The following is a 115,343-nucleotide window of genomic DNA, read 5'->3' on the forward strand; positions in this document are numbered from 1 at the left end:
CAGCCACACTCCTGTACGGGGGGGGCGCGACATGGCCCCCCCCCCCCCCCCCTCCCCTCCCCCCCCCCCCCCCCCCCCCCCCCCCCCCCCACGGGGGGTCACACCGTCAGGCCCTGCGGTGCCGGGGCGTATCCGGCGGGCCGGGTCGTGAAGGTGCCACGGCCCTGGGTGCGGCCGCGGAGGCGGGACGCGTAGCCGAAGAGCTCGGCCAGGGGCACCGTCGCCTGCACGATCGCCGTGCCGGAGCGGGTCGTCTGGTCGGTGACCCGGCCGCGGCGGGCCGCGAGGTCGCCGAGGACGGAGCCGACGGACTCCGCGGGGACGGTGACCGTGACGTCGGCCACCGGCTCCAGGAGCGTCATCGCGCTCGCGCGGAGCGCCTCGCGCAGGGCGAAGCGGCCCGCGGTGCGGAAGGCCGTCTCCGAGGAGTCCTTCGGATGGGTGGCGCCGTCCGTGAGCGTGACCCGGACACCCGTCACCGGATGGCCGCCGAGGGGGCCCTCGACGAGGGCGTCCCGGCAGCCCGCCTCGACCGCGCGGACGTACTCCTGCGGCACGCGGCCGCCGGTGACCGTCGAGCGGAACTCGAACTCGGCGTCGGAGCCGGTGGGTTCGACGTCCACGACGACATGGGCGTACTGGCCGGAGCCGCCGTCCTGCTTGACGTGGCGGTACAGCAGCCCGCTGACGCCCGCGGTCACCGTCTCCCGGTGGGCGACCTGCGGACGGCCGACGGTCACCTCGACGCCGCGGTCGCGCCGGAGCTTCTCCACCGCGACCTCCAGGTGCAGTTCGCCGAGTCCGGACAGGACGGTCTGGCCGGTCTCCGGGTCGGACCGCACGACGAGCGAGGGGTCCTCCTCGGAGAGCCGGGCGAGCGCGGTCGCGAGGCGGCCGGTGTCCGTGGAGCGGCGGGCCTCCACGGCGACGGAGACCACCGGGTCGGCGGTCGTCGGCGGTTCGAGGAGGACCGGTGCGTCCGGGGCGCACAGCGTCGCCCCGGCACGGGCGGACTTCGGCCCGACGACGGCGACGATGTCGCCGGCGCGCGCCTCGGCGACCTCCGTCGTCCGGTCGGCCTGGACGCGCAGGATGCGGGCGATCCGCTCCGTCCGTCCGGCTCCGGTGTCCAGCACGGTGTCCCCCTTCGCGAGTGTGCCCGCGTAGACGCGGACGTAGGTCATGCGGCCGGTGGGCGTCGCGCTCACCTTGAACGCGAGCGCGGTGAACGGCGCCGACGGGTCCGCCGGCACCTCGCCGCGCACCGGAGGCATGTCCGACGGGGCCGGGAGGTACGCGACGACGGCGTCGAGCAGCGGCTCGATCCCGCGGTTGCGGTACGCCGAGCCGCACAGGACGACCACGGCGCCGCCGGACAGGGTGAGATCCCGCAGGGCGCCCGCCAGGGCGGCGTCCGACAGCGCGTCGTGCGCGCAGAACTCCTCCAGGGCGCCCGGATGCAGCTCCGCCACCGTCTCCTCCAGACGTCGCCTGCGGTGGCGGGCCTCGTCCCGGAGGTCGTCCGGGACGGGCTCGTCCGCGTAGGCGTCGGCCCCGTCGGTCCAGACGTACGCCCGCATCCGGACCAGGTCGACGACGCCGGTGAAGCCGTCCTCGCGGCCGATGGGGAGCTGGACGGGGAGCGGGACGGTGCCGAGCCGGTCGCGGAGGGAGGCCACGGCCGTGTCCAGCTCCGCGCCCGCCCGGTCCAGCTTGTTGACGAAGGCGAGGCGCGGGACGCCGTGCCGGTCGGCCTGCCGCCACACGGTCTCGCTCTGCGGCTCGACGCCCGCGACGGCGTCGAAGACGGCGACGGCGCCGTCGAGGACCCGCAGCGAGCGTTCGACCTCGTCGGAGAAGTCGACGTGGCCGGGCGTGTCGATGAGGTTGATCCGGTGGCCCGCCCAGTCGCAGCTGACCGCCGCCGCGAAGATCGTGATGCCGCGGTCCCGCTCCTGCGGGTCGAAGTCGGTGACGGTCGTGCCGTCGTGGACCTCGCCGCGCCGGTGGATCGCACCCGTCAGGTACAGGACCCGCTCGGTGACGGTGGTCTTGCCCGCGTCGACGTGGGCGAGGATGCCGAGGTTACGGACGGTGCGGGTGTTCAGGTCGGTACGCACGGTGTCGTGCCTTTCGCTGCTGCTGGAGTACAGGGCAGCGCGATTCCCGGACGGATCCCGAAGCGAAGGGGATCAGGACGTCACGGGTCGGCGATGGCGGGCGCGCAGCCGCCATCGGCCGCGGCGAGAGGCGAGGATCACGTCGAAGCGGTCACGGAGCGCCGGCACGGCGGCGGCGAAGTGGCTGCGCACGGTCGGCTCCCCTCGGTCCACGCGACGGCACGGCCCACCGGTCGGTGCGCCGTGCCGCGAGTGTAGGGAGAGCGGGCCCGCCGACGACACCGGTTTTCCGTGCGGCCGGCGGACCGGCCGACGCCGGTGCTAGGCCGTCTCGGCGGCGGGCTGGAGGAGGTCCCAGCGGTTGCCGTAGAGGTCCTCGAAGACGGCGACCGAACCGTACGGCTCGTGGCGCGGCTCCTCCAGGAACTTCACCCCGGCGGCCGTCATCCGGTCGTGGTCGCGGGCGAAGTCCTCGGTGTGGAGGAAGAAGCCGACCCGGCCCCCCGTCTGGTTGCCGACCGAGGCCGACTCGGCGTCGTTCTTGGCCCGGGCCAGCAGCAGGGCCACGTTGCCGAGACCGCCGACTCCGCCGGCGTTGCGCGGGCGGACCACGACCCAGCGGCTCCCGTCGCCCCGGTCGGTGTCCTCGACCAGGTCGAAGCCGAGGGCGTCGGTGTAGAAGGCGATGGCCTCGTCGTATTCACGGACGACGAGGGTCACGAGTGCGATGGACGGCATGACCCCAACGTAATACGCGGAACCGGACGGATCTATCCGCGTCGACCCGCGTCGCCGCCCCCGCGACCCTCGCCGGATCGAGGGTCGCACCGAGGGTAGGGGGAGGGGCGCGGACGAGGGTCGGACCCGCGCCCCCGGGCGGCCCCGGTGCGACAATGCCCCGCATGGACGCACAGGGGTTCGACCGGCTCGTCGCCCGCGCGCGGGGCCTCGCCGCACCCGGCCGACGCCGCCTCCTCGGGCTCGCCGGAGCCCCCGGCGCCGGGAAGTCCACGCTCGCCGCACGGCTCGTCGAGCGCCTCGACGGCCTCGCCGTCCTCGTCCCGATGGACGGCTTCCACCTCGCCGGCGCCGAACTGGAACGGCTCGGCAGGGCGGACCGCAAGGGCGCCCCGGACACCTTCGACGCCGCCGGCTACGCCGCGCTCCTCGCCCGCCTGCGGACCCCCGAACCCGCCACCACCGTCTACGCCCCCGCCTTCGACCGCACCCTGGAGGAGCCTGTCGCCGGGTCGGTCGCCGTCCCGCCCGACGTGCCCCTCGTCGTCACCGAGGGCAACTACCTCCTCCACGACGAGCCCCCGTGGTCCGCCGTCCTCCCCCTCCTCGACGAGGCCTGGTACCTCGACCTGGACCCCGCCCTCCGGGTCCCCCGGCTCGTCGCGCGGCACGTCCGCTTCGGCAAGGACCCCGACCACGCCGCCCGCTGGGTCCGCGACTCCGACGAGGCCAACGCCCGCCTCGTCGCCCGCGGCCGCCACCGCGCCCACCTCGTCGTGCCGATGGACTAACGCGCCGCGTGCTCCGCCGCCGCCACCGCCAGGGCACGGACGAGGGGGTGGGGCCGGGTGCCGTCGCCGGCGAGTTCGGGCTGGAAGAGGGTGGCGAGGAAGAAGGGATGGGAGGGCAGCTCGGCGACGCGGACGCCGCCCTCCTCGTCGGTGCCCGTGAAGCGCAGGCCGTGGGCGCGCAGGGTGTCGAGGTGGCGGGTCCCGGGGCCGTACGCGCAGTGGTAGCGCTCGGTCGTCCGCTCCGCGCCGAGGGCCCGCTCCGCGCGGGAGCCGGGGGTGACGCGGACGACGCCCTCGTGGCCCACGAGGGAGCAGGCGAGGGGCCCGACGAGCAGGTCGGCGGGGTCGGCGGCCGGGTCGTTCTCGGCGTGAGCGGCGCGCTCCAGGCCGCAGACGTTCCGCGCGTACTCCAGGAGGGCGTGCTGGAAACCGCCGCAGGTGCCGAGGAAGGGCACGCCGTCCTCGCGGGCGGTGCGGATCGCCGCGAGGGCGCCCGCCTCGCTCGCGTACGGGCTGCCCGGCAGGACCCAGACCGCGTCGAAGCCCTTCACCGCGCCGGGCGCCTCCGCGTCGGGGGTCGGGATCCAGTAGGCGTCCAGGGCGAGGCCGTCGCGCTCGGCGAGGGCGTCGAGCAGGACGGGGATCCGGACGTGCGAGCGGACGTGCGGGGAGCGGTCGCCGACCAGGGCGATCCGGGGTGTGCGGACGGGGCGGGGGAGCGGAGTGGTGTGCATGGCCACCATGCTGGGCGGCCGCCCTCGTTCACGTCCAACGATGATTCCTGCACCGCGCATCACGAACGCTGATGGACGGCTGGATAGGGTGGCCGCATGACGAACGATCAGGACTGGGAGCGCCGCGTCACCGCGCTCTGGGAGCACCTCGACGCGCACGAGCCCGCCGACTTCCGCGCCCGCGTCGCCGCACTCGCCGCCGAGCGCCCCGCCGACGACCCCGCCGCCCTCTTCGAGCAGGGCGCCGCCCACGACTCCACCGGCCGGCCGGAGGAGGCCGTCGCGCTCTACCGGCGCGCCCTGGACGGCGGGCTCACCGGACTGCGCCGCCGCCGGGCCGTCATCCAGCTCGCCAGCAGCCTGCGCAACCTCGGCCGGCCCGACCGCAGCGTCGAACTCCTCACCGCCGAGAGGGACATCCCCGCCGACCGCCTCGACGCCGACGAGACGGCGCTCGCCGGAGCCGTCGACGCCTTCCTCGCCCTCGCCCTCGCCGACACCGGCCGCGACCGCGAGGCCGCCTCCCTCGCCCTCGGTGCCCTCGCCCCGCTGCTGCCCCGCTACAACCGCTCCCTCGCCCACTACGCCCGCGCCCTGCTCACCGCCCCCGACGGGTCCTGAACCGCCGCCCGATGGATCCGCACCTGCTCCGCACCTACGTCGCCGTCACCCGGCTCGCCTCCTTCTCCGCGGCGGCCCGCTCGCTCGGCTACACGCAGTCCGCCGTCTCGCAGCACATCGCCGCCCTGGAGGCCGACCTCGGGCTGCCGCTGCTCACCCGGCGGCCCGTCGCGCCGACCCCGGCCGGCGAACGGCTCCTGGAGCACGCCGGGGCCCTGCTGCTCCGCCTCGACGCGGCCCGGGCCGACCTCGGACGGTTCGCGGCCGCGCCCCGCACCACCCTCGACGTCGCCGCCTCTCCGCTCGCCCTGCACCCCCGGGTCCTCGCCGCGCTGCCCGCCACCGGCGTCACCCTGCGGAGCCTGCCCAGGGACCGGGTGCCCGCCGCCCTCGCCACCGGCGAGGCCGACGCCGGACTCGTCGACGGCATCGCCGCCCCCAGCGACCCGCTGCGGCTGCCCGACGTCGCCCCGCTCGCCGCCACCGGCGTCGCCGAGGAGCCGCTCGCCGTGGTCCTGCCCGCGGGCCATCCGCTCGCCGGGCGCACCGGGCTCCGCCTCGACGACCTCGTCGACGCCCGCTGGCTCGACGCCCCCGCCGCCGGAGTCCCCCTCGACCTGCTCCGGGCCGTGCACGCCGGCCCCGCCGGCCGGGGCTTCCGCACCGCCCTGCGCTACGAGGGCACCGACCCCCGCACCCTCACCGCGCTCGCCGCCGCCGGCCACGGACTGGTCCTGCTGCCCCTTCCCGCGGCCGGCGGGGTCCCGGGCGCGACCGCCGTGCCCCTCGTCGCGCCCCGGCTCGTCCACCGCACCGAACTCCTGGTGGCGGCGGGCGCGCACGGTGAAGCGGCCGGGCCGGTGGCCGAGTTCACCCGACGGCTCAAGAGCTGACACCCGCAGTCGCTACCCTGTGCGCAACGGCGACGGAAGGCGGGCAGGCGTGGGGTGGCTGCGACGAGGACCCAGGCGGGACGGCGACGACGCACCGAGGGACCCCGAGTTCGCGTACTTCTCCGAGCGCGAGGCCGCGCTCTTCCGCGGCCGGGTCCGGCAGACCTTCGCCGAACTCGGCCTGGAGGTCACGGTCTACGCCGGCCACGTCATCGACGACAAGGGCCGCCGCTTCGGCCTGGGGAACCTCGCCGCCGTCTGCCACCAGGACCGGCGCGGCCCGCGCGTCTGGCCCGGCACGATCGAGCGGCACATCGGCCTCGTCGTCCGCGCCATGGACGGCCCCTCCGCTCTCGACACCCTGCCGCCCGAGCAGATCCGCGCCCAGCTCTACCCCCGGGTCGTCAGCGCCGACGGCATCGACGCCGCCGCCTTCGGCTACGCCAGGACCGTCGCCCCCGGGCTGTACGAGATCCTCGCCCTCGACCTCCCGGAGAGCGTCATGATGCTCACCGACGAGGCGCTCGAACGGCTCGGCGACCACGCCCAGCTCCGCGACCGGGCGCTGCGGAACCTGCGCGGACTCCCGGTGGAGGAGCACGAGACCGTCCGGGACGCCGACGGCATGTGCTTCGAGATCATCCTCGGCGACTCCTTCTACACCGCCAGCCGCGTCCTCGACCTCGACGAGGTCGTCCGGCGCGTCACCGGTCTGCCGATCGGCGAGCACGGCGCCCTCGTCGCCCTGCCCTTCCGGCACCAGCTGGCCTTCCACCCCATCCGCGACACCTCGATCATCCCGGCGCTCGGCGCCATGGCCTCCTTCGCCGCCTCCGGGTACGAGGACGTGCCCGGCGCCATCAGCCCGTACGTCTTCTGGTGGCGCGGCGGCACGCTCACCCAGCTCAGCGAGCACGACGAGGAGCGGGGCGACCTGCGGATCGTCGTCGGCGACGACTTCCAGGACCTCCTGGAACGGCTCATCGCGCAGGGGCCCGACCGCCGCTGACCCGGGTCGCGGCCGACGGCGCCGCCCGGCAGGATGCTGGGGGGACGAGTACGTCGCCGGACGCAGCGGAAGCCGAGGAGAAGCCCCATGCCGAGCACCGAAGCCGCCGAAGAGGTCGTGCCCTTCACCGCGGACGACTACCGGGCCCGGATGGCCCGCGCCGCCGACTCCGCCGCCGAAGCCGGGCTCGCCGGGGTGCTCGTCGCCCCCGGCCCCGACCTGGTCTACCTCACCGGCTACCAGCCCACCGCGATCACCGAGCGGCTCACCGTGCTCGTCCTGGCCGCCGGACAGGACCCGGTCCTCGTCGTCCCCACCCTGGAGGCGCCCGACGCCGAGAGGGCCACCGGCGCCGCCGCGCTCACCCTGCGCGACTGGACCGACGGCAAGGACCCGTACGCCGTCACCGCGCCCCTCCTCGACGTCGACGGCCGCTTCGGCGTCAGCGACAACGCCTGGGCCATGCACCTCCTCGGCCTGCAGAACGCGCTGCCCGGCACCTCCTACGTCTCCCTCACCGAGGCCCTGCCGATGCTCCGCGGCGTCAAGGACGCCCACGAGCTGGCCCGGATCGCCGCCGCGGGCGCCGCCGCCGACCGGGCGTACGGCGAGATCCTCAAGGTGCGCTTCGCCGGCCGCAAGGAGACCGACGTCGCCGCCGACCTCGCCCGTCTCCTCATGGAGTTCGGGCACTCGCAGGTCGACTTCACCGTCGTCGGCTCCGGGCCCAACGGCGCCAATCCCCACCACGAGGCGGGCGACCGGGTCATCGAGCGCGGCGACATGGTCGTCCTCGACTTCGGCGGCCTCAAGCACGGCTACGGCTCCGACACCACCCGCACCGTCCACGTCGGCGAGCCGACCGACGAGGAGCGGCGCGTCCACGACCTCGTGCGGGAGGCCCAGCAGGCCGGCTTCGAGGCGGTCCGTCCCGGCGTCGCCTGCCAGGACGTCGACCGGGCGGCCCGCAAGGTCATCGCCGACGCCGGCTTCGGCGAGTACTTCATCCACCGCACCGGCCACGGCATCGGCGTCACCACCCACGAGCCGCCGTACATGATCGAGGGCGAGGAACTGCCGATCGTCCCCGGCATGTGCTTCTCCATCGAACCCGGCGTCTACCTGCCCGGCCGCTTCGGCGTCCGCATCGAGGACATCGTCACGGCCACCGAGGACGGCGCGGGCCGCCGCTTCAACAACACGCCCCACGAGATGGCGATCGTCGCCTAGGCCCCTCGGATCAGGCCGGGGGCGAGACGAGCGCGGCGACCCGCTCCGGGAACTCCTCCACGACCAGGTGCCCCGCGCCCGGCAGGACACCGAGCTCCACACCGTCCAGGCGGCGGCGGACGGCGGGCCGCAGCCGCCCCGGCGGCAGGAAGACGTCGTGCTCCCCGGTCGCCACCGTCACCGCCGTCTTCCGGGCGCGGGGTCTCACGAGCCCGGGTGCCCCGCTGGAGCGGGCGTGCCGGGCGACGAGCGTCATCCACTCCGTCAGCTCCGCCCGCGGCTCCCGGCCGGGCGCGTGCAGTGCGCGCAGCAGCCGGGCGGAGCGCGCCGGTGTGGGGCGCAGGTACCAGGCGGCGGAGGCGGCGAGCAGTGCGGGCGGCAGGCGCAGCGAGCACAGGCCGCCGGGGGAGACGAGCACCAGCCGCTCGATCCGCGCCGAGGAGGCGGACAGCGCGACGGCGGCGCCGAAGGAGTGGCCGAGGACCGTGACCGGCCGGCCGCCGCCGAACTCGTCCACGACGTCGTCGAGCCAGGCGCCGTACCACCCGTGTCCGCCCCGGGCGAGGCCGCGTTCGTCCGAGCTCAGACCCGGCCTGCCCGGCACGTCCGGCAGCACGACCCGGTGGCCGGCCGCCAGCAGGGCCTCGGCCAGGGGCAGCGAGACGGCGGCGTTGAAGTCGGTTCCGGGAACGAGGACGACCGTCGTCCCCTCCGGGCCGGGGGTGCCCGCCGTCAGCACGTGCGTCCCGGCGCCTCCCGCGAGGAGGACGTCCTGCTCGTGCGGCACCGGCCACGCGTCGAGCCTGCCGAGGCACCAGTCCCGTATCCGTTCCCTGCCGGCTTCGGTGCGGTAGATGGAGGTCATCCGCAGAGTATCCACCGGGGCGGGCGCCGCCCGGTCAGCCGTCCGTGAGGACGATCGCCGACTCCCCCGGCAGGCGCAGCAGTCCGTCCGCGCCGGGGGGCCCGACCGGGTCCCAGGCGGCCAGGACGCGGTCGCGGCCGTTGGAGCCGAGGGGGATGACCGCGGTCTCCCCACCGAGGTTGACCGCCACGCGCAGGTCGCCGCGGCGGAAGACCAGCCAGCGGGCCTCCTCGTCGAAGGCGGCCTTCACCCCCGCCAGGTCGGGGTCGGTGAGGTCCGGGAGGGTGCGGCGCAGGGCGATGAGCTGGCGGTACCAGGCGAGCAGGCGCTTGTGCGGGTCGCGTTCGCGTTCGGAGCGGTCCAGGACCGAACGGTCGCGGGTGGCGGGGTCCTGGGGGTCGGGCACCTCGTTCTCCGACCAGCCGTGCTCCGCGAACTCCCTTCTCCTGCCCCGCCGTACGGCTTCGGCGAGCTCCGGGTCGGTGTGGTCGGTGAAGTACTGCCACGGTGTCGTGGCGCCCCACTCCTCGCCCATGAAGAGCATCGGCACGGAGGGCCCGGTGAGCACCAGGGTGGCCGCGCAGGCCAGCAGGCCGGGGGAGAGGGAGGCCGAAAGCCGGTCGCCCAAGGCCCGGTTGCCGATCTGGTCGTGGGTCTGGGAGTAGCCGAGGAAGCGGTGTGCCGGGGTGCGCTCCCGGTCCACCGGCCGGCCGTGGTGCCGGTCGCGGAAGGTCGAGAAGGTGCCGTCGTGGAAGAAGACGTGGGTGAGCGTCTTGGCGATCGCCGCCATCGGCGCGCGGGCGAAGTCCCCGTAGTAGCCCTGGGACTCGCCGGTCAACGCGGTGTGCAGGGCGTGGTGGAAGTCGTCGTTCCACTGCGCGTGGACGCCCAGCCCGCCGAGCGTGCGGGGCGTCGTCGTCCGCGGGTCCCCGAGGTCGGACTCGGCGACCAGGAAGTGGTGGCGGCCCTGCTCCGCCGCCAACTCGTCGACCGAGGACGAGAGTTCCTCGAGGAAGGTCAGCGCCCGGGTGTCGGCCAGCGCGTGCACCGCGTCCAGCCGCAGCCCGTCGATCCGGTAGTCCCGCAGCCAGGCGAGCGCGCTGCCCGTGAAGTAGGCCCGCACCTCGTCCGAGCCCGGCGCGTCCAGGTTCACCGCGGCGCCCCACGGCGTGTGGTGCGTCTCGGTGAAGTACGGCCCGAAGAAGGGCAGATGGTTGCCGGACGGCCCCAGGTGGTTGTGGACCACGTCCAGGACGACGCCCATGCCCAGGCCGTGCGCCGTGTCCACGAAGCGCTTCAGCGCCGCGGGCCCGCCGTACGGCTCGTGCACGGCCCACGGCGCCACCCCGTCGTACCCCCAGCCCCGCACCCCGGGGAACGGGCACAGCGGCATCAGCTCCACATGGGTGATGCCGAGGCCCGCCAGTTCCCCGAGGCGCGCGGCCGCCGCGTCCAGGGTGCCCTCCGGGGTGAAGGTGCCGACGTGCAGCTCGTACAGGACGGCGCCCCGCAGCCGCAGCCGCGGGGACGCGTGGCGCCAGGCGTACGCGGAGTGGTCGACGACCGCGCTCAGGCCGTCGGGCCCGTCGGGCTGGCGGCGGGTGCGGGGATCGGGCAGGACCGGGTGGTGGTCCAGGGCGAAGCCGTACCGGTCGCCGTCCTCGGCGGGGACGACGCCGGTCCACCAGCCCTCCCGTTCGGCGTCCCTTTCCAGGGGGTGGTCGACGCCGTTCAGCGCCAGCACCACCCGTTCACGGGCGCTCGGCGCCCACACCTCGAAGAGCACGGGAATCCCCTCGTCGACGGCCCAGTCACTCCACACCGGCTACCGCGACCATCCTGGCAGTCAGGAACCCGGGGCGCCCGGCGCGTCCCACACGTAGTTGATCGCCCGCTCGAAGTTCACGTAACCCGCCCGGGCGAACGCCGCCGCCATCGGCACGTTGCCCAGGTCGGTCGCCGCCCGGACGCGCGGCACGTCGACGGCGGCCAGGACGCGGGTGCCCTCCGCCAGGATCTCGTCGATGTGTCCCTGGCCGCGGTGCGCCGGCAGGACGCCGATGTACGCGATGATCGGGTGGTAGTTGTTGCGCGCCGGGATGACGAAGCCCACCGGCTCCCCGCTCTCCGGCAGCACGGCGACCCGCCACCACGCCTGCGGCGAGGAGTACTGCGCGAGCTCCTCGTCGTAGTGCAGCTCCGCCGCCTCCCGCACCGACAGGCCGGACGCCAGGTCCGCCTGGCCGTGCGCGTCGAGCGTCCCCTCCATCACCGGGGTCATCAGAGCCACCAGGTCCTCGCGGTCCCGGACGGGCCGGAACTCCAGACGCCCGGCCGGCTCCGGAACCGGGGTCCCGGGACGCCACTCCAGACGGAGCCGCTCGACCAGCGGACGGGCCCCCGTGCGCTCCAGGACGTCGAAGACGGAGCGGAGCGAGTCCCGGACCTCCGGCACGTCGCGCCAGTCCGCCGGCATGAACCGTCCGAACTCCGGGCGCCGCGCGTCCGCCGGGATCACCGCGGCCGTGGCGGTCTCCAGGAGACGGACGCCGACCTCGACGCGCTCCTCGGGGGAGAGGTCGGGGGAGAGGTCGAGGAAGTCGAGGGCCTGCGGCGCGGCGCCGGCGGCGTTCGTCCACCAGGAGAGCCGGCCGAGGAGCCGGTCGCCGTCGAGCGCGACCCACATCCACTCCGGCAGCCGGCGGCCGGTGGCCAGGTCGTCGGCGAGTTCGTGGTCGAGGGAGTAGGAGAGGCCGAGGAACAGGTCGAGTTCCCCGGGTCCGGTGAGCGGCCGGAGGACGAGGTCCTCAGGGGCCGGGGAGGAGGACGAGGAAGCGGTCGGAGAAGAAGCGGACGAAGACGTGGTCACGTCGGGATTTCCCCCTGGGGATCCGGGTGGCGAGGACGGCAGACCGTAACAGGCGCGCCTCGGCGGCCGACAGCGATTTCCCAGGCCAGGGACGCTTCTGGACACTGCGGGCCCGCCGGGCCGACAATCGACGGTGTGACGACCCCTTTCGAGCTTCCGGCGAACTCCCCTCGGCTGACCGACGCCGAGCGGGACCGTGCGCTGGTGCTGCTCCGTGAGGGCGCCGCTCAGGGCCGCCTCTCGCACGACACCTTCCTCTTCCGCATGGAGCGCGCGCTCCAGGCCCGGCGGCCGGACGAACTCGACCTGCTCACCGCGGACCTGAGGACCGAGGGGACCTGGACCCGGCGGGTGGTGGGCGCGGTCGAGCGCATGTCCGCGTTCACGGCCCGGCTCGGCCGCGCCTGGCACGCGGAGCGGCTGCCGAAGCTGCTGATGCCCCGCCCGGGGCCGCATCCGCTGCGGATCGGGCGCGATCCGGTCAACGGGCTGCGGCTCAGCCACGAGACGGCCTCCCGGCTGCACGCCGAACTCTCCCTCCAGGGCGGCACGTGGGTGCTGCGCGACCTCGGCTCGACCAACGGCACCACCGTCAACGGGCGGCGGGTCACCGGCGCCGTGGTGGTGCGGCCGGGGGACGTCGTCGGCTTCGGCCAGATGGCCTTCCGTCTCTCCCACGACTGACCGCGCGCCCCGGCGCCCCGCGCGTTCACCCGTTCGGCGGTATGCGGCGGGCGGCGGGGCCCGGCCGATGATGGGCTGGGGGGACGCGCGCCGCCTTCTCCGGCCGCGGCACCCACCGCCGATCGACAGGGGGCGCGATGAGCCACGAGCCGAACCGCGGCGCAGGGGACGACCGGCCCCGGGCGGACGGGGACCCCTGGAGCCGGATCCCGTCCATGGCCCCGGCCGTCCCGTCGGACGCGGGCGCCGCCCCGGACCGGACCGGCGCCCCGCCCCGTACCCCCGCCGCCGTGCCGGGCCGGGTGCGGACCGCCGTCGGCCCCGTCGCCGGTCCGGGCGGGCCGATCGCCCGGACCGTCGCGCCGAGCCCCCTCGACCCCGGTGCCTCACGTGATCCGCACCGCGTCCACCGGGTCCTGCGCGAGGAGTTCCCGCTCACCTACGACCCGCTGCTGCGGGCCTGGGTCCTCAGCCGGTACGCGGACGTCGCCGCCGCCCTGACCGACGCCCGCTTCACCCACGGCCACCGGCCGGGCGACCCGCCGTGCGACGACGCGCACGTCGACATCGGGGAGGCCGCGCTGGGCGCGGTCGCCGAACGCACCGCCCACGTCCTGGCCCGCCGCATCGCCGAGCGCCCCCAGGCGGATCTGGTCGCCGACTTCTGCCACTGGCTGCCCGCCGGGACCGTGGCCGCCGCCGTCGGCGTGCCCTACCGCGACATGATGCGGCTGGTGCGCGGGCGGGCGGCCGGAGCGCTCGCCGGGGAGTGCGGCGGGCAGATCGCCGTACGGGAGAAGGCGCTCGCCTCCTTCCTCGCCAACGTCCTCACCGACCCCGACCTGGTCGCCGCCCTCCGTGACGCGCCCGCCGGTCCGGTGGCCCGGGCCTGGACCGAGTCGCTGCGGCGTGACCCGCCGGTGCAGATCGCCGTGCGCCGCACCCGGGCGGAGGTCCCGGTGAGCGGCGGCACCGTTCCGGCGGGCGCGTCGGTGGCGCTGCTCATCGGGTCGGCCGGCCGGGACCCGGAGCGGTTCCGCGAGCCCGACCGCTTCGACCCGTTCCGCGACGACGGTGACCAGCTCACCTACGGCAGCGGCCGCTGCCCGGCCGTGATCCTCGCCGGCCTGGAGGCCGAGTACGCCCTGCGGGCGCTCTTCTCGGCCATGCCCCGGCTCCGTCTGGCCGACGGTTTCCGTCCGACGTACACCGGTCTGATCACCCGGTCCCCGCGGAGCCTGATTGTCCGGCCGGGCGGCTGAGCCCGGACGGAGGGCCCCACGACCGCTGTTAGGGTGACGTGCGCTCGTCAACGAGCCCATGTCTTACCACTTTCAACGGGGATTCAAACATGAAGATGCGTCATGTCCGCGCCATCGCTGTCTTCGGCATCGCGGTCGTCGCCCTCACGGGGGCCCGCGGCTCCCACGGCGGTAGCTGCGGCGGCAGCAGCTCCGGCGGCAGCAGCTCCAGCAGCGGCGGCAGCAACCACGGCGACAACGACGGCACCTCGGGCAGCAGCTCCGGCGGCTCCGTCTCCGGCGGCTCCGGCAGCTCGAACAAGGCCGTCCGTGACGTGACCATCGACGAGTGCAGCTACGACGCCAAGACCAAGAACCTCGTCGCGCGCGTCACCGTCAAGAACGACGGCATGCTCGACTACGACTACACCGTCACGATGAGGTTCACGGGCGACGCGGGCGGCACCGCCGTCCCCGCGACCGCGACCAAGACCGCCATCGCGGTCAAGGCGGGGGCCTCCGAGCGCGCCGAGCTCGCCACCTCCTACCCGGGCTCCGGCGACGGCTCGGAGTACACCAAGTGCGAGGTCTCGCGCGTCTCCCGCTCCTGACCCGTGACGGGCGGCTCACCCCGCCCGCACCAGGAGCGCCACCGGCCGGTCGGCGAACAGCTCGGCGAGCTTGAGCTCGGTCGCCGGCCCGCCGGTGAACTCCCGCACCCCCTCCAGGACATCGGCCCAGCGGCCCTCCGGCAGGACCAGTTCCGTGTCCTGCCAGCCACCGGCCTCGGCCAGCCGGAACGACAGCCGGGTCACCGCCGTCACCACCGCGCCCGAGCGGGCGAACGCCAGACAGTGGCCGGCCGCCGGGCCCTCCGCCGTCAGCGGGACGTACGTGCCGCCGGGGCCGAAGACCTCCGGGCGGTCCCGGCGCAGCGCCAGCGCCGCCCGGACCAGGGCCGTGCGGTCGTCCTCCGGACCGACCGTGAACGGGGCCCGGTTGTCCGGGTCCACCAGGGCCCGGTACTCCCGCTCCGTGTTCTGGTAGAGCTCCGGCACCCCCGGCATCGTCAGCTGCGCGAGGGCCGCGCCCAGCGCGTGCGCCCGGATGTGCGGCTCCAGGGCGAACGCCGCCTCCGAGGCGGACCGCAGCGGCAGCCGCCCCGGCCCGGCCGCGGCGAACTCGGCGACGGCCCGCTCGTACCCGGCGTCCGGCTCCGTCCAGCTCGTCCTCAGCCCCGCCTCGCGCACCGACTTGAGGATCGCGGGCACGAGCCGCTCCGCGTCGGGCGCCCCGAAGCCGAAGGCCGTCTGCCAGGCGGTCCACGCCACGTGCGGATCGGGTGCGGGCACCCCCGCCACCTCCCCGAGGAGCTCCTCCCACACCCCGGGGCACTGCGCGAGCACCGCGATGGCCGCACGCACGTCCGCGCTGCGCTTGGTGTCGTGCGTGGACAGCACCGTCCCGGCGGAAGGCCAGTCCCGGGCGATCCGGCCGCAGTACGCGTGGAACTCCTCCACCGACACCGCCGGGCGCCCCGCGTCTCCGCCCACCTCGTTCGCCGACAGCAGCGGCGTGTACCGGTAGAAGGCCGTGTCCTCCACCGACTTGGCCCGCAGCGCCGACGAGGTCTGCGCGAACCGGGCCCGGAAAGCCCGGTGTTCGGGACCGTCGCCGCGCAGACCGAGCGCCAGGTCCCGTACGGCGTCGACCGCCGCCGCCTCCTCCGGCACCGCGAACGCCGCCTTCGCGCCGCGTGCCGCCTCCGGGGTCAGCACCTCCTCGCCGCCGCTCCGGTAGGGCCGGTAGACCGGCACGCGGACGAGCAGTTCGCGGATCGCGGTGGCGAGCGCCCAGGGCGCGTGGTCGCGCAGCGCGGGGTCGGCGGCGCAGATCCGGCCCGCGATCCGGGTCAGCGCCGACGTCTCGGAGGCCAGGTCGTGGGTCACCACCTCGTACGCGGCCCGCCGCGCCGTCGCCTCCCACTGCCCACCGCGGTCCGCGGCTTTGCCGACGAACGCGCGGTACACCTCGGTGAGTTCCCCGGCCCCGTCCGGGTCGGTGAACACGCCGTCGAGCTGCCGCAGCGCGTCGTAGCCGGTGGTCCCCGCGACCGGCCAGGCGCCGGGCAGCGTCTCCGCCCCCGTGAGGATCTTCTCCACCACCGTCCAGCACCGTCCGCCGGTCGCCGCCGCCAGGTCCTCCAGATAGCCCTGCGGGTCGGCGAGCCCGTCCGGGTGGTCGATGCGCAGGCCCTCCACCACCCCGTCCGCGACCAGCTCCACGATCTTCGCGTGCGTCGCGGCGAAGACCTCCGGATCCTCCACCCGCACCCCGATCAGCTCGGAGACGGTGAAGAAGCGCCGGTAGTCGAGCTCGGTGCGGGCCAGCCGCCACCATCCGAGCCGGTACCACTGGGCGTCGAGCAGCTCGTCCAGCGGCAGGTCCTCCGTCCCCGGGCGGAGCGGGAACTCCTGGCCGTCCAGGTGCAGCGCGCCGCCGGAGACCCGCATCCGGTCCCGGACCTCCGGCAGCCGGGCCGGCAGCACCGGGAGCAGCATCCGGCCGTCCCCCGCCCGCCAGTCGACGTCGAACCAGCGGGCGAACGGCGAGTCGGGGCCCTCGCGGAGCACCGCGCGCAGCGCGTGGTTGTGCCGGGGATCGGCCGCCATGTGGTTGGGCACCAGGTCCACGACGAGGCCGAGCCCGTGCGCCCGGGCGGTCGCGGCCAGCGCCCGCAGCCCGTCCTCGCCGCCCAGCTCCGCCCGCACGGACCGGTGGTCGGTCACGTCGTAGCCGTGGGTCGAGCCGGGCACCGCCTCCAGGACCGGCGAGAGGTGGAGGTGCGAGACCCCCAGCCCGGCGAGGTACGGCACGGCCCGCTCGGCGGCGGCGAAGGGGAACTCCGGCTGGAGCTGGAGGCGGTAGGTGGCGGTGGGCACGGGAGCGGCGGCGGGCGGGACCGGGAGAGAGGTCATGCGAACGTACGTACCCCGCCGGAGGGCTTCTGTGTCATCGCCCCATGCACCCGTTCGTGTGCATCGCGTTACGTTCGCGTGATGCTCCGGATGTATCGCGACACGCTGTCCCTGCTCGGACCGGTCCTGCCGGTGGTCTCCTTCCTCGGGCGGCTGCCGACCGCCATGTGCCAGCTCGGCAGCCTGCTCCTGGTCGCCGAGACGAGCGGCTCCCTCGCCGTGGCGGGACTCGCGGGCGGCGCGCTCGCCGCCGGACAGACCGTCGCCGGACCGCTCGTCGGCCGCCTCGCCGACCGCCACGGCCAGCGCGGAGTGGTCCTCGCCGCCTCGCTCGCCAACGCCGTCGCCGTCACCGCGCTCGTCCTCGCCGCCCTCGACCGCGCCCCCACCGCCTGGCTGATGGCGCTCGGCGCGCTCGCCGGTGCGACCGTCCCCCAGGTCGGGCCGCTCGCCCGGACCCGCTCGGTGGCCCTCGCCCGCCGCTCCGGGGCGGACGACCGGCTCGTCGGCACCGTGCTCTCCTTCGAGGGCACCCTCGACGAGGTGTCCTTCGTCCTCGGCCCGGCCCTCGTCGGTCTCGCCGCGGCCCTCGCCCACCCCGCCGCCGCCCTGCTCGCCGCCGCGCTCCTTCTCCTCGTCTGCGGCTCCGCCTTCGCCCTCCACCCCACCGCCCCGGCGCCGGCCGCTTCCACCCGGAAGAGTGCCGCCGAACGGACGCGGCTGCCCGCGTCGGCGTACGCCCTGCGGGGCACGATGGTCCTCCAGGGCGCCATGTTCGGCGCCTCCCAGGCCGGCATCACCGCGCTCACCGAGCGGCTCGGGGAGCCCGCCCAGGCCGGGCTCGTCTACGCGGCGATGGGCGTGATGAGCGCCGCCGTCGGCCTCTCGATGGCGGCCGTGCCCGCCCGCGTCGGGCTGACCACCCGCTGGCGCGCCGCCACCACCGGGCTCGTCGTGCTGTCCGTGCCGCTCCTCGCCGTCGGCTCCCTCGGCGCGCTGTACGCGGTCGTGATCGTCCTCGGCGCCGCCTACGCCCCCCACCTGATCACCGTCTTCGGGCTCACCGAGCGGACCGTGCCCGCATCCCGGCTCGCCGAGTCGATGGCCTTCCTCACCAGCGGGATCGTCGGCGGCCAGGCCCTCGCCCTCGCGCTCGCCGGCCGGCTCGCCGAGGGCCACGGCGCCCCCGCCGCCTTCGCGGTGGCGGTGGGGGCGGCCGTGGCCTGCGCGGTGCTCTCCTGGACGGTACGGGTCAGGGTTCCGGAGCCGCGTCCGCCGCGGGACGCCGCCCTCAGGCCGGCCGGCGCAGAACGGTCAGGCTGAGCGGCGCGAGCGTCACCCGCTCGCCCGCCGCCAGCTCCGGGCCCTCCTGTGGCGGCATGCCCTCCGGGTCGGAGGTGTCGACGACCGTCCGCCAGCAGCGCCCGTGACTGTCGGGCACGGCGAACTCCAGCTCCTCGGACGAGGCGTTGAACATCAGCAGGAAGGAGTCGTCGGCGATCCGCTCGCCCTGGGTGCCCGGTTCCGAGATCGCGTTCCCGTTGAGGAAGACGGTGAGCGCCTGGGCGTGTGCCGCCTGCCAGTCGCGCGCGGTCATCTCCTCGCCCTCGGGGGTGAACCACGCGATGTCGGTCAGCTCGTCGTGGGTGCCCTCCACCGGGCGCCCGTGGAAGAACCGGCGGCGCCGGAAGACCGGATGGTCACGCCGCAGCCGGACCATCGCCCGGGTGAAGCGCAGCAGCGTGCCCTCGGCCTCGCTGTTCTCCTTCGGCCACCGGACCCAGGACACCTCGTTGTCCTGGCAGTAGGCGTTGTTGTTGCCCTCCTGGGTCCGCCCGAACTCGTCGCCGTGGCTGAGCATCGGCACGCCCTGCGACAGCATCAGGGTGGCGAGGAAGTTGCGCGTCTGGCGGGCGCGCAGCTCCGCGATCCCGACGTCCTCGGTCTCGCCCTCCACCCCGCAGTTCCAGGAGCGGTTGTGGCTCTCGCCGTCCCGGTTTCCCTCGCCGTTCGCCTCGTTGTGCTTGTCGTTGTACGAGACGAGGTCGCGCAGGGTGAAACCGTCGTGGCAGGTGACGAAGTTGACCGAGGCGAGCGGGCGCCTGCCGTCGTCCTGGTAGAGGTCGGAGGAGCCGGTGAGCCGGGAGGCGAACTCGGCCAGGGTGCGCGGCTCTCCCCGCCACAGGTCCCGCACGCAGTCGCGGTACTTGCCGTTCCACTCGGTCCACAGCGGCGGGAAGTTGCCCACCTGGTAGCCGCCCTCGCCGACGTCCCAGGGCTCGGCGATCAGCTTCACCTGGCTCACCACCGGGTCCTGCTGCACCAGGTCGAAGAACGAGGACAGCCGGTCCACCTCGTGGAACTGGCGCGCCAGGGTGGCCGCCAGGTCGAAGCGGAATCCGTCCACGTGCATCTCGGTCACCCAGTACCGCAGGCTGTCCATGATCAGCTGGAGCACGTGCGGGGAGCGCATGAGCAGCGAGTTCCCCGTGCCGGTGGTGTCCATGTAGTAGCGGGGGTCGTCCGCGAGCCGGTAGTACGAGGGGTTGTCCAGGCCCCGCATGGAGAGCGTGGGGCCCAGGTGGTTGCCCTCGGCCGTGTGGTTGTAGACCACGTCGAGGATGACCTCGATGCCCGCCTGGTGCAGCGCCCGGACGGCCGACTTGAACTCCAGGACCTGCTGGCCCCGGTCGCCCCAGGAGGCGTACGCGTTGTGCGGGGCGAAGAAGCCGATCGTGTTGTAGCCCCAGTAGTTCGACAGCCCCGCGTCCACCAGGCGGTGGTCGTTCACGAACTGGTGGACGGGCATCAGTTCGAGCGCGGTGACCCCGAGTTCCTTGAGGTGGCCGATGACCGACGGGTGCGCGAGCCCCGCGTAGGTGCCCCGCAGCTCCTCCGGCAGATCCGGGTGGAGCATCGTCAGGCCCTTCACGTGGGCCTCGTAGATGACCGTGTGGTGGTACTCGGTGCGCGGGCGCCGGTCGTCGCCCCAGTCGAAGTACGGATTGACCACGACCGAGGTCATCGTGTGCGGGCCGGAGTCGAGGTCGTTGCGCGCGTCCGGCCGCCCGAACGGGTAGCCGTAGACCGCCTCGCCCCACTGCACCCGGCCCGACACCGCGCGCGCGTACGGGTCGAGGAGCAGCTTCGCGGCGTTGCAGCGCAGTCCCTGCTCCGGGGCGTACGGGCCGTGCACCCGGAAGCCGTACCGCTGACCCGGCATCACGCCCGGCAGATAGGCGTGCCGGACGAAGGCGTCCGACTCGCGCAGCTCCACCGACGTCTCCGAGCCGTCGTCATGGAGCAGACACAGCTCGATCCGATGGGCGGCCTCCGAGAAGACCGCGAAGTTGGTGCCCGCTCCGTCGTAGGTGGCGCCCAGGGGGTACGCCTGTCCCGGCCAGACTTGCATGGATTCGATTCTTCCTTCTCTGTCCGGGTTCCGGAGGTGTTCTTCGGCCAGATCCTGCCCGAAACCAGGGCAACCTCCTAGGACTTAGGCCCGTCCTACCGGGTGACCGCAGACCAAGAGGGGGATAGAGGGGGAAGTGTGTACGAAATAGCACGCCGCCACCTGGGGAAGGTGGTGGCCGGAGCGGCCATGGCGGTGACGGGAACGGCCGTCGCCGTCGCGATCGCCCTGCCGGGGTCCGTGTCGGCGGTGGACGGGACGCCCGGGCGGGCGAACGGCACCGCGGCGGGGACCGCGACCGGGGGGAACGGGACGGGCGGCGGGAACGCCGAGGCGGACGGCGCCGCCGCGCGCGCCGCGGGCACCGCGCCCGCTCCCGCGACCCTGGCGCCGCCGGCCCCCGAGGGGGCGAAGGGGGTGGGCAGCGACCCGCTCACCGACGACGAGCTCGCCCGGGCCGAGGCGCTGGCGCTGACCCCGCCCGCGGCCGCCGCCCTGGAGAACGTCGAGGGCGGCCGGGGCCCGCAGCACCTGGGCACCGAACTCTCCGACCCGCTGCCGGGCGACGACACCCGCCGCGCCGACGTGCGGTTCTACGACTACGGGCGGGACGAGCTCATCACCCGGACCGTCAACCTGGTCACCGGGAAGGTCGAGAGGTCGGCGGCCCAGCGCGGCGTCCAGCCCTCCGCCCACCCCGAGGAACTGCGCGAGGCCCTGGAGCTGATCCTCGCGAGCCCGCTCGGCAAGGGCGTCAAGGAGGACTACGCGGACGCCACCGGCACGCCGCTCACCTCGCCCGCCCAGCTCTGGTTCAACGGCGACGTCTACCGCCCCTACCGCGAGGCGAACGTGCCCGCACAGCTGGCCCGTTGCGGCGAGCACCGGTGCGTGCGGCTGGTCACCAAGGTCCTCAACGGGGCCTGGATCGACACCCGCGACCTGATCGTCGACCTCTCCGCGAGGACCGTCACCCGCGTCGGCTGACCACCGCCGCCCCGGTCCCACCTGCCGTTCGTACGAGGGAGTACGTCCCCATGACCACCCAGCGAAACCGGCGCGGCCGCCGGCGGGGCGCCGCCCTGACCGCCGCCGCCCTGCTCGGCACCGCGACCGCCGCCGCGGGCCCCGTGAGCGGAGCCACCGCGGCGCCCGCCCCACCCGCCCCGACGCGCACCGCGAGCGCCGCCCAGCCCGGCTGCTCCGCCGCGTACCACATCACGCAGAAGCTCGACGGCGGCGCCGTCTGGCGGATGTGCTGGCGCTACAGCACCGACGCGGGCCTCACCCTGGACCGCGTCACCTACCAGCCGCCCGGCGCCGCCGCCCCCATCCGGGTCCTCACCAGCGCCCGGCTCGCCCAGATCCACGTGCCGTACGACGACGGCGGGGCCGAGTACGACGACCTCACCGGCGCCGGCTTCGGCTGGGGCCTGCAGAACCTCAAGCCGGCCGAGTGCCCCGGCGGCACCCTGACCACGGTCAAGGTGCCCGAGGTCGGCCAGATCAAGGGCCTGTGCACCACCACCCGGGCCCGCGGCCACGCGTACCGCATGGCCAGCGACGGCGGCGACAAGGTCTACCAGGCCCAGGCCAAGGACCTGCTCGTCTACACGGTCAACAAGGTCGGCTGGTACGAGTACATCTCCGAGTGGCGCTTCTCCGCCGACGGCACCATCGGCGCCAACGTCGGTGCCACCGGCAGCCTTTCGCCGGTCGACTACAACGCCACCGACGGCCGCGGCTGGCCTCTCGGCAAGGGCGCCAAGGGCTACGCCACCAGCCACGCCCACAACGTCTTCTGGAAGCTCGACTTCGGCCTGGACGGCACCACGAACGACCGGATCGAGCAGTACGACTCCACCGTCACCCCGCCCGCGGCCGGCGGCGGCGGACCGACCGTGAAGACCCAGCGGACCCTCGTCACCAAGGAACTCGCCGGGGACGCCAAGAACATGCGCTGGTGGCGCGTGGTCAGCGGCACCGGCAAGAACGCCGACGGCCACGCCCGTTCGTACGAGATCGTGCCCGGCCACACCGACACCCACGCCGGGCGCGGCTTCAGCAAGCACGACGTGTACTTCACCCAGGCCCGCGCCTGCGAGCAGTACGCCAGCAACAACATCGGCAACTGCCCGGCCGGTGCCGGCGACAGCGTGGACAAATGGGTCAACGGGGAGACTCTGACCAAACCGTCCGTGTGGGTCAACATCGGGTTCCACCATGTCGCCCGCGACGAGGACCAGCAGCCGATGCCCGTCCACTGGCAGGGCTTCCAGCTCGCGCCCCGGGACGTAACCGCTATGAATCCGCTCACTCCGCCCGATCTCGCCTCCGAGAACGGGCAGCCCGATCTGGGGAGTTGAGCAAGGAGCCTGACGATCCTGCTGCACCGCCTCCCGCTCGCGGAGTACCCTTCCTTGATCGTTGTCGGAGTGGTCGAAACGGGCTTCCAGGAGCAGAAGGCGGTGCACGGGTGAGCTCGGGAGGTCTGGAGCTGCCCCCAGGTGACGCGGGTCACGAAGGGGGGCCGGCCGACCCCGCCGAAGCGCCGGCCGGAGCCGTCGCACCGCCCGGCGCGGTCGTCCCGCCCGGCGCGGTCACCGTCGCCCGGCCGGTGGAGATCGGCGCCGAGCTCGACTGGGGCGCCGAGGCGTGGAGCGAGGTCCGCACCCGCGCCCAGCGCGCCGGACGCGCCTACATCTGGCTGAACCTCGTCGAGCAGCGGCTCCGCGCCGTGGTCGCCGCCGTCCTGCGGCCCGTGTACGAACCCGTCCACGGCGAGGAGTGGGTGGTGGCCGCGGCCGGACCCGCGGGCCAGGAGTGGGTCCAGCGCGCCGTCGCCGTCCGCGAGGTCTCCCGGCGCAAGGGCTACCTCCTCGACCCGGCCGACGACAACGTGCTCAGCTTCCTGACGCTGCCCCAGCTCCGCGAGCTGATGGTCCAGCACTGGCCGTGCTTCGAGCCGTACTTCGACGACCGGCGCGAGGTCGAGCTCGCCCTCGACGAGCTGGAGGTCACGCGCAACGTGGTCTCCCGCAACCGGGCCCTCTCGCTCACCGTCCTCGCCCAGTCCGAGCGGGCCTCCGCGCGCATCCTGGAGATCCTCGGCAGCGGCGCCGGAGTGCCCTCCGCCGACCGGCTGCCCGTCGACGCCGTCGAGGACCTCGTCGGCGACCGGTACGCGGACGTGGTCTCCGTCCACCCCGACCGGGTCCGGCTCCAGCGCCAGCTGCCCGCCGAGGACCTCTTCGGGGGAGCCCGCCGCCTCGACGCCACCGGCATAGGTCTCAATCTGCTCGTGCAGAACTTCTCCGGCCGCCGCATGGTCCGCCTCGCCGAGTCCGGCTGCCGGACCCGGCTGCTCTTCCTCAACCCCGCGAGCAGCGCCGTCAAGCGGCGCGAGCGCGAGCTCGGCCTGAAGAAGGGCGAGCTGAGCCGCTCCGTCGAGATGAACATCCTGCACATGCGCCGGGTCCGCTCCAAGCTGCGCGACCCGGGCGCCTTCCAGATCCACGTCTTCGACGAGACCCCCCGCTTCACCGCCTACCTCGTCGACGGCGACGGCCCCGACGGCGTCGGCGTCGTCCAGTCCTATCTGCGCCGCGCCCGGGGCATGGAGGCACCGGTCCTCGTCCTGCGCGGCGGCGGTCGCAACGTGGTCCGCCACGGCCAGCAGGCGCGTGACGGGGATCACGGCCTCTTCGAGACCTACCGGGAGGAGTTCGAGTCCGTCTGGCTCGACTCACGGCCCGTCTCCTGACCCTCCGCCGGGGGGTTGCGGGAGCGTTGTCAGTGGCGCGTGCGAGGGTGGTCGCACCACGGGGGAGATCACGTAAGGAGGACCCGATGGCTTGGCACGGCGACACGCTGGTCGGCTTCGATCTGGAGACGACCGGCACGGAACCGCTGGAGGCACGGATCGTCACGGCCTCGATCGTCGAGGTCGACGGCGGGGGGCGCGTCACCCACCGGCGGGACTGGCTCGCCGACCCGGGCATCCGCATCCCGGAGCAGGCGTCCGCGATCCACGGCATCAGCACCGAGCGCGCGGCGGCCGAGGGCCGGCCGGTGCGCGAGGTCGCCGACGAGATCGCGCGCGCCCTCGCCGCCTACTGGGAGGACGGCGTCCCGGTCGTCGCGTACAACGCCTCGTTCGACCTGACGCTCCTCGCCGCGGAGCTGCGCCGCCACGGCCTGCCCTCGCTGACCGACCGGCTCGGCGGCGCCGACATCGGCCCCGTCGTCGACCCCTACACCATCGACCGGGCCGTCGACCGCTACCGCCGCGGCAAGCGCACCCTCGAAGCGGTCTGCGGGGAGTACGGCGTCGTCCTCGAAGCCGCCCACCAGGCGGCCGCCGACGCGCTCGCCGCCGTCCGGGTCGCCGTCGCGATAGCCGAGCGGCACCGGCAGGTGGCCGCCCTCGACCCAGCCGAACTCCACGCGCGCCAGATCGGCTGGTACCGCGCCTGGGCCGAGAACTTCCAGGCATTCCTGCGCGGCAAGGGCGACGCCGACGCGGTCGTCGACCCCACGTGGCCCCTGCGCGAGGCCGTCGCGGTCGCCTAGCCGGTCCCTCCCGGACCGGAGTCGTACTCCTTCGGGGACCAGCCGTACTCCCGCAGGGACGCGCCGTACTCGTTCAGGAGCAGCCGCCCTCCTTCACGAACTAGCCGTTCTCCTTCAGGAACGAGAGCAGCAGGTCGTTCACCCGCTCAGGCTGGTCCAGCTGGAGCCAGTGGCCCGCGTCCTCCACCCGCTCGTAGCGCCAGGAGCCCCGGACGTGGGCGGCGGTGCCCGTCATCGAGCGCTCGGTCAGGAACCGGTCGCCGGTGGACCAGAGGCCCATGACCGGCAGCGTCATCGGCACCGGAGGCAGCGGCAGGTCGGCGCCGAACTGCACCTCCGGCGGCAGGCCCGCGCGGTAGATGTCCAGCGCGGCCGTCAGCGCGCCCGGCGCGCGCAGCGGCTCGATCACCGCCTCCGCGTCCGGGTGCTCGGCCAGCATCTCGCGCAGCTGCGCGAAGTCGTCCCGCGCCAGCCAGTCCTCGGCCACCCCGGCCAGCTGGAACAGCAGCATGTACCAGGACCGCTGCTTCTGCTCCCAGCCCGCGTCCCGGATGGACGCCAGATGACCCACCGACAGCAGGCTCAGGCTCCGCACCCGGTCCGGCACCACCGCGGCGATGCCCTGGACGATGCCCGACCCCCAGTCGTGGCCGACCAGATGGACCCGGTCGACGTCGAGCACGGCGAGGAGCTGGAGCAGGTCGCCGACGTGCTTCGCCGGGTGGTACGCCGCCGGGCCGCCCTCGGGACGGTCCGACGCGCCGAAGCCGCGCAGGGTCGGCGTCACGCAGCGGAAGCCCGCCGCGGTCAGGGCGTCGACCTGACGGCGCCAGAGGCGGCGGCTGTCGGGGAAGCCGTGCACGAGCAGCACGGCCGGTCCCTCACCGCTCACCTCGACGTCGAGCGACACCTCGGACAGCTGAACCCGCATCCCCGCACCCCGTTCGAAAGGTCCTGTCCACCGGGGGCCATGATGTCAGAAGGGGTACCAGCGGACCTCGGGGTCACCGTCGCGCAGCGAGGCCACCCGCCGTTCGAATTCGGCCAGCGCCTTCGGGTTGGCCGGGGCGTGCTGGGCCACCCACGCGCAGCTCGCGGTCTCCCGCGCCCCGCGCAGCACCGCGCACCCCTCCCACTCCCGGACGTCCCAGCCGTACGCCTCCGTGAAGGCGTCGTACGCGGCCGGGTCGAGGCCGTAGCGGTCCCGGGAGAGGGCCGGCACCACGAGGTCGTGCTCCCGCAGGTCCGACGAGAACGTCTCCAGGTCCACCAGGACCGGACCGTCGGGACCGACATGGACGTTGCGCGGCAGGGCGTCGCCGTGGATCGGCCCCGGCGCGAGCCGCGGGGTCAGCGCGGCGGCCGCCGGTGCGAAGGCGTCACGCCGCTCCCGCAGGAACGCCGCGTCCGCCGGATCGATGGCGTCGCCCGCGAGCCGCAGCCACCGCTCGACCCCGCCCAGCAGGTCACGGCGGGGGAGCGTGAACCCCACCGGCTCCGGCAGGGCGTGCACCGCCCGCAGCAGCGGCGCCAGATCACGGAGCTCCGCCGGCCGCACCGCCTCCGGCAGCCGGTGCCACGACGTCACGGGATGCCCCTCGACGAGCAGCGGCTCCTCCTCGGCAGCGCGGACGGCCGGCACCCCCGCCGCCGCCAGCCACGAGGCCAGCGCCAGCTCCCGCGCCGCCCGCTCGAACAGCTCCGCGTCCCGGCCGACCTTCACCACGCGCTCGCCCACGGCGAAGACCGCGTTCTCGCCGAGCGCCAGCAGCCGCGCCTCCGCGGCGGGCAGCCCCGCCGCCGCCAGGATCTCCCGAGCCCGCGCCTCGTCCATCGCTCACTCCCTCACCCGTGTCTTTGCGCCAAAGTCTCGCATCCGCGCAGCTCACCGCGTGGATCGCCTTGACGCTCCGACGGGTCGTCAGGACCATGACGGGGTTCCCACGACGAGGACGGGAGCCCCCGAGGCGAGTCCCCGGGGGCGGACGGACGGGGGTCGTACCGGTGAGCTCGACGACCGCGACGAAGCGGCCGGGCAGGACGCGCCCCCCGCGCGCCGTCCGCGCCGGACGCCCCCGCGGCCCGGATCCCGGCGCCTGGTTCCTCGTGCTCCCGGCGCTCCTGCCGATCCTCGTCCTCAGCGTCGGGCCACTGGTCCACGGGGTGCTCCTCGCCTTCACCGACGCCCAGTCCGGCCGCACCCGGCCCACCCGGTGGGTGGGCACCCTCAACTTCCAGGACCTGCTGCACGACACCCTGTTCTGGGAGTCGTTCCGCGTCGGCGTCGTGTGGGCCGTCGGGGTCACCGTCCCCCAGTTCCTGCTCGCCCTCGGCCTCGCCCTCCTGCTCCACCAGGACCTCCGCCTCCGCTGGGCGGCGCGGGCGCTGGCCATCGTCCCCTGGGCGATGCCCGAGGTCGTCGTCGGGATCATGTGGCGGCTCGTCTACCACCCCGACGCGGGCGTCCTCAACGAGACCCTCCGCGACCTCGGCCTCGGCCAGGGACACGACTGGCTCTCCGGACTCGCCACCGCCCTGCCCGCCGTCATCGTCGTCGGCGTCTGGGCCGGCATGCCCCAGACCACCGTCGCCCTCCTCGCCGGACTCCAGAACACCCCGCGCGAGCTCCACGAGGCCGCCGCCCTCGACGGCGCCGGCGCCTGGCGCCGCTTCCGCGCCGTCACCTGGCCCGCCCTGCGGCCCGTCGCCCTGGCCATCACCGCACTCAACCTCATCTGGAACTTCAACTCCTTCGCCCTGGTCTACGTGCTGACCAGCGGCGGACCCGGCGGCCGCACCCGGCTGCCGATGCTCTTCGCCTACGAAGAGGCCTTTCGCTACGGGCAGTTCGGCTACGCCGCCGCCATGGGCTGCGTGATGGTCGCCGCCGTCTCCGTGCTCGTCGCCCTCTCCCTCGTACGACGGCTGAAAGGGGACCAGGACCGGTGAGCGCCCTCAAGGCGAGCGGACCCGCGAGGACGGGCCAGTACCTCGCCCTCCTCGCGTACCTGGTCTTCCTCGCCTTCCCCTTCCTCTGGCTGGTCTCCACCGCCTTCAAGCCCGCCCCCGAACTGGCCTCGCCGCACCCCACCTGGATCCCCGAGGACCCCACGCTCGCCCACTTCCGGCAGGCCCTCGACGAGCAGCCGCTGCTGAGGGCGGCCGCGAACAGCCTGGTCGCCGCGGTCGCCGCGGCCGTGATCGCGGTGGCCGTCGCCACCCCGCTCGCCTATGTGACGGCCCGTCGGCGCGGCCGGCTCACCGCCGCCGTCACCGGCTGGGTGGTGATCAGCCAGGCGTTCCCCTTCGTCCTCGTGATCATCCCGCTCTTCCTCGTCCTCAAGAACCTCCACCTGGTCGACAGCGTCGCCGGACTCGTCATGGTCTACGTCGTCTGGTCCCTGCCCTTCGCCCTCTGGATGCTGCGGGGCTACGTCAGGGCCGTCCCCGCCGAACTGGAGGAGGCCGCCGCCGTCGACGGCGCGGGCCGGCTCCGCATCCTCGTCTCGGTCACCGCCCCGCTCCTCGGGCCCGGCATCGTCGCCACCGCGCTCTTCGCCTTCGTCACCGCGTGGAACGAGTTCTTCTTCGCGCTCGTCCTCCTCAAGAGCCCCGAGAAGCAGACCCTGCCGGTCGTCCTCACCCACTTCATCGGCGCCGAGGGCGTCGCCGACCTCGGCCCGCTGGCCGCCGCGGCCTTCCTCGCCACCCTCCCCTCCCTCGTCGTCTTCGCCGTCCTCCAACGGCGGATCACCGGCGGCGCCCTGGCCGGGGCGGTGAAGTGATGCGACGGACCGCCGCCCTCGCCGTCACGCTCCTCCTGCTCCTCACCGGCTGCACCGCCGGCTCCGGCGGACCCGACGACGGCGTCGTGCGGCTCCGCTTCCAGTCGCTCGCCTGGCAGCCGGAGTCCGTCGAGGCCAACGAACACCTGGTCGAGGAGTGGAACGCGGCCCACCCCGGCATCCAGGTCGAGTACGTCCAGGGCAGCTGGGACTCCGTCCACGACCAGCTCCTCACCTCCTTCGAGGGCGGCGAGGCGCCCGACGTCATCCACGACGCCGCCGACGACCTCGCCGACTTCGCCTACGGCGGCGACCTCGCCGACCTGCGCCCGCTGCTGTCCGAGCGGCTCCGCGCCGACATCCCCGCCCGCAGCTGGGAGACCACCACCTTCGGCGACGGCGTCTACGGGATCCCCTTCCTCCAGGAACCGCGCGTGATCATCGCCAACCGGACGCTCCTGGAGTCGTCCGGCGTGCGCGTCCCCACCCCGGAACACCCCTGGACCTGGACCGAGTTCCGGCAGGTGGCCCGGGACCTCACCCGGACCATGGGACCCGGCCGGTACGCGGTCGCCTGGCCTCTCAAGGAGCCCGTCTCCGTCACCCTGAACCTGGGGCTCTCCGCCGGCGGCCGGCTCTTCCACCGGGGCGCCGACGGCCGGGTGACCATCCGCCAGACCGAGGCCGACACCGTCGTCCCCGGCACCATCCGCGACCAGATCGTCACCGACGGCACCGCGTCGCGCACCACGCTCGGCAGCGGGGGCTCCGACACCCTGCCCGGGTTCTTCGCCGGCACGTACGCCATGGTCCCGCTGGGATTCGCCTACCGGCAGCAGATCGCCCGCCAGGCCCCCGAGGGTTTCGCGTGGACGGTGCTGCCCGCCCCCGCCGGCGCCGACGGGCTCGCCCAGGGCGTCTCCCCGCAGACCCTGTCGATCGCCGAGGCCAGCCCGCACAAGAAGGAGGCAGCCCGCTTCCTCGACTTCCTCCTGCGCCCCGCGAACACCGTCCGGCTCGCCCGCGGCGACTGGATGCTGCCCACGGGCACGGCGGCGCTCGCCGACCCCTCCCTGCACACCGCCCGGGACGGCTGGGCCACCGGCGTCGCCCTCGCGCGACGGCTGCGCCCGGCCCCCGCGCAGTCCGTGCGCGGCTATCCGGAATGGAAGGACAAGGTGGCGACCCCCGCCTTCCAGGAGTACTACAGCGGCGCCGTCGACGCGGCGGAACTGCGCAGGAGGCTGGTGGAGGACGGCAATCGGGTGCTCGCCCGCTATCAGCGCAAATGATGGATTCGTCATTACGAAACCTTGTTGAATAAGTCACAGATGAGTGAAGGGGCTTCTCCCTGATCCCCTCCATCGGCCAGTGTTCGAACCGGCCACCGTGCCGCCCCCCACGCGGCGCGGTGGCCGCCTAGATTGGCCCCCATGACGAAGACGTACGCCGCCCTGCTCCGCGGGATCAACGTGAGCGGACACCGCAAGGTCCCGATGGCGGAGCTCCGCGACCTCCTCGAAGGACTCGGCCACCACGGCGTCCGCACCTACCTCCAGAGCGGAAACGCGGTCTTCGCCACCGACACGGCCGCCTCCGAGGAGACCCTCACCGCCGAGCTGGAGGACGCGATCGAGAGCCGCTTCGGCTTCCGCGTCGACTGCCTGGTCCGCGGCGGCGACTACCTCGCCGCCGTCGCCGACGCCTGCCCCTTCCCCGCCGCCGAGCTGGAGGGCAAACAGCTCCACGCCGTCTACTACTCCGGCCCCGCCGACCCCGGGCGCTTCGCCTCCCTCGACCGCGACGCCTACCTCCCCGAGGAGTTCGCCCTCGGCGACCGCGTCCTCTACCTCTACACCCCCGAGGGCCTCGGCCGGTCCCGGCTGGGCGAGGCGGTCTCCCGCCCGGCCGTCGTGAAGGGACTCGTCGCCACCGCGCGGAACTGGAACACCGTCGTCAAGCTCGTCGAGATGACCCGCGAGGACTGACCCCGAGTGGCCCACGCACACAGCCCGGAAGTGGACCAGGGTGACAGGCCACCTGCGGACTAGATTCGACGGCATGACGACCACCGAGACCACGCCCCGCCCCACCGTCGACTTCTACTTCGACCCCGCCTGCCCCTTCGCGTGGATCACCTCCCGCTGGATCCTGGAGGTCGAGCGGCTCCGCGACATCGACCTCCGCTTCAAGGTCATGAGCCTGTACCTCCACAACGAGGGCAACACCCTGCCCGACTGGTACCGCACCCTCGTCGACGCCTCCATCGGACCGGTCCGGGTCGCGGCCGCCGCCGCCGAGCAGCACGGCGAGCAGATCCTCCGCCCGCTCTACACCGCGTACGGCACCCGCATCCACGAGGGCAAGCGCACGGACCTCGACGCCGTGATCGCCGAGTCGCTCGCCGAACTCGGCCTCCCCGCCGCGCTCGCCGACGCCGCCCACGACCCGGCGTACGACGAGGCCGTCCGCCGCAGCCACGACGCCGGCAAGGACCCCGACGCCGGGGCCTACGTCGGCACGCCCACGATCCACGTCGACGGCACCGCCTGGTTCGGCCCCGTCCTGCGCGCCGTCCCCCGCGGCGCCCGCGCCGCCGAACTCTTCGACGGCTTCCGCGTCCTCGCCGGCCACCCCGACCTCTTCGAACTCAAGCGCACCCGCACCGGCGGCCTCGACTTCGGCTGACGGCCCCGGGGCCGTCAGGCCGCCCGCGGCCGGCCCGCTCACACGAGGCGGCAGCTCCCGTCGATGCCGGCCACCTTGCCGGACAGCCGCAGGAAGCGCCCGAACCCCCGGGGCCGGATCCGGGTGCGCAGGGTCACCACGGCGTCGACGTGCTGCCCCGCCGGAGCCCGGACGAGCAGCCGCAGCTCCTCGTTGACGTGCAGGAAGGCGCGGTCCGACGCCCTGAAGTCCCAGTAGGCGCTGGTGAATCCGATCCCGGACGACGTGATGCGCGGGCAGTAGACCGTACGCCTCCGCATGACCTCGGGACCGGCCTCCACGCCCAGCGGCGTCCCCGCCACGCTGAACGTGAGGTTCGCGCCCAGTGTCGTCTCGATCTCCTGGGGCGTGTCCCCCTCCACCAGCGTCGGCGACATCGCCGCGATGGTGGTGCCGGGGCTCGGGGAGAGATCGAGGACCAGCCGGGACCAGGCCACCGAGGACTCGGGATGCGTCTGCACCACCAGGATCAGCGGGATGTCGTACCCCTGGAAGCCGGGCTCGCCCGTGGCCACCGGGGTGACCGCCCCCCGGGCGAGCCCGATCCGCGTCTCGCGTCGCAGCAGCCGTACCGTCGTCTCGTCGACCGTGGTGAACGACCTGTCGGCCTCGTCCTCCTCGACGGCCGGCTCGACCAGCCCCATCAGCCGGTACCCGTCCGGAAGCCGGGGGGAGAGGTCCAGGGTCTCCGTCATGCGCGGTCGTTCCTTCCACTCGGGGATCTCGGGTCGGCGCGCCACTCGCCGAGCAGACAGAAGGCGGCCCAGCGGTCGAGGCGGTCCCCGCCGGGCCGGTCGCGCGAGGCCAGTACGGCCGCGCGCAGCGCGTCCGCCGGCGTCGCTCCCGACAGGGTCAGCTCGTGGAACGCGCCCATGATGTCGGCCGTGGAGCGGTCGGGGACCCGCCACAGACTCATGACGAGGGAGCGGACGCCGGCGAAGAGGAGCGACCGGCTCAGGCCCAGCACCTCGTCGGTGCGGTCGGTGCCCCCGAGGCCGGTCTCGCAGGCCGACAGGACGGCCAGGCGCACCCCGTGCCAGTCCTCCCGCAGGATGTCCCGACCGGTGAGCGGCCCGTCCGCGAGCGCCAGGCCCGACGACAGCGGGTCGTCCGCCCGGAAGGTGGCGTGGCAGGCGGCGTGCAGGATCTCGGCCCCCGCCATCGCGTCGAGCACCCTCCCGCGGGTCGCCGCGTCGCCCAGCAGCGGCTCCGTCCCCAGGCGCGCGGCGAGCAGACGGGCCTCCTCCCGGGCGTACGGCAGGTCGCCCCCGGGGTCGCCGAGGACCACGGCCCCCCGCCCGGACCGCGGCTCCCGGTGGGCCAGGGTGCGCAGGAGCGAGACGCTCGGCAGATACGCCACCGGATTCCGCTCGATGAGCGAGGTGCTCCCGTCGGGGCACAGAGCGTGGAAGGGGACGTGGTGCAAGGGCCCGGTCGGGCAGATCACCACCGTGTCCTCGGGCCGGGTCAGCCCTGCCAGCGGGGCGACGAGCGGCGAGAGGACCCGCTGGAAGAGACCGGGCATGTCGACGGCCATCTCCCGGACCTGCCCGGCGCTCCCGAAGTTGTCCGCGACGAACCGGGAGAGGGCGGCCCCGTCCGCGTCGATCGGCGTCACGGCGAGTCCGGTCCGCGGATCGAGCGTGAAGAGGACCAGCCGGCCGTCGTCCAGTCGGGCGTACGAGGCCACCACCACCCGCTCACCGCGCAGCCGCGCGAGGGCGGCACCGGCGGTGACGGCGGCGGCCGACCGCACCTCGGCGTACTCCTCGCCCGACACGTGAAGCGAGGCCATCTCCGACCACACGCCGGTCAGCTCCCCGCGGACGACCCGGAGCCGTTCCCAGTCCGTGCGCGGCGCCCGCTCCAGCGCCGTGCGCTCGCGCACCAGGGCCGACTCGCGGTCGATCAGAGCGGCCGGCACGCCGTCCGGTGGGCGGAGCTCCGCCGTGCTCAGGGTGTCGAGGAGCGTGCGGGAGCGCAGCCGTTCCGCCGCGGCGAAGGCGGCTTTGACCTGCTCCGCGCCCGCGTCGCCGGCTCCCGCGGCGCTGTCCAGGCGGTACTGGACCAGCAGTTCGTACACCTCGGCGCGCTGTTCCTGGAGGTGCCGGCGGAGGGACGGATCGGGCTGCGCGACCCGGACGAGATCGGAGAGTTCGACGCCCAGTTCGAGCACCCGGATCGCCGTCTCCCGCGCCCCGGCGGCCCAGGCCGCCCGGGCCATGGGGGCCACGACCTGCCAGGCCCGCTCGGCGTTCTCGACCCGCACCGGCTGCCCCGCGGCGTGGCGCGGTCGCCACACGAGGGGGCCGTCCGTCCCCGCCGGCACGCCCGACAGCTGGAGCACGTGCTCGTACGCCTCCAGGGGGTCTCCCAGCTCCGGATGGGCGTCGAGGATCCCCGCGGTGACCAGCCAGTCGGTCGCCAGCCGGTCCGCGTTCCCCGCGTTGTGACGGCGTGCCAGGGCCGCGTGCCGCAGGGCGGTGCGCCGCGGGCCCAGCATGTACAGGGCCCGCGCCCGGGTGTGGTGGACCAGGGCCGACGCGTGTTCGACGGGACTCCACCCCGCCTCCCGCACGGCGAGCGGCAGCGCCTCGTCGAGGAGCCGGAAGCAGGTGTCCGGATCGCCCTCCCCGAGCGAGACGAGCGCCTGCGTGCACAGGGCCACGATCCGGTCGTGGTCGGAGTGCGGAGTCCCCTCGCGCCACCGGTCCGCCAGCCCGTCGTAGCGCTCGGCCGCCTCGACGTCCCCGCAGCGCTCCGCGGCGGCGGCGAGCCTCCCGTACAGGTCCGCGCGCGGGTTCTCCGTCAGCACCCGCGGACCCGGAAGCCCGGTCAGCGGCCTTCCGGTCCGCTCGCGCTCCTCCCGGTCCCTCTCCATCCAGGTCTCGGCGTCGAGGAGCACCGCGTACGCCTCCGCGTAGCGGCCGGCGTCGGTGAGGTACGCGGCCTTCGACTCCAGGGCGTCGGCGACGAGCAGGGCGCGGCCGGCGAGGTCGGGCGCGCCGTGCTCCCCCGCAGAGGCCGGTCCGGTCACGAGTTGCAGCTTGCGCTCGGCCATGAGCAGCGCGCGTCCGGTGTCGCCGGCCTTGGCGTTCCACTGCCAGGCGAGCACGCGCAGAGCGGTGAGCGCGGACCCCAGCCGTTCGGGCAGCCACCGTTCCCGCCACCGAGCGAACGCGTCGTCGTCCGCGAGCGCGTCGAGGAGCTCCGCCGTCCAGGGCTCGCGCGCGCGGAGCACGGCTTCGAGCTGTGCCGGCAGCCGATGGCGCACCCCCGAGGGCGACAGCCGGTCCAGCTCCTCCTCGGCGGCGTCGGGCTCCTCGGCCCCGTGGGCCGGAGCCTGCGGCGCGGCCGGACGGCGCAGCCTCCGCCGGAGCCGACGCAGCGGCGCCCTCCGCCGCCGTGCGGGGGTGTCCGCGACCTCCCCGCCACCGGGCTCGCCGGATCCGCCGGGCCCCTCACGGCCGTCGGGCACCTCCTGCGGCGGGAGCGCGGCGAGGGCCTGCCGGGCGCCCCCGTATCCGGGGTCGAGCACGAGGGCGCGCTCGTAACAGGCACGGGCGTCCTCCGTCCCGGCCGACGTCTCCCGCAGCACGTCGCCGAGGAACCGCCACGCCTGCGGGGTCTCCTCGACGGCCAGCGACTCCTCGAAGTAGGCGCGCGCCACCGCGAACCTGCCCTGCACGTAGTACGCGTCGCCGAGGCAGAGGAGGGCCGTCGTATGGTCGGGGTGCAGCCTCAGCGCGCCGACGTAGCAGGTGACGGCCTGCGCGAACTCGCGCCGCGCGAAGTGTTCCTCGCCCTGGTGGAAGAGGGCGTCCGCCTCGGTCGGCGGCCCCTCCGGGGGCCGCGGCCGCCGAGGGACCCCGAGGAGGTCCGCCACCTGCCCCGCGAGCACGGGGTCGTCGGCGGCGAGCGTACGGAACATCTCCGCCCCGTCGGGACTGCCCGCGATCAGGGCGGCGCTGAGGTGGGCCTGCAGCCGACCCGGCGGCAGGGCCGCGGCCGCCGTGGGATCGACGGTCAGGGTGCCGTCGACGAAGCGCGCCGCGAGCGGAGCGGGTCCCCGGGCCGCACTCGGGAACAGCGAGGCGGTCTCCTCCTCGTTCAGCAGGCCGGTCAGACGTTCCGCCCACGCCGGAGCCTCCGGTGAGCCCGCCGCCGACAGCAGCACGACGAACAGATGGGTGAGACGCTCCTGGCCCGGCACGGGAGGGTCCGAGACGAACGGCCGGAGCAGCGCGGCGCCCTCGCCCGGGGTACCGACCCGCCCGTAGGCCTCCGCGAGACGGAGAGCCACGTCCTCGTCGTCGGGCCGCTCCGCGTTCAGGGACTTCAGGACCGCCACCAGGGCATGGGGCAGGTCCCGGCTCTGATAGACGTGCGCCAGCACGTCCTGGAACAGGGTGGTCTCCCCGTGCACCCCGAACGAGACGTCGAGCAGCCGGGCCCGCGCCGCCGCGGCCTCCGGAGCACCGGCGTCGTCGACCAGCCGTCGGGCGGCCACCCACCTCAACTCCGCGGCCTCGTCCGGACCGTGACCACGCAGCCACTCCACCAGTGCCTCCGACGAGGCCTCCGGACCGTCCGCCGCCCAGGCGCGGTCCGCCGCCTCGTGGGCCGACAGACGCACGTCCAGAGCCCGGCGGACCGCGTCCCGCCGCTGCTGCGACCCCCGGCCGGGCAGCGAGTCGAGCTCCGCCGCCACCGCGCGGCGCAAGGAGCCCGCGTCCGTCCCGTCCCACCCGGACACGAGCCGGCCGACCGTCCCCAACACCCGGGCGAGCGGGGCCTCGTCCCCCGAGAGGGCATGGATCCCGTGGTCGAACTGCCGCAGTGCCTCCCGGTCCCGGCCGCGGAGGCAGGCCGCCGCCCCCAGCAGGACGTGGGACTCGCGGCGCAGCTCCTGCGCCAGGACGCGGTCGTCGGCGAGGAGTTCGGCGGCGAGTGCGACCGAGGCCAGCACGTCGCCCAGAGCGGAGGCCGTCGCAGGGTCCCGCCAGTCCGTGCCCGCCCCGTCCGCCACTTCGGTCAGGTCGGCGAGGAGAGAGCCGAGCTGCTCGGCGGACAGGGTGCCGACGGCACGGTTCAGTTCCTTCGAGGGGAGTGCGGCGAGCCGCAGGACCCGCTCGGCGGCGGCCGCCCGGCCGCCCGGACCGGAGGAGGGGACGGCCCTGCCGCGCTCGGCCGCCCACAGCCGTGACAGAGCCCAACCGAACACGCCGCACCCCCTTGCGTCATGTCAGACCCGCGCGCCCCGCAGGGCACGGTCGTAAGGGAGAACGCGGCGGGGCCCGCCGCGGTTCCGGCGGCCGGGGGTCAGCCGGCGGCGGCCATGCGGGCGTCCGCCCGGACCGCCCCGTCGTACCGCTCCAGGAGGAGCCGGGCCAGTTCGGGGGAGGGGCCGAGGACGTCCGCCAGGACGTCGGCCGCGGCCGCGCCGGCCGCGATGCGGTCCGGGAGGCGGCCGGGGGCGATCACGTACGGGGCGACGGCGACGCGCCGGACGCCCGGCTCCGCGCGCAGGGCCGTGACGGCCTCCTCCGTGCGGGGAAGGGATGCGGAGGCGAACGCGGGCCGCACGGAGCACCAACCGGTGCGCCGCAGCTCCCGCGCCGTTTCTGCGATCACCGCGATCGCCTCCGGGTCTGTGGAGCCCGCCGAGGCCAGGACGACCCCGGTCGCGCTCTTGTCGCCGGGCGTCAGCCCGGCCTCGTACAGCCGCCGTTCCACGGCCGCGATCAGCAGCGGCGAGGGTCCGAGGACCTCCGCCTGGCGGATCCGCAGCGACGGCGGGGCCTGGCGGAGCACGGCGGGGATGTCCGCCTTCGCGTGGAAGGCGCGGGTCAGCAGCAGCGGAAGCGCCACCACGTCCCGCACGCCCTCGGCGGCGAACCGTTCCAGGACCCCCGTCACCGAGGGCAGGTTGAACTCCAGGAACGCCGTCTCCACCCGCAGCCCCGGCCGCAGCGCGCCGGCCCGGCGCACCAGCGCCTGGACGGTCGCCGCGTGCCGCGGGTCGCGGCTGCCGTGGGCGACGACGAGGAGGACGGGTCGGTTCACGGGACGGCTCAGCCCTTCGTCAGCAGGCCGCGGCGGCGCAGCACCGCGCGCTCCAGCGGGCTGAAGATGAGCAGGTCGATGGCGATGCCGACGATCAGGATGAGGATGATCGCCAGGAAGATGCCGGCCATGTCGATGTTGTTCCGGCCGTTCTCCAGCAGCTGGCCGAGGCCGAGCCCCAGGTCCGGCGAGGACGCGATGATCTCCGCGGCCATCAGCGAACGCCACGAGAACGCCCAGCCCTGCTTCAGGCCGGCCAGGTAACCGGGGAGCGCGGCCGGCATCACGATGAACCAGGCGCCCTTGACGCCCGTCGCGCCGAGCGTCTGGCCGGCCCGCAGGAAGAGCGGCGGGACCTGGTCGACGCCGGCGACCAGACCGTTGGCGATGGACGGGACGGCGCCGAGCAGGATGACCGCGTACATCATGCTGTCGTTGAGTCCCAGCCACAGGACGGCGGGCGCCACCCAGGCGACGGAGGGGAGCGACTGGAGGCCCGCGAGGATCGGTCCGATCGCCGCCCGGACGAACTTCACCCGGGAGACCAGCAGACCCAGCGGGGTGCCGATCGCGAGCGCCAGGACGAACCCGTACAGCGCCCGGGACACGCTGGTCCACAGGATGCCGAGGAGCGTGCCCTCCTTCCACATCACGGTCAGGCTGTCCCAGACCGCCGACGGGGCCGGCAGCTTGTACTCGTCCGTCACCTTCAGCGTGACGAGGAGCTGCCACACCACCAGGACGAGCGCGACGGCGACGACCGGCGGCAGGACCTTCTTGAGCAGCACCTCACGGACCGGGGTCCGCCGGATCTGCACGCTGTCGAGTGCGTCCAGGCCGGCCTCGAGGCCGGCGAGGTCGTCGGACTTCGGGGTCTTCGGGGCGGCTTCAGTGCTGGCCATGACGGCGGATCTCCCCACGCAGGTGCTCGGTGATCTCGAGGGACAGCTCCGCGACGTCGGCGTCCTCGATGCGGCGCGGCTGCGGAATGTCGATGGTCCACTCGTGCGCGATCCGGCCGGGCCGCGAGGAGAGGAGGACGACGCGCTCGGCCAGCCGCACGGCCTCGCGCACGTTGTGGGTGACGAAGAGCACCGACAGCTTCGTCTCCCGCCAGATCCGGGTCAGCTCGTCGTGCAGGACGTCCCGGGTGATGGCGTCGAGCGCGGCGAACGGCTCGTCCATCAGCAGCAGGTCGCTGTCCTGGGCCAGCGCGCGGGCCAGCGCGACGCGCTGGCGCATGCCGCCCGACAGTTCGTGGACCCGCTTGCCGTACGAGCCGCCGAGCCGGACGAGTTCGAGCAGCCGCTCGGCCTCGGTGCGGCGGTCGGCCTTGGCCACCCCGCGCAGCCGCAGGGCCAGTTCGATGTTCTTGCCCGCGGTCAGCCACGGGAAGAGGGCGTGCTCCTGGAACATCAGGGCCGGCCGGCCGCCTGGGGTCTCGATGGACCCCGCGGACGGCCGGTCGAGCCCGGCGACCAGGTTGAGCAGCGTGGACTTGCCGCAGCCCGAGGCGCCCAGGAGGGTGACGAACTCGCCCGGGGCGACGTCGAGCGTGATGTCGTCGAGGACGAGCTGCCCGCCGGCGGGTCCGCCGAAGGACTTGGAGACATGCTCGATGCGGGCGGCATGGGTCACCGCCGCGCGGTCCTCGGCCTTGGCGAGCGTCGCGGTCGTGGCCATGGTCGTCACCTCCTGGGAATGGGCTGCGGGCTGGTTACTTCGCGCCGAGACCGGCGTCGGAGACCTCGGGCTGTCCGGCGGCCTTCAGGACCTTGTTCAGCGCCTTCAGGTCGTAGATGCCGGACAGCTCGGGCTTCTCCAGGAGGCCCGCCTTCACCGCGTGGTCCGCCTGGGCCTGCAGGGTGGCCGCCAGCGGGTCGTTGGTGAACTGGATGGACGGCCACGCGGCGTCGATCACCTTGTCGCCCAGCGCCTTGCCGGAGAGGTCCTTCAGCTTGGCGTTGGCCGAGGCCTTCGCCTTGTCCGGGTTGGCGTTGATCCAGGCGTTCGTCTTCACCGCGCCGCGCAGGAACGCCTCGACGACGTCCGGGTGCGCCGCCAGGAACTTCTGCGACACGATGATGTTGGTGATCACGAACTTCTTGTCCGGCCACAGGTCGGACTCGTCGAGCAGGACCTTCGCGCCGTCGCTGACCAGCTTCGACGCGGTCGGCTCGGGCACCCAGGCGCCGTCGATGGCACCGGAGGCGTAGGCGTTCGGGGTGACCTTGTTGTCCGTGCGGACCACCGAGACGTCGCCCTTGCCGCTCTGGGCGTCGACCTTCCAGCCCTTCTCGGAGATCCAGTTGAGGAAGGCCACGTCCTGCGTGTTGCCGAGCTGCGGGGTGGCGATCTTCTTGCCCTTGAGGTCGTCCAGGGTCTTGATCTTCGCCGGGTTCACGACGAGCTTCACACCGCCGGAGGCGGAGCCGCCGACGATCCGCAGGTTGGTGCCCTTGGTCTTGACGAAGCCGTTGATGGACGGCGAGGGGCCGATGAAGCCGATGTCGATCGAGTCCGCGTTCAGCGCCTCGATCTCGGACGGGCCCGCGTTGAAGGTGGTGGACACCAGCTTGGTGCCGCCCAGTTCCTTCTGGAGGATGCCCTCCTGGTCACCGACGAGCGCGGTGGCGTGCGTGAGATTGGGGAAGTACCCGAGCCGTACGGTGTCGGCGGAGAGCTTCTCGCCCTCGGCGGCCACCTTCTTCTCGTCGTTCTTGGCCTCGGAGCCGTAGCCGCACGAGGCGAGAGCGCCGATCAGCAGCGGCAGAGCGGCGGCGGCGGCGATGCCGCGGCGCAGGGTGGTACGGGTGGTGGCAGGCACGGGAAGTGTTCCCCTCGATTCAGCTTCTGCGAAGTCTTCGTCTATGTCGTTCGGGGTGGAGCGGGTGGAGCCGTGTCGCACCGCTCGCGCGGTGCATCGAGGTCAGCACGCACATCGCGCGACACCTCCCGTGCCCGAGCCGAGGGCACCGGAGCCCACCCGGCCGCCCTCCTTGGCGAAAGTGGCGTAGACGTCCTGGGTCATCTCAGAAATCCCACCCTTCTTCCTCGTCCACCGCGGCGACGGCCTTGGCCGTGGCGAAGGACTCGCCCGCCATGCCCGCCGCGAGTGTGGTGCCGTCCGCCGGGTCGATCAGCAGGAACGAACCGGTGCGCCGGGAGTCCGCGTACGAGTCGAGCGCGAGGGGCTCGGCCGTTCGTACAACCACCCGGCCGATGTCGTTGGCGACCAGCTGCCCGGGGTTCGGGTGCTGGGACAGGTCGTCCAGGGTCAGCCGCGAGGGGATGTCCTTGACGATCGCCTTGACCGTGCGCGTGGTGTGCTTGAGCAGGACCCGCTGGCCCACGGCGAGCGGCTGGTCGGCCACGTGGCAGACCGTCGCCTCGACGTCCTGGCTGGTCGCCGGCGCGTCGCCGACCGGGGCGAGCAGGTCGCCGCGGGAGATGTCGATGTCGTCGGCGAGCCGGATCGTGACCGACTGCGGGGCCCAGGCGATGTCCACCGACTCGCCGAGGGCGTCGATCCCGGTGATCGTGGACGTCTTCCCCGACGGCAGGACCGCGACCTCCTCGCCGACCCGGAAGGCCCCGGCGGCGATCTGGCCGGCGTAGCCGCGGTAGTCGGGGTGCTCGGCGGTCTGGGGGCGGATCACGTACTGGACGGGGAACCGCGCGTGGCAGGCCGTCAGGTCGTGGCTCACCGGGACGGTCTCCAGGTGCTCCAGCACCGTCGGGCCGCCGTACCAGTCCATGTGCGCGGAGGGCTCCACCACGTTGTCGCCGGCGAGCGCCGAGATGGGGATCGCGGTGATCTCCGGGACGCCCAGCTCGGAGGCGTAGGTGGTGAACTCCTCGGCGATGGCGGCGAAGACGGGCTCGGCGTAGTCGACGAGGTCCATCTTGTTCACGGCGAGGACGACGTGGGGGACGCGCAGGAGGGCGGCGACGGCGGCGTGGCGGCGGGTCTGCTCGACGACGCCGTTGCGGGCGTCGACGAGGACCACGGCGAGCTCGGCGGTGGAGGCGCCGGTGACCATGTTCCGGGTGTACTGCACGTGCCCGGGGGTGTCGGCGAGGATGAACCGGCGGCGGGCGGTCGCGAAGTAGCGGTAGGCCACGTCGATGGTGATGCCCTGCTCGCGCTCGGCCCGCAGGCCGTCGGTGAGCAGCGCCAGGTCGGGCGCCTCCTGGCCCCGCTTGATCGACGCGGCCTCCACGGCCTCCAGCTGGTCGGTGAGGACCGACTTGGAGTCGTGCAGGAGCCGGCCCACCAGGGTGGACTTGCCGTCGTCGACGGAGCCGGCGGTGGCGAAACGCAGCAGGGTGGTGGCCGAGACGTCGGCGAACTGCTCGGTGGACGTGCTCATTAGAAGTACCCTTCGCGCTTGCGGTCTTCCATCGCGGCCTCGGACATCTTGTCGTCGGCGCGGGTCGCGCCCCGCTCGGTGAGGCGGGAGGCGGCGATCTCGGCGATGACGGCGTCGAGCGTGGTGGCGTCGGAGTCGACGGCGCCGGTGCAGGACATGTCGCCGACCGTGCGGTAGCGGATGAGCCGCTTCTCCACGGTCTCGGTCTCCTTCGGGCCGCCCCACTCGCCGGCCGTCAGCCACATGCCGTTGCGGGCGAAGACCTCGCGCTCGTGGGCGAAGTAGATCTCCGGCAGCTCGATGCCCTCGCGGGCGATGTACTGCCAGACGTCCAGCTCGGTCCAGTTGGAGAGCGGGAAGACGCGGACGTGCTCGCCGGGGGCGTGGCGGCCGTTGTAGAGCTGCCACAGCTCCGGGCGCTGGCGGCGCGGGTCCCACTGGGAGAACTCGTCGCGCAGCGAGAAGACCCGCTCCTTGGCGCGGGCCTTCTCCTCGTCGCGGCGGCCGCCTCCGAAGACGGCGTCGAAGCGGTGCTGCTGGATCGCCTCGGTCAGCGGGACGGTCTGCAGCGGGTTGCGGGTGCCGTCGGGGCGCTCGCGCAGCTTGCCGGCGTCGATGTACTCCTGGACGGAGGCGACGTGCAGTCGCAGTCCGTGCTCGGCCACGACGCGGTCGCGGTAGGCGAGGACCTCGGGGAAGTTGTGCCCGGTGTCGACGTGCAGCAGCGTGAAGGGGACCGGCGCCGGCGCGAACGCCTTGAGCGCCAGGTGCAGCATGACGATCGAGTCCTTGCCGCCGGAGAAGAGGATCACCGGCCGCTCGAACTCTCCCGCCACCTCGCGGAAGATGTGGACGGCCTCGGACTCCAGGGAGTCCAGGTGCGACAGCGCGAACGGGCTGCCGGTCGCCTCGTGGACGTTGACGACGGTGGTCACAGCAGACCCCTCTCGGTGAGCAGCGCGTGGAGCTGCGCCGCGGACTCCTGCACGGTCTGGTTCTGGGACTCGATCCGCAGATCGGGGTTCTCGGGCGCCTCGTAGGGGTCGTCGACGCCGGTGAGGCCGGAGATCTCGCCCGCGGCCTGCTTGGCGTAGAGGCCCTTGACGTCGCGGACCGAGCAGACGTCGACCGGCGTGGCCACGTGGACCTCGACGAAGGCGGTGCCCTCGCCCTGGTGGCGCTTGCGGACGGCCTCGCGGCTGTCGGCGTACGGGGCGATGACCGGGACCAGGACCTTCACGCCGTGCGAGGCGAGGAGCCCGGCGACGAAGCCGATGCGCTGCACGTTGGTGTGCCGGTCCTCGCGGGTGAAGCCGAGGCCCGCGGAGAGGAACTCGCGGATCTCGTCGCCGTCGAGGATCTCGACGCGGTGGCCTTCGTCGCGGAGCCGGCCGGCCAGTTCGTACGCGATGGTCGTCTTGCCGGCGCTCGGCAGGCCGGTGAGCCAGATGGTGGCACCGGTCACGTGGTTCTCCTGGGAGGTGGGGGAGGTCTGAGGGGTGGTGGTCATCAGCCGTGGATCCCGCATTCGGTCTTGGCGCGGCCCGCCCAGCGTCCGGCGCGGGCGTCCTCGCCCTCCAGGACGCGGCGGGTGCACGGGGCGCAGCCGACGGAGGGGTAACCGTCCATCAGGAGCGGGTTGGTGAGGACACCGTGCTCCATGACGTAGGCGTCGACGTCGTCCTGCGTCCAGCGGGCGATGGGGGAGACCTTGACCTTGCGCCGCTTCTCGTCCCAGCCGACGACCGGGGTGTTCGCCCGGGTCGGGGACTCGTCGCGGCGCAGGCCGGTGGCCCACGCGCGGTAGGAGGTCAGGCCCTCCTCCAGCGGCTTGACCTTGCGCAGCGCGCAGCACAGGTCGGGGTTGCGGTCGTGGAGCCGGGGGCCGTGCTCGGCGTCCTGCTCGGCCACGGTCTGCCGCGGGGTCAGCGTGATGACGTTGACGTCCATCACGGCGTCGACGGCGTCGCGGGTGCCGATGGTCTCCTCGAAGTGGTAGCCCGTGTCGAGGAAGACGACGTCCACGCCGGGCCGGACCCGGGAGGCCAGGTGGGCGACGACCGCGTCCTCCATGGAGGAGGTGACGCAGAACCGGTCGCCGAAGGTGTCGACCGCCCACCGGAGGATCTCCAGCGCCGGGGCGTCCTCCAGATCACGGCCGGCCTGCTCGGCGAGTGCCTTGAGGTCGGCCGCGGTGGCTTCCTGAATGATCGTCATATGTCCTGCCCTCCCGTGGTGTCACTCGAAGTCGCCGGGGCGAGCAGCCCCAGGAACTTCAACTGGAAGGCTCGGCTGCACGCGGCGCATTCCCACGCGCCGTGCCCCTGCTCGTTGGGGCGCAGGTCCTCGTCCCCGCAGTAGGGGCAGAAGAAGGGGGCCGCACGCTCGCTCATGACAGCGACTCCTCGGAGGCGCGGGCCGTCCAGGTCGCGAAGCGCTCGCCGTCCTCGCGCTCCGCCTGGAAGCGGGTGAGGACGCGCTCCACGTAGTCGGGGAGCTCGGCTGCGGTGACCTTGAGGCCGCGGACCTTGCGGCCGAAGCCGGCCTCCAGGCCCAGGGCGCCGCCCAGGTGCACCTGGTAGCCCTCGACGCGGTTGCCGTCGTCGTCCAGGACCAGCTGGCCCTTGAGGCCGATGTCGGCGACCTGGATACGGGCGCAGGCGTTCGGGCAGCCGTTGATGTTGATCGTCAGCGGCTCGTCGAACTCCGGCAGGCGGCGCTCCAGTTCGTCGATGAGCGAGGAGCCGCGGCCCTTCGTCTCGACGATCGCGAGCTTGCAGAACTCGATGCCGGTGCAGGCCATCGTGCCGCGCCGGAACGGCGAGGGGGTGACCCGCAGGTCCAGCGCCTCCAGGGCGGAGACGATGCCCTCGACCTGCGCCTCCTCGATGTCGAGGACGAGCATCTTCTGTTCGGCGGTGGTGCGCAGGCGGCCGGAGCCGTGTGCCTCGGCGACGGCGGCGATCTTCGTCAGGGTGGCGCCGTCCACGCGGCCGACGCGCGGGGCGAAGCCGACGTAGAAGCGGCCGTCCTGCTGGCGGTGGACGCCGACGTGGTCGCGCCACTGGCCGGCGGGCTGCTCGGGGGCGGGGCCGTCGGTCAGCTTCCGCTTCAGGTACTCGTCCTCCAGGACCTGGCGGAACTTCTCCGGGCCCCAGTCGGCGACGAGGAACTTCAGGCGGGCGCGGTTGCGCAGCCGGCGGTATCCGTAGTCGCGGAAGATCGAGATGACGCCCTCGTAGACGTCGGGGACCTCGTCGAGGGAGACCCAGGTGCCGAGGCGGACGCCGAGCTTGGGGTTGGTGGAGAGGCCGCCGCCGACCCACACGTCGAAGCCGGGGCCGTGCTCGGGGTGGCGCACGCCGACGAAGGCGATGTCGTTGATCTCGTGCGCCACGTCGAGCAGCGGCGAGCCGGAGACCGCGGACTTGAACTTGCGGGGCAGGTTGGAGAAGTCCTTGTTGCCGACGATCCGGCGCTGGATCTCGTCGATGGCGGGCGTGCCGTCGATGATCTCGTCCTCGGCGATGCCGGCCACGGGCGAGCCGAGGATGACGCGCGGGGTGTCGCCGCAGGCCTCGGTGGTCGACAGGCCGACCGCCTCCAGGCGGTTCCAGATCTCGGGGACGTCCTCGATGCGGATCCAGTGGTACTGGACGTTCTGCCGGTCGGTGATGTCGGCCGTGCCGCGCGCGAACTCCTCGGAGATCTCGCCGATGACCCGGAGCTGCTCGGTGGTCAGCCGGCCGCCGTCGATGCGGACGCGGAGCATGAAGTACTCGTCGTCCAGCTCCTCCGGCTCCAGCACGCCCGTCTTGGTGCCGTCCAGACCCTGCTTGCGCTGGGTGTAGAGGCCCCACCAGCGCATGCGTCCGCGCAGGTCGTTGGGGTCGATGGAGTCGAAGCCGCGCTTCGAGTAGACCGTCTCAATGCGTGTCCGCACATTGAGACCGTCGTCGTCCTTCTTGAACTGCTCATTGCCGTTCAGCGGGGTGAAGTGCCCCACGGCCCACTGACCCTCGCCACGGTGGCGTCCGGCCTTGCGGCGGGCGGCGGCGGGAGTGGGGTTTTCCGGGGTGGCGGCCATGGCGTCTTGTCCTTCGGGACTGCGAGAGGGCGGCTCTGACCTGCACACTCACACTCAGGTCAGAGGGTGGCGCGTCAGTGCGCAGCAGGGTGGGGCAGAGTCGGACTGAAAGGAGATCGCGGCGGTGCTGGTTCTCTCAGCGCGCCGGACAGATGGCGCTGGACATGCGGCCGAGGTCGACGTGCCGCCGACTCACCAAGGCAATTCCAGTTCCAGACATGACGGAAGCGTGTCACGGGACTTTGGACCCAGTCCAGCATCGTCCAGGATTTGGACAAACTGGTCTCGCTTCATGAGACGGTGTGCTCTGGGTCACGTGAAGGGGGCCCTGATCAGGGCCCCTTTGCGACGCTTCGGTGGTTCCTCCGGGTGCCTCAGGCGTACGCGCCGGGCCACGGACCGGGGGTCTCCGCCTCCTCGGCCTCCTCGACCTTGGTGTCGAAGAGCCGGAAGCCGCGCCGTTCGTAGTTGGCCATGGCGTGCGGACCGTCCAGCGAGCAGGTGTGCAGCCACACCCGCTTCGTCTCCTCCCGGTCCGGCCAGCGGTCCGCCAGGTCCCAGGCCCGCGCCACCCCGTACGACAGCAGGTGCCCGCCGATCCGGCGGCCCCGGAAGGCCGGGATCAGGCCGAAGTAGACGATCTCCACCACGCCGTCGTCCTGCGGGTCCAGCTCCACGTAACCGGCCGGCGTGCCCCGGTCGTACGCCACCCAGATCTCGGCGCCCGGCTTCTCGACGATCTCCTGCCACTGCGGGTAGGTCAGCGACAGCCGGTCGGACCAGCGGATGTCGCCGCCGACGGCGGTGTAGAGGAAGCGGCTGAACTCGGCCGACGGCACCTCGGCACGGCGGATCGCGACGTCGTCGCCCTCCGGCGGGGTCGCGGGACGCAGGTCGGACGGCGAGGTCTGTTCGAGGGACCAGGTGGTGAGAGTGATGCTCATGCGCCCATCGCATCATGTGGAGCGTCGGATTCCCATACCGGTCCCGCTCGGGGTTCGGCTCACGGCCCGGCGCACGGTCCGGCTCGCGGCCGGTTCCCGGAGGGCGCCGGTCCGCATGTTGGACACGCCCGGACGCCCTTCTCCGACGCCCAGTCCCCGACGCGCCGGCCAGTGCGCACCTTCCCCCGGCCCTCCTGGCCCCGCCCTCCTCGCCCCGGGCCGCTACCCCGGGACCCCGGCGCGGACCGCCGGCGCCGTCGAGTGGGGCAGGAGGTCCGCAGGGCGCCGCGGGCGCAGGACCTCCACCGCCACCTCCTCGCGGAAGCGGTACGGGCGGTGGGCGAGGACCCCCGCCAGGTTCCGGCGCACGCGGGACATCTCGGCCCGCACGGTCACCGTCCGGGTCCGGTCCCCGAAGACGTCGTCCGCCAGCTCCGCCGCCGTCCGCCCGTCGCGGTGGAGCGCCAGTACGTAGAGGAGCTCGGCGTGCCGGGGGCTGAGCTCCTGCTGCCAGCTGCCCGCCGCCCCCGAGACGGCCACCGTCCACCGGCGCGGCCGGCTCAGGTCGAGCACCACCCGGCTCGCGACCTCCGTGCCCGGCTCCTCACCCCGCGTCTCCTCCTCGACCCGCAGCAGCCAGCCGCCCGGCAGCGGCTCCACCGCGCACACCCCCAGCGACGGCAGCCACACCCGGCCGGCCCGGAAGGACTTCGGGAGGGCGATCCGGTCCACCGGCGCGAGCCCGGTCACCGCCGCCGTCCAGCCGTGGGCGTCCACCGCGACCGCGCGGCCGCCCACCCGGCACAGGATCGGTGCGGCCACCGCCCGCAGCCGCTCGATGGCCCCCCGGTGCCGCTCCCGCATCTCGGCCTCGGCGAGCCGGGCCACCGAGCCGACCAGGGCCAGCATCGCCGGATGGAAGCTGGACGCCGGACCGCTGACGTCGACGATCCCCAGGAGCCGCTGGTCGCGCGGGTCGTGCACCGGCGCGGCCGAGCACGTCCAGTTGTGCAGCGCCTGGACGTAGTGCTCGGCGGAGTGCACCTGCACCGCCCGGCCCAGGGCGAGCGCCGTGCCCACGGCGTTCGTGCCGGTGGTGTGCTCGGTCCAGGTCGCGCCCTCCTCCAGACAGATGCCGTTGGCCTGCCGGAGCACCGTGGGGTGGCCCTGGCGCCAGAGCACCCGGCCGTGCTCGTCGGTGACCACCATGATCTGGAGGGAGGTGTCGGCGATGCCGGCGAGACCGCCGCTCAGCGTCTGCATCACTTCGGAGAGCAGGGTCGTCCGGCGCCGCTCCTCCAGCTCGTCCCGCTTGAGGAGGACGCTGCGCGTACCCCGGTCCGGGTCGAGGCCGAGCCGGGCCATGCGCCGCCAGGACGCGTCGATGACGGGGCGGGGGGCGATCGGGGGAGTCCGGCCCGCCAGGGTCTCCTCGCGCACCCGGTGCAGCAGCCTGGTGGCCTGGGCGGCGTCCATGGACGCCAGCCGCCTCATGTCGAGCTGCGTGTTCTTCATCGGTCTCTCCCAGCCACCCGGGGTGCTGTATCGGTTCTGCACGGGGCAGATGTCCGGAGTGTCGGTGCCCATCGTGCCGTCCTGGACCACTCCGCGAGGCCCGGTTCGGGTAATCCTGCAACCCTTTGCAACTCTGGCGACCGCCCGCCCTCCTCGGCGAAGCTGGCGTGAGCGGCGGGTGGTGCCGTGTCGGCGCAGCACCACCCCCGCTTTTCCGCGCGTGCCGACCCTCTCGGGTCCACCCCTGGCACGGGCGGCTCGACATGAGGGACCCCCGGCCGCCAGCACGCGGCCTCGCCTCCGGCCCCGGCCCGGACGCGGCCCCCTGCCCCGGACGCGGCCACCAGCTCGGGCCGTACGACGCCCGGAGCGGCGCCCCACGCGGCCGCGCGCGCACGCCCCGGCGTGACCACGCGCCCGCCGCCACGCCCCCCACACCCTCCGCCCCACGCGGTCACGCCCGCCGCCACGCCCCCACCTCCTCCGCCCGACGCCGTCACGCCCCCCCCACACCCTCCGCCCCACGCGGTCACGCCCGCCGCACCCGGGCCTCAGACCTCCGGGCGTGCCCGCTCCACCAGCGCCCGCAGGTTCAGCGTGTGCGGCAGCGTCCCGAACGCCGACCCGCCGTCACCGCCGAGCCGTCCCGCGCAGAACGCGTCCGCCACCTCGGGCGGCGCCCACCGCACGAGCAGCGCGCCCTGGAGCACCAGAGCCATCCGCTCCGCGAGCCGGCGGGCGCGCGCCTCGATGCCGTCCAGGTCAGCGAGTTCGACGAGGAGCCCCCGGATCGCCCGGTCGAGCCGGTGGTCCGCGCCCCGCGCCTCGCCGACCTCCCGCAGGAAGGCGTCGAGCGCCTCGGGCGCGGTCCGCAGGGCCCGCACCACGTCGAGCGCCTGGACGTTCCCCGACCCCTCCCACACGGAGTTGAGCGGCGACTCGCGCAGCAGCCGCGGCATCCCGGACTCCTCCACGTACCCGTTGCCGCCCAGGCACTCCAGCGCCTCCGCCACCACCGGCGTGCACCGTTTCGTCACCCAGTACTTCGCCGCCGGCACGGCGACCCGCAGCAGCGCCCGCTCCCGCTCCGCCCCCGGGCCGCCGGCGTCGACCGCGTCGTAGGCCGCCGCGAGCCGCATCCCCAGGACGGTCGCCGCCTCCGACTCCAGGGCCAGATCGGCCAGCACGTTGCGCATCAGCGGCTTCTCCGCGAGCGGCCCGCCGAACGCCTCGCGGTACGTGCAGTGGTGCACGGCCTGGGACACCGCCTGCCGCATCAGCGCCGCCGAGCCGAGGGCGCAGTCGAGCCGGGTCGCGGCCACCATGTCCATGATCGTGGGGACGCCGCGCCCCTCCTCGCCGACCCGGCGCGCCCAGGTCGTCCCGTCGAACTCCACCTCGGCGGAGGCGTTCGACCGGTTGCCCAGCTTGTCCTTGAGGCGCTGGAGGGCGAACGCGTTGCGCGAGCCGTCGGCGAGGACCCGCGGCACCAGGAAGCACGTCAGCCCCGCCGGAGCCTGCGCGAGGACCAGGAAGGCGTCCGACATGGGGGCCGAGCAGAACCACTTGTGCCCCGTCAGGACGTACTCCCCGTCGGCCGCCAGCGGCGTCGCCTCCGTCGTGTTCGCCCGGACGTCGCTGCCGCCCTGCTTCTCCGTCATCGCCATGCCGATCAGCGCGCCCGGCTTCTCCGCGACCGGAGCCAGGTCCCGCTCGTACACGTGCGACGTGGCCGCCGGCACCCAGACCTCCGCCAGCTCCGGCTCGACGCGCAGCGCGGGCACCGCCGCGTGCGTCATCGACACCGGGCAGCCGTGGCCCGCCTCCGGCTGCGACGCCACCAGGAACCCGGCGGCCCGCCGCACATGGCCACCCGGACGGCCCCACGCGTCCGTCAGCCCGGCGCCGACGGACCGGCCGAGGAGCCGGTGCCAGGACGGGTGGAACTCGACCTCGTCGATCCGGTGACCGTACCGGTCGTGGGTCCGCAGGCGCGGCGGGAAGGCGTCGGCCTGCTCGCCCCACTCCCTCACCTGCGCCGAACCGGAGGCGCGGCCCAGCAGGGCCAGCTCCTCGCGCGCCCCGTCGAGGAGCTCCGGCGCGAGGTGTCGCGCGACCGCCTCCGTCAGCGCCCGGTCGCACGAGAAGACGTCATATCCCACCAGGGGCGGAGCCTGGTTGGTCACTGTGTGGGTGGTCCGTGACATGCCGATACGGTAAGCAGGTGCAGGCAGCAAGCGAAACACCCGAACGGCCCGAGCGGCGGCCCTGGAGCAGGCTCCACCGCGCGCGCGTCCTCTACCGCAACGTCTCGAAGCGGAAGATGGTCTGGCTGCTCCTCAAGGACACCGTCAACTCGTGCATCGAGTACCGGATCCTCGGCCTGGCCGCCGAGGCCGCCTTCTTCACCCTGCTGTCCCTGCCGCCGCTGCTCCTCGGCCTCATCGCCCTCCTCGGGTACGCCGACGACTGGACGAACACCGACACCGTCGCCAGCATCCAGGAGAACATCCTGCGGGCCGCCGGAACGGTCCTCTCCGACCGGGGCGTCGAGGACATCGCCAAGCCGATCCTGGACGACGTCACCCAGGGCAAACGGCCCGACCTGATCTCCCTCGGCTTCGCCATCGCCCTGTGGTCCGGATCGCGCGCGGTGAACGTGTTCATCGACACCATCACCGTCATGTACGGGCTCGACGGTCACCGCGGCATCGTGAAGACCCGGCTCCTCGCCTTCCTCCTGTACATCGTGGCGCTCCTCATCGGCGCCGTCGTGCTCCCCCTGGCCGTGGTCGGCCCCGACCGCGTCGTCGAGCTCGTCCCCTGGGGCACCGAGGTCGTCGCCGTCCTGTACTGGCCGGCCGTCATCCTGCTCTCGATCGCCTTCCTCACCACGCTCTACCACGTCTCCGTGCCCGTCAGATCGCCGTGGATCGAGGACATCCCGGGCGCCCTCGTCGCGCTGGCCATGTGGGCCCTGGGAAGCTTCCTGCTGCGCATCTACCTCACGAGCCAGGTCGAGGGCCCCACCATCTACGGCTCGCTGGCCGCCCCCATCGCGGTCCTGCTCTGGATCGGCATCTCGGCCTTCGCCGTGCTCGTCGGCGCCGCCGTCAACGCCGCCATCGACCGGGTCTGGCCCTCCGTCGCGACCGCCGCCGCCCGCGAGGCCAACGAACGCGCCCGCGCCATCCAGGCCGCCGAGCTCGTCGCCCGGGTGCGCGCCGAGGCGGAGGACGTCGACGAGGACGACCCCGACATGCCGTCCGAGTTCCCCGAGCGCTGGTCCCGCTTCCTGCCTCCGGACGACGTGAAGTCCCGCCTCCACTCGGGCTGGGAGAAGGACTGACCCCCGCGGCCGCCGTCCCGGCCGTAGCCTCGGAGGATGTACGAGGAGCGTCCCGCCCTGCTCGACGGAGCCGTCCTGTGGACCCGGACCGCCGCGTCCGCCCCGCGGGAAGTCCGGCCCGTCCTCCCCGACGGCTGCATGGACCTGATCTGGGCCGACGGCGGCCTGTTCGTCGCCGGACCCGACACGCGCGCGTACGTACCGCCGGAGACCGCCGCCCGGTACGCCGGGATCCGCTTCGCCCCCGGCGGGGCGCCCGCGTTCCTCGGCGTCCCGGCCCACGAACTGCGCGACCGACGGGTCCCCCTCGGGGCGCTCTGGGGCGGGTCCGAGGCGCGGGAGCTCGCCGAGCGGCTCACGGAGGCCGAGGATCCGGCCCTGGCCCTGGACGCGTTCGTCCAGCGCCGGGCCGCCGGCGTCCCCGCGCCCGACCCGCTGCTGCGGGCCGTCGTGGCGCGGCTCGCCGCCGGCCGGCCGGTCGCCGAGACCGCCGACGCGGTCGGCCTCGGCCCCCGGCGGCTGCACCGGCTCTCGCTGGACGCCTTCGGCTACGGGCCCAAGACCCTCGCGCGCGTGCTGCGCCTCCAGCGGGCCCTCGCCCTGGTCCGGTCCGGCGTGCCGTACGCCGAGGCGGCGCTCCGCTCGGGCTGCGCCGACCAGGCCCATCTCGCCCGCGAGACCAGGGCCCTGGCCGGCACCACCCTCGGCGCCTACGCGCGCGGGGCGGCCGCGTCCGCGAAGAGCGAGACGCCGCAGCCGTCCGGGTCCAGGACCACCGCGTAGCGCTGGCCCCACACGGCGTCCCAGGGCTTCAGGTGCCCCCGGTACCCGGCGGCGACCAGCTCCTCGTAGACCGCGTCCACCTCCTGCGGAGCCCCGCAGCGGAAGGCGAGCTCGATCCGGTTCCCGCCCTCGGGCCGGGTCCAGCCCGGTTCGAAGGAACGGATGACCTCCTCGGTGTCCCAGGCGATCCGCAGCCCGCCGGGCAGCGCCGCCTCCACGTGCGGGGCCGACTCCGCCCCGGCCGGGACGTCCAGGCCGAGGCGGCGGTAGAAGGCGAGCGAGGCGGCCATGTCCGAGACGACGAGGCCGACGAGGTCGAGACGGGGGGTGACCCGGGGTGCTGTGTCCATGCCCCGCACGCTAGGAGCCGCCCGCCGTCGCGTCTTGTACGAATCGGACACGGAACCGGCCGTCGCGATGGCAGGAAAAAATCGGTGGCGGGCGCCGGAAGGCACCGGCTCCGGTGCATCCCGTACGAGATCGAGCGAACCCCCCTTTGTCTCTCCCGCTCTCCCTCGCTTCCTCCTTCTCCACCTCCTCCCCGCTCGACGCCCACGGCGGGGAGTCCGGCTGGGCCACCGCCTTCGCGCCCTACGCCGCCCAGGGACTCGTCCCGGGCCGCGTCGTCCGCGTGGACCGCGGCCAGTGCGACGTCGCCACCGCGGAGGGGATCATCCGCGCCGACACGGCGTTCGTGACCCCGCACGACCCGCTCCGGGTGTTCTGCACCGGCGACTGGGCCGCCGTCGACCCCGCCGGGGCCGGCGACCCCCGTTACGTGCGTGCCTGCCTGCCGCGCCGTACGGCGCGAACGCCTCCTGGCCCTGGCCTGGGAGTCCGGCACGAGCATGCAGCGGAGAGATTGCCGGTGCGGGCGTCCAACGCGTACATCTGGTCGCCCCAGGAGCAGCCCACGCAGACGGTGTCGCCATGTACAGCGGGGCGCTGATCACCGGCTTGGTGGCGGAAGGGGCCACTGGACCTTCCCGGTGCTGCCCTCCGAGGCGTACACCTCGGCGGCCTCTTTCCCGCGCTGGCCAGGTACGCCGTTGTGCAGCGCGTACAGGATGTCCCGGAGACATAGCCGGTCCGGCATCGGCTGCGACGCCTGCGACCGCTCGGGCCGGGGCGACAGAAGCGGCTCGGTCGGCTTTGGCTCGCACACCATCAATTCCGCCAGAATCAAACACCTGGCCGGTATCGGGCGAAGTGCATGCCCATCCGTACTCAATGCTCCGGGATGTCCACTTGGTTGACAGTCCATCACTTCACTGATGAGTATCCGTGCGCCGTGATCGCGAGCTTGAGCTCACCTGTGTGCGGTCCTGCGGGCGCGGCACTGCTCCAAGCGCGTCGGAAGTCTCCGGCGGGCTCACTAGGCGTGCTGTTTTCCGTGTGTGGGCCGACTTCTCGCCTGCGCGGGATCCGGCCCGCCGCACGGAAAGGCATCAAGGTGCGAAGCTCCTACAGGAGGTACGTCTCCTGTCTGGTGGTGTCGGCGGTGGCGGGAACGTTACTGCCGCAGGCCGCGTATGCGGCACCGCCCTCTGGACCGCCCGGGCGGGACGACGGCAAGGGTGTCGTCGAAACGGCTCTGGGCTGGTTCTCGGACGACGAACCGCAGGACGTGAAGCCGCCGGCGGACGACCGGCATGAGATACCCAGTCGTGAGAAGCTGCCGAAGGGCAAGGCGGCTCCGAAGCCGAAGCGGGTCGCCGAGCTGACCGGGAGGCGGACGGCGAACGCCCGCTACTGGCAGCTGTCCGACGGCCGCGTGCAGGCCGAGGTGTCGGCCGTCCCGACCGGGTACCGGGCGGGGAAGTCCTGGAAGGACATCGACCCGACGGTCGTCCCGACAGAGGACAAGGGCTTCGCCTTCTCCAACACGACCAATGCCGCGAGCAGCTGGTTCGGCTCCGACGCGGGCAAGCTGGTCCGCTTCGAGGCCGCCGGCGGGCATGCGGTGACCCTGGGCCTTGAGGGCGCGGGGAAGCTTGCGCCGGTGGCCGAGGACAACACGGTCACGTACAAGGACGCGGTGTCCGGTGCGGACCTGTCGTACGCGGTCGGTCCGGGGCGGGTCAAGGAGAACATCCTCCTGGACGCCGAGCCGTCCGGGCCGGTGTCCTTCACGTTCACCCTGGACGCGGGCGGCCTGACGCCGAAGCAGAACAAGGACGGCTCGATCTCCTTCTACGGTGAGGGCGCGGACCCGGTCCTCGTCATCCCCGCGGCGTTCATGACGGACGCGCGGAAGGACGCGAAGGCGCCGTACGGTTCCGCCTACAGCGGGAACGTGGCCCAGAAGCTGACGAAGGCCGGTCGCGGCTGGAAGCTCACGGTCACGCCGGACGCGAAGTGGCTGGCCGCCCCCGAGCGGCAGTACCCGGTGACCATCGACCCGACGATCTCGATCGCCCCGACGCCGACCACGGCGCAGGACGTGATGATCTCGTCGGACGGTCCGGCGACGAACTACGACGACAACTGGCGCCTGTCCGTCGGCAACACCTCCACCGGCGCCTCCCGTGCCCTGATCCGGTTCCCGGTCAGCAGCATCCCGGCCGGCACCAAGCTCGACTCGGCCGATCTGAAGCTGTACTTCGACCAGACCCACACCACGGGCGACACCGAGGTGCAGCTGGAGGCGCACCGCGCCACCCAGGCGTGGACCGAGTCCGGAGCGACCTGGAACAACGCCAACGCGATCACCGGCGAGCTGTCGGGTACGGCGGTCGTGGTCGACAACGGCGAGGCCGGGCGTACGGCCGCCGTCGGCGCCTGGCCCGCCTCGGGGAACACGGCGTACACGCAGTACGCGGTGAACCAGACGTACGTGTACAACAAGGACGCGGTCGCGGGTGACAACTACACCTGGCAGCCGAGTCTTCCCGAGGACGGCACCTACCAGGTCGAGACGCACTACGTCCCCGCCTCGGACCGCGCCACGAACGCCCCGTACACCGTCACCTACGACGGCGGGAGCAAGGCCTACACCGTCAACCAGCAGGCCGGCACCGCCGGCGTGTGGAAGACGCTGGGCTCCCACCCGTTCAAGGCGGGCACGCTCGGCAAGATCGTCCTCGGTGACGGTCCCGCTTCCACCGCGACTTCGGTGATCGCGGATGCGGTGCGGTTCACCAAGGGCGGTGTGGTCACCAAGCAGCCCGGTGAGCTGAACACCTGGCACTCCTTCCCCGTCACCAAGACCGTCCAGTCCTGGATCGACGGCACGAACGTCAACAACGGCTTCGTGATCAAGGCCGGTGACGAGTCCGCGACCGGTCCCAAGGGCGGTCCGCGCTACGAGGGCTCGGAGTTCGGGTACGGCGGTGAGACCGCCAACTACCCGCGCCTCGTCCTGACCTTCGGCCGTCAGGGCGTCGACCTCGCCGCCCCGACCACCATCCACGACACCGGCGCGGAGCTGAACTGGTCGGCCTACCAGGACAAGGACCCGATCGGGACTGGTGACGACCTGGTCGAGTACCAGGTGCATCGCTCGATCAGCCAGGCCTTCACGCCGTCCGCCGCCACGCTCGTGGCCCCGGTCGCCTCCGGCACCACGTCGTTCACCGACACGACGGCAGTACCGACCAAGGGCGACGATCCGGACCCGTTCGGCCGCGCCTACTACTACATGGTCGCCGTGAAGACGAAGGACGGGCAGGTCGTCGCAGCGCCCACGCAGCTCGTACGTCTGCCGAAGGCCGGTCGTACGACGAAGGTGTTCGCCGCATCGCACGACACCACCCTGTCCTCGACGCAGTCCATGCTTCCGCACGACACCATCGACGACGGCGGTGCGAAGAACTGGCTGTCGGTCGGCAACAACTCCGCCGCCTACGGCGACACCCGCGCTCTGCTCAAGTTCCCGGCTCTCGGCATTCCCGCCACGGCCCGGGTCCTGGACGCCAAGGTCCGCCTCTGGTCCACCCAGACTGCCCAGGACACCACCGGTGCCGTCTACGAACTCCGGCCACTGAACCGCGAATTCGACGAATCCGCGACCTGGGTGAAGGCGGATGCCGCCACCAGCTGGACGACCCCCGGCGGTGACCTCGGCGTCTCCGTCGGTGATGTCGGGGCGATGACGAACGACCCGGCCCGGCACGACTGGAACGTCACCTCCCTCGCCCGGTCCTGGGTCACGACCCCGTCCTCGCAGAAGGGCGTGGCCATCACGATGGCTGACGAGGCCGCCTCGCAGGAGCGGACGCTGTTCCTGTCCTCCGAGGGGGCCGAGCCGCGCCTGGCCCCGCGCATGGTGGTCACGTACATCGACTCCACCACGGAGTCCACGTACTACGCGCCGCAGACCCCGGCCCGTATGACGCCGAACACCGACTACACGGTCGACTTCACCCTCACCAACACGACCGCCTCCACCTGGAACACCGCCGACCACGTCCTGACCTACAAGTGGACGCTGCCCGACGGCACGGACGTGACCAACGGTGGCAACCAGGTGCAGACGGCGCTGCCGTCGAACGTCGCCCTGGGTGACAGCGTCGACCTCCAGGCCGTGGTGAAGACGCCGATCAATTCGGACAACGGCAACAAGCGCACCGACTACGTCCTGACCTGGGACGTCTACAACAAGACCGCAGGAACCTGGACCTCAGGCACCTCCGGCATCCCCGGCCTGAAGCAGAACGTCGCCGTCGAGGACCCGACCTCCAACCAGCTCGGCCTGGAGAAGTTCTACTCCTATACCGGCAAGAACACCGGCGCCGGCTCGACCGTCATGAACAACACGGCGTCGGGCAACAGCGTCTGGCAGTACAACGCGTTCTCCAACCCGGGCCGCGGCGTCACGACCTTCGCCCGCTTCGCGTACAACAGCCTGGACACGTCGGACACGGTCCTCGGCCACGGCTGGTCCGCCCAGGTCTCCGGTCCGATCCGCCTGGGCGCTCCCCTGGAGTTCCACCCCAGGCCGAACCCGACCGAGATCAAGCTGCCCGACGGCGACGGCACCACGCACGTCTTCCGCTGGGACGCCACCGCAGGCACATGGAAGGCCCCGGCGGGCGTCCACTTCAAGCTGACGGCGAAGCCCGGTCTTGATTGCACCCCGCTGAAGGACCCTGTCCCCGACGCCTGGACGTTGACCCGTCCGGACGGCACCCGATTCCTGTTCGGCTGCGACGGCTTCATGACGTCGATGGTCGACAAGAACGGAAACACGCAGACCTTCACCTACGAAGAGCGCAAGTCGAACAACAAGCCGACGAAGTTCCTCAAGTACGTCACCGACCCGGCCGGCCGGCAGTCGCTGACGATCGACTACTTCACGAAGGCTGACAGCCCCAACCCGAAGATCATCGACCACGTCAAGTCGATGAGCGACATCTCCGGTCGCAAGCTGACCTTCGAGTATGCGGACAAGGGTCTGCTGACGAAGCTGACGGACGGTGCGGGCTCGACCCAGCCGAAGGTCTTCGGCTTCGAGTACGACGCCACCCAGGGCAACAAGAACGTCAAGCTCGTCAAGGCCACTGACCCCCGCGGCAACGCCACTTCACTGGCGTACAACTACCCGCAGACCGGTGACGACCCGAAGTACCACTGGTGGACCAAGACGATCACCGACCGTCTCCAGGGCGCCACGGGCTTCACGTACACGCAGGACACGGCGAACCCCGAGTTCACCGATGCCAGGGTCACCGACGCGCAGAACCACACCACCGACTACGTGACGGACGACTTCGGTCGCCCGGTCCAGACGACGAACGCCAAGTCCGAGACCAGCAAGATGAGCTGGGACGCGGACAACAACGTCACGTACATGGAGGAGGCGAACGGCGCCAAGACCGCGTACTGCTACGACCAGAAGACGGGCTACCCGCTCTGGCAGCGCAGCGCCGAGTACAACAAGAACGGCGTCCCCGCGCAGAGCGACTGCGCTCCGGGCGTCTATCCGGCCGATGCGCAGAAGTACGAGTACCGGACGCGTGCCGACGGCTACGCGGCCGACCTGTTCACCAAGACCTCACCCGAGGGCCGGAAGTGGCAGTTCGGCTACGACCCCTTCGGCAACCTGAAGACGGTCACCGACCCCAAGGGCGTCGCCACCGCGACGGCCGGTGACTACACCACCTCGTACGAGTACGACTCGTACGGCCAGATGACCAAGGTGATCGACGCCAACGGCAACGCGACCACGAACAGCTCCTTCGGCCCGACCGGTTTCCCGGCCGTCATCACGGACGCGCTGGGGAAGTCCACCACGTCCACCTACGACGAGCGTGGACAGGTCACCGAACTCACCGACGCGCTGGGCAAGAAGACCACGCAGACCTATGACGTCTTCGGTCGTCCGCTGGTCAAGACGGTGCCCAAGGACCAGAACGCCGGCGTCCTGATCACCACGCCCGCCCCGGTGTACGACGCCAACGACAACGTGACCACGTCGAAGGCTCCGAACGGCGCCGCCTCCACCGCCGTGTACGACGCGGCGGACCAGGTCAAGGAGGCCACCGCCCCGGCGAACAACAACACCGTGGACCGGAAGACCACATACACGTACGACAAGGTCGGCAACCTGACGGCCAAGACCGAGCCGAAGGGCAACGTCTCCGGCGCGGTCGCGGGGTCCTACACGACGACCCACACGTACGACGTACTCGACCGGCTCGTCGCCGTCGTGAACGCGAACCAGGACAAGCTGACGTACACGTACGACAACGTCGGCAATGTCGTCAAGGTGGTCGACCCGAAGAAGAACGCCACCTCCGACCCGGACGATTTCGCGACGAAGACCGAGTACGACCTGAACCACCGGGGCACGGTCACCACGGACGCGATCGGGAAGACCAGCAGGACGACGTACGACAAGGACTCCCTGGTTCTCTCCACGACGGATGCGGAGAACAACACCACGCTCATCACCTACGACGAGCGCGGCAAGCAGACCGAGGTCAAGGCGCCGCACTCGGGCACCTCGCCGGTCGTCTACCGGACGACGCGGTACGAGTACGACCAGGTCGGAAACACCACGAAGGTGACGACGCCGCGCGGTGCGGACACGGCCGCCGCCGACGACTTCGCCGCGCGTACCGAGTACGACGCGCTGAACCGTCCGGTCAAGCAGTACCAGCCCTACGATCCGGCGGACCCGCGCCACAACAAGGCGGACGTCTACACCCGCACCGACTATGACGCGGTGGGCCGGGTCGTCAGGACGTCGATGCCGCCGTCCGACAAGGAGACGGTCCGCAACGACACCACGGTCGAGTACTTCGACAACGGCTGGACGAAGAAGTCCACCGACCCCTGGGACATCGTCACCCGTTACGACTACAACGCCCTGGGTCAGCAGACCAACCGCACCCTGACCTCGGCGGGCGGCTCCTCGGAGCGCAGCATGAGCTGGTCGTTCTACCCGGACGGCAAGCTGCGGTCGAAGTCCGACGACGGCGTCCCGGCGGGCAAGTCGGTGGTCCTGGTGGACAACTCCGACACGCAGAGCACGTCCTCCACCGGCACCTGGACGACCGGGGACATCACCGGCCAGCAGGGGTACGACCATCGCACGCACGCTGCGGGCACCGGCACGGACGCGTTCACCTGGACGCTGAACATCCCCAAGGACGGCACGTACACGGCGTACGTGAAGTACCCGAAGGTGACCGGGGCCGCCACGACCGCCAAGTACACCCTCACCCACGGCACGACCACGGAACCGGCGGTCGCCAAGGACCAGAACGCCGGCGTCGGCACCTGGGTCCAGGTGGGTTCGTACGTCCTCAAGCAGGGTGAGAGCACGGCGCTGAAGCTGGACCAGAACAGCGCCGGTGTCGTCGTCGCGGACGGCGTCAAGCTGGTCAGGGACGTGTCCGGCGATCCGGCCGACACGGAGAAGAAGACCTTCTCCTACGCCTACGACGTCAACGGCAACCTGACGTCGGTCGCCGACACCTCGTCGGGCGCGAAGGTCGACGCGTACACGCTCACGTTCACGGGCCTCGACGAGCTCCAGAAGGTGACCGAGTCGCTGGCCGGCCAGGAGAAGAAGTCGACGTCGTACACGTACGACGCCAACGGTCAGGTGGACACGATCACCCACCCCGACCAGTACTCCAAGTACACCTACGACCTGCGCGAGCTGGTCAGGACGGTGTCGGTCGGCAAGTCCGCGACCGACCCCGCGCCGAAGGTGACCTCGTACACCTACACCGACCGCGGTCTGCGGCTGCGCGAGACCAAGGCCAACGACAACACCATCGACTACACGTACTTCCTGGACGGTGCGCTGCGGTCGACCACGGAGAAGAAGGGCTCCGGCACCCTCGTCGCCTCGCACACCTACGCCTACGACGCCAACGGCAACAAGGCGCAGGACGTGGCGAAGAAGATGAACGCCGACGACCACGCGGCGTACCTCGGCTCCACCACCGACTACACCTACGACCCGGTCGACCGGCTGTCGAAGTCGGTCAAGACCGGTACCGCAGCCGGTACCGAGAGCTATGTCTACGACGACAACGCGAACATCGTCAGCCAGACGGTCGCGGGCGTCGTCACCGCCTTCGAGTACGACCGCAACCGGTTGCTGACCGCCTCCGCGGGCGGACAGACCTCGAAGTACACCTACGACCCGTTCGGGCGGCAGGAATCCGTCACCGCGAACGGCAGGGTCGTGGAGCGGAGCGTGTACGACGGCTTCGACCACGTCGTGGAGTCCCAGAAGGCTGACGGCACGGGCGCGCTGAAGTCCACCACGTACTCCTTCGACCCGCTCGACCGCACCTCCTCGAAGACCGCGGACGGCAAGACCACCGACTTCACCTATCTCGGCCTGAGCGGCGAGGTGCTGAACGAGGAGACCGCAGGCAAGGTCGAGAAGAGCTACCAGTACAGCCCGTGGGGAGAGCGGCTCTCCCAGGTCAAGCACAACGCGGACGGCACGACCGAGGACGGCTACTACGGCTACAACAGCCACACCGACGTCGAGGCGCTGACCGACGAGAACGGCGACACCAAGTCGACCTACGGCTACACCGCCTACGGCTCGGACGTCGAGGCGGAGTTCACCGGCATCGACAAGCCCGACGCCGGCGATCCGACCAAGGAGTCGTACAACCCGTACCGTTTCAACGCCAAGCGCTGGGACGCCCATGCGGGTACATACGACATGGGCTTCCGTGACTACGACCCGGGTCTGAACCGCTTCACCACCCGGGACATGTACAACGGCGCCCTGTCCGACATGAGCCTCGGCAGCGATCCGTACACGGGCAACCGCTACGCGTTCACCGGTGGCAACCCCACCAGCCGGGTCGAGTACGACGGCCACGACTGGTGGGACACGCTCAAGGGAGTCCTCGGCGGCGGGACGAAGACCGCCGTGCGGCGGGTGCCCATCGTCACGATGTGGGACGTCTTCAGCACCGTGATCGGGTGGACCCCGGCGCGCACCGAGGAGGACCGCAAGTCGGAGGTCGGGGACCGGCCGGACTACAAGAAGGGCCTGGTCACCACCCCTGACGAGCAGTACGAGTACGACCCCTACGGAGACACGACCCCGGCCAACCAGAGCGACTGCCAGACCCAGAAGAACACGGTCATCTACTACGAGCCGCTCGACTCGCAGGGGCGCGCGCAGGGGGTGTGGGCCTGCCTGAACGGCGCCGACCTCAACTACAAGGACGACGAGGGGACGCTCAAGTACCCGGACCGGAACACGAAGATCGTCGGCTCCCCGGCCCCCTGGCCGCTGGAGTCGCCCGACGACTGGGCCGCCGCCCCCAAGGGCTGGGAGCCTGGGTCCGGCCTGGACCGGGCGCACCTCCTGGCGCGGGAGTTCGGTGGCAGCGGCGTCGACCGCCGGAACCTGGTGCCGCTGCCCGCCGATGTCAACCAGGTCTCCATGGCCGGGTGGGAAAGGGCCATCAGGGAGCAACTGGCACAGGGCAAGACGGTCTTCTACCGAATCGAGGCGTCCTATGCGGGGAACAGCACCAACCCCACCCTCACCGGGTATGCCCAGGTGATCGGCGGGGAGAGTCTTCCGTGGTTCCATCTCAGCGTCGATCAGTAGGGACCAGGAAGAGACAGCATGAATCAGGTCAGTGAACTCGTCTCCGCGACCGATTGGCGGTCCGAGCGGCGGGAAGTGGGCTGGAGCGAGGTCGAAAGCGAGCTCGGAACTCCCCTCCCGGCCGACTTCAAGGAGCTCTGCGAAGTATTCGGCCGCGGCGCCTTCAGCGGGTTTCTGGAAGTGCTTCCGGTGGACCGTGCGGGATCGCACAGTCTGCTGGGGCGGTGGAAGTCGCTGAAGGAGATGGCGAAGGGGGCGCAGGTGCAGGCCCTGTTCGACCCCTACGAGGTGTTCGAGGGGGGTGAAGGCCTCATTCTCTGGGGCACGTCGATGACGGAAGCCTCCTATTACTGGCTGGCAGACGCAGAGAAGAGCCCCGAGACGTGGCCGATCGTCGCGCGTACCTCGCCGCTCGAGGAGTGGCACCGGTTCGACGACCTCTCGACCTCGGAGTTCGTCCACCGGGTTCTGACGGATCGGGAATTCCGCCCGTTCTCCATCGCGAGAAAGGTGGAACGTCCGTTCTTCGACGCCTACCGCTGACACGTAGCGGACGGGGGAGCATCCCCTGACGATCGGACGGCCCTGCCACCGTACGTCCGGGGTGTCGGCCCCTCGGGGAGTCCTCGTGCTTCCCGCCTCATCGGCGGGAAGCACGAGGACTCTCACCCGGGGAGCCCAAAGACGGCGGGAAGAGAGTGATGACGCCGTACCGGCACGAGCCCGAGTGTCGGATTGTCGGGTTTCTGTTTCGGTGCCCGGTTTCATGTCGGGGGCGGCGGAGAGGTGTCGGAGGTTCACGGCGGAGTTACCACGTGCCGGCCCGGGACTCTGTGCGACTCGCGGCGTGACGGCGGGGCGCCCGCAGCCGAGATCGGGCAGGTGAGGTCCTGGATTTAATCGGTGGTGCCGTGCCCTGGGGCGACGCTATGGTGCTGCTCATCCGTTCCCGGAAGGGACGATGTCGGTTCGTCGAGAAGAAGCAGGAGGTGAGGACATTGATGACTGTCACGGTGACGGGCTCTGCCCGCATTCAGGAGTTCATCGTTCCCACCCCTGTGGTCTCCGGCTGACACCCATTCGATCCGCGCGCTCGGAGCGCGCCGCCGGGGCCACCCTTCGAAGGGTTCCCCTTGTTCAACGCTCCGCTCCACTCGTCTTCTCTTTCTGCTGTCCAGCATCCGCTCGCCGTCTACGGCTGGGACGAGGGCTGGGAGGCCGAGTTCGCCCCGTACGCCGCCCAGGGCCTGGTCCCGGGGCGGGTCGTCCGTGTCGATCGCGGTCAGTGTGATGTGGTCACCCCTGACGGTGTCGTCCGTGCCGACACGGCGTTCGTCGTTCCCCATGACCCGATGAAGGTCGTGTGCACGGGGGACTGGGTCGCCGTCGACCCCGAGGGGGGTGATCCGCGGTACGCGCGGACGATCCTGCCGCGCCGGACCGCCTTCGTGCGGTCCACGTCGTCCAAGCGGTCCGAGGGCCAGATCCTCGCCGCCAACGTCGACCACGCGGTCATCACCGTCTCCCTCGCCGTCGAGCTCGACCTCGGCCGGATCGAACGCTTCCTGGCCCTGGCCTGGGAGTCCGGCGCCCAGCCGACCGTCGTCCTCAGCAAGGCCGACCTCGTGCCCGACCCCGTCGGGCTGTCCTACCTCGTCGAGGACGTGGAGACGGTCGCCCCCGGCGTCCAGGTGCTCCCGCTCAGCTCCGAGACGGGCGAGGGCCTCGACGTGCTGGCCGCGACGGTCGCGGGCGGCACCACCGTGCTCCTCGGCGTCTCCGGCGCCGGGAAGTCGACCCTGGCCAACGCGCTCGTCGGCGAGGACGTCATGGGCGTCCAGGCGGCCCGTGACGTCGACGGCAAGGGCCGCCACACCACCACCACCCGCAACCTCTTCGTCCTGCCGGGCGGCGGCGTCCTCATCGACACCCCCGGACTGCGCGGCGTCGGGCTCTGGGACGCCGAGGTCGGCGTCGGACAGGTCTTCGCCGAGATCGAGGAGCTGGCGGGGGAGTGCCGCTTCCACGACTGCGCCCACGAGTCGGAGCCCGGCTGCGCGGTCGCGGCGGCGATCGAGGACGGGTCGCTGCCGGTGCGCCGTCTGGAGAGCTACCGCAAGCTGCTCCGCGAGAACCAGCGGATCGTGGCCAAGACCGACGCCCGGCTGCGCTCCGAGATCCTCAAGGACTGGAAGCGCATCGGCCGGGAGGGGCGCGCCGCCGGTGAGCTGAAGCGCGGCGGCCGGGCCCGGTAGCCGGTCCGGAGGGCGGGAGGGTCGTGTCCGAAACCCGCGAGCCCGGCGCGGCGGGGGGCCGCACACTGGGAGGCATGAGGGACGACGACACCCGCTACGAGGCGGTCAGCAGCAGGGACGCGCGGTTCGACGGAGAGTTCTTCTTCGCCGTCCGGACCACCGGGATCTACTGCCGTCCCAGCTGCCCCGCCGTCACCCCGAAACGGCGGAACGTCTCGTTCTTCCCGACGGCCGCCGCCGCCCAGGGCCACGGCTTCCGGGCCTGCCGCCGCTGCCGGCCCGACGCCGTGCCGGGCTCCGCCGCGTGGGACGTGCGGGCCGACGTCGTCGGGCGCGCCATGCGGATGATCGGCGACGGCGTCGTCGACCGCGAGGGCGTGCCCGGCCTCGCCGGACGCCTCGGCTACAGCACCCGGCAGGTGCAGCGCCAGCTCACCGCCGAACTCGGCGCGGGGCCCGTCGCCCTCGCCCGCGCCCAGCGGGCGCACACCGCGCGGCTGCTGCTCCAGACCACCGGCCTGCCGGTGACCGAGATCGCCTTCGCGGCCGGCTTCGCCAGCGTCCGCCAGTTCAACGACACCATCCGCGCCGTCTACGCCCGCACCCCCACCGCCCTCCGCGCGGAGGCGGGCAGCGGTGCGGGGGCCCGTACCGCCCTCGCCGCCGGGGTGCCGCTGCGCCTCGCCCACCGGGGGCCGTACGCGGCCGGAGAGGTCTTCGACCTGCTCGCCGCCGAGGCCGTGCCGCGCGTGGAGGAGGTCGTCGGAGCCCGGGGCACGCGCACCTACCGGCGGACGCTCCGCCTGCCGTACGGCACCGGCGTCGTCTCCGTCGACGAGCGTTCCGCCGGGCGGTGGCTGGACGCCCGCATCCACCTCACGGAGCTGCGGGACCTCACCACCGCCGTGCACCGGCTGCGCCGGCTCTTCGACCTGGACGCCGACCCGTACGCGGTCGCCGAGCGCCTCGGGGCCGCGCCCGGGCTCGCCGCGGAGGTGGCGGCCCGGCCGGGCGTGCGTTCCCCGGGGACGGCGGCGCCCGAGGAGTTCGCCCTGCGCACGGTCCTGGGACCCGGGGAGTCGGCCCGCGCCGTCGAGACCCACGGCACCCCGCTGTCCGTGGCCTGCGGCACCCTCACCCACGTCTTCCCGGCGCCGGACGCCCTCGTCGGCCACCCCGTCGCCGGGCCGCTGGCCCGCGCCCTCGCCGGCGGCGCCGTACGCCTGGACCCGGGCGCCGACCGCGACGACGCGGAGCGCGCCCTGCTCGCCGTCCCGGGCGTCACGGCCGCCGCGGCGGCCCTCATCCGCATGCGCGCCCTGGGCGACCCCGACGTATCCCCGCCGGACGGCCCGGACGCGGAGGAGTGGCGCCCCTGGCGGTCCTACGCCACCCGCTACCTCGGCGCACCGGCGGCGGCCGGGCCCGTCCGGCCCTGAACGGTCCCGGGGCGGAGCCGGGCGCGGCCGCCGGGTCAGCCCCAGAGGACAGCGCCCGCCCAGGCGCCCACGATGAGGAGGCAGGCGAAGAGCTCGACGAGCACGCTGGTGCCGGCCGCGCGCATGATCGTCCGGGTCGCCGCCCGGGCCTGGCCGTGGCCGCCGAGGCGGAGCCGTTCGGCCAGGTAGACGCCGCCGACGAAGCCGGGGATCGCGCCGAGGACCGGGACGAGGACGAAGCCCAGCAGGGCTCCCGCCCCGGCGTACGCCACGATCCGCCGGGTGATGCCGACCCCCCGGAAGCGCCGAGGCGGCAGCTGCCACACCACCACCTGGCTCAGGAGCAGCAGGCCGGTCGAGGAGACGAGCAGGATCCAGGCGAGGTCGGTCCGCTCGTGCAGCGACCACCACAGCACCGCCGCCCACACCAGCCACGTCCCCGGCACGCCGGGGGCCAGTACCCCGAACAGTCCGAGCAGCATCACCGTCGCGATCATCAGGAGCTGCCACACACCCACGCTGCCCAGCGTGCAGCACCGCGCGGGTTCTCGCAGGTCGCGACGGGCGGATGGAGTACGGGGCGGGGCCCGTCAGCCGGCCACGGGCAGCGCGGCGGCCACCAGGTCGCGCTCCTTGCGCCCGAGCAGCGGGAAGACGATCCGCAGGCCGTCCCCGCCGCCGGACGGGGAGACGACGAACGACGAGTTGACGAACCGCTCCCGGATCTCCGTGCGGACGAGGCCCGCGCGGCGAAGCGCGAAGGCGAGCTCCACCGGCTTGGCGAAGACCGGGTCCGCCCGGTGGACGATGATCCGGCGATCGGTCATCGTCAGGTACATCGGCGTCGGCGTCGGTATGACGGCCATGGCGCCGCCGGAGGCGATGGCGGAGGCCACGGCGAAGGCCGCGGTGCGCCGCGCCGAGACGGTGCTCAGGTTCACGACGGCCGTGACCTCGACCCGCTCACCGGCTTCGAGCAGGGGCTGGACGGTGGCGAGCAGGGCGCGACGGCGCCTTCCGTTCATCGGGGGAACTCCTGGGGGCGAGGGGGGCGCCGGACGGCGGTGGACACCGGTGCCGGCATGCGGAACCAGCCGCTCAGCCTGTCATACGACCCGGCGTCAGCTCCGGGCCACCCACCCCTTCTCGTACGCGTGCCAGCCCAGCTGCAGCCGGGTCGTCACCCCGCTCAGCTCCATCAGCCCCTTCACCCGGCGCTGGACGGTCCGCAGCCCCAGGTCCAGCTGCTTGGCCACGCTCGCGTCGGTCATCCCGGCCAGCAGCAGCGAGAGGATCTCCAGGTCCATCACGTCCGGCCCCGGCGCCTCGTCCTCGGTGATCTGCGCGCCCGCCCCCAGCCGCAGCGGCAGGGCCTCGCGCCAGACCGACTCGAAGAGCCCCATCAGCGACTCGAGGAGTCCGCTGGCGTGCACGACGATCGCCGCCGGCTCGGCGCCGCGTCCGGTCAGCGGGACCATGGCGAGGGAGCGGTCGGCGACCACCAGCTTGGTGGGGACGCGGTCGGCGACCCGGATGAGCTCGTCGCGGCCCAGCGCCGCCGAGAGCTCCAGCAGCCCGGACGGGAGGGTCAGCACCTCGCGCTCGATCACCACCCGGTAGCGGACCCCGCGTCCGGCCGCCTGCTCCTCGGCGTCGTTCTCCATCCCGGTGACCGCGATCGGCTTCCCGGTGACGAGGGCGCAGACCTCCTCGGCGGCGCCCAGCTGGAGCTGGAGGAAGCGGTGGGTGACGGCGCTCGCACCGGTCACCACCTCCACCAGGTCGTGCACGGCGACGGCCGCGGCCTCCGCCCGGTACTCCTCGGCGAGCAGCGCGGCCGCCAGTTCCGCCTGCTCCAGCTCGTGGCGCTGCTGGGTCAGCAGCGCCCCCAGCGCCACGCCGGGAGGCGCCGCCACCCACCGGCCGGTGCGGGCCGAGGACTGGGCGGCCAGGCCCTGGGACTCCAGCCGGCGCAGGGCCCGCTCGGTCTCCTGCTCGGGCAGCGCGAGCCGGTGGGCGAGGTCGGCGACCTCCGCCGCGCCCAGCGCGACGAGCGCGCGGTAGGCGGACTCCTGGCGCTCGTCGAGTCCTATCGCTCCCAGCATGGATGCCCCACCCCTCGCCGTACCCCGGGCGGGCGCTCCGGATCTTCCCGGGGCGTTCGCCGGAGGCATTCGTTCCGTTGGTGACCTGGCGGGAAACGGCCACGGCGCATTCCCGCCTCGCCCATCATCCCTGTACCGCCCTCACCTCTGCCAATGTGGCGCCACCGCAGCACCAACAGCCTTCGGAGAAGGGGCCTTTGCGCCCTTTTTCCGGATTCAGATGGGGAGAGCGATGCGTCCGATTTCGCGTACGGCCCTGGGGGCGGCGACCGCCGCCGTCCTGGTCGTCACCGCGGTCGCGCCGTCCATGGCCGACGAGCCGCAGGACCGTGCGACCGCCGAGCGACCGCTGGTCGGCAGCGGGGCCCCGGCCCGCGCCGGGGAGGGGGCCGGCCGGGCCGCCACGGTGACCCTCGTCACCGGCGACCGCGTCCTGGTCACCCACGACGCCGCCGGCGCCCCGGCGGCCACCGTCCTGCCCCGCGAGGACGGCACCGTCCCCCTCGTCCAGACCCGCCGCTCCGGGCAGGACCTGTACGTCTACCCCGAGGCCGCCACCGACGCGCTCGCCGCCGGACGCGTCGACGAGGAGCTCTTCAACGTCACCGGACTCGTCCGCCAGGGCTACGACGACGCGGCCACCGCCACCCTGCCCCTCATCGCGGTCTACGGCTCCGACCTCGCCCGCTCGGTCCCCGCCGCCCCGCGCGGCGCCCGCCGCGGCCAGGTCCTCAGGGCCGTCGACGGCGTCGCCCTCAAGGCCGACAAGAAGCAGGCCGCCACCTTCTGGACCGACGTCACCGCCCCCGCCGCCCGCTCCGCCTCCGGGCTGCGCAAGCTCTGGCTCGACCGCAAGGTCCAGGCCACCCTGGAGCGGTCGACGAAGCAGGTCCACGCCCCCGAGGCATGGGCCGCCGGCTACGACGGCACCGGCACCGAGGTCGCCGTCCTCGACACCGGCGCCGACGCCGAACACCCCGACCTCAAGGGCCGCATCGCCGCCTCGGAGAACTTCACCGACTCCGAGACCACCGACGACCACCAGGGCCACGGCACCCACACCCTCTCCACCGTCGGCGGCTCCGGCGCCGCGAGCGACGGGAGGAAGAAGGGCGTCGCACCCGGCACGCGGCTCCTCAACGGCAAGGTCCTCGACGACTCCGGCTCCGGCGCCGCCTCCTGGATCATCGCCGGCATGGAGTGGGCCGTCGCCCAGGGAGCCGACGTGGTCTCCATGAGCCTCGGCAGCCCCGTCCCCACCGACTGCACCGACCCGATGAGCGTCGCCGCCGAGGAACTCGCCCGGAACGAGGGCACGTTGTTCGTCATCGCCGCCGGCAACTCGGGCCCGACGCTCCACACGGTCTCCTCGCCCGGCTGCGCCCCCGGCGTGCTCACCGTCGGCGCCACCGACCGCGACGACTCCACCGCGTACTTCTCCAGCCGCGGCCCGACGATCGTCACCCACACCCTCAAGCCCGAGATAGCCGCGCCGGGCGTCGGCATCTCCGCCGCCGCGGCCGGCGGCCGCGGCGTGTACGCCTACCGGTCCATGTCCGGCACGTCGATGGCCACCCCGCACGTCGCGGGCGCCGCCGCCATCGTCAAGCAGCGCCACCCCGACTGGACCGCCCAGCAGATCAAGGCCGCCCTCGTCTCCTCCGCCGAGAGCGACCTCCCCGGCGACGTCCGCGAGGTCGGCGGCGGCCGGCTCGACGTCAAGGCCGCGATCGACCAGACGGTCCTCGGCGCCCCCGCCGTCCAGGCCGGCACCTACGCCTGGCCGCAGGACCGCAGCGACCGCACCACGGTCTCCGTGCCCTACACCAACACCTCCGCCGCCCCCGTCACCCTGCGGCTCGCCGTCGAGAAGGTCACCGGCAACGACGGCTCCGCCGTCCGGCCGCGGACGTCCTCCGGGGGGACCCCCGCCACCGTCGCCCGCCTCGGCGCGCGCACCGTCACCGTCCCCGCCGGAGCGACCGTCCGGGTCCCGCTGGAGATCGCCCCCGACGCCCGCCTGGAGCCCGCCCAGTACGGCGACGTCACGGGCCGCGTCCTCGCCACCGGCCCCGGCGGCGTCCACGTCTCCACCCCCTTCTCGCTCTACGTCGAGCCCGAGACCGTCACCCTCCGCGTGAAGCTGATCGACCGTCTGGGAGCGCCCGCGACCGGCGCCTCCTCCCTCGACGTCATCGGCACCGACGACGCCGGCGGCGAGCGGCGGTTCAACGACGGGGCGGCCGACCAGGTCTACCGCCTGCGCCCCGGCAGCTACTTCCTCTCCTCCTTCGTCACCACGCCCGACGCGGGCGAGGGCGCCCGGCTCACCGACTCCCTCACCTACCTCGGCCGCCCGCAGCTGGAGCTGAGCAAGGACACCACGGTCGTCCTCGACGCCCGCAAGGCCCACGAGCTGTCCGTCCGGACCGACCGTCCCTCCGAACTCCGCGGCGCCACCCTCGCGTTCGCGCGCTCCTGGGGCGACGTCTGGCTGCACGCCGGGACCGCCGCCGGCCCGCGCACCCTCCGCAGCTACTACGCCTCGGTCGAAGGCGGCGCCGACGAGGGCGAGTTCGAGTTCGGCAGCTACTGGCGCGCCGCCGCCCCGCAGATCACCTCGCTGCGGACCGCCGACGGCCTGACCCTGCACCCGCTCACCGCCTCCGTCGCCTCCGACAACCTCGACGGCACCGGCTCCGCGCGCCTCGTCGACGCCGGCACCGGCACCCCCGAGGAGCTCGCCGCCGCCGGGGTCCGGGGCCGCGTCGCCCTCGTCCGGCTGCCGGACGACACCACCGGCGCGGGCACCCTCGCCCGCAACGCCAAGGCCGCCGGAGCCGTCGCCGTCGTCACGTACCACCAGGCACCCGGCCGCTGGTACCCGAGCGGCGGGTTCACCGGCCTCGGCCTGCCGGTCCTCTCCGTCCCCGCCGACGAGGCGGCCGCCCTCCGCGGCCGGCTGGCGGCCGGCGAGGTCACCCTCGCCTGGAGGGCCACCGCCAGGAGCCCGTACGTCTACAACCTCGCGTTCCCCGAGACCCGGGCGATCCGGGACGACCGGAGCTACCGGGTCCGCGACGCCCGGCTCGGCCGCACCGAGGCCACCTACGGCTCCGCGGGCGTCGCCACCGACTTCGTGGACTTCCCGGCCGCGCGCCGCCCCGACGGGGTGCGGATCGGCTTCGGCTCGCTGGAGACGGTGCCCGCCCCCGGCACCCGCACCGAGCTCTACTCGGCCGGCGACACGGTCTGGGAGCCGATGGTCGGCAGCAGCTTCCCCTTCGGCGAGATCATGGTCGCCACCCCGCGCGCCTACACCGCCGGAGAGCGGCGCGCCGAGCACTGGTACGACGGTGTCCTCGCCCCCACCGCCCCGCGCGACGGAGCCGGCGAGCCCGTCCTGGTCGCCGAGCGACAGGGCGACCTCATCGGCTTCGCGGACGCCATGTGGGGCGACAACACCCACCACGCCGTGCCCGGCTCCTTCGGGGACATCGGCAGCCTCAGGCTCAGCCGCGACGGCGAGGTCCTCGGCGAGACCGGATGGCCGTTCGGCGTCTTCGAGGTACCGGCCGAAGCCGGGACGTACACGCTCGAACAGAACACCACCAAGATCGGCAGCAGGGTGTGGGAACGCTCCACCGCCGTCAATTCGGTATGGAAATTCACCTCCAAGGCTGACGAGAGCGTCTATTCTCAGGGCATCCCGATTCTCTTCCCCCGGTACGACCTTCCGGAGGACGGACTCAAGACCCTCGCCGCGACCGACGGCCAGCAGATCGGCCTCACCGCGACGGGTCACGCGGGCTACACACCCGCTGCGCTCACCTCGGCCAGGCTCTCGTACTCCTACGACGGGGGCACGACCTGGACCGAAGCGCGGGTCTCCCAGCAGGGCGGCGGCTGGACCGCGACCGTGAACCACGCGGACGCGACCGGCAGGCAGGTCACGCTGAGGACCGAACTGACGGACGCCCACGGCAACTCCGTCACCCAGACCGTGGTCCGCGCTTACGACGTGCGCTGATCACGCCGGTCCGCCGGGCGTCCTTCCCGTGGGGGGTGGGGCCGCCCGGCGGACCACTTTCCCGTGGACCACCCGTTTGCAGCAGCGGTTTCCCGATGTCCCGTTTTCGGACGCCGTACGCGGTGGACAATAAGGGCATGACTCAGCAGGGGGACGACTGGTGGGACGAGCTCTACGACGACGCGGCGCCGGACACGGCCCCGACGGTCCCGGGTGACACGCTCGACGACCACTTCGACACCGCGACGCGCGCCACGACCGGCCCGCCGGACCCGCCGCCGGCGCCCGGCCCGCCACCACCCGTCCCCACCGCCCCACCACCCGTCCCCGCCGCGCCGGCCCCCGTCCGCGCGCCGGCCCCCGTGCCCGCGCGGGCGCCCTGGGAGGTGCCCGAGGAGGGCCCCCGGACCTTCCCGGCCCCGCCCTCCCCGCCCACCGAGGCGGAGACGGTCCAGGTCCGCGTCCCCTCCGCCCCGGACGCGGACGCGTGGGACGTCCCGGAGGCCGATCCGGAGGACGACGACGCCGCCGGGCCGGACGCCCCGCCCGGCGCCGACCTCACCGTCGAGGTCGCCGTGCCCGTGGACCTTCCCCGGCCGCGCACCGGCTTCGTCGGGAGCAGACCCCCCACCTACGAGTCCGAACCCACCGCCCTGCCCGTCGCCCGCCCCGGCGAACTGGCGGAACTCGTCGCCGACACCGTCCTCGACGGCGCGCGCTACGGCACCTGCACCGTCCGGGCCGCCTCCACGCGCGGCGACTCCGCCCGCTACCGGGGCGAACCCCGCAGGGACGCCCTGCTCACCGCCCGCTTCGGCCACGACGAGACCGCGCTCGTCCTCGTCGCCGTCGCCGCCGGCTCCCGCGCCGCCGAGGACGCCCACCTGGCCGCCGCCGACGCCTGCCACTGGATCGCCGAGGCCGTCTGCCGCAGCCACGCCCGGCTCTCCGAGGACATCAGGTCCGGCCGCCGCGGCGACCTCAAGTCCGGGCTGCACCGGCTCACCGACCGCACGTACGGCAAGCTCAGGGCCCGCGCCGCCGAGCGGGGCCTCGCCTCCGACGAGTACACCGCGACCCTCCGCTGCCTGCTGCTGCCCGCCGACCCCGAGTGCCGCACCCGGGTCTTCTTCGGCATCGGCGGCGGCGGTCTCTTCCGGCTCCGCGACGGCTCGTGGCAGGACCTCGAACCGCTCCTGCCCGAAGCCGCCGCCGTCGGCGCACCCGTCGTCGGCTTCGGATCGCCGCCGCCCGCCGCAGCCCCGGAGGCGACCGAGGAGGGCGACCGGCTCACCATGGACCTCGGCATCACCACCGCCCCCGGACCGCTCGTCGAGGACCCCGTGCCGCCGCCCTCCGAGCCGTTCCGCTTCCGCGCCTCCGTCGCCCGCCCCGGCGACACCCTGCTCCTCGCCTCCCCGGGCCTCGCCGAGCCGATGCGCGGCGAACCGGCCCTGGCGCACGCGCTCGCCGACCGCTGGGCGGGCCAGGAGGCGCCCGGTCTCGCCGCCTTCCTCGCCGACACGCAGCTGAGGGTGACCGGCTACGCCGACGACCGCACGGGGGTCGCCGTCTGGGAGGCGTAACGCGCCGGGCCGTGTGTTGATGGAGCCATGGCCAAACAGAACGTGGCGGAACAGTTCGTCGACATCCTCGTGCGCGCGGGCGTCCGCCGCCTGTACGGCGTGGTCGGCGACAGCCTGAACCCGGTCGTCGACGCCATCCGCCGCACCCCCGACATCGACTGGGTGCAGGTGCGGCACGAGGAGGTCGCGGCCTTCGCCGCGGGCGCCGAGGCCCAGATCACCGGCGGCCTCGCCGCCTGCGCGGGCTCCTGCGGGCCGGGCAACCTGCACCTGATCAACGGCCTGTACGACGCCCACCGCTCGATGGCCCCCGTCCTGGCCCTCGCCTCGCACATCCCGTCCGGCGAGATCGGCCTCGGCTACTTCCAGGAGACCCATCCGGACCAGCTGTTCCGGGAGTGCAGTCACTACAGCGAGCTCATCTCCAGCCCCCGGCAGATGCCCCGGCTCCTCCACACGGCCATCCAGCACGCCGTCGGCCGGGGCGGCGTCAGCGTCGTCTCGCTGCCCGGCGACATCGCCTCCCAGCCGGCCCCGGAGAAGACGTCCGGGTCCGCCCTCGTCACCTCCCGGCCCACCGTCCGGCCCGGCGACGGCGAGATCGAGGCGCTGGTCCGGATGATCGACGAAGCCGATCGGGTGACGCTCTTCTGCGGCAGCGGCACGGCCGGCGCGCACGCCGAGGTGATGCAGTTCGCCGAGCGGCTGAAGTCGCCGGTGGGCCACGCCCTGCGCGGCAAGGAGTGGATCCAGTACGACAACCCGTACGACGTCGGCATGAGCGGGCTGCTCGGATACGGCGCCGCCTACGAGGCCACGCACGAGTGCGACCTGCTGATCCTGCTCGGCACCGACTTCCCGTACAACGCCTTCCTGCCCGACGACGTCAAGATCGTCCAGGTGGACGTCCGGCCCGAGCGGCTCGGCCGCCGCTCCCGGCTCGACCTCGCCGTCTGGGGAGACGTGCGCGAGACCCTGCGCTGCGTCACCCCGCGCGTCCGGGCCAAGACCGACCGGCGCTTCCTCGACAAGATGCTGAAGAAGCACGCCGACGCCCTGGAGGGCGTGGTCAGGGCGTACACCCGCAAGGTCGAGAAGCACGTCCCCGTCCACCCCGAGTACGTGGCCTCCGTGATCGACGAACTCGCCGACGAAGAAGCCGTGTTCACCGTCGACACCGGCATGTGCAACGTCTGGGCCGCCCGCTACCTCACGCCGAACGGGCGGCGCAGGATCATCGGCTCCTTCACCCACGGCTCCATGGCGAACGCCCTGCCGCAGGCCATCGGGGCCCAGTTCGTCGACCGGAACCGGCAGGTCGTCTCGCTCTCCGGCGACGGCGGGTTCTCCATGCTGATGGGCGACTTCCTCACGCTGGTCCAGTACGACCTGCCCGTGAAGGTCGTCGTCTTCGACAACTCCTCGCTCGGGATGGTCGAACTGGAGATGCTCGTCTCCGGGATCCCCTCCTACGGCACCACGAACAAGAACCCCGACTTCGCGGCCATCGCCCGCGCCGCGGGTGCCTACGGCGTGCGGGTCGAGAAGCCCAAGCAGCTCGCGGGCGCCCTCAGGGACGCCTTCCGGCACAAGGGCCCCGCGCTCGTCGACGTCGTCACCGACCCCAACGCGCTCTCCATCCCGCCCCGGATCAGCGCCGAGATGGTGACCGGCTTCGCCCTCTCCGCGGGCAAGATCGTCCTCGACGGCGGCGTGGGACGGATGCTCCAGATGGCCCGCTCCAACCTGCGGAACGTGCCCCGCCCCTGAGGGAATGCGGGCGCCCCGGCGGGGCATGCATCCCGTGAGCCCGTTCGACGACGCTTGGTGGGGGATATGGCCGGGGAGGCGCGACAGCCGACTCAACTGCTCAGGAAGGTGGGAGGGGCGGATCTGACCGCGGTGCCGGAAGTGCGGCACGCCTTACGCGAGATGCTGCGGAAATGGGGCGGGCCCGGCGCCTCCGACGTGGCCGAGCTGCTCACCAGCGAACTGGTGACCAACGCCCTGGTCCACACCGGCCACGGCGCCGTCGTGACCGCGACGGTCGTCCCCGAGCAGCTCAGGGTCGAGGTCCGGGACTTCGTCCCCGGCCTGGAGGCACCGGACGCACCGCCCGCCGACGACGGTACGCACGGCAGAGGACTCGTCCTCGTCCAGGCCCTGGCCGACTCCTGGGGCGTCGAGGACAACGCGGTGGGCAAGGTCGTGTGGTTCGAACTGAACGGTGGGGCCGCCTGAGAAGGCGGCCCCACCGGTTTTCACGGGGTTCCCGCGGACGCGGGCTCAGCCGAACTGCTGCTCCAGGTCCTTGAGCTTGCGCTCCAGGGAGTCGAGCCGGGGCAGCGTCTGGGTGTCGTCCTCGGCGGTGAGGTCCACCGTCCGGGAGTCGGCCGTGCGGGACTCAGCGCCCCTCACGGCTTGCAGGGAGGGCCGGGGTCGAAGCGGCAGCTGTCCGGGGTCCGCTATGGCGGGCTCGGGGGGGGGGGGGGGGGGGGGGGGGGGGGGGGGGGGGGGAGCGGAGGGGGGGGCGGGGGGGGGGGGGGGGGGGGGGCTAGATGGCCCTTCTCCCTCTCCCCCCCCCTCCCCCCCCCCCCCCCCCCCCCCCCCCCCCCCCCCCCCCCCCCCCCCTGCCCGGAGCCCGTGGCCGGGCCCGCGGCGGCGCCGGCGTTGAGCGCCGCCACCTCGACCTGGCGGCCGCCGCCCCGCCCGAAGGCGCGGTGCTGACGGTTGATCGCCTTGAGCCGGGCCCGGTCCAGCTTCACCTGGTCGCGCCTGCGGATCCGGTTCTGCTCCTTCTCCCGCCGGTCCTCCCGGACCTCGTCGACCGCCTCGTCGAGCGTCCGCACGCCCTCCAGGAGCATCAGCGACCAGGCGGCGAAGGTCTCCCGGGGGGCCCGCAGCCATCGGACGATCCGGATCTGCGGCAGCGGGCGGGGCACCAGGCCCTGCTCGCGCAGCGCCGCCCGGCGCGTCTGCTTCAGCGCCCGGTCGAAGAGGACCGCCGCCGAGAGGGACATGCCCGCGAAGAACTGCGGGGCGCCGTCGTGGCCCAGACCGCGCGGTGCGTGGACCCAGTTGAACCAGGCCGCCGCCCCGGCGAAGAGCCAGACCAGGAGGCGCGAGCCGAGGGCCGCGTCGCCGTGGCTCGCCTCGCGCACCGCCAGGACGGAGCAGAACATCGCCGCGCCGTCGAGGCCGAAGGGGACGAGGTACTCCCAGCCCCCGGCGAGGTTGAGGTTCTGCCGGCCGAAGCCGACCAGCCCGTGGAAGGAGAGGGCCGCGGCGACCGCGGCACAGCAGAAGAGGAGGACGTAGGACGCGGTGCCGTAGACCGCCTCCTTGCGTCTGCGGCGCTCCTCGCTGCGTTCCCAGGAGTCCTCGGCCGCGGCCTGGTCACCGGCGCGCTTCCCGCGCGCGAGCACCGCCACCGCCGTCAGGACTCCGGCCACCATCACGCCGCCCGGAAGCAGCCAGTCCAGCGATATGTCGGTCAGTCTCATGCGGTGTCCCTTGCATCGCAGTAGGGCGTTTGGCGGCCCATACTGGCCGACCCCGTGCGGTGCTCAAGGGGTTTCCGGGCAAGAGCACGCCATCGGGGACCCGGGGCATACGAATAGGTGCGATCTGCTCGAACGCACCTGCGAGCAAAGGGAATCGCGTTCGATCGACGCCACCCGTGCGGGTGGCGTAACCGTCCGGGAGCCTCAGGCGGTCGCGGTCAGCCGGCGGACCCGCTCGGCGTCGCACGTGCGGGGGCAGGTGAGGCAGGTGTCCTCGGGGCGCAGCGTGTAGAAGAAGCAGCAGGTCGCCCGGTCGCGGGTGGCGCGCGGGGCGCCGTCGGCGTCCTCGGCCCCCGGCAGCTCGCGGAAGCCCGCGGAGCCGGCGTACGGCTTGGCGGTGCCCGGCATGAGCAGGTCGAGCTCGGCCATCGCCCGCCCCTCCTCGCCGAGCAGGGCGCCCACGTACCAGAGGCCCTCGACGATCTCGTCCGTCGCCATGCCCCACAGGGCGCGGCGGCCGCGCTTCATGCGGGGCCCGAAGCCCCCGAGGACCGCCTCGAAGTGCTCGGCGAGCGAGGAGCGGACCTCGGCCCGCAGCGCCTCCTCGTCGGCGACGACCCGGGCGCCGGGCAGGGCCGCCGCGGGGTCGTCGGGCAGGCACGCGAACTCCTCCACGCGGACCGCCATCCGTCCGAGGGCGCGCTGGAAGGCGACGTTCCGTGCGGGCAGCCGGGGCACCCGGCGGTGCAGGAACCACGGCACGGTGACGAGGAGGCAGGCGGGCCAGGCGTAGCGGTGGAGTCCGAAGCTCGCGACGACGTCGGGGCGGGCCTGGGTGCCGTGGTCCCGCAGCACCTGCGCGTGGTCCCAGGCGAGGAAGGCGTCGAGGGCGGGGCCGCCGGCGGCCAGTTCGTCCGCGCCGACCCAGCCCGCGCCGCGCGGCAGCCGTTCGCCGGGGGTCGTCTCCTCCATCCGCAGGCCGGAGAGGGCCTCGGTGAGTCGCGCGTAGGACGCCGCGACGGGCGAGGCGGGCGGAGCGGGCAGCAAGGCGGGGACGGTCATGCGGACCACCGAATCGCGTTCGTAGGCAGGTTAGCCTTACCTTACCCGATTCGAGGTCGCTGCTCACCACCGGTCGCTGCCCGCCACCTGCGGGGCAGCCCTCGCGCCCGCGATGTCCGTCTGTTCGCCTATGGTGCACAGAGGACCCGGGTCACGCGAGCCGGGCCCGGCACGAGCCCCCAGGAGGACCCGGGTGGAGCAGGGCGCGGCGCGCGAGCGGGCGACGGACCGACCGTCCCCGCCCTTCGGCGACCCCGCGCGCGTCCCGGAGCAGGGCCGCGCCGACACCCCCGGCCGCGCCCGCGACACCGACCCGGCGGCCCGCCCCGGATACCCCCGTCCGGCGGAACACCCGCGCGGCGCGGCCCACGCCCCGGGCGCCACCCGGACCGGCGGAGCCCCGCACGCCCGCGGCGAGCACACCCACGGCGAGGAGCCGCCCGCCCGGCCCGCGCTCCCCGCGCCCCGCGTGGTGCGGCACTCCGTGCGCGGCCAGATCCTCGACGCCCTGCGCACCGCCCTCGTCGGCGGCGAGCTCGTGCCCGGCGAGGTGTACTCCGCCCCCGCCCTCGGCGAGCGCTTCGGCGTCTCCGCCACCCCCGTCCGCGAGGCCATGCAGCGCCTGGCTGTCGAGGGCGCCGTCGAGGTCGTCCCGAACCGGGGCTTCCGCGTCACCGAACGCACCCCTCGCGAGCTCGCCGAACTCGCCGAGGTCCGCGCGCTCATCGAGGTCCCCGTCATGCTGCGGCTCGCCCGCACCGTGCCCGCCGCCCGCTGGCGCGAACTGCGCCCGCTCGCCGAGGCCACCGGTGCCGCCGCCGCCCGCGGCGACCGCGCCCACTACGCCGAGACCGACCGCGCCTTCCACCGCGCCGTCCTCTCCCTCGCCGGGAACGAACAGCTCCTCGCCGTCGCCGACGACCTCCACCGCCGCTCCCAGTGGCCCCTGATCAGCGCCCCCGTCCTCCGCCACGGCGACCTCGTCGCCGACGCCGCCGAGCACACCGCCCTCCTCGACGCCCTCATCGCCCAGGACCTCGCGGTCGTCCGCTCGCTCGTGCGCGAGCACTTCGCGGGGTCGGACGGCCTGACGCCCCCCAGGACCCCCTGGGAAACCTTCCTCGATCCGGCCTGATCGAGGAAGGCTCCACCGGCCGTCGGGGCGACTAAAGTCGGGGGCGTCAGCACACCCGTACCGTGTCGCCCGTGAGGTGCCCCATGCCGTCCGCGACCCCGTCCCCGGCATGGGACGGACGCCGACCCGCCCTCGGTACGGAAGCCGAGGCGGCGGCGCTGCTCGGCTGGCTCACGGACCCCGAGTCGCCCCGGCTCTGCGTGGTGACGGGCGAGCGGGGGAGCGGCAAGACCGCGCTGCTCGGCTGGCTCGCCGCGTACGGGCCCCGGGCCGGGCGGCCGCGCCGCCGCACCGCACGCGTCCTGGTGCCGCTGGCCGGACAGAGCGTGCTGGGGGCGGCGTGGACGATAGCCGACCGGCTCGGAGTGGTCGCCGGGTCCCCCGGCGACCTCGTCGACGCCCTCGCGACGAGCGAGGCGCGGCCCGCGGGCCGCGCCGTCCTCCTCCTCACCGACCTCCACGCGGCGGCGGAACCCGCCGGGATCACCCGGCTGATCGGCGAGCTCGCGGGGGTGGGCCGGATCCGCCTCGTGGTCGAGGCCCGCAGCGACAGCCCGGCCCCGGGCCAGCTGCGCGCGGAACGCCGCGTGACGCTCGTGGACCTGGACGGCGACCCCGACCCGGGCGGCCGGACGCCCGCGGAGCCACCGGCCCGCCCCGAGCCGGACCTCTCCGACCCGGTGGCGGTCTGCGGGGCCGACCCGGTGCTCGTCACCACGGCGTACGTCACCGGTGCCGCGCCCGCCGGAGTGCCCGGCACGCTCGACGGCCCCGAGGCCCCCGCCCGCCCCGGCGAGGGCGGCGCCGACGACCACGGAGGGCTGCGCGCCGCCTGGATGCGGGCCGGACAGTCGCTCTGCCGCGCCCAGGACCCGTCGGAGAGAGCCCTGGTGCTGCTCGCCGCGCTCGGCGACGGGGCCGACCCCCGGCTCCGGCCCGCACTGGCCGACCTCGTGCGCCGGACGCCCTGGCGCCTCCGCTGGGCCCGCCACCGCGGCGATCTGACGCCGCCCTGGCCCGGTCCGGTCACCGTCCTCGGCTCGGCCGGCGGGCCGCTGGAGGGCACCCTGCTGGTCGGCGACCGCACCGGCGCCGTACGGCTGCTCCACGAGGCCGACGCGAGCCCCGGCGGACGCCTCGCCCACACGGTCCCCGGCCGGGTGACCGCGCTGGCACCGGCGCCCGACGGGACGGTCCTGCTCCTGGACGACCGGGGCCGGCTCCACACCGTCCGCGGCACGACGCCGCGCGCGCCCTACCTGGAGCGCCTCACGGAGGCCGTCTCGGCGACCCTGGCCCGGCACCCGGGCACGGCCCTCGCGGCCATCGCGGGCTCCGTGGTGGTGGGCGACCGGCTCGGCTCCGTGCACGCCTTCGGACTCACCGGGCTGCACCAGGCGGCCTCGCACAGCGGCCGGGTCACGGCGGTCGCGGCGGTCGACTCCGAGACGCCGTTCGTCTGCTCCGGCGGCGCGGACGGCACGGTGCGGCTCTGGACCCCGGGCCGCGACCCGCTGCCCGAGCCGCTCGCCGAACGCCCGTCCCCGGTCGTCTCCCTGCACGCGACGGAGACCCCGTACGGGCCCCTGGTGGCCGCCGCCTGGGCCGACGGCCTCGTCGAACTGCACCGCCCGGAGGGCGGCCGGACGCTCTCCTTCCGTCCCGGGCCGCCGATCCGCGCGGTCGCGGTCACCGGCGCCGGGTCGCTCGTCGTCGGAACCGACGAGAGCCTCGTCTGCCTCGTGCCCGCGCAGCCGCACGGATGAGGGAGGCAAGGAATGATGACGCCTCGTCATCAATCCTTGCTCATCAGGTACTTCAGGTCGCCGGACGGGGCGTCAGCTGGGCCGAGAGCCAGGTGGGCACCCCGCCCAGGAGGCGGAAGAGGCGGCGGGCCTCGGCGCGCAGCCGGCCGGCCTCCGGTTCCGTCTCGGTGTCGGCCAGGGCGGTGAGCGCCGGGGCCGTGCCGACGAGGTAGCCCAGCTCCTCGCGGATCCGCAGCGACTCGGCGAAGCCGTGCCGCGCCTCCGCCAACTCCCCTTCCCTTAAAGCCAGTCCGGCGAGATGACGCCAGGTGAACGAGAGCAGGAGCGAGTCCCCCAGGGCGGTCGCCCCGGCGTGCGCCCTGCTGTACGCGGCGCGGGCCGCCTGCGGGGAGTCACCGAGGTTCTGGGCGATCAGCCCGCGCCGGAAGTCGAGCAGCGGCCGGCCCTCGGCGCCGGGGGCGATCAGCGCCGCCGCCCGGCCCAGCGCCATCCGTGCCTCGTCGGCCCGGTCGCGCACCCCCAACAGCGTGGAGGCGTAGGCGAGATAGCCGCGCTCGCAGGCCGCCGCCCCGCGTTCCTCGTCGGTCCGGGCGACGGCCTCGGCCGCCCGGAGCGCGTCCTCGGCGTCGGCCCAGCCCTGTTCGGTGTAGAGGCAGCGCTCGATCAGCAGTGCCGCCCGTTCGAGGGCGGCGGCGGGTTCGGCCGCGTGCGGCGCGAGCAGTGCGGCCGCGTCCGTCCAGCAGCCGCGGGAGCGGAGACGCCATATGGCGGTCTCCACGGGTGTCTCCTTGCCATAGGCGAGGGACGGATCTTCGCCACCCCTTGATTCGGAACCAGACATGGCGGTATCCGCCACATTGCCCTCCCCGAGCGCGCCATCGAGCTGTTGAGTAGACCCGCATCTCAGCACATGGGCAGCACCTGGCCAAGGGGTCAGGTGAAAGAATTCACAAGAGTCCCCGCCGTACGGGCAGCGGCCTCCCGATGGCGGCCGACAGCCCGTCAGATCGCGGCAGGGCCCGGGTTCGGGCCCCGCGGCGGCCCGTCGGAACACCCCTCCGACGGGTCCCCACCAGCCCGGACGTCACTCCTTCGGACTCCACCGAAAGGGTGAATCCGCACCGTGCGGAATCAGCTCATCCGCAGGGCCAGGAAGAAGTCGAGCTTGTCCTCCAGGCGGGAGAGGTCGCGCCCGGTGAGCTGCTCGATGCGGCCCACCCGGTACCGCAGCGTGTTCACGTGCAGGTGCAGCCGGGTCGCACATCGCGTCCACGAGCCGTCGCAGTCGAGGAACGCCTCCAGGGTGGGGATGAGCTCCGCCCGGTGCCGCCGGTCGTAGTCGCGCAGCGGGTCGAGCAGCCGGGCCGTGAACGCCCGCCGCACGTCGTCCGGCACGAACGGCAGCAGCAGCACGTGCGAGGCCAGCTCGTGGTGTCCGGCGGCGCAGACCCGGCCCGGGCGGGCGGCGGCGACCCGGCGGGCGTGCCGGGCCTCCTCCAGTGCCCCGCGGAGCCCCTCCGCCGAGTGCACGGCCGCGCTGACGCCGAGCGTGAGCCGCCCGTCGTCCGCGAGGCCGCCCGAGAGCGGGCCCCGCACGGCGGCGAGCAGGGCGTCCGCGTGCAGGCCCAGCGCGGTCGCCTGACCCTCGTCCTCGCTGTCCGGGAGCGGGCCCGCCGCCAGCGGGACCAGGGCGATCGCCTCGTCGCCGCTGTGCGCGACGGCGATCCGGTCGGCGGACTCGGCGCCCACCGTCGCCGGGTCGACCAGGATCTCCTCCAGGAGCGCCTGGGCGACCGGACCGGTCTCCACCGCGGAGCCCTGGCCGGCCTCCTGCTCCCACTCCACCCGGGCGACGACCACCTGCCAGTGCGGGGCCGTGCCGAGCCCGGGCAGCAGCACCGGCGCGGCGACCCGGAGCCGGGCCGCGATCTCGGCCGGGGCCGCGCCCGTCTGCACCAGCTCCAGGACCTCCTGCGCCAGCCGGCGGCGCACCGTACGGGCCGCGTCGCGCCGGTCCCGCTCGACGGCGATCAGCTGCGTGACGCCCTGGAGGAGGTCGAGCCGGGCCGCCGGCCACTCCCCGGCGTCGGCCTCGACCGCGAGCAGCCAGTCGGACAGGACCGTCTCGCGCACGTCGCGGGAGGCCGGGGCGGCGCCGCGGCCGCTGTTGCGGATCGGGAAGAGGGAGTACGTCGCACCGGCCGTGTTCAGCCGGTGGGGGCCCCGCCGGCCCGTCCGGGTGGCGGCCAGGTGCTCCCCGGCCAGCGTGGCGGCCAGACCGCCCTCCAGGGGCTCTCCGGCGCCCGCGATCTGGCGGCCGGTGGGGGAGAGGACCCAGGCCCGCAGATCCAGGTCGGAGCCGAGCAGGTCGAGGACGACCTCGGGGCCGCCGCCGGCCGGGCCGGAGGTCATCAGCCGCCGGTGCCGGTCCACGACGGCGGCCAGGTCGCCCGCCCGCTCGCCCGAGACCTGTCGAACAACGTGCTCGGTGATCGTCGCGAACGCAACGGACTCGTTGACCGCGAAGAGCGGCAGACGATGGCGCGAACACGCCGCCACGAGATCGTCCGGGATGTCGCCCAGCTCCGCCTCGCCGGCCGCCAGGGCGGCCACTCCGGCGGCCGCCAGGATCCGGACGAAGGGCTCGGCGTCGGCCGGGTCGCTGCGCCAGGCGAGGCCGGTGAGCACCAGCTCGCCGCCCGAGAGGTACCGGCTGGGGTCCTTGAGGTCCGTCGTCATCACACCGCGGACGGTGCGGTCGAGCTCGTCCTCGCCGCCGAGCAGCCGCAGGCCCAGCGCGTCGTTCTCCAGCAGTGCGCGCAGCCGCATCGTGTCGCCGCCGTTCTTTGGTTCGGGGATGGTGAAGTGTCGCGTTGTCGACGGTGGGGTGGTGCCACCGTTTCCAGGGGAAAACAGCGAGGTTTCCGTTCCCCGCCTTTCGTTCGAATCTACAAGACGACGAAGGGCACCAGCCAACTCCTTCATGTTTTCGGTGACTGCACTGGGGCGATCGTGGCTTGTGTACTAGGCCACACACCGCGTGAACAGCACATGAACACGATGTCGAGGGCCGGCCGTCCCCCCGGACCCACCAGTTCGACCCCCGAACCAGAATCACTAGAAGAGAGCCACCATGGACTTCCTTCGCCCCGCCAGCTGGGAGGAGGCGCTCGCCGCCAAGGCCGAGCACCCCACGGCCGTGCCCATTGCGGGTGGCACCGACGTCATGGTCGAGATCAATTTCGACCACCGCCGGCCCGAGTACCTCCTGGACCTGAACCGTATCGAGCTGCTGCGCGACTGGGAGGTCGGCGAGGAGAACGTCCGGCTCGGCGCCTCCGTTCCGTACACCCGGATCATGGAGAACCTGCGGACCGAGCTGCCCGGTCTGGCGCTCGCCTCCCACACGGTCGCCTCCCCGCAGATCCGCAACCGCGGCGGCGTCGGGGGCAACCTCGGCACCGCCTCGCCCGCCGGCGACGCCCACCCCGCCCTGCTCGCCGCGGGCGCCGAGGTCGAGGTCGAGTCCGTGCGCGGCAGCCGGTTCATCCCGATCGACGCGTTCTACACGGGCGTGAAGCGCAACGCGCTGGAGCCCGACGAGCTGATCAAGACCGTCCACGTGAAGAAGGCGGACGGCCCCCAGCAGTACTCCAAGGTCGGCACCCGCAACGCGATGGTCATCGCGGTCTGCGCCTTCGGCCTGGCCCTCCACCCGGAGACCCGCACCGTCCGCACCGGCATCGGCTCCGCCGCGCCGACCCCGATCCGCGCGAAGGAAGCCGAGAACTTCCTCAACGCGGCTCTGGAGGAGGGCGGCTTCTGGGACAACGGCAAGATCATCACCCCGTCGATCGCGAAGCAGTTCGCCGACCTCTGCTCGGGCGCCGCCAACCCGATCGACGACGTCCGCGGCACCGCCAAGTACCGCCGCCACGCCGTCGGCATCATGGCCCGCCGCCAGCTGGGCTGGACCTGGGAGCAGTACCGCGGCACCGGCCGCACGCTTGAGGGAGCTGCATAACCATGCGCGTCAATTTCACGGTCAACGGTCGTCCGCAGGAAGCCGACGACGTCTGGGAGGGCGAGTCCCTCCTCTACGTCCTGCGTGAGCGCCTGGGTCTGCCCGGCTCCAAGAACGCCTGCGAGCAGGGCGAGTGCGGTTCCTGCACGGTCCGCCTCGACGGCGTGCCGGTCTGTTCCTGTCTCGTCGCCGCCGGCCAGGCCGAGGGCCGCGACATCGTCACCGTCGAGGGTCTCGCCGACTTCGCCAAGGAGCGCGCGGAGCACGCCGGTTGCGCCACCGGCGCCTGCGGCACCTCGCTCGACGCCGCCAAGAAGTGGGAGGCCAAGCCCGGCCAGGACTCCCAGACCGGCGAGGGCATCGAACTCTCCCCGATCCAGCAGGCGTTCATCGACGCCGGCGCCGTGCAGTGCGGTTTCTGCACCCCCGGCCTCCTCGTCGCGGCCGACGAGATGCTGGAGCGCAACCCGTCCCCGACGGACGCGGACATCCGCGAGGCGCTCTCCGGCAACCTCTGCCGCTGCACCGGTTACGAGAAGATCCTCGACGCGGTCCGCCTCGCGGCCGCCCGTCAGGGAGAGGCGGTCTGATCATGGCTGGAACCACCACGGGCATCCCCCGCGACGTCACCCAGAACCACGTCAAGGGCGGCATCGGCGAGTCCACCCTCCGCCCCGACGGCACCCTCAAGGTCACCGGCGAGTTCGCCTACTCCTCGGACATGTGGCACGAGGACATGCTGTGGGGCCAGGTCCTGCGGTCCACCGTCGCGCACGCCGAGATCGTGTCCATCGACACCTCCGAGGCCCTCGCCATGGACGGCGTCTACGCCGTCATGACGCACGAGGACCTGCCGGCCGAGAAGAACTACGGCATGGAGTTCCAGGACACCCCGGTCCTCGCCTACGGCAAGGTACGTCACCACGGTGAGCCGGTCGCCCTCGTGGCCGCCGACCACCCGGAGACCGCCCGCCGCGCCGCCGCCAAGATCAGGATCGAGTACCGGGAGCTCCCGGTCATCACGGACGAGGCCTCGGCCACCGCTCCGGACGCGATCCTGGTCCACGAGGGCCGCGACGACCACCACTCCGGTCACGTCCCGCACCCCAACATCGTGCACCGCCAGCCGATCATCCGCGGCAACGCCGCCGAGGCGGCCAAGCGCGCCGACGTCATCGTCACGGGCGAGTACACCTTCGGCATGCAGGACCAGGCCTTCCTCGGCCCCGAGTCCGGCCTCGCCGTGCCGGCCGAGGACGGCGGCGTCGACCTGTACGTCGCCACCCAGTGGCTGCACTCGGACCTCAAGCAGATCGCCCCCTGCCTCGGCCTGCCCGAGGAGAAGGTCCGCATGACGATGGCGGGCGTCGGCGGCGCGTTCGGCGGCCGCGAGGACATCTCGATGCAGATCCTCGCCTCGCTGCTCGCCCTGCGCACCGACAAGCCGGTGAAGATGGTCTACAACCGGTACGAGTCCTTCTTCGGGCACGTCCACCGGCACCCGGCGAAGCTCTACTACGAGCACGGCGCCACCAAGGACGGCAAGCTCACGCACATGAAGTGCAAGATCGTCCTCGACGGCGGCGCGTACGCGTCCTCCACGGCGTCGGTCGTCGGCAACGCCTCCTCCCTCTCGGTCGGCCCGTACGTCATCGACGACGTGGAGATCGAGGCGATCGGCCTCTACACCAACAACCCGCCCTGCGGCGCCATGCGCGGCTTCGGCGCGGTCCAGGCGTGCTTCGCCTACGAGGCCCAGATGGACAAGCTCGCGGCCAAGCTGGGCATGGACCCGGTGGAGCTGCGGCAGCTGAACGCCATGGAGCAGGGCACGATCATGCCGACCGGCCAGGTCGTGGACTCCCCGGCGCCCGTCGCCGAGCTGCTCCGCATGGTCAAGGCCCGTCCGATGCCCCCGGAGCGCCAGTGGGAGACCGCCGGCGAGGGCGCGGACGTCCGCGCGCTGCCGGGCGGCCTGTCCAACACCTCGCACGGCGAGGGCGTCGTCCGGGGCGTCGGCTACGCGGTCGGCATCAAGAACGTCGGCTTCTCCGAGGGCTTCGACGACTACTCGACCGCCAAGATCCGCCTGGAGGTCATCAACGGCGAGCCGGTCGCGCTCGTCCACACCGCGATGGCCGAGGTCGGCCAGGGCGGCGTGACGATCCACGCGCAGATCGCCCGCACCGAGCTCGGCGTCCAGCAGGTGACGATCCACCCCGCCGACACCCAGGTGGGCTCGGCCGGTTCGACCTCCGCGGGCCGCCAGACGTACATGACCGGCGGCGCCATCAAGAACTCCTGCGGGATCGTCCGCGAGAAGGTCCTGGAGATCGGCCGGCGCAAGTTCGGTTCGTACCACCCGGCGTGGGCCAACGCCGAACTCCTGCTGGAGGGCGGCAAGGTCGTCACCGACAACGGCGAGGCCCTCGCGAGCATCGCCGACGTCCTGGAGGACCAGGCCGTGGAGGTCGAGGAGGAGTGGCGGCACCGTCCGACCCAGGCCTTCGACCTCGTCACGGGCCAGGGCGACGGCCACGTCCAGTACGCCTTCGCCGCGCACCGCGCGGTGGTGGAGGTCGACACCGAGCTCGGCCTGGTCAAGGTCATCGAACTGGCCTGCGCCCAGGACGTCGGCAAGGCGCTCAACCCGCTCTCCGTGATCGGCCAGATCCAGGGTGGCACCACCCAGGGCCTGGGCGTCGCGGTGATGGAGGAGATCATCGTCGACCCGAAGACCGCGAAGGTGCGCAACCCCTCCTTCACGGACTACCTGATCCCGACCATCCTCGACACGCCGACCATCCCGGTCGACTACCTCGAGCTGGCCGACCCCAACGCGCCGTACGGCGTCCGGGGCATCGGAGAGGCCCCGACCCTGTCGTCCACCCCGGCCGTCCTCGCGGCGATCCGGGCGGCGACGGGCCTGGAGCTCAACAAGACGCCGGTCCGCCCCGAGGCGCTCACCGGCACGCTGTAGGACTCTCCGGGCGGTCCGTGCCTCCAGGGAACGTCACACCTCCCCGCCCGCACCGCCCGGAGACCCCCCCCGCAACACCCGCAACACCCGAAGTACCCGAAGTACCCGAAGTACCCGAAGTAACGATTCATCCCGTTCGTCTCGGGCCGTCCCCCGGGTCGTGCAGCCCACGCAGCATCCCAAATCCCGCAGCTTCACCAGATCAGAAGCCCTTCGACATCTGACGCGGGTGCCCCTTTGAACCTTGGGAGTAGGCCCCATGACCCAGTCGTCCGTGGAGCCCAAGACCGCATCGGAGGACGCGGGCTCCGGCTCCAACGTCCCCGCCGGCCGTTCTTGGCTCGACCGGTACTTTCACATCTCGGAGAGAGGATCCACCGTCGCGACGGAGATCCGCGGCGGCGTCACCACCTTCATGGCGATGGCGTACATTCTCCTGCTCAACCCGATCCTCCTCGGCGGCCCCGACGTCGACAAGCACGTCCTCGCCTCCTCCGCCGTCATCACGGCGACCGCCTTCGCGGCGGCGGTGACGACCCTGCTCATGGGCTTCGTCGGCAAGGTGCCGCTCGTCCTCGCGGCGGGACTCAGCGTCTCCGGCGTCCTCGCGACCCAGGTCGTGCCCCAGATGACCTGGCCGCAGGCCATGGCCATGTGCGTCGTCTACGGTCTGGTGATCTGCCTCCTGGTGGTCACCGGTCTCCGTGAGATGATCATGAACGCCATCCCGCTCCCGCTGAAGCACGGCATCACCATCGGCATCGGCCTCTTCATCGCGCTGATCGGCTTCAACAAGGCCGGCTTCGTCGGCGCCGGCCCGCAGTTCGGTCCGCCCGTCACCATGGGCTCCGGCGGCGAGCTCATCGGCTGGCCCGTCCTGATCTTCGCCGTCACCCTGCTCGCGATCTTCGCGCTCCAGGCCCGCAAGGTCCCCGGCGCGATCCTCATCGGCATCGTCGGCGGAACGATCGTCTCGCTGATCGTCAACGCGGTCGCCGACATCCCGGCCAAGGGCCCCGGCGCCTGGGCCAACGGCGCCCCGGAGCTCAAGGGCAGCGCGGTCTCCACCCCGGACTTCTCGCTCATGGGCGACGTCGACTTCGGCGGCTGGGGCGACGTCGGCTACATCACCGTCGGCGTGATCGTCTTCACCCTCGTCCTCGCCGGCTTCTTCGACGCCATGGCCACCATCATCGGCGTCGGCACCGAGGCCAACCTCGCCGACGACAAGGGCCGCATGCCCGGCCTGTCCAAGGCGCTGTTCATCGACGGCGCGGGCGGTGCGATCGGCGGCGTCTCCGGCGCCTCCGGCCAGACCGTCTTCGTGGAGTCCGCGACCGGCGTCGGCGAGGGAGCCCGTACCGGCTTCTCCTCGGTGATCACCGGCCTGTTCTTCGCCGCTTGTCTCTTCTTCACCCCGATCACCCAGATCGTGCCCCGCGAGGTCGGCTCCGCCGCCCTGGTCGTCATCGGCGCCATGATGATGATGAACGCCAAGCATGTGAACTGGGGCGACAGCTCCGTCGCCATCCCGGTCTTCCTGACCGTCGTGCTGATGCCGTTCACCTACAGCATCACCCCGGGCGTCGCGGCCGGCGTCATCGCCTACACCGTCATCAAGGTGGCGCAGGGCAAGGCGCGCGAGGTCGGCGCGTTCATGTGGTGCCTCACCGCGATCTTCATCGTGTTCTTCGCCCTTCACCCGATCGAGGGATGGCTCGGCGTCAGCTGACGCCGGCCCGCCGCCCTCCCCGCACAGCCAAGGAGACCGACATGCTGGACATCGCCGAAGAGCTCCACCGGTGGGTCGAGCAGGGACGCGCCTTCGCCGTCGCCACCGTGGTGGCCGTCGGCGGCAGCGCGCCCCGGCAGCCGGGCGCCGCCCTCGCCGTCGACAGCGAGGGCACGGCGATCGGCTCGGTCTCCGGCGGGTGCGTGGAGGGCGCGGTCTACGACCTCTGCGTCCAGGCCCTCGAAGACGGCCTGACCGTCGTCGAGCGGTTCGGATACAGCGACGAGGACGCCTTCGCGGTCGGTCTGACCTGCGGCGGCATCATCGACATCCTCGTCACGCCGGTCCGCGGCGGGGTCTTCCCCGCCGCGGTCGCGGCCGCCGCCACGGGGGAGGCGGCGGCCCTGGCCCGCATCGTCGACGGCCCCGAGGACCTGCGGGGCACGGCGCTCCTGGTCCGCCCGGACGGCTCGTACGAGGGCGGGCTGGGCGGCCACCCCGAGCTGGACCGCACCGCGGCCGGCGAGGCCCGCGCGATGCTCGACGCGGGCCGCACCGGCACCGTCGAGATCGGCGAGGACGGCAGCCGGTGCGGGCAGCCGCTGACGCTGCTGGTCGAGTCCTCCGTCCCGGCCCCCCGCATGATCGTCTTCGGCGCCATCGACTTCGCCGCCGCCCTCGTCCGGGTCGGCAAGTTCCTCGGCTACCACGTCACCGTGTGCGACGCGCGCCCCGTCTTCGCGACACCGGCCCGCTTCCCCGAGGCCGACGAGATCGTCGTCGAGTGGCCCCACCGCTATCTGGAGTCCACGCAGGTGGACGGCCGTACGGTGCTCTGCGTCCTCACCCACGACGCCAAGTTCGACGTGCCCCTGCTGCACACCGCCCTCAGGATGCCCGTCGCGTACATCGGCGCCATGGGTTCCCGCCGCACGCACGAGGACCGCAACAAGCGGCTCCGCGAGGTGGGGGTGACGGAGCTCGAACTCGCCCGGCTGCGCTCGCCGATCGGGCTCGACCTCGGCGCCCGTACGCCGGAGGAGACCGCCCTGTCGATCGGCGCCGAGATCGTCGCCAATCGCCGCGGCGGCAGCGGCGTCTCCCTCACCGGCGCGCACACGCCGATCCACCACGACGGCCCCCGCGAGCCCGCCGGACGGATAGGCTCCGTCGCCTGATCGCGTCCCGTCCTCCCGGCCCCACCCCGCTCGCCGCGGGGGAGGGGCCGTGCCCGTTTTCCCCTCCGCTACGCCCGGAACGTGTCGTCCGCACGCATCCCATGTTTCTCGATACTTAATGCAGGTCAAAAGAAAAGTCTTGTCGAATGCCTTGACCCTTGCCGGTGGCAACCGCAATCCTCTGCTGCGGAGAGCGCGCTCCTCCTCCAACTCCCCCTCATCCCCGAGGAGATCGACCCATGCCCGCAGCCGGCACCCGTGTCGCGCCAGCCCCACCGCCGCCCGGCCCAGCGCACCACCCCGTTCCCCGCCCCGCCCCCCGCAGGGCCACCGCGGCCGCCCTGGTCACCGCACTCCTCGCGGGCCTCCTCGCCCTCGTCGCGGCGCCCCCGGCCGCGGCCGCCCCCGTCCTCCTCTCCCAGGGGAAGACCGCCACCGCCTCCAGCCAGGAGAACGGAGGCACCCCCGCCAGTGCCGCCGTCGACGGCGACACGGGCACCCGCTGGTCCAGCGCCTTCGCCGACCCCCAGTGGATCCAGGTCGACCTGGGCGCCCCCGCCGCGCTCAGCAGGGTCGACCTCCGCTGGGAGACCGCGTACGGCAAGGCGTACCGGATCGAGCTCTCCACCGACGGCACCACCTGGACGAACGCCTACACCACGGCGAACAGCCCCGGCGGCAACGAGTCGCTGCCCGTCACCGGCACCGCCCGCTACGTCCGCGTGTACGGCACCGCCCGGGCCACCGGCTACGGCTACTCGCTCTGGGAGTTCCAGGTGTACGGCTCCACCGACGGCGGCCCGGTCCTGCCCGGCGGCGGCGACCTCGGCCCGAACGTGCACGTCTTCGACCCGTCCACGCCCGGCATCCAGGCCAAGCTCGACGAGGTCTTCACCCAGCAGGAGTCGGCCCAGTTCGGCACCGGCCGGCACGCCTTCCTCTTCAAGCCGGGCACCTACAACGGCCTGAACGCGCAGATCGGCTTCTACACCCAGATCTCCGGTCTCGGCCTGCGTCCCGACGACACCACCATCAACGGCGACGTCACCGTCGACGCGGGCTGGTTCAACGGCAACGCCACCCAGAACTTCTGGCGCGCCGCCGAGAACCTCGCCCTCAACCCGGTCAGCGGCACCGACCGCTGGGCCGTCTCACAGGCATCCTCGTTCCGCCGCATGCACGTCAAGGGCGGGCTGAACCTCGCCCCCAACGGGTACGGCTGGGCCAGCGGCGGCTACATCGCCGACTCCAAGATCGACGGCCAGGTCGGCAACTACTCGCAGCAGCAGTGGTACACCCGCGACAGCGCCATCGGCGGCTGGTCCAACAGCGTCTGGAACCAGGTCTTCTCCGGCGTCGAGGGCGCCCCGGCGCAGGGCTTCCCCGAGCCCCGCTACACCACGCTCGACACCACCCCCATCTCCCGTGAGAAGCCCTTCCTCTACTGGGAGGGCGGCGAGTTCAAGGTGTTCGCCCCCGCCAAGCGGGTCAACGCCCGCGGCACCAGCTGGGCCTCGGGCACCACGCAGGGCCAGTCCATCCCGCTGAGCCGCTTCTACGTGGTCAAGCCCGGCACCACCGCCGCCACCATGAACGCGGCCCTGCGCCAGGGCCTCCACCTGCTCTTCACCCCCGGCGTCTACCACGTCGACCAGCCCATCCAGGTCGACCGCGCCGACACGATCGTCCTGGGCCTCGGCCTCGCCACGATCATCCCGGACAACGGGGTCGCGGCCATGAAGGTCGCCGACGTCGACGGCGTCCGCCTCGCGGGCTTCCTCGTCGACGCCGGCCCGGTCAACTCCCCGGTCCTGCTGGAGGTCGGCGCGCCGAACTCCGCCGCCGACCACGCCGCCAACCCCACCACGGTCCAGGACGTGTACCTCCGCGTCGGCGGTGCCGGCCCCGGCAAGGCCACCGTCGCCATGGCGGTCCACAGCGACGACACGATCGTCGACCACACCTGGGTCTGGCGCGCCGACCACGGCGAGGGCGTCGGCTGGGAGACCAACCGCTCCGACTACGGCGTGCGCGTCCACGGCGACGACGTCCTGGCCACCGGCCTGTTCGTCGAGCACTTCAACAAGTACGACGTCGAGTGGTTCGGCGACCGCGGCCGCACGATCTTCTTCCAGAACGAGAAGGCGTACGACGCCCCGAACCAGGCCGCCGTCCAGGACGGTCCCCACAAGGGCTACGCGGCCTACCGCGTCGACGACTCCGTCACCACCCACGAGGGCTGGGGACTCGGCAGCTACTGCTACTACAACGTGGACCCGACGATCCGTCAGGACCACGGCTTCCGGGCCCCGGTGAAGCCCGGCGTCAAGTTCCACGACCTCCTGGTCGTGTCCCTCGGCGGCAACGGGCAGTACGAGCACGTGATCAACAACGTGGGCGCCCCGACCTCGGGCACCTCCACGGTGCCGTCCACCGTGGTCTCGTTCCCCTGACCCACCCCGCGGTCCCGCCGGTGACCCGCACCGCGGCTCCCCGGTGATCCGCACCGCGTGACGGACCGGGCGGCGCGCTCCTCAGCGCGCCGTCCGGTCCCGGACGTTCGAGGCCCAGGCCGGCTGCTCGCCGGCCGCCTCGCCCTCGGTCCCCGGCCGCCGGCCGCCGCGGGAGAAGAAGTCGTCCAGCGGCAGGATCGCCGCGCCCACCGTGACCGCGTCGGGCCCCAGCCGGCCCATGCCGATGCTCACCCGCGCCGCCGGGTACGCGAGCGCGTACTCCGCGGCGTAGCCCTTGACCCGGTCCAGGAAGCGGGTGCCGAGCTGGAGGCCGGCCCAGCCGCCGACGAGGATGCGTTCGGGCTGGAAGAGGTTGACGAGGTCGGCGAAGCCGGCGCCGAGGTACTCGGCGGTCTCCTCCAGGACCGCGAGCGCCGTGGCGTCGGGCGCCGCGTCCGGGTCGGCCGGGTAGGCGGCGGCGAGCATCGCGGTCAGGGCGGTCTCCTCGTCGGCGCCGGCCGGGGGAAGCCCGCCGGCCTCGCGCCAGCGTTCCAGGAGCGCCTCGGCGCCCGCGTACGCCTCCAGGCAGCCCCGGGCGCCGCAGCGGCACCGCCGGCCCCGGACCCGCACCTTCAGATGACCCCATTCGAGCGCCCGGCCCGGCCCCAGCGGGTCCGTCACGACGCACGCGCCGACACCCGAGCCGAAGAGCACCACCACGGCGCTGCTCGCGCCCCGGCCCGCGCCGAACCACATCTCCGCCTGGCCCAGCGTCTTGGCGCCGTTGTCGATCCAGTACGGCACCGTGTCGGGCAGCGCCCCGGTCCCGCGCAGCAGCCGCTCCAGCGGGACGGCGTCCCAGCCGGTGGTCTGCCCGTGCACGACCGCGCCGTCCTCGGCGCTCGGTGCCACGATCCCGGGCACGCCCACCCCGACACCGAGGAGCCGCTCGGCCGGGACGTCCGCGGTCCGCAGCACCTCGGCGATGCCCTCGGTGATGTGCTCCACGACGACCCCGACCTCGTAGCGGTCGTGCGGATGCGGACTGTCGACCGCCAGCGGGCGTTCCGTGCGCGCGAGTTCGGTGAGCGTCAGATCGAAGAGCTCCACCCTGACCCGGGTCTCGCCGACGTCGACCCCGATCATGCAGCCGCTTCCCGGGGTGATCCGCAGCAGGATGCGGGGGCGGCCGCCGGCCGAGTCGACGCTGCCCGCCTCCTCCACCAGCCCCTCGGCGACCAGCTCCGCGACCACGTTGCTGACCGAACCCGAACTCAGTCCGGTCGCGGGCCCCAGCTCGAAACGGCTCAGCGGCCCGTCGAAGTACAGGCGCTGCAGGACGGCGGTGCGGTTCTCACGTCGCAGGTCACGCACGGTGCGGCCGTTCCGCATGGTCACTGGGCCCCCTGGTGAAGTAGTCCTCACCTCAACATACCGCTGCCCGGTATCCCGGCCCGGCCCGTTCCCCGCGCCGGTGCGGCACCGCGACCGGGCCCGCGGCGGAGGGGGTGCGGAGCGGTCGGTCAGCCCTTCCGGAGCCCGCTCAGGAGCAGCTCGGCCAGCTGGTCGTACGCCTCGGCGTCGGCGAGACCGGTGGCCTCGGCCACCTGGCGCCGCTGGATGCGGACCATCACGGAGGAGATGACGTCGGCCGCGAAGGTCACGTGCACCTCGCGGAAGACCCCGGCCCGCACGCCCTCCTCGATGAGCTGCTGCACCCGGCCCGCGGCCGCGCGCGTGTTCCGCTCGTACACCTCGGCCGCCGGCTCGAAGGCCGCCACGTCGTCGAAGAACTGCGGCGAGACCGGCGCCAGCTCGGCGGAGACGGCGCGGAGGTACGCGGAGAGCCGCTCGGCGGGGTCGCCGGCGGCGGCCAGGACCGCCTCGACCCGGGTCGTGGCCCGCCGGAAGAAGTGCACCACCGCCGCCCGGACCAGCTGCTCCTTGCTGCCGGCCAGGCCGTACAGGGTGCGCTTGGAGCAGCGCAGCCGCGCGGCGAGGTCGTCGAGGGTCAGCCGGGCGAAACCCTCGCCGACGAGCAGGGCGACGAGCTCCTCGAAGAGGGCGGTGCGGCGCGCCGCACCCCGGCCCGTGAGCTTCGGGGTGTCGGCGGCGGGGGTCTCGATCACCCGCCCAGTATTCCAGGCCGGTGTTCCGGGGGGTTACGGCGACCTCCTTCTGCGCTACTCTCAGCGGTACTGCAGTACCTTTCCCAGTACCACTTTGCGCGCCGCTGGAGTCGCACATGGATGTCGACCGCCTGCTTCCCACCCCCGAGGCAGCGGACCTCATCGCCCTCACCCGGGAGATCGCCGACAAGGAGCTCTCTCCGCGGGTCGACGAGCACGAGGCTGCCGAGACCTATCCCGAAGGACTCTTCGCCACCCTCGGCCAGGCCGGCCTCCTCGGCCTCGCCTACCCCGAGGAGTACGGCGGCGGAGGCCAGCCCTACGAGGTCTACCTCCAGGTCCTGGAGGAGCTCGCCGCCCGCTGGGCCGCCGTCGCCGTCGCCACCAGCGTCCACACCCTGGCCTGCCACCCGCTGCACACCTTCGGCACCCGCGAGCAGAAGGAGCGCTGGCTGCCCGCGATGCTGGAGGGCCGCACCATCGGCGGCTACAGCCTCTCCGAGCCGCAGGCCGGCTCCGACGCCGCCGCCCTCACCTGCAAGGCCGAGCGCCAGGCCGACGGCGGCGGCTACCGCGTCACCGGCACCAAGGCCTGGATCACCCACGGCGGCAAGGCCGGCTTCTACAGCCTCTTCGCCCGCACCGCCCCCGGCAGCCACGGCGTCTCCTGCTTCCTCGCCCCCGGCGAGACCGACGGCCTCAGCTTCGGCGCCCCGGAACGCAAGATGGGCCTCCAGGCCGTCCCGACCACCTCCGCGTACTGGGACGGCGCCCTCCTCGAAGCCGACCGGCTCGTCGGCGACGAGGGCCAGGGCCTCCAGATCGCCTTCAGCGCGCTCGACAGCGGCCGCCTCGGCATCGCCGCCTGCGCCACCGGCCTCGCCCAGGCCGCCCTCGACGCCGCCGTCGACTACGCCAACGAGCGCACCACCTTCGGCCGCAGGATCGTCGACCACCAGGGCCTCGGCTTCCTCCTCGCCGACATGGCCGCCGCCGTCGACGCAGCCCGCGCCACCTACCTCGACGCCGCCCGCCGCCGCGACCTCGGCCGCCCCTTCAGCCGCCAGGCCAGCGCCGCCAAGCTCATCGCCACCGACACCGCCATGAAGGTCACCACCGACGCCGTCCAGGTCCTCGGCGGCTACGGCTACACCCGCGACTTCCCCGTCGAGCGCTACATGCGCGAAGCCAAGATCATGCAGATCTTCGAAGGGACGAACCAGATCCAGCGCCTGGTCATCAGCAGGGGGCTGGCCCGCTGACCTTCGGCAAGAGGCTATCTACGCAGTAGGACACGCGTAGGCCTCTTCCCTGAAACCGGCCCCTCGCAACCTTCGCGAGGGGCCGGCTTCATGCTGTCAGGAGCCCCGAAACAGCCTCTGGGAGATTTCTGGGAGATCGTTTACGCGCGGGCGGCTGGAGCGGGGGAGAGGGGCCGAACTCCCGCCGCTCGACGACATGCCGGAGGGACTCCTCCCAGAACTCCTAGAGACAGGCGGCGATGCCGGCGAGGGAGAGGTCTCCGATGGCAACCGTGCCCCTCTCGGGGACGACCTGGTTCTTGAGCGGTGCTGCATGGATCCTGGTGGAGCCGCGCTACCAATGGAGACGAGATGGGGCTCAGTAGCCTCACAGTCCCTTTTCTGGCCCTCTTGGTTGCGCCGCTCACTTCGGGATGGACCTCGTGGAGCAGGACGCCGATCAGGCTTTTGGGCCCGGCCAGCAGCCTGGACGCGACGCGGCCCGCCACCTACTGAGATTGAACTCGTGATGTCGTCTACCAGCGATGCCAGATCGCCGCGGGCGCGGCGTCGCGCGGGAGGGAGGGGTCCTCTCCGGCGATGAAGAACAGGGCCCATGACACGGCATGGTCGTCGGCACGTTGTGCGCCGATTTCGAGCTGGAAGCCCTCGCAGAAGCAGTCGCCGCCGTAACTAAACTGGAGACCGGTGTCGTGCTCGGTTGCGTAGTCCTCCATCTCCTGCGCAAGCTGCGACGGCACACGGCCAATGAGCCGAATCCCCTCACAGGTCACCTGCGGGCCAAACCGGCCGTCGACGAGGACGTAGGCCAGTTCCCCGTTGTCGTGGAAGTAGCACTCCACCGCCGCCTTGATCAGCGGGATGCCTTTCGTGGCAAAATGTACAAAATCCCACCCCTCGATGTGTCCGTCGGACTGCGTAGCAAACCCATGCGCGGCCAGAGTCGCGACGACCTCCTCGCGATGCATATCCATGCGCAGCGGCCCCAGGACCTGCCCTGGGAGGTAAACCCATTGATCCCGTTCCGCGTCCGGGAGCGTCGACCACGTGCCTGTATCCATCGCACGATGATCGACTACCTGGTTCACGTTCCATGCGTCCAGGGGTGGCAGACGGGTGGCAGCGGGCCATCACCGACCATGACCCTTCACAGGATGAGGGGGATTGAGCTCGTGGTGTTGCTGGGCTACTCAGGCGAGTCTGATTGTCAGGCCGGTCTCGGCGAGGCAGCCGTCTATGAGGTCGCTGCGGTACTGGATGTGTCGTAGGCCGCGTCGGACGCGCTGGACGAGGTGTTCGGGGGTGCTGAAGGCAACGTTGGAGAGCCAGCCACGTCGCAGCAGCGACCAGATCCCCTCGACGGGGTTGAGGTCGGGTGCGTAGGGCGGCAGGTAGTAGATCGTCAGCCAGTCCCGGGAGTCAGCAAACTCCCGCAGTCCGGCGGCCTTGTGGACGTTCAGATTGTCCCAGACGAGCACGATCGGGCCGCCGAGCTGCTGGTGGGCGGCGATCAGCAGGTCCCGGTAGTCGCGCCAGGAGAAGCTCTTGCGTCCGTCGCGGCGGCCGTCGTCCCGGCGCGGCCGGTAGATCAACCGGGACCGCTGGCCGGGCTTGTAGCAGGTCAGCGCGGCGATCGACACGCGCCTGCGGGACCGGCCCCGCACCCGCACCACCGGGGTCCGGCCGCGCTGCGACCAGGTCTTCGCCTGCGGCGGCGTCATGGAAAATCCGGCCTCGTCCTCGAAGACCAGCCAGGCTCCACTCACCGCCGCGAGTCTTCCGCGCAGGGCCACACCTCCTTGACCCACCCGGCCACCGGCTCGTCGTCCCGCTCCATCGCCCGTCGGGCCGGGACCTCACAGGACCAGCCGTTGCGCACCAGCAGCTTGCGCACGCCCTGGACGGTGTAGCTCATGTGGAAGCGCCGGCCGATCAGCGTCTTGATCCGCACGAGCGTCCACCGCTGGTCCTCCCAACCGTGCGCGGCCGGCCCTTTGGCCAGCTCCGCCTCCAGCTGCACGAACTGCTTCCCGCTCAGCCTCGGCAGCGACGCCGGCCCCTGCGACTGCAGGGCCCGCGGACCTCCCTCGTTCCACATCCGCCGCCACCGCTGCACCGAGCGGACACTGACCCGCAGGCCCTTGGCGATCACCGAACTCGCCTCGCCCCGGGCGAACCGCTCCGCCGCCTGGAGCCGCAAATCCTCACGGAACTGCTGCCGTTCGGCGGTTAGCCCGCCCCCTTGTGGATACCGCATGCCCCGGTGATACCGCACGGATGAGGAGCCGTCAGCCCCTACGACACCACGAGTTCAACCTCAGTAACGTCGCGGGCCTTTTTGCGTTTCCCGTCTTTGCCGTGAATCTCCGACGGCCCCCTCCAGGCAGCGGACGCATCCGTCACTATCAATTCATGACGACCCCGACCCAACACGACGAGGTGCGAGCCATCTACCTACGATGCCGCCTCGGGAAGAGCGAGCTTCAACAACTCTTCAGCCTCGCGACCGAGGGCATCCCGGCCGCCAACGTCACCGTCTCCACCCAGCGAATCGCCACCCGGTACAGCGCAGCCACGCTCGCCGACCTCGTCACCCACGTTGCTGCCTCGAACGCGACGGCGAACGCCGTCCAGTGGAACAACCTGACGCTTGACGCTGCCGACGCGACCGGCGACCGGAAGATCTCCATCAGCATCGACACTGAACGCACCGAAGTGCAAGTGTCGGGGCGGGATGCCACCTGGGTTCACGGCCAAGCTGCACGCGCCATCCTCTTCCTCAAGACAACGGGAGGAAGCCGGCAGTTCGAGGCCAACGCAGCGAAGTTGCGTCAACTGTCCCTGCGCGCAGCAATCTTCGGCTCTCTCCTGGCGGGAGCGATGGTCTTCGGCGTCTTCGTTGCGGCACCCGAAAACTTCAGCAACAAAGAGGACTTCGACCGCAGTCCCTACGTCGGCATGCTTGCTGGGGCCGCGCCGCTGATCCTCGCAACACTCGCTCTCTTCTGGATCCTCGGCAGAGTCAATCGGGCAATACTCCGGCCCGACGTCGACGTGCCGCACGGCCCCTGGTGGAGTAGGGCCTCCAGCGCCGACAAGATCGCCCTGGGGACTCTCGGCGTCGCCCTCTTCAGCTTCTTCGTGGCCCTCGCCACCCTTGGTAGAGACCTGCTGAAGTAGGCCCGGCCCGAGTCGCCGGAATCGCCTCGCGTCCCATCAGACAGCCCTGACCACGTGTCCGACACAGTTCGTTCGTACAAGGACGTTTCGCTGCTGTCGCCGCGGGCCAGGGCTCACTGCCCGAGCAGTCGACGCCGGCCAGCGACGGCACGCAAAACGCCACCACCCAAGCCCTAAACTTCCAAGATCTACCTCTCCTTGCTATGGCGGCCTCGACACGGCGAGGTGAAGGCGACGCCAGACCAGACGACCGCCGGCCTGAGAGAGGACGCCGGACCTCCGCGGCATAGGGCGAGTCCCGTCTCCACGGTGGCGGACTTCGGGCCGTTCGGATGCTGGGCCACAACTTGGTCACCGATCCGCGACCGACGCACACGAACGCGGAGCATCCGACAAGATCGCCACCATGTCAGCCCCAACCCAACACGACGAAGTCCGCACGGTGTACCTCCGATGCCGGCTCGGTAAGAGCGAGCTCAACCGACTCTTCAACCAGGCCGCGGAGGGCATCCCCGCCAACGCGGTGACCGTCTCCACCCAGCGGGACAGCAGTCGGTACAGTGCAAGCAGCCTGGCTGATCTCATCGATCACGTCCGCAACTCCAACGCCAGCGGGAACCTGGAGGTGTGGGACAACCTTGCGTTCGAGGCGAGCGACGGTACGGGCAGCAGAAGGATCGCAATTGCAGCTGACACCGGGCGCGTCGAAGTGCAGGTGTCAGGACAGGATGCCACCTGGGTGCACGGCCAAGGAGCCCGCATCGAGCTCCTCTTGAGAGGGGCCAACGGGCGTGCGGTAGGTGATACGGCGGCCAAGGAAGTCCAGAAACGCATGCTCCGAATTGCGTTCCTCTCGTTCGTCGTGGCCGCTGCATCGACTTATGTGGGCCAGTCGTTCAAGGAAAGGCCAGGTCCTGTCTTTGAGTTCCCGCTGCTGTGGATCCAGCTCGGAACGACAGCAGCCCTGCTCGGCATGTTCGCGATCGGGATGATGATCGTCAGGCGTGCCAACCGTGCAGTACTCACTCCCACCGCTGAAGTGCCACAGGGCTCTTGGTGGAGCCGCGCCTCAAGCACAGACAAGATCGCCCTCGTCGCGCTGATCGTCGCGGTCGGATCCCTCTTCGTCGCCGCGGCCACCCTCGGCAAAGACCTCGCGAAGTAGTCGAGCCCCGCCACCAGCAAAACGCCCAATCAGGACAGTCCAACTGCGGCCCGCTCGTTGGCAGCCCCGACGCGCGGCGGCCCCCTTGTATCGACCGGAGGGGGCCGCGCGCATTCTTGACCTTCCCCGAGCAGCCCGCACGCCCCCTTGAGAGGATCTTGCTCGGGTAATCCGGGATATCCCGGTGCGACCCCGGAGCTACGCCCCTCGTTGGCCCCCTGATCGCAGGGCGCCTGCACCCCGCAATCTCCCAGCCAGGGCACGTCTGACCTGTATCGGCCATCATGCAGATCTTCGAAGGGACGAACCAGATCCAGCGCCTGGTCATCAGCAGGGGGCTGGCCCGCCCGGCGTGACGCGGACCCTGCCACCACGCGAGCCCCCTCCCGGTGTCGGGAGGGGGCTCGCCGCGTGGGTGTGGCGGCGCGTGCTACTTGGCGAGGGTGGCGGCGCCGGCCTGGGCGAACTTCTCGTCGAGGTCGCCGGAGGGGGCGCCGGCGACACCGATGCCGGCGACGGGGGCGCCCTTGGCGGTGACGGGGGCGCCGCCGGCGAGGAAGAGGGTGCCGGGGATGTCCTTCAGGGTGGGGGCGTTGGTGAGGCGCTTGGCCAGCTCGGAGGTGGGGGCGTTCCAGGAGACGGCGGTGTAGGCCTTCTTCACGGCGGACTCGTAGGACTGCGGGCCGGCGCCGTCGCCGCGGAGGGTGACGAGGGTGTTGCCGTTGCGGTCGACGACGGCGACGGAGACCCGCTGGTTCTCCTTCTCGGCGGCGTCCAGCGTGGCCTGCGCGGCCTTGGTGGCGGCCTCGATCGTCAGGTGCGTCGACTGCTGGAGGTTCGCGTTCCCCGCGTCGGCCGTGAGCGCGGCGGGCGCCGCGGCCGGGGCGGAGGCGTTCGCCGAGACGGCGCCGAACGTGCCGGCGGCGATGACGGCGGCGGCGGTGGCACCGAAGAGGATCTTCTTCATGGGGAACTCCGTGAGGTGAGGCGCTGCGGGGAGGTGTTCGTTCGCTCTGCATCCATCGTGTGGCCGCGCCCCCCGCCCGCCGGTCCACGGAGCGGCTGCCCTCCTCGCGCACACTGGAGGACGGCCGGGTCAGCCGATCGGCTGATGCCCCCGTGGTCCCCGCGGGCCACCATGGACTGATATCCCCAGGTCAGGGGCGCAGGGAGGTGCGAAGGTGACACGGCCGACGGAGCAGGACCAGGACCCCGACACCCGCTGGCTGGCGCGGGTCATGCACATCGCGTTCTTCCTTCTGCTCGGCGCCTCGCTCGCCCGCTTCCTGCTGCGCCACCCCTGGGAGGACCGCAGCCCCTGGATCGTCGCGCTCTCCGGCGCCCTCGCCTCCCTCTACCTCCTCGGCCCGGTCGTCGGCACCCGCGCGGCGCCCCGCCGCATCGCCTGGCTGGGCACCGTCGTCGCCGTCTGGATCGTCCTGGTCGTCCTCGCGCCCAGCTTCGCCTGGTGCGCCGTGCCGCTCTTCTACACCGGCCTGCGGACCCTCCCGGCGCGGGCGGCCCTCGGCCTGGTCACCCTGCTGACCGCCTTCGTGGTCTTCGCCCAGGTGCAGCTCGCGCACGGCGGCTGGGACCCCAACCTGATCGTCGCCCCGCCGGCCGTCGCCGCCATCGCGACCGGTGTGTTCGTCTTCTCCGACCGCCAGGCCACACGGCAGCGGGCCCTCATCGCCGACCTCATCCGCACCCGGCGCGAACTCGCCGCCATCGAGCGCCGCGAGGGCACCCTCGCCGAGCGGCAGCGGCTGTCGATGGAGATCCACGACACCCTCGCCCAGGGCCTCTCCAGCCAGCAGATGCTGCTCCAGGCGGCCGACCGCACCTGGGACGGCGACCCGGCGACGGCCCGCCGCCACGTCCGTACGGCCGAGTCCATCGCCGAGCGGAACCTCGCCGAGGCCCGCCGCTTCGTCCACGACCTCGCGCCCGCCGACCTCGCCGAGGGCGGCGGCCTCGAAGAGGCGCTGCGCGGCCTGGCCACCCGCGAGGCGGCGGCCTTCCGCGTCGACGGGACCGCGGCGCCGCTGCCCGAGCGGGTGCAGTCGGCGCTGCTGCGGATCGCCCAGGGCGCCCTCGCCAACATCCGCGAACACGCCGGAGCCGACTCCGCCGCCCTGACCCTCACCTACCTCGACGACCAGGTCGTCCTCGACGTCGCCGACGACGGCCACGGCTTCGACCCCGCCGACACCCCCGGCGGCGTCCGCGGCCACGGACTGCCCGCCATGCGCGTCCGCGCCCAGCAGCTCGGCGGCACCCTCACCGTCGAATCCACCCCGGGCGAGGGCACGGTGCTCTCCGCCGCCATCCCCCTCACCCTGGAGCCCTGATGTCCGTACGCATCCTGCTCTGCGACGACCACGTCGTCGTCCGCGCCGGGCTGCTCGCCCTGCTCGGCAGCACCCCCGACATCGAGGTCGTCGGCGAGGCCGGGAGCGGCGAGGAGGCCGTGGCGATGGCGGCCAAGCTGACGCCCGACGTCGTCCTGATGGACCTCCAGCTCGGCGCCGGCATCGACGGCGTCGAGGCGACCCGGCGGATCGCCCCCACCGGCGTCCACGTCCTCGTCCTCACCACCTACGACACCGACGCCGACATCACCCGCGCCATCGAGGCGGGCGCGACCGGCTACCTCCTGAAGGCCGAGCGGCCCGAGGAGCTCTTCGCCGCCATCCACTCCGCCGCCCAGGGCCGCACCGCGCTGTCCCCTCCGGTCGCCAGCCGCGTCATGGACCGGATGCGGGGCGCCGCCGGGCCGAGCCTGACCGACCGGGAGCGCGACATCCTCGGGCAGCTCGGACGCGGGCTGGGCAACCGGGAGATCGCCCGCGCCCTGTTCATCAGCGAGGCGACCGTGAAGACCCACCTCGGCCGCATCTACGCCAAGCTCGGCGTCGACACCCGCGCGGGCGCCGTGGCGGTCGCCAAGGAACGCCGGCTGCTGCCGTAGGCGGCGCGGCACCGGCCGTCGCGGGCCGTCCGCCCCCAAGACGCCTCCCGGACACCCCACCCACTGCTACTGTGCGTTGCCATTCGACCGCACGGCGTCATGCCGCGGTCGTCGGTACCGGCACTCAGTCCCAGTGGGAGCGCACGTGAAGCTCGCGATCGTCGGCGGTGGCCCCGCCGGCCTCTACCTCTCGATCCTGCTCAAGCGGCAGGATCCGTCGCACGAGATCGCCGTGTACGAGCGGAACGCCGAGGGCTCCACCTACGGCTGGGGCGTCACCTACTGGGCCGGCCTCCTCGACAAGCTGCGGGCGGGCGACCCCGAGTCCGCCGAGGCGGTCGCCGACGCCTCCGTGACCTGGACCGACGGCGTCGCGATCGTCCGCGACGAGCGGACCGTCCACCGGGGCGACGCCGGCTTCGGCATCGGACGGCGGCGGATGCTCGGGCTCCTCGCCGACCGCGCGCGGGAGCTCGGCGTCCGGGTCTCGTTCGAGCACGACGTCGCCGGGCCGGACGCGCCCGAACTCGCCGGCGCCGATCTGGTCGTCGCCGCCGACGGGGTCAACAGCGTCCTCCGCGAGGCCCACGCCGACCGCTTCGGCCCCACCGTCACCAGCGGCCGCAACCAGTACATCTGGCTCGGCACCACCAAGGTGTTCGACTCCTTCAGCTTCGCCTTCAAGGAGACCGAGCACGGCTGGATCTGGTGCTACGCCTACGGCTTCAGCGGCGAGCGCTCCACCTGCGTCGTCGAGTGCTCCCAGGAGACCTGGAAGGGCCTCGGCCTCGACTCCCTCGGTGAGGCCGACAGCCTCGCCCTCCTGGAGAAGCTCTTCCACGACCTCCTCGACGGACACGAGCTGATCGGCCGCGACCGGGCCGACGACGCCGCCCAGTGGCTGACCTTCCGCACCCTCACCACCCGCGTCTGGCACCACGGCAACCTCGTCCTCCTCGGCGACGCCGCCCACACCACGCACTACTCGATCGGCGCGGGCACCACGCTGGCCCTGGAGGACGCCCTCGCCCTCGCGGACGCCCTGCGGGCCCCCGCCGACCTGGACGCCGCCCTCACCGCGTACGGCAGGCGGCGCCGCGCGGAACTCGTCTCCGCCCAGAGCGCCGCCCGCTACAGCGCCCAGTGGTACGAGAACCTCCCCCGCTACATGGCCCTGGAGCCGGCCAGGATGTTCGCCCTCCTCGGCCAGCGCCACTCGCCGCTCCTCCCCCACATCCCGCCGCAGCTCTACTACCGGATCGACCGCGCCGCCGAGCAGCTGGAATCCCTCCGCCGCCTCAAGCGCTGGCTGGGCCCCCGCGTCGCCCGCGCGGTCCACGGCCGCCGCTGACCGTCCGCCCGTCCGCCCGCCGAACCCCGGGCGCGGACCCGGCGGGTGCGAGCGGAGGCACGGGCGGGCGCGGGACACGGGGAGGCGGGGGGGCACGGGGAGGCGCGGGCACATGCGGGCGCGGGCACGGGCGGGGTGCGCGCGGGCGGCCGTCCTCGCGTGCGTCGCCGGTGCGGCGCCGTGACACCATCGGTCCGTGCTCGACATCGGCTACTCCCTCTCGCGTCGCTTCCCCGACCCGCCGCAGACCGACTACCGCCACGCGGACGTCCACTCGCTGCGCCACGACCTCTTCTGCGGGGACGTCTACCTCGCCGACACCGAGGCGGACCGCGAGGTGTCCACAGCCTGGGGATGGGTGCCGGTCCTCGACTTCGCCTGGGCGCTGTGCGACATCGTCGAACAGCTCGACCAGGACCCGCGCGGCAACCGCGCCGCCCAGCCGCAGTACGCCGAACTCGACTTCACCGAGTCCACGGACCGGATGCTCTTCGAGCGCCGCTTCGGCTGGGTGGACGTCGAGGCCGACTGGATGCCCGGCGACGAACCGCCGGTCACCTTCAACCACGCCGCACTGCGCCGCGAGGCCCGCGACTTCCTGCACGACCTGATCGCCGACCTCACCGACATGCACGAGGGCCTCGCCGACAACCCGGCCGTCTGGTCCCTCCAGGCCCGCTTCCCCCGCCTGCCCTGACCGCCTGCCCCACCGTCGGAGCCCCCCCGGAACCGGACGCCCCCGGCGGCGGGGCTCAGTCCTCCACCCGCACCCCCAGCTGCGCCGCGAGCACCGGCGCCAGGTCGAGGAGCTGGGCCGTCGAGACCACCGCCCCGGCCAGCGACTCCACCCCACGCGCGATCTCCAGGCGCCGCACGCCCCGCAGGTCCACGTCCCGCAGCCGCGCCCCGGAGAAGTCCACCCCTGTCAGCACGCAGTCCGTGAACTCGACCCGCTCCAGGACCGCGCCCCCGAAGTCCGCCTCGCTGAGCACGCACCCCTCGAAGACGACGTCCCGCAGCTTCGCCCCCCGCAGGTTCAGGTAGTCGCTCTTCCCGCCCCGCACCACGACCCGCTCCAGCACCGCCCCGTGCAGCTGCGCGCCGCCGAACCGCGCCTCCACCACCTCCACGTCCCGCAGCTGCGCCCCGCCGAGCTCCGTGCCCACCCCCCGCACCCCGGTCAGCACCGAGTCCAGGAAGCGCGCCCCCGTCAGCCGCGTCCCGTCGAGCCCGCACTCCCGCAGCGCGCAGTCCAGGAACCGCGCGCCCTCGCCCGACTGCCCGGCCAGGTCGAGCCCCGCCAGTTCGAGCCCGTCGTAGTCCCCGTCCGGCTCCAGCCCGCCCCCGTGCGGCTCCAGCGGAGGCAGCCGGACCTCCGGCCGCCGTGCCCCCGCCACCTTCTTCTTCCGTGTCGTCGCCATGCCCCCATGGTGATGTACGCCACTGACAGCGCCCCCGATGTCACGAACGCTGACCCGCCCCGCGTCCCCCCTACGAGACCGACACGAGGGAGACGGACATGCGGAAGCTCACGATCATCGGCGGCGGCTTCGCCGGACTCACCGCGGCCCTGACCGCCGCCGAGGCCGGCACCCGGGTGACCCTGCACGAGGCCCACCGGACCCTCGGCGGCCGGGCCCGTACCGCCGAAGGCCCCCACCGCACCAACGAGGGCCCGCACGCCCTCTACGCCGGCGGCCCCCACTGGACCTGGCTCAAGCAGCGCGGCCTCCTCGGACCGCTCGCCCCGCTCCCGGCCGCCGAGAGCCTCCGCTTCCGCTTCCACCAGGACGGCGCCCTGCGCCGCGTCCCCCCGCTCGGCCTGCTGCGCCAGGCCCTCCGCAGTGCCGAACGGGCCCCCGTCGACCTCGACTTCCGCACCTGGGCCGGCCGCCTCGCGGGCGCGCGCACCGCCGCGACGGCCGCCGCGTACAGCGGGGTCGCGCTCTTCCACCACGACCCCGGCGCGCTCTCCGCCCGCTTCGTGCAGGAACGGCTGCACCGCGCCGCCTCCCTGCCCCCCGAGGCCCACTACATCCGGGGCGGCTGGGGCGAGCTGATCGGCCGGATGGCCGCGCGCGCCCGGGAGGCGGGCGTCCGCATCGAGACCTCGTCCCGCGTCGACGCCCTGCCGGCCGACGAGGGCCCGGTGATCGTCGCCACCGCCCTGCCCGCCGCCGCCCGGCTCCTCGGCGACCCGTCGCTGACCTGGGAGAGCGGCCGTACCGTCCTCGTCGACCTGGCGCTGCGCACCCGCAAGGGCGACCCGTTCGTCGTCTCCGACCTGGACGCACCCGGCTGGGTCGAGCGCTTCACCGCGCAGGACCCGTCGCTCGCCCCCGCCGGGCAGCAGCTGATCCAGGCCCAGCTCCCCATCGGCCCCGACGCGGGCAAGGCCGACGGCGTCGCCCACGCCGAACGCCTCCTCGACCTCGGCTTCCCCGGCTGGCGCGAACGGACCGTGTGGCGGCGCGAGTCCGTCTCCCAGGGGCGCACCGGCGCCGTCGACCGCCCCGGCACCACCTGGCGCGACCGGCCCGCCGTCGACCGCGGCGACGGCGTGTACCTGGCCGGCGACCAGGTGGCGGCCCCCGGCGTGCTGTCGGAGGTGTCCTTCACCAGCGCCGTCGAGGCGGTCTCCCTCGCCCTGCGCGCCGACCGGACCGGCCCCGGTCGGCGCCCCGGGACCGGCGACCGGTCCGGCCGCCCCGACGGCCTTGACCTCAAGCGCGCTTGAGGTCGGAGGCTGTACGCGTCAAGCCGCCCACCGGCCCGTACGACGACCCAGGGGAACGCCATGCACGCCATCCGCCTCCACGCCTTCGGCCCCGCCGAGAACCTCTCCTACGAGGAGACCCCCGACCCCGAGCCGGGCGCCGGCCAGGTCCGCATCCGGGTCGCGGCGGCCGGCGTGCACCTCCTCGACACCGCACTGCGCGAGGGCGCCACCGGTCCGTTCCCCGCCCCCACCGCACTGCCCACGACCCCCGGCCGCGAGGTCGCCGGCACCGTCGACGCCCTCGGCGAGGGCACCGACCCGTCCTGGCTCGGCCGGCGGGTCGTCGCCCACCTCGGCATGAACCCCGGCGGCTACGCCGAACTCGCCGTCACCGACGCCGCCCGCCTCCACGCCCTGCCCGACCACCTCGGCGAGGCGGAGGCCGTCGCCATGATCGGCACCGGCCGCACCACCCTCGGCATCCTGCAGTTCACCACCCTCGGCCCGGACTCCGTCGCCGTCGTCCCCGCCGCCGCGGGCGGCATCGGCACCCTGCTCGTCCAGTACGCCAAGAACGCCGGTGCCCACGTCATCGGCCTCGCCGGCGGCCCCGCCAAGGTCGCGCTCGTCCGCGAGAACGGCGCCGACCTCGCCGTCGACTACACGGAGCCCGGCTGGCCCGACACCGTCCGCGCCCACCTCGACGGCCTCGGCAAGCGGGCCACCGTCGTCTTCGACTCGGTGGGCGGCGACGCCGGCCGCGCCGCCGTCGACCTCCTCGGCAAGGGCGGACAGCACCTCGTCTTCGGATGGTCCGGCGCCGGCGGCCCGGAGGCCGGCGCCCTCACCTTCACCGAGGAGGAGCTCACCGCCCGGCGCATCGTCTCGGAGTCCGTCCTCGGCCCCGTCATGATCCGCAAGGCGGGCGGCGACGTCCGCGGTCTCGAACTCGCCGCCCTCGACGCCGCGGCCACCGGCACCCTCCGCCCCGCCGTCCACCGCTTCCCCCTCGCGGACGCCGCGGGAGCCCACCGCGCCCTGGAGAACCGGGGCACGACGGGCAAGGTCGTCCTCGTCCCGTAGGTCCCGGCCCCCGGCCCGTGTCCCTGAGGTCCCGGCCCCCGGCGCCGTCAGACGCCGACGACGTCCCAGGAGTGCGCCTTGAACTCCTTCAGGAAGTCCGGGTGGTCCTCCCACATCCGGGCCACCTGGCGCAGCACGTCCCAGTTGTGCTCCAGGGCCTGGTCGACGACCTGACGCAGCTCCGGCGCCGTCTCCCGCTTCTCCACGAGGCCGCTGACGGCCGACGCCGCCTGCACCGTGTACCGCGTGGCCCGCAGCGCCCGCGAGGTGTCGTCCATGCCGAACCCGTGGTCACTGCCGTTCGCGGGGTCGAAGAGCGGCGTCAGCCGCGCCTCGACGAAGGCGGTGATCCGCTGGAACCGCTGCTCGATGTCCGTGTTCATGCGTTCTTCCTACACCCTCGCCCCACCGAGCTCCGCAAGCGCCCCGTCCGTCAGGCGGTAGATCGTCCACTCGTCCTGCGGACGGGCGCCCAGGGACTCGTAGAAGTCGATCGACGGCTTGTTCCAGTTCAGCACCGACCACTCCAGGCGCCCGTAGCCCCGGTCGACGCAGATCCGCGCCAGCTCGCGCAGCAGCGCCTTGCCGTGACCGCCGCCCCGCGCCTCCGGACGGACGTACAGGTCCTCCAGGTAGATGCCGTGGACCCCGCGCCACGTCGAGAAGTTGAGGAACCAGAGCGCGAACCCGGCCACCTCGCCGGAGTCGGTCTCCGCGATGTGCGCGAAGACCGCGGGGTGCTCGCCGAAGAGGGCCTCGCGGAGCTGCTCCGGGGTCGCGTGGACCTCGTCGAGGGCCTTCTCGTACTCCGCGAGGTCGCGGACCATGGCGTAGATGACAGGGACGTCGGCAGGCGTGGCTGTACGGATCATGGGGCCAGCCTGCCCCGGCTCAGGCCCTCCTGGCCAGCAGGATTCGGGCCAGCGCCACCTGCTCGGCGTCGAGCCCCGGCTCGCCGTCCTCGACGTCCCACAGCCCGTTCTGCAGCACCCGCCCCAGCGTCCACGCCGCCGCCCGACGCCGGTCCCCCGCCACCTCGGCCAGCAGGTCGAAGCGCCACAGCACCTCCGCCGGATCGGGATCGAACCGGTCCGTCAGCGCCGGCAGCAGATCGAACCCGGGATCCCCCGCCAGCGGCTTCGGGTCGATCGCCAGCCACGGCCCGCGCCCGTCCGGGCCCCCGGGACCCCCGTCCCCAGCGGATCCGGATCCACCCGGACGGCCCCCCGCCTCCGGGGCGCCCGCGAGCACGTTCCCGATGTGCAGGTCCCAGTGGAGCAGCCGGTCCCCCGGCTCCCCCGCCACCTCCCGCACCGCCGCCGCGCAGTCCCGCAGCACCGCCGCGTCGTCGGCGCCCAGCCGCGCCACCGCCGCCGGCGCCTCCGCCAGCATCCCGGCCGCGATGTCCGCCAGCCGCCGCATCCCCTCCGGCGCCGGCACCGCCACCAGCCGGGCCAGCAGCCCCGCCACGATCCGCAGCGCCTCCCGCGTGTCGGCCAGCGAGGACAGCGGCCGGCTCTCGTCCAGCCGCTCCAGGAGCATCGTCCCCGTCCCCGCGTCGTGGTCGAGCAGCCGCACCGCCCCCGCCCCGTCCCACACCCGCAGCGCGACCGCCTCGCCCTCCGACTCCTCGTCCAGGAGCTGGAACTTCAGCGCCGCCCGCGTGCCGTCCGCCACCCGCACCACCGGCAGCACCAGCGACGCCACCCCGTACATCGACGCGCCCGTCACCCGCAGCCCCCACCGCCCGAGGAACTCCTCCGCCAGCCCCGGCAGCCCCGCCACGAACGCCCGCCCCGCCGCGCCGTTGTACCGCTCCTGGGACCGCGCCAACTCCTCGGGCACGCGCACGACGCCACGATCCGGCGTCCCGGTCGCGCACACGACACCACCCTCCGACGCCCCGGTCACGCCACCGGAGACACGATCCGACTTCCCGGCTCCACGAGTCATCCCCCGACCCTAGGGCCTGTCGTCACCATCGCCTCTGCCCCGCGACGCCTGGCACGCGCACCAGACGCCGCAGGGCCGCCCTTCGGGCAACGAGGGGATGGTGACGACAGGCCCTAGGGGGCGTCCTGCCCCGAGCCGCCCTCATCTCCCGGCAGGACGCGGCCCACCCCGGCATCGCCCAGCGCCCGCGAGAACTCCGTCGCGTCGTACAGCGCGTCCCCGCCCGGCAGGGCCGTACCGTCCACGAGCACCGTCGGCGTGCCGCCCACCCCCGACTCCTCGAACGCCCTCTCCGCGCCGGCGACCCAGACCCGGTGCGCGTCGTCGCGCACGGCACGGTCGAAGGCGGGCCCGCGCAGCCCCTCCACCCCGTCGGCGATCCGCAGCAGACGGTCCACGGAGTACCCGTCCGCCGACTCCCGCGCGGGCTGCGAGGCGAACAGCGCCGCCTGGTACGCGGCGAACCTCCCCGGCCCGGCGTCCACCGCCGCCCGCAGCGCGTTCGCCGCCCGCGCCGAGGCGGTGCCGCCGGTGCGCGCGTCGAGGAAGGAGGCGACGACGTACTCGACCCGCACCGTGCCCGCGGCGGCCTCGTCGGCGAGGACCGTCCCGGCGCTCTCCTCGAACCGCGCGCAGTAGCCGCACCGCGGGTCCACGAACACGGTCACCGTGTGCGGGGCCTCCGCGGGGCCGACGACGATCTTCGTACCCTCCACGGCCGCCGGCAGCGTCGCGAGCACCTCCACCCGCTCGGCCGGGACCGCCGCGACCGCCGCGGCGGCCGTCGGCCCGCCGGCCGAACACCCCACCGCCGCAAAGCCGATGAGACCGGCCGAGAGCGCCGCGGCGACACCGCGCCGAGTCCTGCGCACGGGCATGGGGGAGTCCTTCCGTAGCGACGAAATCCGCACGAGATCCGCACCCTCGAACCTAGGCCGGACACCACCCCGCGCCCCGCGCCGAAGGACCCGTATCCAGGGGACCAAGGCCCCGGGTAACGTCCCGCCCACGCACCCGGAAGAGGGATACACATGAGCACGGTCAACGGCGGCATCTCGTTCTGGTTCGCGCAGGAGGGCACCCCCGCGCCCCGCGAACCGCTCCCCGGGGACACCACGGCCGACGTCTGCATCGTCGGCGGCGGCTACACCGGCCTGTGGACCGCCTACTACCTGAAGAAGGCCGTCCCCTTCCTCCGGATCACCGTCCTCGAAGCCGCGTTCTGCGGCTACGGCGCCTCCGGCCGCAACGGCGGCTGGCTCTACAACGGCATCGCCGGCCGCGACCGCTACGCCAGGCTCCACGGACACGACGCCGCCGTCCGCCTCCAGCAGGCCATGAACGCCACCGTCACCGAGGTCCTCGACGTCCTCGACACCGAGAAGATCGAGGCCGACCAGCACCGCGGCGGCGTCCTCGAAGTCGCCCTCTCCCCCGCGCAGCTCCTGCGCCTCAGGGAGTTCCACGCCACCGAGACCTCCTTCGGCGAGACCGACCGCGAGCTGTACGGGGCCCGCGAGACCGCCGAACGCGTCCGCGTCACCGGCGCCGTCGGCTCCTCCTGGAGCCCGCACGGCGCCTGCCTCCACCCGGTCAAGCTGGTCAACGGCCTCGCCGCCGCCGTCGAGGCGCTCGGCGTCACGATCCACGAGTCGACCCCCGTCACCGAGATCAGGCCCCAGCACGCCGTCACCCCGTACGGCACGGTCCGCGCCCCCTACGTGCTGCGCTGCACCGAGGGCTTCACCGCCTCCCTCGCCGGCCAGCGCCGCACCTGGCTCCCCATGAACTCCTCCATGATCGTCACCGAGCCCCTCACCGACACCCAGTGGGACGCCCTCGGCTGGGCCGGCGGCGAGGCCCTCGGCGACATGGCCCACGCCTACATGTACGCCCAGCGCACCGCCGACGGCCGCATCGCCCTCGGCGGCCGCGGCGTCCCGTACCGCTTCGGCTCGAAGACCGACAACGACGGCCGCACCCAGCCCCAGACCGTCGAGGCCCTCCGCGACCTCCTCGTCCGCTTCTTCCCCCAGCTCGCCGGCGTCGGCATCGACCACGCCTGGTCCGGCGTCCTCGGCGTCCCCCGCGACTGGTGCGCCACCGTCACCCTCGACCGCTCCACCGGCCTCGGCTGGGCCGGCGGCTACGTCGGCTCCGGCGTCGCCACCGCCAACCTCGCCGCCCGCACCCTCCGCGACCTCATCCAGCAGGACTCCGGCCAGTCCGGCCCCACCGACCTCACCGCCCTCCCCTGGGTCGGCCACAAGGTCCGCAAATGGGAACCCGAACCCCTCCGCTGGCTCGGCGTCCAGACCATGTACGCCGCCTTCCGCAGCGCCGACCGCCGCGAATCCGCCACCCACACCGCCACCACCGACCCCCTCGCCACCCTCGCCAACCGCCTGAGCGGCCGCTGACCCGCACCCCCCACGGGGTTCCGGCCGGGGGGTGGCTCCCCCGGCTCAGTCCACGTCGATGCCGAAGTCCCCCACCAGCTCCTCCAGCCCGCCGCCGTACCCCTTGCCGCCGACCACGAAGTCCCAGTCACCGCCGGCGCGGCGGCGGAACGACCCGAGCACGAGGGCGGTCTCGCCGGGCCGCCCGTCGGAGACGACGAGCCGGTCGAGCTCGGTCCCGGCGTCGTCACGGAGCCGGATGCCCGCCTCGGTGAAGCCGCGCAGGTCCGCCTCCGGATCGACCTCGGGATCGACGGCGGCCACCAGCACGAGGCGGTCGGCGCGCGCCGGAAGGGCGTCGAACCCGACCCGCACGGCCGCCCGGTCCCCGGGCGCGGCGGCCACCGACGACACCGAACCGTCCGGAGTGGCCGGGTTGTTGTAGAAGACGAACCACTCGTCGCCGAGGACCCGGTTCCCCGCGCAGACCAGCGCGCACACGTCGAGGGCCACCGGCCCGGTCCACACCATCCCGAGCAGGTTGAAGTCCTCGTCGGCCTCGACGGCCGGCACGGCGGCGGGCACGACGGGGGCGGGCGCCGGAGCGGACGGGATCACGGGGCCCAGCCGGCCCCGCAGCCCGTGCTGCCGGAGCAGCTCGACGAGCTCCGTACCCGAGATGAGGGTGAGGGGCTTGCCGTTGGCGAAGGTGTACGAGCCCGGCCCGAAACCGGACGTGGTGACGAGGACGCCCTTGTTCGCGCCGGCGCCCTGCACGGTCCCGAACAGGTCCCTAACGGCGGTGGGCGGCACGGTGTTCCGGTAGCGCTTCACCTGGACGAGGATCGACCCACCGCTGATGGGATCGGGATCGAGGGCCTCGACGTCGACACCGCCGTCGTTGGACCGCTGCGTGGTGACGGCCTGCAGACCACGGGCCCGGAACAGCTGCGCCACCAGCCCCTCGAACGCGACCGGGTCCATGGTCAGGAGATCGGGCTCCTCCCCGTCGCCCTGGACGACGACGTCCCCGCTCACCTGCCCCGGCGAGACCAGCGGCGCGACCGGCACCCGCTCGTCCGGCCTGGCGGAGAGCCGGCCGGCGAGACCCCCGGTCAGGCACTCCACGGCCCCGACGAGCTCCAGGTTGAGCCCCTCGAACACCCCCCGGTCCACCGCCACGGAGGCCACGCAGGCCCGCGCCGCCAGCCCGGTGGCCGGATCGACACCCCCCACGTACCCGTTGAGGGTGACCCCCTCCAGCGCACCGAACCGGTCCGCCGCGAACAGCTCCCGCACGGCGAGGAGCACACTCTGCGCCAGCACGTCCCGGTAGAGCGCCCGCCGCCGCGTCACCGGCCGCGGGACCTCCTTCTCCTGGTCCGTGCTCGGCAGGTACTTGACGCCCTTCGCCCCCGGCACGACCTCGTACCCGGGCAGGTCCCAGTCGAG

91 protein-coding genes and 2 pseudogenes (1 of these 93 running past the window's edge) are annotated in these 115,343 nt (G+C 73.2%); 47 read left to right on the forward strand and 46 right to left on the reverse strand.

From position 1 onward, the window contains the following. Positions 1–98 precede the first annotated feature (98 nt). Positions 99–2,120 (reverse strand): elongation factor G, encoded by a 2,022-nt coding sequence (gene fusA, locus ACZ60W_RS12830; protein WP_469755354.1) that lies wholly within the window; start codon positions 2,118–2,120, stop codon positions 99–101. Positions 2,121–2,441: 321 nt separating this feature from the next. Further along, positions 2,442–2,858, reverse strand: coding sequence for a VOC family protein (locus ACZ60W_RS12835; protein ID WP_469755355.1), 417 nt, complete (start codon positions 2,856–2,858; stop codon positions 2,442–2,444). Between the two features lie 155 nt (positions 2,859–3,013). Here ACZ60W_RS12835 and ACZ60W_RS12840 point away from each other — a divergent pair, with 155 nt between their 5' ends. Continuing rightward, positions 3,014–3,649: a nucleoside/nucleotide kinase family protein gene (locus tag ACZ60W_RS12840; protein ID WP_469755356.1), complete on the forward strand. Its 636-nt coding sequence runs from the start codon at positions 3,014–3,016 to the stop codon at positions 3,647–3,649. Here ACZ60W_RS12840 and ACZ60W_RS12845 read toward each other — a convergent pair. Next, positions 3,646–4,383: a CTP synthase C-terminal region-related (seleno)protein gene (locus tag ACZ60W_RS12845; protein ID WP_469755357.1), complete on the reverse strand. Its 738-nt coding sequence runs from the start codon at positions 4,381–4,383 to the stop codon at positions 3,646–3,648. The genes ACZ60W_RS12840 and ACZ60W_RS12845 overlap by 4 nt on opposite strands. 96 nt (positions 4,384–4,479) lie before the next feature. On the opposite strand from ACZ60W_RS12845, the gene ACZ60W_RS12850 reads away from it, so the two are divergent. The 4 genes from ACZ60W_RS12850 (at position 4,480) to ACZ60W_RS12865 (ending at position 8,136) form a co-directional block, all read left to right on the forward strand. Then, positions 4,480–5,004 carry a tetratricopeptide repeat protein gene (locus ACZ60W_RS12850; RefSeq protein WP_469755358.1) on the forward strand — a complete coding sequence of 175 codons (525 nt, stop codon included), beginning with the start codon at positions 4,480–4,482 and terminating at the stop codon, positions 5,002–5,004. An 11-nt stretch (positions 5,005–5,015) separates the two neighbouring features. Continuing rightward, positions 5,016–5,897: a LysR family transcriptional regulator gene (locus tag ACZ60W_RS12855; protein WP_469755359.1), complete on the forward strand. Its 882-nt coding sequence runs from the start codon at positions 5,016–5,018 to the stop codon at positions 5,895–5,897. Positions 5,898–5,946: 49 nt separating this feature from the next. Continuing rightward, positions 5,947–6,906 carry a DUF1444 domain-containing protein gene (locus ACZ60W_RS12860; protein WP_469755360.1) on the forward strand — a complete coding sequence of 320 codons (960 nt, stop codon included), beginning with the start codon at positions 5,947–5,949 and terminating at the stop codon, positions 6,904–6,906. An 87-nt stretch (positions 6,907–6,993) separates the two neighbouring features. Then, a complete protein-coding gene (locus ACZ60W_RS12865; protein ID WP_469755361.1) occupies positions 6,994–8,136 on the forward strand; it encodes an aminopeptidase P family protein in 1,143 nt (380 codons plus the stop codon). A 10-nt stretch (positions 8,137–8,146) separates the two neighbouring features. Here ACZ60W_RS12865 and ACZ60W_RS12870 read toward each other — a convergent pair whose 3' ends face one another. From ACZ60W_RS12870 to ACZ60W_RS12880, 3 genes are read right to left on the reverse strand one after another with little or no spacing between them, the layout of a single operon-like run. Beyond that, positions 8,147–9,001, reverse strand: coding sequence for an alpha/beta fold hydrolase (locus tag ACZ60W_RS12870; protein ID WP_469755362.1), 855 nt, complete (start codon positions 8,999–9,001; stop codon positions 8,147–8,149). Between the two features lie 34 nt (positions 9,002–9,035). After that, positions 9,036–10,787, reverse strand: coding sequence for a malto-oligosyltrehalose trehalohydrolase (gene treZ / locus ACZ60W_RS12875; RefSeq protein ID WP_469755452.1), 1,752 nt, complete (start codon positions 10,785–10,787; stop codon positions 9,036–9,038). 60 nt (positions 10,788–10,847) lie between these two features. Next, complete coding sequence (locus ACZ60W_RS12880) at positions 10,848–11,870, reverse strand: GNAT family N-acetyltransferase (RefSeq protein ID WP_469755363.1); 1,023 nt, start codon at positions 11,868–11,870, stop codon at positions 10,848–10,850. A 135-nt stretch (positions 11,871–12,005) separates the two neighbouring features. On the opposite strand from ACZ60W_RS12880, the gene ACZ60W_RS12885 reads away from it, so the two are divergent. The 3 genes from ACZ60W_RS12885 to ACZ60W_RS12895 all read left to right on the forward strand — a co-directional run bounded on the left by ACZ60W_RS12885 (position 12,006) and on the right by ACZ60W_RS12895 (position 14,406). Next, on the forward strand, positions 12,006–12,554 hold the full coding sequence (locus tag ACZ60W_RS12885) for an FHA domain-containing protein (RefSeq protein ID WP_469755364.1): 549 nt from the start codon (positions 12,006–12,008) through the stop codon (positions 12,552–12,554). Between the two features lie 215 nt (positions 12,555–12,769). Next, positions 12,770–13,816, forward strand: coding sequence for a cytochrome P450 (locus ACZ60W_RS12890; RefSeq protein WP_469755453.1), 1,047 nt, complete (start codon positions 12,770–12,772; stop codon positions 13,814–13,816). A gap of 89 nt (positions 13,817–13,905) precedes the next feature. Then, entirely contained in the window at positions 13,906–14,406 is a 501-nt protein-coding gene (locus ACZ60W_RS12895) for a hypothetical protein (RefSeq protein ID WP_469755365.1), read from the forward strand. A gap of 15 nt (positions 14,407–14,421) precedes the next feature. On the opposite strand, the gene treY is transcribed toward ACZ60W_RS12895, so the two are convergent. Further along, entirely contained in the window at positions 14,422–16,773 is a 2,352-nt protein-coding gene (gene treY, locus ACZ60W_RS12900; RefSeq protein ID WP_469755366.1) for a malto-oligosyltrehalose synthase, read from the reverse strand. A gap of 90 nt (positions 16,774–16,863) precedes the next feature. On the opposite strand from treY, the gene ACZ60W_RS12905 reads away from it, so the two are divergent. Next, a complete protein-coding gene (locus ACZ60W_RS12905; protein WP_469755454.1) occupies positions 16,864–18,096 on the forward strand; it encodes an MFS transporter in 1,233 nt (410 codons plus the stop codon). Here ACZ60W_RS12905 and glgX read toward each other — a convergent pair. Further along, a complete protein-coding gene (gene glgX, locus ACZ60W_RS12910) occupies positions 18,065–20,185 on the reverse strand; it encodes a glycogen debranching protein GlgX (RefSeq protein ID WP_469755367.1) in 2,121 nt (706 codons plus the stop codon). The genes ACZ60W_RS12905 and glgX overlap by 32 nt on opposite strands. A 138-nt stretch (positions 20,186–20,323) precedes the next feature. On the opposite strand from glgX, the gene ACZ60W_RS12915 reads away from it, so the two are divergent. From ACZ60W_RS12915 to ACZ60W_RS12930, 4 genes are all read left to right on the forward strand, one after another. Next, the gene (locus ACZ60W_RS12915) at positions 20,324–21,172 is read left to right on the forward strand and encodes a Tat pathway signal sequence domain protein (RefSeq protein ID WP_469755368.1); all 849 of its coding nucleotides are present in this window, start codon (positions 20,324–20,326) and stop codon (positions 21,170–21,172) included. A 50-nt stretch (positions 21,173–21,222) separates the two neighbouring features. Next, positions 21,223–22,551 (forward strand): copper amine oxidase, encoded by a 1,329-nt coding sequence (locus tag ACZ60W_RS12920; RefSeq protein WP_469755369.1) that lies wholly within the window; start codon positions 21,223–21,225, stop codon positions 22,549–22,551. 110 nt (positions 22,552–22,661) lie between these two features. Continuing rightward, positions 22,662–23,948, forward strand: coding sequence for an SAV2148 family HEPN domain-containing protein (locus tag ACZ60W_RS12925; protein ID WP_469755370.1), 1,287 nt, complete (start codon positions 22,662–22,664; stop codon positions 23,946–23,948). A gap of 86 nt (positions 23,949–24,034) precedes the next feature. After that, positions 24,035–24,757, forward strand: a complete 723-nt coding sequence (locus tag ACZ60W_RS12930) for an exonuclease domain-containing protein (RefSeq protein ID WP_469755371.1) — start codon at positions 24,035–24,037, stop codon at positions 24,755–24,757. Positions 24,758–24,857: 100 nt separating this feature from the next. Here ACZ60W_RS12930 and ACZ60W_RS12935 read toward each other — a convergent pair whose 3' ends face one another. Together ACZ60W_RS12935 and ACZ60W_RS12940 are read right to left on the reverse strand one after the other, a co-directional pair. Further along, the gene (locus tag ACZ60W_RS12935; RefSeq protein ID WP_469755372.1) at positions 24,858–25,688 is read right to left on the reverse strand and encodes an alpha/beta fold hydrolase; all 831 of its coding nucleotides are present in this window, start codon (positions 25,686–25,688) and stop codon (positions 24,858–24,860) included. Positions 25,689–25,733: 45 nt separating this feature from the next. Then, a complete protein-coding gene (locus ACZ60W_RS12940) occupies positions 25,734–26,591 on the reverse strand; it encodes a phosphotransferase (RefSeq protein WP_469755373.1) in 858 nt (285 codons plus the stop codon). Between the two features lie 170 nt (positions 26,592–26,761). Between ACZ60W_RS12940 and ACZ60W_RS12945 the strand changes: the two genes are divergently transcribed. The 5 genes from ACZ60W_RS12945 to ACZ60W_RS12965 all read left to right on the forward strand — a co-directional run bounded on the left by ACZ60W_RS12945 (position 26,762) and on the right by ACZ60W_RS12965 (position 31,230). Continuing rightward, positions 26,762–27,706 carry a carbohydrate ABC transporter permease gene (locus tag ACZ60W_RS12945; RefSeq protein WP_469755374.1) on the forward strand — a complete coding sequence of 315 codons (945 nt, stop codon included), beginning with the start codon at positions 26,762–26,764 and terminating at the stop codon, positions 27,704–27,706. Then, complete coding sequence (locus ACZ60W_RS12950; RefSeq protein ID WP_469755375.1) at positions 27,703–28,542, forward strand: carbohydrate ABC transporter permease; 840 nt, start codon at positions 27,703–27,705, stop codon at positions 28,540–28,542. Before ACZ60W_RS12945 ends, ACZ60W_RS12950 begins: the two co-directional genes overlap by 4 nt. Next, on the forward strand, positions 28,542–29,834 hold the full coding sequence (locus ACZ60W_RS12955; RefSeq protein ID WP_469755376.1) for an ABC transporter substrate-binding protein: 1,293 nt from the start codon (positions 28,542–28,544) through the stop codon (positions 29,832–29,834). The genes ACZ60W_RS12950 and ACZ60W_RS12955 overlap by 1 nt, the downstream gene beginning before the upstream one ends. 141 nt (positions 29,835–29,975) lie before the next feature. Next, complete coding sequence (locus ACZ60W_RS12960; RefSeq protein WP_469755377.1) at positions 29,976–30,530, forward strand: DUF1697 domain-containing protein; 555 nt, start codon at positions 29,976–29,978, stop codon at positions 30,528–30,530. Positions 30,531–30,603: 73 nt separating this feature from the next. Further along, the gene (locus ACZ60W_RS12965; RefSeq protein ID WP_469755378.1) at positions 30,604–31,230 is read left to right on the forward strand and encodes a mycothiol-dependent nitroreductase Rv2466c family protein; all 627 of its coding nucleotides are present in this window, start codon (positions 30,604–30,606) and stop codon (positions 31,228–31,230) included. Between the two features lie 38 nt (positions 31,231–31,268). Here ACZ60W_RS12965 and ACZ60W_RS12970 read toward each other — a convergent pair whose 3' ends face one another. From ACZ60W_RS12970 to ACZ60W_RS13045, 16 genes are all read right to left on the reverse strand, one after another. Beyond that, positions 31,269–31,964 carry a hypothetical protein gene (locus ACZ60W_RS12970; protein WP_469755379.1) on the reverse strand — a complete coding sequence of 232 codons (696 nt, stop codon included), beginning with the start codon at positions 31,962–31,964 and terminating at the stop codon, positions 31,269–31,271. Beyond that, the gene (locus ACZ60W_RS12975; protein ID WP_469755380.1) at positions 31,961–36,493 is read right to left on the reverse strand and encodes a CHAT domain-containing protein; all 4,533 of its coding nucleotides are present in this window, start codon (positions 36,491–36,493) and stop codon (positions 31,961–31,963) included. The genes ACZ60W_RS12970 and ACZ60W_RS12975 overlap by 4 nt, the downstream gene beginning before the upstream one ends. 98 nt (positions 36,494–36,591) lie before the next feature. Then, entirely contained in the window at positions 36,592–37,335 is a 744-nt protein-coding gene (locus tag ACZ60W_RS12980; protein WP_469755381.1) for a sirohydrochlorin chelatase, read from the reverse strand. An 8-nt stretch (positions 37,336–37,343) separates the two neighbouring features. Continuing rightward, complete coding sequence (locus ACZ60W_RS12985; RefSeq protein ID WP_469755382.1) at positions 37,344–38,237, reverse strand: ABC transporter permease; 894 nt, start codon at positions 38,235–38,237, stop codon at positions 37,344–37,346. After that, on the reverse strand, positions 38,224–39,018 hold the full coding sequence (locus tag ACZ60W_RS12990; RefSeq protein WP_469755383.1) for an ABC transporter ATP-binding protein: 795 nt from the start codon (positions 39,016–39,018) through the stop codon (positions 38,224–38,226). Before ACZ60W_RS12990 ends, ACZ60W_RS12985 begins: the two co-directional genes overlap by 14 nt. Positions 39,019–39,052: 34 nt before the next feature. After that, complete coding sequence (locus ACZ60W_RS12995) at positions 39,053–40,162, reverse strand: aliphatic sulfonate ABC transporter substrate-binding protein (protein ID WP_469755384.1); 1,110 nt, start codon at positions 40,160–40,162, stop codon at positions 39,053–39,055. A gap of 205 nt (positions 40,163–40,367) precedes the next feature. Beyond that, positions 40,368–41,708 carry a sulfate adenylyltransferase subunit 1 gene (locus ACZ60W_RS13000; RefSeq protein ID WP_469755385.1) on the reverse strand — a complete coding sequence of 447 codons (1,341 nt, stop codon included), beginning with the start codon at positions 41,706–41,708 and terminating at the stop codon, positions 40,368–40,370. After that, positions 41,708–42,643 carry a sulfate adenylyltransferase subunit CysD gene (gene cysD / locus ACZ60W_RS13005; protein ID WP_469755386.1) on the reverse strand — a complete coding sequence of 312 codons (936 nt, stop codon included), beginning with the start codon at positions 42,641–42,643 and terminating at the stop codon, positions 41,708–41,710. The genes ACZ60W_RS13000 and cysD overlap by 1 nt, the downstream gene beginning before the upstream one ends. Beyond that, positions 42,640–43,218, reverse strand: a complete 579-nt coding sequence (cysC, locus tag ACZ60W_RS13010; protein WP_469755387.1) for an adenylyl-sulfate kinase — start codon at positions 43,216–43,218, stop codon at positions 42,640–42,642. Before cysC ends, cysD begins: the two co-directional genes overlap by 4 nt. After that, a complete protein-coding gene (locus ACZ60W_RS13015) occupies positions 43,218–43,925 on the reverse strand; it encodes a phosphoadenylyl-sulfate reductase (RefSeq protein ID WP_469755388.1) in 708 nt (235 codons plus the stop codon). The genes cysC and ACZ60W_RS13015 overlap by 1 nt, the downstream gene beginning before the upstream one ends. Next, positions 43,922–44,101, reverse strand: a complete 180-nt coding sequence (locus ACZ60W_RS13020; protein WP_469755389.1) for a hypothetical protein — start codon at positions 44,099–44,101, stop codon at positions 43,922–43,924. Before ACZ60W_RS13020 ends, ACZ60W_RS13015 begins: the two co-directional genes overlap by 4 nt. Beyond that, positions 44,098–45,795: a nitrite/sulfite reductase gene (locus tag ACZ60W_RS13025; RefSeq protein WP_469755390.1), complete on the reverse strand. Its 1,698-nt coding sequence runs from the start codon at positions 45,793–45,795 to the stop codon at positions 44,098–44,100. The genes ACZ60W_RS13020 and ACZ60W_RS13025 overlap by 4 nt, the downstream gene beginning before the upstream one ends. A 136-nt stretch (positions 45,796–45,931) precedes the next feature. Beyond that, positions 45,932–46,015 (reverse strand): putative leader peptide, encoded by an 84-nt coding sequence (locus tag ACZ60W_RS13030; RefSeq protein ID WP_310591794.1) that lies wholly within the window; start codon positions 46,013–46,015, stop codon positions 45,932–45,934. 154 nt (positions 46,016–46,169) lie between these two features. Beyond that, entirely contained in the window at positions 46,170–46,739 is a 570-nt protein-coding gene (locus ACZ60W_RS13035) for a GNAT family N-acetyltransferase (protein WP_469755391.1), read from the reverse strand. A 222-nt stretch (positions 46,740–46,961) separates the two neighbouring features. Beyond that, positions 46,962–48,254: a GAF domain-containing protein gene (locus ACZ60W_RS13040; protein WP_469755392.1), complete on the reverse strand. Its 1,293-nt coding sequence runs from the start codon at positions 48,252–48,254 to the stop codon at positions 46,962–46,964. Between the two features lie 551 nt (positions 48,255–48,805). Further along, the gene (locus tag ACZ60W_RS13045) at positions 48,806–50,461 is read right to left on the reverse strand and encodes an acyl-CoA dehydrogenase family protein (protein WP_469755393.1); all 1,656 of its coding nucleotides are present in this window, start codon (positions 50,459–50,461) and stop codon (positions 48,806–48,808) included. A 17-nt stretch (positions 50,462–50,478) separates the two neighbouring features. Here ACZ60W_RS13045 and ACZ60W_RS13050 point away from each other — a divergent pair, with 17 nt between their 5' ends. Next, entirely contained in the window at positions 50,479–51,603 is a 1,125-nt protein-coding gene (locus ACZ60W_RS13050; protein WP_469755394.1) for a YihY/virulence factor BrkB family protein, read from the forward strand. A 36-nt stretch (positions 51,604–51,639) separates the two neighbouring features. After that, positions 51,640–52,386: a DUF6597 domain-containing transcriptional factor gene (locus ACZ60W_RS13055; RefSeq protein WP_469755395.1), complete on the forward strand. Its 747-nt coding sequence runs from the start codon at positions 51,640–51,642 to the stop codon at positions 52,384–52,386. Here the strand turns inward: ACZ60W_RS13055 and ACZ60W_RS13060 are convergent. Next, positions 52,314–52,736 (reverse strand): VOC family protein, encoded by a 423-nt coding sequence (locus tag ACZ60W_RS13060; protein ID WP_469755396.1) that lies wholly within the window; start codon positions 52,734–52,736, stop codon positions 52,314–52,316. The genes ACZ60W_RS13055 and ACZ60W_RS13060 overlap by 73 nt on opposite strands. 146 nt (positions 52,737–52,882) lie before the next feature. Here ACZ60W_RS13060 and ACZ60W_RS13065 point away from each other — a divergent pair. The 5 genes and pseudogenes from ACZ60W_RS13065 to ACZ60W_RS13085 form a co-directional block, all read left to right on the forward strand. Then, a pseudogene (locus ACZ60W_RS13065) lies at positions 52,883–53,194 on the forward strand (ribosome small subunit-dependent GTPase A); the annotation flags it as partial. 1,638 nt (positions 53,195–54,832) lie between these two features. Further along, on the forward strand, positions 54,833–62,431 hold the full coding sequence (locus tag ACZ60W_RS13070; protein WP_469755455.1) for a golvesin C-terminal-like domain-containing protein: 7,599 nt from the start codon (positions 54,833–54,835) through the stop codon (positions 62,429–62,431). Between the two features lie 18 nt (positions 62,432–62,449). Continuing rightward, a complete protein-coding gene (locus ACZ60W_RS13075; protein WP_469755397.1) occupies positions 62,450–62,974 on the forward strand; it encodes an SMI1/KNR4 family protein in 525 nt (174 codons plus the stop codon). A gap of 590 nt (positions 62,975–63,564) precedes the next feature. Beyond that, positions 63,565–64,686: a ribosome small subunit-dependent GTPase A gene (gene rsgA / locus ACZ60W_RS13080; protein ID WP_469755398.1), complete on the forward strand. Its 1,122-nt coding sequence runs from the start codon at positions 63,565–63,567 to the stop codon at positions 64,684–64,686. Between the two features lie 74 nt (positions 64,687–64,760). Beyond that, a complete protein-coding gene (locus ACZ60W_RS13085; RefSeq protein ID WP_469755399.1) occupies positions 64,761–66,125 on the forward strand; it encodes a DNA-3-methyladenine glycosylase 2 family protein in 1,365 nt (454 codons plus the stop codon). Between the two features lie 35 nt (positions 66,126–66,160). Here the strand turns inward: ACZ60W_RS13085 and ACZ60W_RS13090 are convergent, their stop codons facing one another. From ACZ60W_RS13090 to ACZ60W_RS13100, 3 genes are all read right to left on the reverse strand, one after another. Then, positions 66,161–66,643 (reverse strand): DUF456 domain-containing protein, encoded by a 483-nt coding sequence (locus ACZ60W_RS13090; protein ID WP_469755400.1) that lies wholly within the window; start codon positions 66,641–66,643, stop codon positions 66,161–66,163. A gap of 72 nt (positions 66,644–66,715) precedes the next feature. Next, a complete protein-coding gene (locus tag ACZ60W_RS13095; RefSeq protein WP_469755401.1) occupies positions 66,716–67,150 on the reverse strand; it encodes a hypothetical protein in 435 nt (144 codons plus the stop codon). A 96-nt stretch (positions 67,151–67,246) separates the two neighbouring features. After that, positions 67,247–68,230, reverse strand: a complete 984-nt coding sequence (locus tag ACZ60W_RS13100) for a helix-turn-helix domain-containing protein (RefSeq protein ID WP_469755402.1) — start codon at positions 68,228–68,230, stop codon at positions 67,247–67,249. 232 nt (positions 68,231–68,462) lie between these two features. Here ACZ60W_RS13100 and ACZ60W_RS13105 point away from each other — a divergent pair, with 232 nt between their 5' ends. From ACZ60W_RS13105 to ACZ60W_RS13120, 4 genes are all read left to right on the forward strand, one after another. Then, the gene (locus ACZ60W_RS13105) at positions 68,463–72,260 is read left to right on the forward strand and encodes a S8 family peptidase (protein WP_469755403.1); all 3,798 of its coding nucleotides are present in this window, start codon (positions 68,463–68,465) and stop codon (positions 72,258–72,260) included. A 137-nt stretch (positions 72,261–72,397) separates the two neighbouring features. Further along, positions 72,398–73,846 (forward strand): protein phosphatase 2C domain-containing protein, encoded by a 1,449-nt coding sequence (locus ACZ60W_RS13110; protein WP_469755404.1) that lies wholly within the window; start codon positions 72,398–72,400, stop codon positions 73,844–73,846. 27 nt (positions 73,847–73,873) lie between these two features. Next, on the forward strand, positions 73,874–75,616 hold the full coding sequence (locus ACZ60W_RS13115) for a pyruvate dehydrogenase (RefSeq protein WP_469755405.1): 1,743 nt from the start codon (positions 73,874–73,876) through the stop codon (positions 75,614–75,616). Positions 75,617–75,682: 66 nt separating this feature from the next. After that, a complete protein-coding gene (locus ACZ60W_RS13120; RefSeq protein WP_469755406.1) occupies positions 75,683–76,087 on the forward strand; it encodes an ATP-binding protein in 405 nt (134 codons plus the stop codon). Between the two features lie 45 nt (positions 76,088–76,132). Here ACZ60W_RS13120 and ACZ60W_RS13125 read toward each other — a convergent pair. The 3 genes and pseudogenes from ACZ60W_RS13125 to ACZ60W_RS13135 form a co-directional block, all read right to left on the reverse strand. Further along, positions 76,133–76,330 (reverse strand): annotated as a pseudogene (locus tag ACZ60W_RS13125) (DUF2637 domain-containing protein); the annotation flags it as partial. After that, positions 76,312–77,349 carry a DUF2637 domain-containing protein gene (locus ACZ60W_RS13130; protein ID WP_469755407.1) on the reverse strand — a complete coding sequence of 346 codons (1,038 nt, stop codon included), beginning with the start codon at positions 77,347–77,349 and terminating at the stop codon, positions 76,312–76,314. The gene ACZ60W_RS13130 and the pseudogene ACZ60W_RS13125, both read right to left, overlap by 19 nt. A gap of 204 nt (positions 77,350–77,553) precedes the next feature. After that, complete coding sequence (locus ACZ60W_RS13135; protein ID WP_469755408.1) at positions 77,554–78,411, reverse strand: (2Fe-2S)-binding protein; 858 nt, start codon at positions 78,409–78,411, stop codon at positions 77,554–77,556. A gap of 193 nt (positions 78,412–78,604) precedes the next feature. Between ACZ60W_RS13135 and ACZ60W_RS13140 the strand changes: the two genes are divergently transcribed. Together ACZ60W_RS13140 and ACZ60W_RS13145 are read left to right on the forward strand one after the other, a co-directional pair. Further along, positions 78,605–79,546: a GntR family transcriptional regulator gene (locus ACZ60W_RS13140; RefSeq protein WP_469755409.1), complete on the forward strand. Its 942-nt coding sequence runs from the start codon at positions 78,605–78,607 to the stop codon at positions 79,544–79,546. An 83-nt stretch (positions 79,547–79,629) separates the two neighbouring features. Beyond that, positions 79,630–81,312 (forward strand): WD40 repeat domain-containing protein, encoded by a 1,683-nt coding sequence (locus ACZ60W_RS13145; RefSeq protein WP_469755410.1) that lies wholly within the window; start codon positions 79,630–79,632, stop codon positions 81,310–81,312. 52 nt (positions 81,313–81,364) lie between these two features. Here ACZ60W_RS13145 and ACZ60W_RS13150 read toward each other — a convergent pair whose 3' ends face one another. Together ACZ60W_RS13150 and ACZ60W_RS13155 are read right to left on the reverse strand one after the other, a co-directional pair. After that, positions 81,365–82,153: a hypothetical protein gene (locus ACZ60W_RS13150; RefSeq protein WP_469755411.1), complete on the reverse strand. Its 789-nt coding sequence runs from the start codon at positions 82,151–82,153 to the stop codon at positions 81,365–81,367. A gap of 290 nt (positions 82,154–82,443) precedes the next feature. After that, complete coding sequence (locus tag ACZ60W_RS13155; RefSeq protein WP_469755412.1) at positions 82,444–84,141, reverse strand: PucR family transcriptional regulator; 1,698 nt, start codon at positions 84,139–84,141, stop codon at positions 82,444–82,446. A gap of 304 nt (positions 84,142–84,445) precedes the next feature. On the opposite strand from ACZ60W_RS13155, the gene ACZ60W_RS13160 reads away from it, so the two are divergent. The 6 genes from ACZ60W_RS13160 to ACZ60W_RS13185 all read left to right on the forward strand — a co-directional run bounded on the left by ACZ60W_RS13160 (position 84,446) and on the right by ACZ60W_RS13185 (position 93,679). Beyond that, the gene (locus tag ACZ60W_RS13160) at positions 84,446–85,336 is read left to right on the forward strand and encodes an FAD binding domain-containing protein (RefSeq protein WP_469755413.1); all 891 of its coding nucleotides are present in this window, start codon (positions 84,446–84,448) and stop codon (positions 85,334–85,336) included. A gap of 2 nt (positions 85,337–85,338) precedes the next feature. Continuing rightward, a complete protein-coding gene (locus ACZ60W_RS13165) occupies positions 85,339–85,926 on the forward strand; it encodes a (2Fe-2S)-binding protein (RefSeq protein ID WP_469755414.1) in 588 nt (195 codons plus the stop codon). A gap of 2 nt (positions 85,927–85,928) precedes the next feature. Beyond that, positions 85,929–88,316: a xanthine dehydrogenase family protein molybdopterin-binding subunit gene (locus tag ACZ60W_RS13170; protein ID WP_469755415.1), complete on the forward strand. Its 2,388-nt coding sequence runs from the start codon at positions 85,929–85,931 to the stop codon at positions 88,314–88,316. A 259-nt stretch (positions 88,317–88,575) separates the two neighbouring features. Continuing rightward, complete coding sequence (locus ACZ60W_RS13175; RefSeq protein WP_469755416.1) at positions 88,576–90,048, forward strand: NCS2 family permease; 1,473 nt, start codon at positions 88,576–88,578, stop codon at positions 90,046–90,048. Between the two features lie 41 nt (positions 90,049–90,089). Further along, positions 90,090–91,226, forward strand: a complete 1,137-nt coding sequence (locus ACZ60W_RS13180; RefSeq protein WP_469755417.1) for an XdhC family protein — start codon at positions 90,090–90,092, stop codon at positions 91,224–91,226. A gap of 239 nt (positions 91,227–91,465) precedes the next feature. Continuing rightward, entirely contained in the window at positions 91,466–93,679 is a 2,214-nt protein-coding gene (locus ACZ60W_RS13185) for a discoidin domain-containing protein (protein ID WP_469755418.1), read from the forward strand. An 81-nt stretch (positions 93,680–93,760) separates the two neighbouring features. On the opposite strand, the gene ACZ60W_RS13190 is transcribed toward ACZ60W_RS13185, so the two are convergent. Both ACZ60W_RS13190 and ACZ60W_RS13195 read right to left on the reverse strand, forming a co-directional pair. Beyond that, positions 93,761–95,077 carry an ROK family transcriptional regulator gene (locus ACZ60W_RS13190; protein WP_469755419.1) on the reverse strand — a complete coding sequence of 439 codons (1,317 nt, stop codon included), beginning with the start codon at positions 95,075–95,077 and terminating at the stop codon, positions 93,761–93,763. Between the two features lie 125 nt (positions 95,078–95,202). Beyond that, positions 95,203–95,808 (reverse strand): TetR/AcrR family transcriptional regulator, encoded by a 606-nt coding sequence (locus ACZ60W_RS13195; RefSeq protein ID WP_469755420.1) that lies wholly within the window; start codon positions 95,806–95,808, stop codon positions 95,203–95,205. Between the two features lie 116 nt (positions 95,809–95,924). On the opposite strand from ACZ60W_RS13195, the gene ACZ60W_RS13200 reads away from it, so the two are divergent. Then, positions 95,925–97,070, forward strand: a complete 1,146-nt coding sequence (locus ACZ60W_RS13200; RefSeq protein WP_469755421.1) for an acyl-CoA dehydrogenase family protein — start codon at positions 95,925–95,927, stop codon at positions 97,068–97,070. Positions 97,071–97,585: 515 nt separating this feature from the next. On the opposite strand, the gene ACZ60W_RS13205 is transcribed toward ACZ60W_RS13200, so the two are convergent. Next, on the reverse strand, positions 97,586–98,158 hold the full coding sequence (locus ACZ60W_RS13205; RefSeq protein ID WP_469755422.1) for a hypothetical protein: 573 nt from the start codon (positions 98,156–98,158) through the stop codon (positions 97,586–97,588). 102 nt (positions 98,159–98,260) lie between these two features. After that, positions 98,261–99,327, reverse strand: a protein-coding gene (locus ACZ60W_RS13210) for an IS630 family transposase (RefSeq protein WP_469755423.1) whose coding sequence is annotated in 2 segments (ribosomal slippage) — positions 98,261–98,881 and positions 98,884–99,327 — 1,065 coding nt in all. Because the reading frame shifts where the segments join, the coding sequence is not laid out codon by codon here. Positions 99,328–99,482: 155 nt separating this feature from the next. Here ACZ60W_RS13210 and ACZ60W_RS13215 point away from each other — a divergent pair. Both ACZ60W_RS13215 and ACZ60W_RS13220 read left to right on the forward strand, forming a co-directional pair. Then, positions 99,483–100,250 carry a hypothetical protein gene (locus tag ACZ60W_RS13215; protein WP_469755424.1) on the forward strand — a complete coding sequence of 256 codons (768 nt, stop codon included), beginning with the start codon at positions 99,483–99,485 and terminating at the stop codon, positions 100,248–100,250. A 406-nt stretch (positions 100,251–100,656) separates the two neighbouring features. After that, entirely contained in the window at positions 100,657–101,415 is a 759-nt protein-coding gene (locus tag ACZ60W_RS13220; RefSeq protein ID WP_469755425.1) for a hypothetical protein, read from the forward strand. Between the two features lie 430 nt (positions 101,416–101,845). Here the strand turns inward: ACZ60W_RS13220 and ACZ60W_RS13225 are convergent, their stop codons facing one another. Further along, positions 101,846–102,382 (reverse strand): GlcG/HbpS family heme-binding protein, encoded by a 537-nt coding sequence (locus ACZ60W_RS13225; RefSeq protein ID WP_469755426.1) that lies wholly within the window; start codon positions 102,380–102,382, stop codon positions 101,846–101,848. 214 nt (positions 102,383–102,596) lie between these two features. On the opposite strand from ACZ60W_RS13225, the gene ACZ60W_RS13230 reads away from it, so the two are divergent. The 4 genes from ACZ60W_RS13230 to ACZ60W_RS13245 all read left to right on the forward strand — a co-directional run bounded on the left by ACZ60W_RS13230 (position 102,597) and on the right by ACZ60W_RS13245 (position 106,434). Next, complete coding sequence (locus tag ACZ60W_RS13230; RefSeq protein WP_469755427.1) at positions 102,597–103,766, forward strand: sensor histidine kinase; 1,170 nt, start codon at positions 102,597–102,599, stop codon at positions 103,764–103,766. Continuing rightward, positions 103,766–104,386: a response regulator transcription factor gene (locus tag ACZ60W_RS13235; protein WP_361853297.1), complete on the forward strand. Its 621-nt coding sequence runs from the start codon at positions 103,766–103,768 to the stop codon at positions 104,384–104,386. The genes ACZ60W_RS13230 and ACZ60W_RS13235 overlap by 1 nt, the downstream gene beginning before the upstream one ends. Before the next feature lie 145 nt (positions 104,387–104,531). After that, positions 104,532–105,737, forward strand: a complete 1,206-nt coding sequence (locus ACZ60W_RS13240) for an FAD-dependent monooxygenase (RefSeq protein ID WP_469755428.1) — start codon at positions 104,532–104,534, stop codon at positions 105,735–105,737. Between the two features lie 196 nt (positions 105,738–105,933). Then, positions 105,934–106,434: a hypothetical protein gene (locus ACZ60W_RS13245; protein ID WP_469755429.1), complete on the forward strand. Its 501-nt coding sequence runs from the start codon at positions 105,934–105,936 to the stop codon at positions 106,432–106,434. Between the two features lie 55 nt (positions 106,435–106,489). Here the strand turns inward: ACZ60W_RS13245 and ACZ60W_RS13250 are convergent, their stop codons facing one another. After that, the gene (locus tag ACZ60W_RS13250) at positions 106,490–107,158 is read right to left on the reverse strand and encodes a pentapeptide repeat-containing protein (protein ID WP_469755430.1); all 669 of its coding nucleotides are present in this window, start codon (positions 107,156–107,158) and stop codon (positions 106,490–106,492) included. Between the two features lie 98 nt (positions 107,159–107,256). Here ACZ60W_RS13250 and ACZ60W_RS13255 point away from each other — a divergent pair, with 98 nt between their 5' ends. Next, positions 107,257–108,474 (forward strand): NAD(P)-binding protein, encoded by a 1,218-nt coding sequence (locus ACZ60W_RS13255; RefSeq protein WP_469755431.1) that lies wholly within the window; start codon positions 107,257–107,259, stop codon positions 108,472–108,474. A 60-nt stretch (positions 108,475–108,534) separates the two neighbouring features. Further along, positions 108,535–109,539 carry a zinc-binding dehydrogenase gene (locus ACZ60W_RS13260; RefSeq protein ID WP_469755432.1) on the forward strand — a complete coding sequence of 335 codons (1,005 nt, stop codon included), beginning with the start codon at positions 108,535–108,537 and terminating at the stop codon, positions 109,537–109,539. 47 nt (positions 109,540–109,586) lie between these two features. Here ACZ60W_RS13260 and ACZ60W_RS13265 read toward each other — a convergent pair whose 3' ends face one another. From ACZ60W_RS13265 to ACZ60W_RS13280, 4 genes are all read right to left on the reverse strand, one after another. Continuing rightward, complete coding sequence (locus tag ACZ60W_RS13265; protein WP_469755433.1) at positions 109,587–109,922, reverse strand: hypothetical protein; 336 nt, start codon at positions 109,920–109,922, stop codon at positions 109,587–109,589. 9 nt (positions 109,923–109,931) lie between these two features. Then, entirely contained in the window at positions 109,932–110,411 is a 480-nt protein-coding gene (locus tag ACZ60W_RS13270) for a GNAT family N-acetyltransferase (RefSeq protein ID WP_469755434.1), read from the reverse strand. 19 nt (positions 110,412–110,430) lie between these two features. Beyond that, complete coding sequence (locus ACZ60W_RS13275; protein ID WP_469755435.1) at positions 110,431–111,423, reverse strand: aminoglycoside phosphotransferase family protein; 993 nt, start codon at positions 111,421–111,423, stop codon at positions 110,431–110,433. A 182-nt stretch (positions 111,424–111,605) separates the two neighbouring features. Beyond that, the gene (locus ACZ60W_RS13280) at positions 111,606–112,370 is read right to left on the reverse strand and encodes a DsbA family protein (RefSeq protein WP_469755436.1); all 765 of its coding nucleotides are present in this window, start codon (positions 112,368–112,370) and stop codon (positions 111,606–111,608) included. 153 nt (positions 112,371–112,523) lie between these two features. Here ACZ60W_RS13280 and ACZ60W_RS13285 point away from each other — a divergent pair, with 153 nt between their 5' ends. After that, positions 112,524–113,912, forward strand: a complete 1,389-nt coding sequence (locus ACZ60W_RS13285; protein ID WP_469755437.1) for an NAD(P)/FAD-dependent oxidoreductase — start codon at positions 112,524–112,526, stop codon at positions 113,910–113,912. 45 nt (positions 113,913–113,957) lie between these two features. Here ACZ60W_RS13285 and ACZ60W_RS13290 read toward each other — a convergent pair whose 3' ends face one another. Continuing rightward, positions 113,958–115,343, reverse strand: the 3' portion of a protein-coding gene (locus tag ACZ60W_RS13290) for a restriction endonuclease (RefSeq protein WP_469755438.1). 702 nt of this gene lie beyond the right edge of the window; the window shows 1,386 of its 2,088 coding nt (coding positions 703–2,088); its start codon lies off the right edge, out of view — the gene reads right to left on this strand; the stop codon is at positions 113,958–113,960.

The organism is Streptomyces sp. NPDC104202, assembly GCF_055584185.1.

Excerpts from the sequence above, each read along its gene's own strand:
- ACZ60W_RS12835 (WP_469755355.1), bottom strand. The coding sequence starts at position 2,858 with ATGCCGTCCATCGCACTCGTGACCCTCGTCGTCCGTGAATACGACGAG.
- ACZ60W_RS12840 (WP_469755356.1), top strand. The coding sequence starts at position 3,014 with ATGCCCCGCATGGACGCACAGGGGTTCGACCGGCTCGTCGCCCGCGCG.
- ACZ60W_RS12845 (WP_469755357.1), bottom strand. The coding sequence starts at position 4,383 with ATGCACACCACTCCGCTCCCCCGCCCCGTCCGCACACCCCGGATCGCC.
- ACZ60W_RS12850 (WP_469755358.1), top strand. The coding sequence starts at position 4,480 with ATGACGAACGATCAGGACTGGGAGCGCCGCGTCACCGCGCTCTGGGAG.
- ACZ60W_RS12855 (WP_469755359.1), top strand. The coding sequence starts at position 5,016 with ATGGATCCGCACCTGCTCCGCACCTACGTCGCCGTCACCCGGCTCGCC.
- ACZ60W_RS12865 (WP_469755361.1), top strand. The coding sequence starts at position 6,994 with ATGCCGAGCACCGAAGCCGCCGAAGAGGTCGTGCCCTTCACCGCGGAC.
- ACZ60W_RS12870 (WP_469755362.1), bottom strand. The coding sequence starts at position 9,001 with ATGACCTCCATCTACCGCACCGAAGCCGGCAGGGAACGGATACGGGAC.
- ACZ60W_RS12890 (WP_469755453.1), top strand. The coding sequence starts at position 12,770 with ATGGCCCCGGCCGTCCCGTCGGACGCGGGCGCCGCCCCGGACCGGACC.
- ACZ60W_RS12895 (WP_469755365.1), top strand. The coding sequence starts at position 13,906 with ATGAAGATGCGTCATGTCCGCGCCATCGCTGTCTTCGGCATCGCGGTC.
- treY (WP_469755366.1), bottom strand. The coding sequence starts at position 16,773 with ATGACCTCTCTCCCGGTCCCGCCCGCCGCCGCTCCCGTGCCCACCGCC.
- ACZ60W_RS12905 (WP_469755454.1), top strand. The coding sequence starts at position 16,864 with ATGTATCGCGACACGCTGTCCCTGCTCGGACCGGTCCTGCCGGTGGTC.
- glgX (WP_469755367.1), bottom strand. The coding sequence starts at position 20,185 with ATGCAAGTCTGGCCGGGACAGGCGTACCCCCTGGGCGCCACCTACGAC.
- ACZ60W_RS12920 (WP_469755369.1), top strand. The coding sequence starts at position 21,223 with ATGACCACCCAGCGAAACCGGCGCGGCCGCCGGCGGGGCGCCGCCCTG.
- ACZ60W_RS12930 (WP_469755371.1), top strand. The coding sequence starts at position 24,035 with ATGGCTTGGCACGGCGACACGCTGGTCGGCTTCGATCTGGAGACGACC.
- ACZ60W_RS12935 (WP_469755372.1), bottom strand. The coding sequence starts at position 25,688 with ATGCGGGTTCAGCTGTCCGAGGTGTCGCTCGACGTCGAGGTGAGCGGT.
- ACZ60W_RS12940 (WP_469755373.1), bottom strand. The coding sequence starts at position 26,591 with ATGGACGAGGCGCGGGCTCGGGAGATCCTGGCGGCGGCGGGGCTGCCC.
- ACZ60W_RS12955 (WP_469755376.1), top strand. The coding sequence starts at position 28,542 with ATGCGACGGACCGCCGCCCTCGCCGTCACGCTCCTCCTGCTCCTCACC.
- ACZ60W_RS12960 (WP_469755377.1), top strand. The coding sequence starts at position 29,976 with ATGACGAAGACGTACGCCGCCCTGCTCCGCGGGATCAACGTGAGCGGA.
- ACZ60W_RS12965 (WP_469755378.1), top strand. The coding sequence starts at position 30,604 with ATGACGACCACCGAGACCACGCCCCGCCCCACCGTCGACTTCTACTTC.
- ACZ60W_RS12970 (WP_469755379.1), bottom strand. The coding sequence starts at position 31,964 with ATGACGGAGACCCTGGACCTCTCCCCCCGGCTTCCGGACGGGTACCGG.
- ACZ60W_RS12985 (WP_469755382.1), bottom strand. The coding sequence starts at position 38,237 with ATGGCCAGCACTGAAGCCGCCCCGAAGACCCCGAAGTCCGACGACCTC.
- ACZ60W_RS12990 (WP_469755383.1), bottom strand. The coding sequence starts at position 39,018 with ATGGCCACGACCGCGACGCTCGCCAAGGCCGAGGACCGCGCGGCGGTG.
- ACZ60W_RS13000 (WP_469755385.1), bottom strand. The coding sequence starts at position 41,708 with ATGAGCACGTCCACCGAGCAGTTCGCCGACGTCTCGGCCACCACCCTG.
- cysC (WP_469755387.1), bottom strand. The coding sequence starts at position 43,218 with ATGACCACCACCCCTCAGACCTCCCCCACCTCCCAGGAGAACCACGTG.
- ACZ60W_RS13015 (WP_469755388.1), bottom strand. The coding sequence starts at position 43,925 with ATGACGATCATTCAGGAAGCCACCGCGGCCGACCTCAAGGCACTCGCC.
- ACZ60W_RS13020 (WP_469755389.1), bottom strand. The coding sequence starts at position 44,101 with ATGAGCGAGCGTGCGGCCCCCTTCTTCTGCCCCTACTGCGGGGACGAG.
- ACZ60W_RS13025 (WP_469755390.1), bottom strand. The coding sequence starts at position 45,795 with ATGGCCGCCACCCCGGAAAACCCCACTCCCGCCGCCGCCCGCCGCAAG.
- ACZ60W_RS13030 (WP_310591794.1), bottom strand. The coding sequence starts at position 46,015 with ATGTCTGGAACTGGAATTGCCTTGGTGAGTCGGCGGCACGTCGACCTC.
- ACZ60W_RS13035 (WP_469755391.1), bottom strand. The coding sequence starts at position 46,739 with ATGAGCATCACTCTCACCACCTGGTCCCTCGAACAGACCTCGCCGTCC.
- ACZ60W_RS13040 (WP_469755392.1), bottom strand. The coding sequence starts at position 48,254 with ATGAAGAACACGCAGCTCGACATGAGGCGGCTGGCGTCCATGGACGCC.
- ACZ60W_RS13045 (WP_469755393.1), bottom strand. The coding sequence starts at position 50,461 with ATGTCACGGACCACCCACACAGTGACCAACCAGGCTCCGCCCCTGGTG.
- ACZ60W_RS13055 (WP_469755395.1), top strand. The coding sequence starts at position 51,640 with ATGTACGAGGAGCGTCCCGCCCTGCTCGACGGAGCCGTCCTGTGGACC.
- ACZ60W_RS13060 (WP_469755396.1), bottom strand. The coding sequence starts at position 52,736 with ATGGACACAGCACCCCGGGTCACCCCCCGTCTCGACCTCGTCGGCCTC.
- ACZ60W_RS13070 (WP_469755455.1), top strand. The coding sequence starts at position 54,833 with ATGATCTCGTCGGACGGTCCGGCGACGAACTACGACGACAACTGGCGC.
- ACZ60W_RS13075 (WP_469755397.1), top strand. The coding sequence starts at position 62,450 with ATGAATCAGGTCAGTGAACTCGTCTCCGCGACCGATTGGCGGTCCGAG.
- ACZ60W_RS13085 (WP_469755399.1), top strand. The coding sequence starts at position 64,761 with ATGAGGGACGACGACACCCGCTACGAGGCGGTCAGCAGCAGGGACGCG.
- ACZ60W_RS13095 (WP_469755401.1), bottom strand. The coding sequence starts at position 67,150 with ATGAACGGAAGGCGCCGTCGCGCCCTGCTCGCCACCGTCCAGCCCCTG.
- ACZ60W_RS13100 (WP_469755402.1), bottom strand. The coding sequence starts at position 68,230 with ATGCTGGGAGCGATAGGACTCGACGAGCGCCAGGAGTCCGCCTACCGC.
- ACZ60W_RS13105 (WP_469755403.1), top strand. The coding sequence starts at position 68,463 with ATGCGTCCGATTTCGCGTACGGCCCTGGGGGCGGCGACCGCCGCCGTC.
- ACZ60W_RS13110 (WP_469755404.1), top strand. The coding sequence starts at position 72,398 with ATGACTCAGCAGGGGGACGACTGGTGGGACGAGCTCTACGACGACGCG.
- ACZ60W_RS13115 (WP_469755405.1), top strand. The coding sequence starts at position 73,874 with ATGGCCAAACAGAACGTGGCGGAACAGTTCGTCGACATCCTCGTGCGC.
- ACZ60W_RS13120 (WP_469755406.1), top strand. The coding sequence starts at position 75,683 with ATGGCCGGGGAGGCGCGACAGCCGACTCAACTGCTCAGGAAGGTGGGA.
- ACZ60W_RS13130 (WP_469755407.1), bottom strand. The coding sequence starts at position 77,349 with ATGAGACTGACCGACATATCGCTGGACTGGCTGCTTCCGGGCGGCGTG.
- ACZ60W_RS13135 (WP_469755408.1), bottom strand. The coding sequence starts at position 78,411 with ATGACCGTCCCCGCCTTGCTGCCCGCTCCGCCCGCCTCGCCCGTCGCG.
- ACZ60W_RS13145 (WP_469755410.1), top strand. The coding sequence starts at position 79,630 with ATGCCGTCCGCGACCCCGTCCCCGGCATGGGACGGACGCCGACCCGCC.
- ACZ60W_RS13150 (WP_469755411.1), bottom strand. The coding sequence starts at position 82,153 with ATGTCTGGTTCCGAATCAAGGGGTGGCGAAGATCCGTCCCTCGCCTAT.
- ACZ60W_RS13155 (WP_469755412.1), bottom strand. The coding sequence starts at position 84,141 with ATGCGGCTGCGCGCACTGCTGGAGAACGACGCGCTGGGCCTGCGGCTG.
- ACZ60W_RS13160 (WP_469755413.1), top strand. The coding sequence starts at position 84,446 with ATGGACTTCCTTCGCCCCGCCAGCTGGGAGGAGGCGCTCGCCGCCAAG.
- ACZ60W_RS13165 (WP_469755414.1), top strand. The coding sequence starts at position 85,339 with ATGCGCGTCAATTTCACGGTCAACGGTCGTCCGCAGGAAGCCGACGAC.
- ACZ60W_RS13170 (WP_469755415.1), top strand. The coding sequence starts at position 85,929 with ATGGCTGGAACCACCACGGGCATCCCCCGCGACGTCACCCAGAACCAC.
- ACZ60W_RS13175 (WP_469755416.1), top strand. The coding sequence starts at position 88,576 with ATGACCCAGTCGTCCGTGGAGCCCAAGACCGCATCGGAGGACGCGGGC.
- ACZ60W_RS13180 (WP_469755417.1), top strand. The coding sequence starts at position 90,090 with ATGCTGGACATCGCCGAAGAGCTCCACCGGTGGGTCGAGCAGGGACGC.
- ACZ60W_RS13185 (WP_469755418.1), top strand. The coding sequence starts at position 91,466 with ATGCCCGCAGCCGGCACCCGTGTCGCGCCAGCCCCACCGCCGCCCGGC.
- ACZ60W_RS13200 (WP_469755421.1), top strand. The coding sequence starts at position 95,925 with ATGGATGTCGACCGCCTGCTTCCCACCCCCGAGGCAGCGGACCTCATC.
- ACZ60W_RS13215 (WP_469755424.1), top strand. The coding sequence starts at position 99,483 with ATGACGACCCCGACCCAACACGACGAGGTGCGAGCCATCTACCTACGA.
- ACZ60W_RS13220 (WP_469755425.1), top strand. The coding sequence starts at position 100,657 with ATGTCAGCCCCAACCCAACACGACGAAGTCCGCACGGTGTACCTCCGA.
- ACZ60W_RS13225 (WP_469755426.1), bottom strand. The coding sequence starts at position 102,382 with ATGAAGAAGATCCTCTTCGGTGCCACCGCCGCCGCCGTCATCGCCGCC.
- ACZ60W_RS13235 (WP_361853297.1), top strand. The coding sequence starts at position 103,766 with ATGTCCGTACGCATCCTGCTCTGCGACGACCACGTCGTCGTCCGCGCC.
- ACZ60W_RS13250 (WP_469755430.1), bottom strand. The coding sequence starts at position 107,158 with ATGGCGACGACACGGAAGAAGAAGGTGGCGGGGGCACGGCGGCCGGAG.
- ACZ60W_RS13255 (WP_469755431.1), top strand. The coding sequence starts at position 107,257 with ATGCGGAAGCTCACGATCATCGGCGGCGGCTTCGCCGGACTCACCGCG.
- ACZ60W_RS13260 (WP_469755432.1), top strand. The coding sequence starts at position 108,535 with ATGCACGCCATCCGCCTCCACGCCTTCGGCCCCGCCGAGAACCTCTCC.
- ACZ60W_RS13265 (WP_469755433.1), bottom strand. The coding sequence starts at position 109,922 with ATGAACACGGACATCGAGCAGCGGTTCCAGCGGATCACCGCCTTCGTC.
- ACZ60W_RS13270 (WP_469755434.1), bottom strand. The coding sequence starts at position 110,411 with ATGATCCGTACAGCCACGCCTGCCGACGTCCCTGTCATCTACGCCATG.
- ACZ60W_RS13280 (WP_469755436.1), bottom strand. The coding sequence starts at position 112,370 with ATGCCCGTGCGCAGGACTCGGCGCGGTGTCGCCGCGGCGCTCTCGGCC.
- ACZ60W_RS13285 (WP_469755437.1), top strand. The coding sequence starts at position 112,524 with ATGAGCACGGTCAACGGCGGCATCTCGTTCTGGTTCGCGCAGGAGGGC.